Raw genomic sequence first — 103973 nt, forward strand, 5'->3', positions numbered from 1 at the left:
GTTGAGGACCGGCTGATCGGCATTGCATTGATTGCACCACCACAGCGGCGCCTGGGCATCACCGAAAGCTGGGCCTGGCGTATGCGCATGGTGCTCAGTACTGGCTTTCGTTGTACCCGCCGCTACCTGGATTACCAGGCCGCCCTGATGGCTTGCCTGCCCAGTGATGCGGTGCATGTGTTGCCGCTGCTGGGGATTCATCCGCAGTTTCAGGGCAAGCACTACGGCGAACAATTGTTACAGGCAGTGCACGACTGGTGCGCTGTGGATGAGCATTCCCAGGGGGTGGTGCTGGACACCGGCAACGAACACTACCTGGCGTTCTATCAGCGTCAGGGTTATGAGGAAATTGGCGAGATTGCCGTAGGACCAGTTCGCGAGCACGTGTTCTTTCATCCGAATCCTCAGCCTTCGCAGCAGGCTCGGGCCTGAATTGCGTAACAGTGAGGAAAACCTTGGGCTCCATGCTGCCACCAAGCTCTGGTAGCATCCGCGCCTATGACGTATTCAGGACGATTCACCTGCGGTTTGATTCTATGGGTTGCCAGTGTCGGCGCGTACGCGCAAAGCGAGCTGGTGGTCCGGGTCAAACCTGCCAATAACGAACTCAAGGCCAATGTCGAAGGTTATATCGGCAGCCTTGGTAAACGCGATGAAGAGGCGCTGTTGCGCTTCAGCCGTGGCGCTGTCGAGCAGGCGCGCAAAGCCTCCCAGGCCCTGGGTTATTACCAGGCGCAGATCGACAGCGAGGTCAAACCGCCGGCCAAGGCCGACAAGGGCCCGCAACTGGTGTTGCGTATCGAGCCCGGCGAGCCGGTGCACCTGCGTGATGTGACCATCCGCATCGATGGCCCGGCCAGCGAACTCAGAGCCTTCCGTATTCCCGACAGCAAGGCGCTGCGCTCAGGCGCGGTACTCAACCATGGTCATTACGAAGACGCCAAGCGGCTGATTCAGAACCAGGCCTCGCGCTACGGCTTTTTCAGTGGCCACTTCGTCCGTCAGCGCCTGGCGGTCGATCCCCAGGCCGGGGTCGCCGACATCGAGTTGGTCTACCAAAGCGGCCCGCGCTACCGCCTGGGCAAGGTCAGCTTCGCCGGTGATACGCCGCTCGATGACGATCTGCTGCAACGCATGGTGCCGTTCAAGGCTGACACCCCTTACGATTCCGAACTGATCGCCGAGCTCAACAACGCCCTGCAGTCCAGCGGCTACTTCGAAGGCGTTCGAGTCGATGCGGCGCCCACCGCCGCTGTCGAGCAAAGCATCCCGGTGGCCGTTCAGCTCGATACCCGCAAGCCGCGGACCATGGGCCTGGGCCTGGGCTTTTCGACCGACGTCGGGCCACGTGGCAAGGCCAACTGGACGCGCCACTGGGTCAACCCGCAAGGCCACAGTTATGGCTGGGAAACCGAGCTGTCAGCACCGCGGCAGAACGTCGGCCTGTGGTACGACATCCCCCTCGACCCGCCACTGACTGACAAACTGCGTTTTGCCGGTGGCTACCAGAATGAAGAAATCGCTGGCACCGACACCTTGAGCAAACTGCTCACCGTCGGCCCGGAGTGGCACAGCAAGTTGTCCAGCGGCTGGCAGCGGGTGATTTCGCTCAAGTACCAGCGCGAAGAATACAAGCTCGGAGACGATTCAGGTTTGAGCAACCTGTTGATGCCGGGCATCAGCTATTCCTACCTGCGCAGCGACAACCGCATCGACCCGCACAATGGTTATCGCCTGCAATTCGATGTGCAGGCGGCCAAGGAAGGACTGGTGTCCGACACCAACCTGTTGCACGCCAATGTGTTGCTCAAGGGCTTGACCACCCTGGGCCAGAACCATCGTTTCCTCGGCCGCGTGCAGTTCGGCGGCAGCGCCACCAACAGCTACAAGAACTCGGTGCCGCCCTCGTTGCGCTTCTTCGCCGGTGGCGACCAGAGCGTGCGCGGTTACGATTACCAGACCCTGTCGCCGAAGAACTCCGATGGCGATCGCATCGGCGGCCGCTACCTGGTGGCCGGGAGCGCCGAGTATCAATACTCGGTCGCCGAAAAGTGGCGGCTGGCGACCTTCATCGACCAGGGCAACTCATTCAACAATCTGGAGTTTCCCAGCCTCAAGACCGGTGTCGGTATTGGTGTGCGCTGGGTGTCTCCGGTCGGGCCGCTGCGTCTGGATCTGGCCCGTGCGCTGGATGACGATGGCGGTTTGCGTCTGCACTTCTCCATGGGGCCGGAACTGTGAGTCGGGTTATCAAATTCATCATCGCCGGGCTGCTGGCCGTACTCGTACTGGCATTGCTGGCCGTGGGCCTTGTGCTCGGTACCCAGACCGGCGGCCGTTGGGCGCTGGGGCTGGTGCCGGGGCTGCAGTTGGACAACTTCCAGGGGCGCCTGGCCGGGCAGTGGCAAGCCGAGCGCTTGCTCTGGGAGCAAGGCGGCGATCGGGTCGAGCTGGTGGCGCCGGTACTGGCCTGGTCGCCTGGCTGTCTGCTGCGCATGACCCTTTGCATCGACCAGTTGCACGCCGATCAGGCCAACCTGGCTTTTGCGCCCGGCGAAGCCAAGCCTGACAGCGGGCCGTTGCAACTGCCGGAGCTCAAGCTACCGGTGGCGATCGAACTGGGTGAGGTGCGCGTGGGTGTACTGCGCCTGGACGGCAGCGAGCAGTTGAGCCAGTTGCAACTGGCTGCGCATTGGACTTCGAGCGGTCTTCAGATCGACAGCCTGCACCTGCAGCGCGATGACCTCAAATTGAGCCTGCAAGGCCTGCTCAAGCCCGAGGCCGACTGGCCACTGCAGGCCCAGGGCCAACTGCAGCTGCCCAATGTCGACGGGCAGCCCTGGCAACTGGCATTGCAGGTGGATGGCGAGCTGCAGAAAACCCTCAAGCTCAAGGCTGACAGCAGCGGTTACCTGCAAGCGCGATTGACCGGCGAGTTGCAAGCGCTGGCCGAGGATCTGCCAGCGCAACTGCAGATCAGCAGTGAGGCATTCAAACCCTCGGCCGAACTGCCCGACACCCTGCAACTCAACAGGCTGCAACTGAGCGCCAAGGGCAACCTGCAAAGCGGTTATCAACTGCTTGGCTCGGCCAGCCTGCCGGCCGAACAGGGGCCGGTGGCGCTCAACCTGCAGGGCCGGGTCGATGCCAAGGGCGCCGAACTCAGTGCCCTGGATCTTACCGCCAGCGCCGAGCAAGCACTCAAGCTCAAAGCCAAGGCTGACTGGCAGCACGGCATGAGCGCCGAAGCCAGCATCGACTGGCTGGACTTCCCCTGGCTGCGCCTTTATCCAATGCAACCGGCACCGGACGTTGCATTGCGCCGCTTCACAGGCCAAGTGCAGTACCGTGATGGCAACTATCAAGGTGAGTTCAAAGGTGAGCTGGATGGCCCGGCCGGTGCCTTTAGCCTTGCCAGTCCGTTCAAGGGTGATCTGCAGCAGGTCAGTCTGCCGCAACTTCAATTGGCGGCTGGCCAAGGCAAGGCCGCCGGCAGTGTTGGTGTGCAGTTTGCCGAGGGCGTGGCCTGGGATGCGGCGCTGGAGTTGTCGGCCTTGAACCCGGCGTACTGGTTGGCCGAATTGCCCGGCACCCTGGCCGGCCCGTTGCGCAGTAAGGGTGAAGTGAAAAACGGCGAATTGCGCCTGGATGCCGACCTTGACCTCAAGGGCCGCTTGCGTGGCCAACCCGCTGTGCTTAAAGCGGTGGCGCAAGGGGCAGGGCAGCAATGGACTCTGGGCACCCTGGACATCCGCCTGGGTGACAACCACATCAATGGCAGTGGTAGCTTGCAACAACGTCTGGCCGGGCAGATTGATATCAACCTGCCGCGCCTGGGCCAGCTCTGGCCGCAGTTGCAAGGTCAGGTCAAAGGCCGTCTGGAGGTCGCCGGCACCTTGCAAGCCCCCCAGGGCAGCTTTGTGCTGCAAGGCCAGCAACTGGGCCAGGCCGACAACCGCGTGCAGCGCCTGAGTCTGGATGCACGTCTGGATAACGCGCAGCGCGCGATCATCGATCTTGAGGCCGGCAGCATCCGCCTGGGCGATACCAACCTGGGGATGTTCACCGCCAAGGGCACAGGTGATATTCGCCGGCAAACGCTGCTACTGGCCCTGGACGGGCCGCAACTCAAGCTTGACCTGGGTTTGGATGGGCAACTGGACAAGGGCAACTGGCGTGGTCGCCTGGCCAGCGGCGAAATCCAGGCCGGTGGCCAGGATTGGCGCTTGCAGGCACCGGCCAAACTGCAACGCCTGGTTAGCGGCCAGGTGGATTTCGGCGCCCATTGCTGGCGTTCCGGCCCGGCCAGCCTGTGTGGCGAAGACCAGCGTCTGGCGCCAGAGCCGCGCCTGCGCTATCACCTCAAGCAGTTCCCGTTGCAAAGCCTGGCACAGTGGCTGCCCAAGGATTTTGCCTGGCAGGGACTGCTCAATGCCGACATCAATCTTGATGTACCGGCCAGTGGCCCCAAGGGCACCCTCCTCATCGATGCCAGCGGCGGCACTTTGCGTGTGCGCGAAAAGGACCAGTGGCTGGACTTCCCTTATCAAGTCCTGCGTCTGCAAAGTACCCTGGGGCCCAGTCGCATCGACACCCGCCTGGATTTTCAGGGCGGCAAGCTCGGCGAGCTGGCGGTGAATACCCGGCTCGATCCGCTGGCAAAAAACAAGCCGCTGAGCGGTGACTTCCGCCTCAGCGGCCCAGACCTGGCCATCGCCCGTCCCTTCGCCCCGATGGTTGAGCGCCTCAATGGCCAGCTTAACGGCAGCGGGCGTCTGTCCGGTACCTTGCTGGCGCCTCAGGTCAATGGCAGCCTGAACCTTGCACGTGGCGAAATCAGCGGCGCGGAACTGCCGATCAGCCTCGAGGACTTGCAACTGCAAGCGTTGATCGCCGGCGAACAGGTGCAGCTCAACGGCAGTTGGAAAAGCGGCGAGAGCGGTCGGGGGAGCTTGAGTGGGCAGGTGGGCTGGGGCCAGGCCCTGGCGGTCGATCTGGCGCTGCAAGGCCAGCGTCTGCCGGTCAACGTCGAACCCTATGCGGCCCTTGAAGTCGCCCCGGACCTGAAGATCAGCCTGGTGGATGACAAGCTTGCGGTAACCGGCAAGGTGCTGATACCCAAAGGCAAGATCACTGTGCGTGAACTACCGCCCTCGACAGTAAAGGTCTCCGATGACACGGTGATCCTCGGCCAGCAGACCGAGGAGGGCAAGCCAGCGATGGCCATGGCCATGGACATCGACGTCCAGGTCGGTCAGGAGAAACTCTCGTTCAGCGGTTTTGGCCTGACCGCCAACCTGCTCGGTCACGTGCATATCGGTGACAACCTCGATACCCGCGGCGAACTGAGCCTGGCCGACGGTCGCTACCGCGCTTATGGCCAGCGCCTGACCATCCGCCGGGCGCGACTGTTGTTCGCCGGCCCCATCGATCAGCCGTATCTGGATATTGAGGCGATTCGCAAGACCGATGACGTGATTGCCGGTATCCGCTTGAGCGGCAGCGCTGAACAACCGACCACCCAGGTGTTCTCGGAACCGGCCATGAGTCAGGAGCAGGCCTTGTCCTACCTGGTGCTTGGGCGCCCCCTGGGAACAACGGGCGAAGACAACAACATGCTCGCCGAAGCGGCGCTGGGCCTGGGCCTTGCCGGCAGTGCCGGCATTACCGGAAGCCTGGCGTCGAGCCTGGGCATCGATGATTTCCAGTTGGACACCCAGGGCAGCGGCAACACTACCGCCGTGGTCGCCAGTGGCAACCTGACCGAGCGCCTGAGCCTGCGCTACGGTGTCGGAGTGTTCGAGCCGGCCAACACCATCGCCTTGCGCTACAAACTCAGCAAGAAGGTTTACCTGGAGGCGGCCAGCGGCCTGGCCAGCTCCCTGGATATCTTCTACAAGCGTGATTTCTAAGGGCGGTGTCAGCGTACGGCGGCAGCTTCGATGAATTCGTTGCTGTCGTCCTGGCCTTCATCGGCGTACCCAGTGCGTCCGAGTCATAGTCGAAAAACTGGTCGAAGAGCTGGATGTAATGTATGGCTGGAGCCCCTTCCATTGGAAGGGGCCGGTGGTCATAGGGCCTTGCAGCTACTCGGGTGAGCGGCCGACCAAGTTGCTGCCGCCACACGGATGATTTCCTTATCGAGGGTAAACAGTGACTGTGCGGGTTGGGGGTTGCTGGTGATTACTGTGGTGGGTCTTGCTCAGCGGGCCTCGGCTTCCTGGCGGCGGATGTTGCCGATCTGGCGCAAACTCAGGCCGTATTTGTTGGCCAGCATGCTGCGTGACTGGCCATTGGCGCTTTCGCGCTGGATTTGCTGATTGCGCAACTGGCGCAGAAAGTGGTCCACCTTGGGGATCTCCAGGGCCATGCCGGCGAAGCGCTTGATCAGCGCATCCAGCGCCGGGGCGGGCAGAACCTGCGCCAGGGCGGTTCGTTCGCGATGCTTGGGGATGTACTTGGGACGCCCGCCATAGGCACAGGTCAGGTTGTAGGCGTTTTCGATGCCCAGGCACTCGATCAGCATCTGCAGGGAATGCGGCAGTTGCTCGATATCTATTTGCTTGAGGTCGCTCAGTTCCATGATGACTTCCTTGTAGGCGATAGGTTGGCACGCAGATGCTTGAACATCCGTGCCAAGCGGTTCGAGCCATTCCAGGCAGCATCAACACCACGTTGTGCCTGTCTAGCTTGAGCTGGATTCTCGGCCAGCGGGTAGAACGGAGGCTAGGCAGCAAGTGGGGCGGGGAAGGTGGGCTTTGTGCATGCTGTTTGTAGGCCTTTTGGGTGGCTTCAGTAGGCATGGGGCACGGTTTACGCCGCGAGGCCTTGATTACTGGGGGCTGCCCAAAACAAACCCCGGCCTGGTTGCGCAACCCATGCTCAACCGCAGGGACGGGCCAGCAGCATGCTGACCTGCTGCTGGCGTTGTTGGCCAGTGCAGTGCCCAGGTTCTTGAGCACGCTGGAGGGCAGGTTTCCGGTTGGAAAGGCGTGGGCCTTGAGGGTGCTACCCCGCAGTACCAGGCAGCGCAGCAGGATGCGCATGAACATGGTTGTTGTCCGCCCGTCTGGGCATCAGCCCGGGACACCATGTTGGCCAGGCCCAGGTGTCGACAGAAGCGGGAAATTGTCCGCTGGTTGGCACATGACGATGTATCATGCGCACGGCCCACGTCGGGCCTCTTCGCCGATGTCGCAAGGAACTACCCATGACTCAAGGTCAACGCCTGAAATATTCCATCCTGATCTCCCTGCTGGTGCTGGGGATCATGCTCGGATTGTCGTACCTGCAAAAGCAGGGGACGATCAGTGAGCAGGTATTCCAGTACATCGCCATTGCGGTGGCGGTCGTTGTGGTGGTGGTCAACGGCATCATGCGGCGCAAGGTCAAACCCTGAGGCCGCAAGCGCGGCCGGCTGCTGGCCGGCCGGGCGCTCAACGCGAAATGGCTTGCTCCAGCACCGTACGGGCCTGGGGGTTGAGGCTGTAGCACTTGTCGCTGCCCAGGTTGATCACGCCTTCGGCACACAAGCGCTTGAGCACTTCGCGAACGCTGAGGAACGACAGCGGAATATCGAGCTGTTCGAGTTGGCTGTGCACCCCGCGTACGCCAATGCTGCGGCCATTGCGATCGGCCACGTGCAAGGCATCGATGACCTTCAGGCGGATCAGGCTGGTGCGCAAGCCAAAGGCCTTGAGCAGCTCGCGGATGTGTTCGTTGCCAGCGCGCTCGTACTCGCCGGTGGTGGTTTTCTCAGTCACCGGTTGGCTGTGGCTGTGCCCAGTTCCAGCTATTGCCGCTGACTGTTGCTGGTTGTACATGTGAATGCTCCATTTCGTGGCCGGTCCGTGGCCTATCCAGGTAAGCAAAAGTGTTTGCCTACACCTATAAGACGAATGAGCGCGGCAAAACTGCAGTACCCGGCGAAAAAAATCTGCAGGTTTACCTTCTAATGACGAATTAACCGGGCTGATCCGGTAAATTTTTCCAATGAATTTCGTTCAGTCAGGATGATCTTTCCCCTGATGAAGCCGGAGTTCGCGTGATCAAGCCTCATTCCTTTGCAAGCCTCTGTGTGGCCGGGTTGCTCGCCGGGCTCAGCCTTCCAGCCCAGGCTCGGGTGGCGGTGGGCGATGCGTCTGCCGAGATCCGCCGCACCAGCTTCGGGGTTCCGCACATTCTGGCGCGGGACGAGCAGGGGCTTGGCTATGGCATCGGCTACGCCTATGCGCAGGACAACCTCTGCCTGCTGGCTAATGAAGTGATCACCGTCAATGGTGAGCGTTCACGCTATTTCGGCCCTGGGGAGCGAACCTTCGAGCAGCGCGAGAACCTGCCCAGTGATGTGTTCTTCACCTGGCTGAACCCACCCACGGCGGTGTTCGGCTTCTGGCAGGCGCAACCACCGGCGATGCGCGCACGCCTTGAAGGCTACGCCAAGGGTTACAACCGTGCGTTGGCCGAATTCAAGGCGCAGGGGCAGGGCCCTGAGTGCCTGCAGGCGCAGTGGCTGCGCCCGATCACGACGCTGGATTTGGTCAAGCTGACGCGCAGGCTGCTGGTCGAAGGCGGCGTCGGCCAGTTTGCCGAGGCGTTGGCCGGGGCCACCCCACCTCATGTCGCCGCCCAATTGCGCCCGGATCTTGGCGCCGCCCAGGCGCGTCAGGATCAGTTTGCCGTGGAGCGCGGCAGCAACGCCGTGGCGGTTGGCAGCGAGCGTTCGTTCAATGGCCGCGGCATGCTCCTGGCCAATCCGCACTTCCCCTGGGCCGGTGGCATGCGCTTCTATCAGATGCAACTGACCTTGCCAGGCGCGCTCGATGTCATGGGGGCGGCGTTGCCCGGGCTGCCGTTGATCAATATCGGTTTCAACCGGCACCTGGCCTGGACCCATACCGTCGATACCTCCAAGCACTTCACCCTGTACCGGCTTGAGCTGGACCCCAAGGACCCGACCCGTTACCTGCTCGACGGCAAATCGTTGCCGCTGACCCGCCAGCGCCTGAGCGTGACGGTCAAGGGCGACGACGGTCAGCTCAAGACGCTGACCCACGATGCCTACAGCTCAGTGTTCGGCCCGATCGTGCAATGGCCCGGACGCCTGGACTGGGACAGCCGACATGCTTTCAGCCTGCGTGACGCCAACCTGGAAAACACCCGGGTGCTGGAGCAGTGGGACAGCATGAACCGCGCCGATAGCCTCAAAGGTCTGCAAGCGACGGTGCAGCGCTTGCAGGGCATTCCCTGGGTCAACACCCTGGCAGTAGATGCCAAGGGGCGGGCGTTGTACCTGAACCAGTCGGTGGTGCCCTATGTCGATGCCGCCTTGCTCGCTCAGTGCAGCGACCCGGCAGCGGGTCAGGAGATGATCGTGCTCGACGGCTCGCGCAGTGCCTGTCACTGGAAGGTCGACCCGCGCGCCGCGCAAGCCGGCATTTTCCCGGCGCAATTGCTGCCGAGCCTGAGCCGCACTGATTTTGTCCAGCACTCCAACGATTCGGCCTGGATGGTCAACCCTGCCGCGCCGCTGCGTGGGTACTCCGCACTGGTCAGCCGTGACGATCAGCCCCTGGGCCCGCGTAGCCGCTTTGCCCTGCAGCGCCTGGCGAGCCTGAACGAGAAGGGCAGGATCAGCCCGGCCGACCTGCAGCAGATGGTCATGGACAACCAGGTCTATGTCGCCGAGCTGGTCATGCCCGACCTGCTCACGTGGTGTGCAGGACAAGGGGCCGACAAGCAGCTCACGGCACTATGCGCCAGCCTCAAGGCCTGGGACCTTCGCGCCAACCTCGACAGCGGCATTGGCCTTGTGCACTTTCAAAACATCATGGAGGCGTTGCAGAACCAGCAGGATGTCTGGCGGGTCGGTTTCGATGCCAAGGACCCGCAGCACACCCCGCGCGGGCTTGCCGTTGATCGGCCTGAAGTTGCCCGAGCCCTGCGCGAGGCGGCCCTGGTCTCTGTGGCAGAAGTGGCCAAGGCCGGCGATGGCGCGGGGCTGCGTTGGGGGCAAATCCAGCAGGCAGCTGACGGTACGCCGATCCACGGCGGTCCGGCTAGCCTCGGGGTGTACAACGCGATCCAGAGCGTGCCGGTCGCACCGGGCAAGCGCCTGGTGGTCAGCGGCACCAGTTACCTGCAAGTGGTGACCTTCGATGATCAGGGGCCGCATGCCCTGGGCATGTTGGCGTTCTCCGAGTCCAGCGAAGCAGGTTCGGCCCATTCTGGCGATCAGACCCGGGCGTTCTCGGCCAAGCAGTGGCAGGTGATACCGTTCACCGAGGCGCAGATCAAGGCCGACCCGCAGTATCGCCTGCAGGTGATTCGCGAGGTTGAGGGGGCGACCGTGGCCAAGTCTGCGCCATGATCCAAGGTTTGCACCGCTCCTGTGGGCGATGCGGCGACCCGACTTGCCTCGCGATTCACTGCGCCAAATCCCTGAGCAACAAGCCGAAGGCCAGATCGACCTGCTCAGGGATCGGAAGGTACACCGTGTGCCCATCCCCGGGCGCCACGTCTATCGCAGCGCCCTGGCGATCGTGCAACTGATGCAGGTCGAAGTGGTAGTTGCCCTTGGGTGTCATCAGTTCCAGGTGGTCACCCACAGCAAAGCGGTTCTTCACCTGCACCTGCGCCAGGCCGTTGACTCGCTCACCGCTGAGCTCGCCAACGAACTGCTGACGCTCGGAGACTGAATTGCCACGTTGATAGTTCTGGTACTCATCATGCACATGCCGACGCAAAAAACCTTCGGTATAGCCACGCTGGGCCAGTGACTCGAGGTTGAGCATCAGGTTGCGGTCAAACCCGCGCCCGGCCGCGGCATCGTCGATGGCCTGGCGATAGACCTGGGCGGTGCGTGCGCAGTAGAAGTGCGACTTGGTCCGGCCCTCGATCTTCAGCGAGTGCACACCCATGCGCGACAGCCGCTCGACATGCTGCACCGCACGCAGGTCCTTGGCGTTCATGATGTAGGTGCCGTGCTCATCTTCGAAGGCGGGCATGTCTTCATCGGGGCGGTTGCTTTCCTGCAACACGAAGACCTGCTCGGTCGGCGCGCCGAGGCCCAGGGTCGGTTGCACCTCGCGGACGATTTCCCCGGTGATGTTCTCGCGGGCCGCAGTGGCCTTGTACTGCCAGCGGCAGGCATTGGTGCAGCTGCCCTGGTTGGCGTCACGGCGGTTGAGGTAGCCCGAAAGCAGGCAGCGGCCGGAATAAGCCATGCACAAGGCGCCATGGACGAACACTTCCAGCTCCATCTGCGGCACGTGCTGGCGAATTTCTTCGATCTCCTCCAGCGACAGCTCGCGCGACAGGATCACCCGGGTCAGGCCCTGGCTGCGCCAGAACTCGACGCTGGCCCAGTTCACCGTATTGGCCTGCACCGACAGGTGAATCGGCATCTGCGCGAAGTGCTGGCGCACCAGCATGATCAGGCCGGGGTCGGACATGATCAGTGCGTCCGGGGCCATGTCGATCACTGGCGCCAGATCTTTGAGGAAGGTCTTGAGCTTGGCGTTGTGCGGGGCAATGTTGACCACCACATAGAAACGCTTGCCCTGGGCCTGGGCTTCCTTGATGCCCAGCGCCAGGTTGGCGTGATCGAATTCATTGTTGCGCACGCGCAAGCTGTAGCGCGGTTGCCCGGCATAGACGGCGTCGGCGCCGTAGGCGAAGGCATAGCGCATGTTTTTCAGCGAGCCGGCGGGGGCGAGCAGTTCGGGTTTGGCGAAATGGGTCATGATCAGGCTGCGGCAAAAGGCGCGGATGCTACCCCGGTTGCGCTCGACAGCTATTGATCTGCATCAACGGCACTTTTGCCACTGCCCGGCGCACTAACGAATACAACACACTAGGAGCGCACATGAACGAAACCGTCATGCAACACAAGGCGCTGCTGCTGTTGCTGGTGCTGGTCACCCTCGCCTTTATCTGGATCTTGCTGCCGTTCTACGGCGCGGTATTCTGGGCGGTGATCCTTGCGATCGTCTTTGCCCCGTTGCAACGACGCCTGCTGGCCCGCCTGGGCTGGCGGCGCAACCTGGCCGCGGGGCTGACCCTGTTGATCTGCCTGGTGATCGCGATTTTGCCGGTGATCATCATCAGTACTCTGTTGGTGCAGGAGGGGGCTGCGCTGTACAAGAACATCGAGAGCGGCGAGCTGGACCTGGCGGCTTACATCGAACGCTTCAAGAATATCCTCCCGGCCTTCGCCCAGAATGTGCTCGAGCGCATGGGCATGGGCGATCTTGCGGGCCTGCGCGACAAGATCACCAAGGGCGCCCTGCAGGGCAGCCAGTTTTTCGCCACCCAGGCTTTCAGCTTTGGCCAGGGCACCTTCGATTTTCTGGTGAGCTTCGGCATCATGCTCTACCTGCTGTTTTTCTTTTTGCGTGACGGCGCCGAGCTTGCGCGCAAGATCCGCACGGCAGTGCCGCTGGCCGAGCAGCAGAAGCGTCGCCTGCAACTGAAGTTCAACCGCGTGGTGCGCGCTACGGTCAAGGGCAACCTGCTGGTAGCGGTGACCCAAGGCGCCCTGGGCGGGATTATTTTCTGGATTCTGGACATCCCCAGCGCCCTGGTCTGGGCGGTGCTGATGGCCTTCCTGTCGCTGTTGCCAGCAGTAGGGGCAGGGATCGTCTGGGCGCCGGTGGCGGTGTACTTCGTCGCCACCGGCGCCTTCTGGCAAGGTGTGGTGCTGGCTGTTTTCGGCGTGTTCGTGATCGGCCTGGTGGACAACGTGCTGCGCCCGATCCTGGTCGGCAAGGATACCAAGATGCCCGACTACCTGATCCTGGTCTCGACCCTGGGCGGCCTGGCGGTGTTCGGCCTCAACGGCTTCGTCATCGGGCCCTTGATCGCCGCGCTGTTCATGTCCAGCTGGGCAATCTTTGTCTCGACCAAGCCGCAGGTGCAGTTGCCCAGTTAACGGAAGCTGTACGATACCCCGGTATACACCGCAAATCCTTCGCCCGGGGTCGAGCGGGCAATGTCCAGGCCCTTATCGTCATAGCCAGGCGTGACGGTGGCGGCATAGCGCTTGTTGGTCAGGTTGCGCAGGTCCAGCCAGGCCTGCCAGTCCTGTTTCGGTGCGTTGTAGCCCAGGGTGGCGCCGAGAATGGCATAGGCGTCGGCCGGGTAGCTGTTGGCGTAGTCGACCTGGACCTTGGAGGCCATCTGCGTGTTGATCCCGGCATACAGGCCACTGGGCAGGTCGAAGCGCAGTTCGGCCTGGTAGTAGTGCATGGGGATGCCTGGCAGACGGTTGTCGCCAAAGGTTTTATCGTCGCGGTAGTGGAAGTCGCTGAAGGTATAGGCCTGGCGCAGGCTCAGCTTGCCGACCGCAGCGCGCTCCCAGAGCAGGCTGTCGAGGCCGGCTTCGACGCCCTGGTGGACAGTGGGGCTGGCGTTGTATTCCTTGGCGGGCATCCCCTGCACGATCTCCACGGCTAGCAGTTCATGGCGCACCTGCGAGTAGTACCAGGCAAGGTCCCAGTGGCCGATTGCCGAATCGCCGCGGGCTCCCAGTTCCAGGGTGGTGGCGGTCTGATTCTGCATTTCGATCGGCTGGGTGGTGCTGGTCGAGCTCCAGATCAGCGACCATGGGTGTGGCGGTTCCACCGAGCGGCTCAGATTGCCATAAACCTGCAACTGCGGGTTGATGTCGTAGCGCAGGCCCAGGCGCGGGGCGTAGTCCCAGTCATGCTGGCTGACTTTGCCGCCGTTGTCGGGGTAGGTCACGGCACTTTCGCGACGGGTGTAGATCATCGCCAGGCCGCTGGTCAGCCACAGGTCGGGGATCAGCTCCAGGTCGTTGCTCATATGCAGGACAGTGTCCGAGCCCTGGTAGGTGAAATCACGGATTTTCGCACCGAACACGCCATTCACCCGCGCGTATTGCGAAGCACCGCTGTTGGGCAGGTGCTTGGTGGTGCGCCAGCCGACGGTGGTTTTGCTCTCGTGTCCAAAGAGGGTGTGGCGGCGCTGATAGTTCAGGGTACCGCTGACGTCGCTGTAGGCGACCTTCAGGCGCATCGGGCCTTCGCGCAGGTCCATCGGATAGTCGTGATAGACAAGGGCTGCTTCGAGTTGCGAATCGTCATCGAGGTAGAAGGTGGTCTTGTTTCCCAGCCAGGTACTGCCCGGTTGCGGGCGGCTGTCATCGCGGCTCAGGTAGGACGGGTTCGCCGCACGCGGATCATGCTTGATCTGCGCCTTGGTCAAGCGCCCGGCAAGATCGTTCTCGGTCTCTCGATAACGCAGGTAGAAGCGGGTTTCCAGGTTCGGGTTGAAGCGGTAGCCGACGTTGGCGGCGATGCCCTTGCTGCTGCCGCTGCTGTGATCCTGGTAGCCGTCGTACTCCGAGTCGGTCAGCGCCACGTAGTAGTCCAGGTCGCCCAGGACCTGGCCGGAGCTGATCTGGCGCTTGGCATAGCCACGGCTGCCCAGCTCGTAGCGCAGTTGCAGCGGTGCGGCGTCGTGGCCGGTGTGGGTGACATAGTCGATAGCGCCGCCCAGGGCCAGCGAGCCCTTGTCGAAACCGTTGGCGCCGCGTAGCACTTCGGCGCGGCTTAGCCACAGCGGTTCGAACAGCTCATAGGGGGTGCCGCCCGGGCCGGTCAACGGCAAGCCATCGAACATCGTGTAGACGCCCGAGCCATGGGCGCCGGGTGCACGGTTGATGCCCGAACCACGGATCGACAGTTTGATGCCATCGTTGCCGGCCGACTGGGCGAACACCCCCGGTTGGTACGCGAGCACATCCTGGTTGCTGGCGACCCGGCCTTGCTCGACCCGCTGCATGTCGATCAGGTTGCTGGCGCCGGGCACCTGTTGCAGGCGTTGGCGAGCGTCCTGCAGCTCGCTGTGCTCCTGTTCGTGGATCAGCACCTGGCCGAGCTCGATGCTTTCGTTGGCGTAGCTGGAGGTGCTGCAGGCGACCAACAAGGCCAGGTAGGTACGAGGGGGCAGAGGGGAACGCATCGGGGCTCCGAGTCAAGGCGCAAAGGGCTATTGGCATGTCAGACGCTCGAACGGGCGAGCAGAGCACGCGGCGTTGTTCTGCGCGGTTTTGTAGGCTGGCGCGGGACAAATGCCGCAGCTCGCCTGCACTGTCGCGCTCTTCGTATGGTGGACACCTTTCCTTTCCGCCCCGGGCTTCCCGGGGTCGTCCATACGGAGACTGACCATGCCTGCATGTTTGCCAGTAACACAGAGCAATACAGACGCTAACGATTCCCCCATCTATCTGACCGGCCGGGAGGAGCAAGTATTGCTCTGGTGTGCCTATGGCAAGACGTCATGGGAAATTGGCCGGATCCTTCAATGCACGGAATCGACCGTGAACTTCCACATCGGCAACATCCTGCGCAAGTTTGCGGTGAACACCCGCGTCGGCGCCGTGATCAAGGCCCTGCGATACGGCATGTTGCGTCACCAATAATGGCGGTGAACGTACAGTTTGAGGAGCACGTCATGCATGACGAAGTCTGTTCAGCGGTCGCTGATGGTGTTTTGTCTCATCAGGATCCGTTCTGGCCCAAGGTTGAGGTAAAGGTCTTGCGCGAGCACTTGCGCCTGACACCGGCAACCAGCGATGCACGGCTCAGGGTGGCTGCACACAGTGCAATGATCCAGGTGGCCAGGGAGTTTGCCCAATGGCGCTGGCAGCTGCGTGACCGGGGGTACAAGCAACTGGCCGATCTGTGCGACGGCGACAGTTGTTCATTGAATTTCTGCTATTTGCGCGCCCTGGTCGAGCACACTCGCAAGGCGCTGCAGGCGTATCGCCTGAGCATTGACCTTGAAGCGCCTGCCGGGCCTGGCGAGGTGGGGGATGAGTGATGCGACCAGTGCCAACCTCTCCAGTATGTTCGTCGGCCTGGGCCTGGCGTTCTCGGTACCGGTGGTGGACGGCGATGCCATTTTTGGTGCGCTGCTGGGTGCCTGGCTGGTGGTCAGTACCCGCGGGGCATTGAAAGTCTGGCAGCGTATTGGCTCGCTGCTTCTGTCTGCCGGTGTCGGCTATCTGTTCACCCCTTTGGTACTGCTGACGGCGCCCTTTTTGTCGAACGGTGTCGCGGCGTTCATCGGTTCGGTCGTGGTGATTCCGATTTGCATCAAAGTGATGATCTGGCTGGACTCAGCCGACCTCAAAGACATCCTGCAGCGGCTGCGAGGTTGATCAAGGTGTTTGAGCTGCCGGGACAATCAGGCCGCACAACTGCTCGAGCTTGTCTTCCAGCACGCGCAGCCGTTGCTTTTCTTCAATCATCAGCGCGATGACCTGCAAGTCAGCTGCGCTCAGGCTACGCAATTGTGCCAGCAACTGCGTTTCCAGGTCCTGGCTGGGCTGGTCTGTTGCTGGGGGGCGCCGTTGCGGACCTTCGCCGAGCAGCAGCCAGTCCAGGCAAATGCCGGATCGGGCGGCAATGTCTATGCAGATCGCGTAAGGGATGCTGTTGCGTCCTTTCCAACTGCTGAGGGTTTGCGGGCTGACTCCCAGTGCATGGGAAAGCCCGGAATCGGTGCTGGCGGCGGTGATGAGTTTGAGTCGGCTCAAGACGGCAGCAAAATCTTGGTTACTCATTTTGTGTATCCGAAAGGCCTGTTGATATAATTTTCCGTAATAAAATACGCAAATTGAGTAATCTTATTCTGTAACATTCAACGCCACTTCAAAGGAACAACTTCAATGATGAAAAGAAAACATGAGGCGAAGACAAAATCCTACTTAGATCTGTCGGGAAGCTTACAGCAGATTAGCAGGTTGATGAACGAGGCACGGACGGGCAAAGGGGCTACCACTGTGGCTTTTCCAGGTTTCATTCCGGTGGCAGCTGATTGCTCAGGGAGGCGCCGTTGAGTACCTACAAACTGGTATACCCTCACTGCAAAGGCCGTATGCGTATACGCACCAGTGAAGGGCGTCATATCTTTCTTCGAATCGCGTATCTGCAATGCACTACCGAGGCGTGTGGCTGGTCAGTACGGGCCGAGTTCGAAATGACCCATGAGTTGTCACCCAGCGGGATGCCAGACCCGCAGGTCTATCTACCCCGTGCCAATGGCGAGGTGCGCAAGGCCGCACTGGAACCTGGCCTGCTGAAAAAGCCTGGCCTGCGCGCGCGCAGAGCGTCATCAGTCAAGGCGAACAAGGCCCTTGGGCCCAATTGCGCCTGAGTGACAAGGCGAAAACGAAAACACCCCGCCGAGGCGGGGTGTTTGTCATTGCAGCAGTGATCAGCCGATCAGTTGCAGGCCAGCATGCTGAACCATGTCCAGCAATGGCTGCGGGTACACACCCAGCACGAAGGCGAGGATCGCGATGGCCAGCAGCATTACGCCGCCGGTGCGCTGTTCCCAGTTCAGCGGGGCGTCGTGGCGACGCAGGTTTGGCTCGATCAGGAACAGGGTGACCATCACGCGCAGGTAGTAGAACACGCCAATGGCGCTACCGATCACCAGGGCACCGACCAGCCACCACAGCTGCGACTCGACGCCGGTGGCGATGATGTAGAACTTGCCGATGAAGCCTGCGGTCAGCGGAATACCGGCCAGCGACAGCATCATCACGGTCAGTACCGCCGTCAAGTACGGACGGCGCCAGAACAGGCCGCGGTACTCGTACAGGGCGTCGGCGTCACGACCGTTGTACGGCGAGGACATCAGGGTGATCACACCGAAGGCACCGAGGCTGGTGATCACGTAGGTGACCAGGTACACGCCGATGGCTTCCACAGCCAGGCCCTTGCTCGCCACCAGGGCGATCAGCAGGTAACCGAAGTGGGCAATCGAGGAGTAACCCAGCAGACGCTTGAGGTTGCTCTGGGTCAGCGCCAACAGGTTACCGATCAGGATCGAGGCCACGGCAATCACCGACAGCACGGTGGTCAGCACGCCACTGCTGGCAGCAGGGGAGAGCATGAACAGGCGTACCACCACGGCGAACACGGCAACCTTGCTGGCGGTGGCCAGGAAGGCGGCAACCGGTGCCGGAGCACCTTCATAGACGTCCGGGGTCCACAGGTGGAAAGGCACCAGCGACAGTTTGAATGCCAGGCCGACCAGCATCATGCCCAGGCCCAGCTGGGCGATCATGCTCGGCATGCTGGTGGTTGCCAGGGCCTTGCCGATACCGTCGAAGCTCAGGCTGCCAGCGTCGGCATACAGTAGCGCCATGCCGAACAGCAGGAAGGCGGAACCGGCGGCCGAGAGCACCATGTACTTGATGCCGGCTTCCAGCGAGCGCTTGTTGAAGAACGCATAGGCGACCAGGCCGTAGACCGGTACCGACAGCAGCTCCAGGCCAATGAACAGGCCCGCCAGGTGTTGCGCACAGACCAGCACCAGACCACCCAGGGCAGCCATCAGAATCAGCAGGTACAGTTCTTCGCGGTTGCCCGGGTAGCCCTTGCCGCCATCACCCAGGTAAGCATGGGCGAGGGTGACGCAGGCCAGGGTGGCGACCAGGATCAGCGCCATGTACAGGCAGGCGAAGTTGTCGATGGTCAGCAGCGGGGTCACTGCCAGTGGCGCAACCTTCAAGCTCGGGATGATCGACAGCAGGGCCAGGTTCAGGCCCACGGTCGACAGCAGGAAGGTTTGCGAGTGGTTGCGGCGCCAGGCGATCGCCAGCATCACCACGACAGTGGTGATGGTGAGGATCAGCAGCGGCGCAAGCGCGATAAAGTGTTGAATCGTCAGGTCCATAGCGCTCTTACCGGGCCGAAGCGAGTTGAGTGAAAGCGGAGCCGAACCACTGCTGCACACCTGTCATGGTGGCGGCGGAAGTGTCGAGGAACGGCTGCGGGTAGACGCCCAGCAGGATCAGCAGGCCAGCCAGGCCCAGTACCATGATCAATTCGCGGGTATCCATGCCAGCCAGGACTTCATCCGACTTCGACGGGCCGAAGTAGGCACGGTGAATCATGATCAGCGAGTAGACCGAACCGAACACCAGGCCGCAGGTAGCGATGACGGTGATCCATGGCGAGACGGCGAAGGTGCCGATCAGGATCAGGAATTCACCCACGAAGTTACCGGCGCCCGGCATGCCGAGCGAGGCGGCGGCGAAGAACAGGCTGACGGCTGGCAGGTAGGCGATACGGTGCCACAAGCCGCCCATCTGACGCATGTCACGGGTGTGCAGACGCTCGTACAGCTGGCCGCTGAGGATAAACAGCGCCGCAGCCGAAATGCCATGCGCCAGCATCAGAATCACTGCGCCTTGCAAGGCTTGCGGGCTGCCGGAGTAGATACCGATCAGCACGAAGCCCATGTGGGACACGCTGGAGAAGGCGATCAGGCGCTTGATATCAGTCTGGGCGAAGGCCAGGAACGCACCGTAGAAGATCCCGATCAGACCCAGGGTCATGGCTATTGGTGCGAATTCGGCCGAGGCGTTGGGGAACAGCGGCAGCGCGAAACGCAGCAGGCCGTAGGCCGCCGTTTTCAGCAAGATACCCGCCAGGTCCACGGAGCCTGCGGTCGGTGCCTGGGCGTGAGCGTCAGGCAACCAGGAGTGGAACGGGACAACCGGCAGCTTGACCGCGAAGGCGATGAAGAAACCGAGCATCAGCAGGTACTCGGTGCCCGCCGGCAGGTCAGCCTTGAGCAACTGGGTGTAGTCGAAGGTGATTACCCCGGTGTTGCTGTAGTTGACCAGAACCAGGCCGAGGATCGCCACCAGCATGATCAGGCCGCTGGCCTGGGTGAAGATGAAGAACTTGGTCGCGGCGTAGATCCGGGTCTTCTTGCCATCCGAGGAACTGTGACCCCAGAGCGCGATGAGGAAATACATCGGCACCAGCATCATTTCCCAGAAGAAGAAGAACAGGAACAGGTCCAGGGCCAGGAACACACCGACCACGCCGCCGAGGATCCACATCAGGTTGAGGTGGAAGAAGCCTACGTGGCGGGTGATCTCTTTCCAGGAACACAGTACCGAGAGCACACCGAGCAGGCCGGTGAGCAGGATCATCAGCAGCGACAGGCCGTCCAGGGCCAGGTGCAGGCTGATGCCGAAGCGCTCGATCCACAGCACTTTGAACTCGTAGGCCCACTGCGGTGCGGCACCCGGCGCAGGGGCCAGGGTGTAGTCGCCGTTGGCCCACAGCCAAAGGCCGGTAGCCAGCAGCAGGGACATGGTCAGCAGCGCAATCCAGCGCGGCAGGGTGGCGCCGAAGCGCTCACCCAGCCAGCACAGCAGGCCGCCGATGAAGGGGATCAGGATCAGCCAAGGCAAAATCATGACGGGCTCAATTCCTTTCGCAAAGTCGCAAGGTTCATATCAGACCGCAGCCATAACAACGGCACCGAGAACAAGCACGGCACCTACGGCGATCGAAGCGGTGTACCAGCGCAGCTGACCGGTTTCGGTTTTGCTCATGGCGGCATGACCGCCTTTCGCCATACGCGGAATCAGGCCAATGCTGCGGTCAACCGGATCCTTGCGCAGGATGTGGGCGATCAGCAGGTAAGGTTTGACGAACAGCTTGTCGTAGACCCAGTCGAAGCCCCAGGCGGCGAACCACCAGGCCGACAGCACACGACCAATACTGCTATTGGCGATCACGGTGACCAGGCGACGCTTGCCCAAGAACAGCATAGCGGCCAGCAGGATACCGGCGATGGCGATGGCGCCCGAGGCAATCTCCAGGCTGTGCTTGGCTTCACCGCCGGCATGGCCGACGCTTTGCGGCAGCACGCCCGCAAGTGGTGGGGTAATCCAGGCACCGACGAAGGTCGACAGCACGATCAGCACACCCAGTGGCAGCCAATGGGCGATGCCGTGGCCAGCGTGAGCTTCGGTCTTGGCTTCACCGTGGAAGGTGATGAAGATCAGGCGGAAGGTGTACAGCGAGGTCATGAAGGCGCCGAACAGGCCGGCATACAGCAGGCCGTTGTTGCCGCTGGCGAAGGCTTCCCAGAGGATCTCGTCCTTGGAGTAGAAACCGGCGGTCAACAGCGGCAGGGCAGCCAGGGCCGCGCCACCGACGATGAAGCTGGCGTAGGCCAGTGGCAGTTTCTTCCACAGGCCGCCCATCTTGAAGATGTTCTGCTCGTGGTGGCAGGCAACGATCACCGCACCCGAAGCAAGGAACAGCAGGGCCTTGAAGAAGGCGTGGGTCATCAGGTGGAAGATCGCGCCTTCCCAGGCACCCACGCCCAAAGCCAGGAACATGTAGCCGATCTGGCTCATGGTCGAGTAGGCGAGGATACGCTTGATGTCGGTCTGAACCAGAGCCGCGAAACCGGCCAGTACCAGGGTCACGCCGCCGACCACACCGACCAGGTGCAGCACGTCGGGGGCCAGGGCGAACAGGCCGTGGGTACGGGCAATCAGGTAGACGCCAGCGGTGACCATGGTTGCCGCGTGGATCAGCGCCGAAACCGGGGTAGGGCCGGCCATCGCGTCGGCGAGCCAGGTCTGCAGTGGCAGCTGGGCCGATTTACCGACTGCGCCGCCGAGCAGCATCAGGGTCGCCAGGACCATCCAGAAGTCACCCGCCTGGAACTTCTGCGGGGCCAGCACCAGCAGTTCCTGAATGTTCAGGGTGCCCAGTTGCTGGAACAGGATGAACAGGCCGATGGCCATGAACACGTCGCCGATACGGGTGACGATGAAGGCTTTGAGTGCGGCGTTACCGTTGTTGCGGTTGCTGTAGTAGAAACCGATCAACAGGTACGAGCACAGGCCCACGCCTTCCCAACCGAAGTAGATGAACAGCAGGTTGTCGCCCAGGATCAGGAACAGCATGCTGGCAATGAACAGGTTGGTGTAGGCGAAGAAGCGCGAGTAGCCGGCTTCACCGCGCATGTACCAGGAGGCGAACAGGTGGATCAGGAAACCCACGCCGACGACTACGCCGAGCATGGTCACCGACAGGCCGTCCAGGTACAGGGTGAAGTTCGGCGCAAAGCCGTCCACCGACATCCACTGCCACAGCAGTTGGCTGTACGCGCCGCCTTCAGGCGGTGCGACGTTGAACTGCCAGATCACGTAGGCGGTGACGATGGCCGACAGGCCAATGGAGCCGACACCGACCAGCGCCGACAGGTTCTCGGACCAGCGACCGCGCGAGAACGACAGCAGCAGGAAGCCGATCAGGGGGAATACGAACGTCAGAAAGAGAAGGTTCATCCGCGCATCTCACTGGCTGCATCGATGTCGAGGGTGTGGAAGCGGCGATACAGCTGCAGCAGGATCGCCAGGCCAATACTGGCCTCGGCCGCTGCCAGGCTGATCACCAGGATGAACATGATCTGCCCATCCGGTTGCGCCCAGCGGCTGCCCGCGACGATGAAGGCCAATGCCGAGGCGTTCATCATGATTTCCAGGCTCATCAACACGAAAAGAATGTTGCGGCGCACCATCAGGCCAACGAGGCCGAGGCAGAACAGGATGCCGGCGACTGCCAGGCCATGTTCGAGAGGAATTGCTGGCATGTGATTACTCCTTCGCCTCGTTGCGGCCGAGGTGGAAAGCCGTCACCGCTGCGGCGAGCAGCAGCATCGAGGCCAGTTCCACCACCAGCAGGTAAGGGCCGAACAGGCTGATGCCGACGGCCTTGGCGTCAACGGTGGTGTGGCCGATGCCGGCGCCGCTTTCGCTGGCGAACAGCACGTACAGCAGCTCGACCAGCAGCAGTGCGCCAAGCACCACCGGGCCGAGCCAGATGCCCGGCTTGAGCCAGCCGCGCTCCTGGGCGACCGAAGCCGGCCCCAGGTTGAGCATCATCACCACGAAGACGAACAGCACCATGATGGCGCCAGCATAGGCGATCACTTCCAGGACACCGGCGAACGGCGCGCCGAGGGCGAAGAAGGTCATCGCCACGGAGATCAGCGAAATGATCAGGTAGAGCAGGGCGTGCACCGGGTTGGTGTTGGTGATCACCCGAAGGGTGGACACCACAGCGACACCGGATGCGAAATAGAAAGCGAATTCCATCTTTCTTCCTTAAGGGAGCAAGCTCTTCACGTTGATCGGCTCGGCTTCGTTCTGCGCGGCGCCTTTGGGCTTGCCGGCAACGGCCATACCTGCAACACGGTAGAAGTTGTAGTCAGGGTTCTTGCCGGGGCCGGAGATCAGCAGATCCTCTTTCTCGTACACCAGGTCCTGACGTTTGAACTCGGCCATTTCGAAATCCGGCGTGAGCTGGATCGCGGTGGTCGGGCAGGCTTCCTCGCAGAGGCCGCAGAAAATGCAACGGGAGAAGTTGATACGGAAGAACTCCGGGTACCAACGACCGTCTTCTGTTTCGGCTTTCTGCAGCGAGATGCAACCCACCGGGCAAGCCACGGCACACAGGTTGCACGCTACACAGCGCTCTTCGCCATCCGGGTCGCGGGTCAGGACGATGCGGCCACGGTAGCGTGGCGGCAGGTAGACCGGCTCTTCGGGGTACTGCAGGGTGTCACGTTTGCGAAAACCGTGAGAGAACACCATCACCAGGCTGCGCAGCTGGGTACCAGTGCCCTTAACGATGTCGCCAATATACTTGAACATGGGTCAAATCCTCACTGGGCCGCAACAGCTGGCGTGTTGAGCAACACAAGCGCAGCGGTCACCAGCAAATTGATCAGGGTCAGCGGCAGGCAGAACTTCCAGCTGAAGTCCATCACCTGGTCATAGCGCGGGCGCGGGATCGAGGCGCGCAGCAGGATGAACAGCATGATGAAGAACGCGGTCTTCAGGGCGAACCAGACAAACGACAGTTGCGGCAGGATGCCGAACGGGCCGTGCCAGCCACCGAAGAACAGGGTTACCAGCAGCGCCGAGATCAGGATGATGCCGATGTACTCACCGACGAAGAACATGCCCCATTTCATGCCGGCATATTCAATGTGGTAACCGTCGGCCAGTTCCTGTTCTGCTTCAGGCTGGTCGAACGGGTGACGGTGAGTCACGGCGACGCCAGCGATGAAGAAGGTGCAGAAGCCAAAGAACTGCGGAATGATGAACCACAGGTTCTGCGCCTGGTAGTCGACGATGTCGCGCATGTTGAACGAGCCGACCTGGGCGACGATGCCCATCAGCGCCAGGCCCATGAACACTTCGTACGACACGGTCTGGGCCGAGGCCCGCAGGCTGCCGAGCAGGGCGTACTTGTTGTTCGACGACCAGCCGGCGAACAGCACGGCGTATACCGACAGACCGGCCATGGCGAAGAAGAACAGCAGGCCGATGTTCAGGTCCGCGACACCCCAGGTCGGGGTGATCGGGATGATCGCGAAGGCGATCAGCAAGGCGCTCATGGCCACCACCGGCGCCAGGGTGAAGATCACCTTGTCGACGAAGGGTGGGTTCCAGTCTTCCTTGAAGAACATCTTCAGCATGTCGGCGGCGATCTGGAACATGCCGAACGGGCCGACGCGGTTCGGACCGTAACGGTCCTGCCACCAGCCCAGCAGGCGTCGCTCGACGAAGCTGAGCAGCGCACCGCAGACCACCACAGCCAGCAAGACCACGATGGCCTTGATGACGGTGATGATCACATCGATCACTTCAGGGGTGAACCAGGTCATTGTGCTGCCTCCTGCAGGCCTTCGACGGATGCACCGAAGATGGCTGGCGGAATGCCGGCCAGGCCTTTGGGCAGGGCAACCAGGCCGGCGCCCAGTTCTTCATTGATGCGCAACGGCAGACGCAGGGTCTGGCCTGCGACGTTCAGGCTGAGCAGGGCGCCATCGTTGACACCCAGGCGGTCGGCTTCGGCCTTGGCCAGGCCAACGTAGGCCTGCGGGATACGCTCTTGCACCGGTGCTGCGCGCGAAGAGTTCTCCTCGCTGCCGAACAGGTGGTAGAACGGCACCGCCTGCCAGGTACCGCGGGCCGGTGCGAAGGCCGCCGGAACGCTGGCGAACCAGTTCAGCTTGTCGCCCTGGGTTTCGATCAGGCGGGTACCCGGGTCGCCTGCGCGCAGGTGACCGCCGACCTCGTCCTGGAACTTGTTCCAGGCTTGTGGCGAGTTCCAGCCCGGCGACCAGGCGAACGGCACTTGCGAGCGCGGTTCGGCCGAACCCGAGTAACCTTCCATGGAGAAGGCGAACGGGGTGTCCTTGTCTTGCGGGGTACGCGGCTCGTGCACACTGATGTTGGCGCGCATGGCGGTACGGCCGGAGTAGCGCAGCGGCTCACGCGCAAGCTTCATGCCCTTGATGCGGAACGAAGCGGACGGCGCGGCGTTGACGATGCCGCTCAGTTGCGGCGTAGCGGCGGCGCAAGCGCTGGTGACGTGGTCCAGTTGGGTCCAGTCCACCGGCTTGTTGAGCAAGGTGGCACGCAGGGCGTGCATCCAGCGCCAGCCTTCGTGAACCAGGATGCTGCTGTCCATGTAGGTCGGATCGAACACCTGGAAGAAGCGCTGGGCGCGGCCTTCCTGGCTGACCAAGGTGCCGTCGCCTTCGGCGAAGCTCGCCGCCGGCAGCACCAGGTGGGCGCGCTCGCTGGTGGCGGTTTTCTGGTGGTCGGCAACGATGACCACCTTGGCGGCGGCCAGGGCAGCGTCGACCTTGGCAGCGGCAACGCGGCTGTACAGGTCGTTTTCCAGCACGACGATGGCGTCGGCACGGCCTTCGATTACTGCGTCCAGGGCGGCATCGATCGACTCGCCACCGAGCATGGCCATGCCGAGGCTGTTGGCCTCAGGAACCACCAGGCTCAGGGAGCCGTTCTTCTCACGCAGCTTCAGGGCCTTGGCGATGTTGGCCGCAGCCTCGATCAGGGCGTTGGAGCCCAGCGAGGTACCGGCAACCACCAGCGGACGATTGGCCGCCACCAGGGCGTCGGCGATACGCTTGGCCAGGGCCAGGGCTTCGGCGTCCAGGCCGTCGACGGCAGGCGCGCTCGGGTCGATGGCGTGCGCCACGGCGAAACCGATGCGGGCGAGGTCTGCAGGGGCTGCGTGCACGCACTCTTCAGCAACGTCATCGAGCTTGGTTTCGGCCAGGCTTGCGATGAACAGCGGGTACATGGCGTGCTGGCCGATGTTCTTCACCGCGGCATCGAGCCAAGGCTGAACGCGCATGGCATCGGCCATGGCTTCGGCCTTGCCTTTGACCGACTGGCGCAGAGCCAGGGCCACACGGGCAGCGGTCTGGGTCAGGTCTTCGCCGAGGACGAACACCGCGTCATGGTCTTCCATGTCGCGCAGGGTCGGGACCGGCAGCGGGCTGTCGTTGAGCACTTGCAGGGCCAGGCGCACGCGCGCCAGTTCACCAGCTTCCATGCCCGAGTAGAAGTGCTCGGCACCCACCAGCTCACGCAGGCCATAGTTGCTTTCGAGGCTGGCGCGCGGCGAGCCGATACCGACGATGTTGCGCCCGCGCAGCATGTCGGCGGCCTTGTCCAGGGCGGCATCCAGGCTCAGCTTGCTGCCATCGGCCAGCAGTGGCTGGCGTGGACGGTCTTCGCGGTTGACGTAGCCATAGCCGAAACGGCCACGGTCGCAGAGGAAGTACTGGTTGACCGAGCCGTTGAAGCGGTTTTCGATCCGGCGCAGTTCGCCGTAACGCTCACCCGGGCTGATGTTACAGCCGCTGGAGCAGCCATGGCAGATGCTTGGGGCGAACTGCATGTCCCATTTGCGGTTGTAGCGCTCGGAGTGGGTCTTGTCGGTGAACACACCGGTCGGGCAGACCTCGGTGAGGTTGCCGGAGAACTCGCTCTCGAGGGTGCCGTCTTCAACGCGACCAAAGTAGACGTTGTCGTGGGCACCGAACACGCCCAGGTCGGTACCGCCGGCGTAGTCCTTGTAGTAACGCACGCAACGGTAGCAAGCGATGCAGCGGTTCATCTCGTGGGAGATGAACGGGCCCAGTTGCTGGTTCTGGTGGGTACGCTTGGTGAAACGGTAGCGGCGCTCGTTGTGGCCGGTCATCACCGTCATGTCTTGCAGGTGGCAGTGACCGCCTTCCTCGCACACCGGGCAGTCGTGCGGGTGGTTGGTCATCAGCCATTCGACGACGCTGGCACGGAATACCTTGGCTTCTTCGTCTTCGATGGAAATCCAGCTGCCATCGGTGGCAGGGGTCATGCAGGACATGACGATACGACCACGGGTGTCGTTCTCGTCGGTGTATTGCTTGACCGCGCACTGGCGGCAGGCACCAACGCTACCGAGCGCCGGGTGCCAGCAGAAATAGGGGATGTCGAGGCCGAGCGACAGACACGCCTGTAACAGGTTGTCTGCGCCGTTGACTTCGAGCTCTTTGCCGTCTACGTGGATAGTGGCCATGGTTCAAAGTTCTTCGTTGGCCCGCGTCTGCGGGCGTGGCTAATGGAAATCTGTGTGCCTGCAGCCCGCGCCAGGTATCCCCGGGCGAGCTGTACAGGCAGCGGGCGGCACGGACCGCCCGCCTTGTTATTCGTTATGCGCCGACGACAATCGGCTTCGCCAGGTCCGGGCGCAGGCCGGCAGCAGCCGGTGCCTGGGCGGCAATGCCAGCCTCGAACTCAGGGCGGAAGTACTTGATCGCGCTACCCAGCGGCTCAACGGCGCCCGGGGCGTGTGCACAGAAAGTCTTGCCTGGGCCGAGGAAGCCGACCAGACCCAGTAGGGTCTCGATGTCGCCCTGCTGGCCCTGGCCTTTCTCGAGGGCGCGCAGGAGCTTGACGCTCCATGGCAGGCCATCGCGGCACGGGGTGCAGAAGCCACAGGATTCACGGGCAAAGAACTCTTCCATGTTGCGCAGCAGCGAGACCATGTTGACGCTATCGTCCACGGCCATGGCCAGGCCGGTACCCATGCGGGTGCCGACCTTGGCGATGCCACCGGCGTACATTTGCGCATCCAGGTGCTCGGGCAGCAGGAAACCGGTACCGGCGCCACCTGGCTGCCAGCACTTGAGCTTGAAGCCATCGCGCATGCCGCCGGCGTAGTCTTCGAACAGCTCGCGGGCCTGGACGCCGAACGGCAACTCCCACAGGCCGGGGTTCTTGACCTTGCCGGAGAAGCCCATCAGCTTGGTGCCGTGGTCTTCAGAACCTTCGCGGGCCAGCGACTTGTACCAGTCGATGCCGTTGCCGACGATGGCTGGCACGTTGCACAGGGTTTCGACGTTGTTCACGCAGGTTGGCTTGCCCCACACGCCAACGGCGGCCGGGAAGGGCGGCTTGGAGCGCGGGTTGGCGCGGCGGCCTTCGAGGGAGTTGATCAGTGCGGTTTCTTCACCGCAGATGTAGCGACCGGCACCGGTGTGGACGAACAGCTCGAAGTCGAAGCCGCTGCCGAGGATGTTCTTGCCCAGCAGGCCCGCCGCCTTGGCTTCCTGAACCGCACGGTTGAGGTTGGCCGCTGCGGTGGTGTACTCGCCACGTAGGAAGATATAGCCGCGGTAGGCTTTGAGCGCCCGGGCACTGATCAGCATGCCTTCGATCAGCAGATGGGGCTGTTGCTCCATCAGCATGCGGTCTTTCCAGGTGTTGGGTTCCATTTCGTCCGCGTTGCACAGCAGGTAGCGGATGTTCATGGATTCGTCTTTGGGCATCAGGCCCCATTTGACGCCGGTCGGGAAGCCCGCACCGCCACGGCCCTTGAGCCCGGAATCTTTCACGGTCTGGACGATATCATCCTGGGACATCTGCGCCAGGGCCTTGCGGGCCGCCGCGTAGCCGTCCTTGGCCTGGTACTCGTCGAGCCACAGAGGCTCGCCGTCGTCACGCAGGCGCCAGGTCAGCGGATGGGTTTCGGCTGCGCGCGCGATGCGGTTGGCCGGGCCGAAGGAAGTGATGGTCATACGTAACCCTCCAGCAACTTGGTAACGCCAGCAGGCTGCACGTCGCCAAAGGTGTCGTCGTCGATCATCAGCGCCGGGGCCTTGTCGCAGTTACCCAGGCAGCACACCGGCAGCAGGGTGAAACGCCCGTCGGCGGTGGTCTGGCCGAGACCAATGCCCAGCTCACTCTGGATCTGGCTGACCACTGACTCATGACCGCCGATGTAGCAGACCATGCTGTCGCAGACGCGGATGATGTGCCGGCCAACCGGCTGACGGAAGATCTGACTATAGAAGGTCGCCACGCCTTCGACGTCGCTGGCAGGAATGCCGAGCACTTCGCCGATGGCGTAGATGGCGCCGTCCGGCACCCAGCCGCGTTCCTTCTGAACGATCTTCAGGGCTTCGATGGACGCCGCGCGCGGGTCCTCGTAGTGATGCATCTCGTGCTCGATGGCCGAGCGCTCGGTTTCGCTCAGGGCGAAACGGTCGGTTTGGATAAGCGTGTTGTTCATGCTTAGCGGTCCACGTCAGCCATAACGAAGTCGATACTGCCCAGGTACGCAATGAGGTCCGCAACCATGCTGCCGCGGATCACCGAAGGGATCTGCTGCAGGTGCGGGTAGCTCGGGGTGCGAATCCGGGTGCGGTAGCTCATGGTGCCGCCATCGCTCGTCAGGTAGTAACTGTTGATGCCCTTGGTCGCTTCGATCATCTGGAAGGATTCGTTGGCCGGCATGACCGGGCCCCACGAAACTTGCAGGAAGTGCGTAATCAGGGTCTCGATGTGCTGCAGCGTGCGCTCTTTGGGTGGCGGCGTGGTCAGCGGGTGGTCCGCCTTGTACGGGCCTTCGGGCATGTTGCGCATGCACTGGTCGATGATCTTGATGCTCTGGCGCATTTCTTCGACGCGAACCATGCAGCGGTCATAGGCATCGCCGTTGCTGGCCAGCGGTACTTCGAATTCGAAGTTTTCGTAGCCGGAATACGGGCGCGCCTTGCGCAGGTCGAAATCGCAACCGGTCGAGCGCAGGCCGGCACCGGTGACGCCCCATTCCAGGGCCTCTTTGGTGTTGTAGGCGGCAACGCCGATGGTCCGGCCCTTGAGAATGCTGTTCTGCAGGGCGGCCTTGGTGTATTCGTCGAGGCGCTTAGGCAGCCAGTCGACGAAGTCCTTGACCAGTTTTTCCCAGCCGCGTGGCAGGTCGTGGGCGACGCCACCGATACGGTACCAGGCCGGGTGCAGGCGGAAACCGGTGATGGCTTCGATCACGGTGTAGGCACGCTGGCGGTCGGTAAAGGTGAAGAACACCGGGGTCATGGCGCCGACGTCCTGGATGTAGGTACCCAGGAACAGCAGGTGGCTGGTGATCCGGAAGAACTCGGCCATCATGATGCGGATGGTGTCGACCTTCTGCGGCACCTTGATACCTGCCAGCTTCTCGACGGCCAGCACGTACGGCAGGTTGTTCATCACCCCGCCGAGGTAGTCGATACGGTCGGTGTAGGGGATGAAGCTGTGCCAGGACTGACGCTCGGCCATCTTCTCGGCACCCCGGTGGTGGTAGCCGATGTCCGGGACGCAGTCGACGATCTCTTCGCCGTCCAGCTGCAGGACGATACGGAAGGCACCGTGGGCCGAAGGGTGGTTCGGGCCCAGGTTGAGGAACATGTAGTCCTCGTTGGTGCCCTGACGCTTCATGCCCCAGTCTTCAGGGTTGAAGCGCGCTGCTTCTTCTTCGAGCTGCTGCTTGGCCAGGGTCAGGCTGTACGGATCGAATTCGGTGGCGCGGGCAGGGTAGTCCTTGCGCAGCGGGTGACCTTCCCAGGTCGGTGGCATCATGATCCGGGTCAGGTGCGGGTGGCCGGCAAAGTCGATGCCGAACATGTCCCAGACTTCACGCTCGTACCAGTTGGCGTTCGGCCAGATACCGGTGACGGTCGGGATGTTCAGGTCGCCTTCGTTCAAGGCCACCTTGATCATCACGTCGCTGTTACGTTCTACCGACATCAAATGGTAGAAAACAGTGAAGTCGGCGCCTGGCAGGCCGCGGCGCTGGGTGCGCAGACGCTCGTCTACGCCGTGCAGGTCGTAGAGCATGCTGTAGGGCTTAGGCACGTTGCGCAGGAAGTTCATCACTTCCATCAATTTGGCGCGGGCAACCCAAAGCACCGGCATGCCGGTGCGGGTTTCCTGGGCGGCGAACGCCTCAGGGCCAAACTTGTTGTTCAATTCGACAACCACATCCTGGTCGTCAGCCTTGTAAGGCGGGATATAAATAGCGGTGTCCGCTGTCATGGTCTCGGTCGCTTTCGGTCAACGTAGAGAATGAAGCCAGGCTGCCTTGCGCAAGGGCGCAGGCAACTGATAGCTGGATCAGACTTCGTCGGGGCTGCGCAGGTTGGTGACCTGGATGCGCTGTTCACGGCGTTGCTCTTTCTGCGACGGCATCTCGGCACGGTAAATGCCTTGATCGCCGACAACCCAGGAAAGAGGACGACGCTCCTTGCCAATCGACTCCTGCAACAGCATCAGGCCTTGCAGGAAGGCTTCAGGGCGAGGCGGGCAGCCAGGGACATAGACATCCACGGGGAGGAACTTGTCGACCCCCTGAACGACCGAGTAAATGTCGTACATGCCACCGGAGTTGGCGCACGAACCCATGGAGATGACCCACTTGGGCTCGAGCATCTGCTCGTACAGGCGCTGGATGATCGGCGCCATCTTGATGAAGCAGGTGCCAGCGATGACCATGAAGTCGGCCTGACGCGGCGATGCCCGGATGACTTCGGCGCCGAAGCGGGCGATGTCGTGGGGCGCCGTGAAGGCCGTGGTCATTTCCACGTAGCAGCAGGAGAGGCCGAAGTTGTAGGGCCACAGGGAGTTCTTACGCCCCCAGTTGACCGCGCCACTGAGCACATCTTCAAGTTTGCCCATGAAGATGTTCTTGTGGACCTGGTCCTCTAGCAGCGAATCGGAGACGGTTTCCCGTTCTCCGATTGGATATTGCTCGTTGGGAGCATCCGGGTCGATTCTGGTGAGATTGTATTGCATTGCCAAAGCCTCATTGTTTCAGCTTCGCTTGCCGCTTGCGGCGACCTTCGGGAGCCCAATCAAGTGCCCCGACGCGCCATAGGTAGACAAGACCTGCCAACAGAATTGCTATGAAAACGAGTGCTTCGACGAATCCGGTCCAGCCGCTTTCGCGGACGGACACAGACCATGCAAAGAGAAAGAGGGCTTCGATATCGAAGATCACGAACAGCATCGCGACCAGATAGAATTTGGCTGACAGGCGCAAGCGGGCGCCGCCAGTGGGCAGCATGCCGGACTCGAAGGGTTCGTTCTTGCTGCGGCCCCAGGCCTTGCTGCCGAGCAGGGCGGACAGACCGAGCATGAAGGCACACAGGCCTACGACACCCAAAAGGAAAATGGCAAAGCCCCAGTTGTGGGCGATGAGTCCTGTCGAATCGGGCATGCTGAAAATCCTTATACAGAGACCAGTCTCTGCGGCTTGAAAAGAAGTAGAGCAGTGACGATATGTCGCAGCGAAATCTATCGCGCTGATTTTATGGGTAAACCCGGTGCAAGTAAAATTTCTGCAGCAAATTTATTCGTAAGATTAAGAACAAAAAACTTTCGTAACAGCCTGCAGGCCACGTGGACCGGGCATTGGCTCGGGTTCTGTTAATTATGTTTCTTGCAACGCGTAATGAACTGGAAATATCGTAATGATAATTAATATCATTTAAGGTCGTGCGACTAGTCCTAGTATTCGAGTCAACTACAAAGTTGTGCAACATCGCCGCCACCTGCAAGTTTCCACACCCTGTGTTTTAACCTGTTTTTTCTTGCCCTGCCGCGCTCTGGATCAAGGCTTTTGCCGATTGCCTGGTGTAGGCCGAGGCCGCAATCGCCCACTGGCCCAGCCAGTAGGCAAGGATGATCAGGTACTGGGCGGCGCCAAACGGGCTGACGAAGCGGTCGATGCCGATCAGGCTGTCGGAAAACACGAACGCGACTGCGCCCAGAGCCGCCAGCCCGCCGCAGGCCAGGGCGCGCCAGAGCATGGCGCTGATGGCCAGGGCATACACGGTGACGGGAACCAGCAGCTCACCCAGGCCGGAACTGATCAACAGCCCCAGCAGCGCGGCCCCGGCAACTGCCGAGGCCAGCAGCGCGGCGGATGACAGTTGGCGGTTTTCGCCCAGGTAACCACGCAGGTAGGCCAGGTGCGCGAAGAGAAAGGCTCCCAGGCCAAACACGAACAGGTCGCCCGGCACGGCCAGCAGAATGTCACCGAGCAAGGAAAAGCCCAGGCCGATGATGATCCAGCGCCGGTAGTGGGTCGGTTCTGCAGTGCTGAGCCAGTAGATCAGTGCCAGTACCGGGATCGGCTTGACTGCCAAGCCCAGCAGCGCATTGCCGCTGGCCAGTGCATATAGATAGAAGGCAGCGCCGATCAGGGCCAGGCAGAGCAGGGTGACGGGGCGGGGCATGGCCAATCCTTGGTGTTGTTATGCACCTAGCATAGCCTCCTCCCACAAAAACAAAACCCGGAGCCCCATCACAGGCCCCGGGTTTTGCGTGTTACCCGAATTTCAGCAAGCGTTCCGTGATCAGTGGAACTGCTCTTCCTCGGTCGAACCGGTCAGTGCGGTTACCGAAGACTTGCCACCCTGGATAACGGTGGTCATGTCGTCGAAGTAGCCGGTGCCGACTTCTTGCTGGTGCGCTACGAAGGTGTAGCCTTTCGACGCGTCAGCGAACTCTTGTTCCTGCAGCTTTACGTAGGCGGTCATGTCGTTGCGGGCGTAGTCGTGCGCCAGGTTGAACATGCCGTGCCACATGTTGTGGATACCGGCCAGGGTGATGAACTGGTGCTTGTAGCCCATGGCCGACAGTTCGCGCTGGAACTTGGCAATGGTTGCGTCGTCCAGGTTCTTCTTCCAGTTGAAGGAAGGCGAGCAGTTGTACGACAGGATCTGGTCCGGGTATTCCTTCTTGATTGCTTCAGCGAAGCGACGGGCTTCGTCCAGGTCCGGCTTGGCGGTTTCACACCAGATCAGGTCGGCGTACGGGGCGTAGGCCAGGCCGCGGGCAATGGCTTGGTCCAGGCCGGCGCGGACTTTGTAGAAGCCTTCGGGGGTGCGTTCACCCATCACGAATGGCTGATCGTACGGGTCGCAGTCGCTGGTCAAGAGGTCAGCGGCGTTGGCGTCGGTACGGGCCAGGATGATGGTCGGTACGCCAGCAACGTCAGCAGCCAGGCGGGCAGCGCTGAGCTTTTGCACGGCTTCCTGGGTTGGCACCAGTACCTTGCCGCCCATGTGGCCGCATTTTTTCACCGAGGCCAGCTGGTCTTCGAAGTGAACGCCAGCGGCGCCTGCTTCGATCATGTTCTTCATCAGTTCGTAGGCGTTCAGGACGCCGCCAAAACCGGCTTCAGCGTCAGCCACGATCGGTGCGAAGTAGTCGATGTAGCCGTCGTCACCCGGGTTCTTGCCGGCTTTCCACTGAATCTGGTCGGCGCGACGGAACGAGTTGTTGATGCGCTTGACCACAGTTGGGACCGAGTCCACCGGGTACAGCGACTGGTCCGGGTACATGGACTCGGCCGAGTTGTTGTCGGCAGCCACTTGCCAGCCGGACAGGTAGATCGCCTGGATACCGGCCTTGACCTGTTGTACAGCCTGGCCGCCGGTCAGGGCGCCCATGCAGTTGACGAAATCTTTCTCTGGACGGAAGGCCGGGTGTGCACCCTGGGTGACCAGTTTCCACAGCTTCTCGGCACCCATGCGGGCCAGGGTGTGCTCAGGCTGGACCGAGCCACGCAGACGAACGACATCAGCGGCGGTGTAGGTACGGGTCACGCCTTTCCAGCGCGGGTTCTCGGCCCAGTCTTTTTCGAGGGCTGCAATTTGCTGTTCGCGTGTCAGTGCCATGGAAATAAACCTCGTCGCATCGGTCTTGGGTAAAAATTCGCGCTCTCTACTGCGCAGATCAGAAGCCTGGCAACGATCAGTATGGGCGAAATGTGCGACGGTCGAACGATGGGGCTCGAAGGGGGGAAGTGAACAGGTGGGCGAGGTTTTCGCTGCAGGGTGGCTCGTGGTTGCCGAACTGCAGTGAACAGTGCTGCCGGGTACCTTTTGCTGCGCTTCCGTCCCTCGGGACAACTTCGTTGCAGTCGCAATCTCGTCCAACTGCCTTGTGGGCGGTACAGACACGAAGCGGCTCAGGTGGGTAGCTTAGAGCGCGCCTCGAAAGCCCTTGCCAGGGCCTCTGATGAGCGGGAGCGGGGCCATCATGCCTCGACGTTTCAGGGGCGTCAAACGTTTTGTAGTGCTTTTTTTGTGGCACTACATCTTTGGTCTAATACGACTTGTCGGTCAGTTTTAAGGCCTTGGGTCGAGGCCTTGATTTGTCTGGGTTCAGTCCAGAGCGTCGACTTTTACCCGTAATGTCATGTTTTCACCGCGCTGGGTGCTGTAAGTGAGGGCTGAGGCACTGCGTTCGGCCTGACTCTGCTGATTGACCCCTGCCAAGGTGATCCATTCACCCAGCTTGCCGCTGACTTTTGTGTCGGTACTTTGCACCTTCACTACATCGGGACGCTCCTGGCTCATCCGGTCATTGTTGGTGCTGATGTTCAGGTGCACGGTGTCGCCGGTGACGCTGGCGGTGACGTAGAAGCCCTGGGTGACATTGCGGTATTGAGTGTCGCTCTGCACCCGCCCGTAGCCATCGGTACTGGTGCTGGTGATGGGGATGCTCTGGCCGACCTGGATCAGCGCCGGGCTGCCTTCGCTGGCTTGCACTTGTTGCAGGCCACCTTCGCGGTTGGCGGTGCCGTAGCGAATGACCCGGGCGTTGCCGCGGTTGTCCTGGAAGTTGCTGTCGTTGTTGTCGACACTGATCAATAGCCGACGCGGCGCGGTGTCCAGTTGCTGCAGCAGGGTGCGCAGGTCGTCGATGCGCTCGGGTTCGGCGTTGACGATCAGTTTGTTCTCGAAGGCGCTGACGCTGCCGTCCTTGCCGATGAAGGCTTGCGCGGTGGGGAGGATTTCAGCGCTGGTGCGGTGGCTCAGCGGCAGGACTTCAGTGGCAGCCAGCGCACTGAGGCTGAACGACAGAAGCAGGGAGGCGAGAAGGGGGCGTAGCGGCATGTCCATGATCTCCGCGGGTGGAGTGGACATGATGGCAAATTTGTTAGGGTTTTGCTGGCCTCATCGCGGGGCAAGCCCGTTCCCACAGGATTGTTTGAAATCACTGTGGGAGCGGCGGTGCGACGCCTCGACTTGCCCCGCGATGCTTTTAGGTCAGTTCGCGCGACTCGCGAACCATGTCCACGTGCGGAATGCCTGCCTCGAGGAACTCTTCACTGACTACCTTGAAGCCAAGGCGCTCGTAGAACGGCGTGGCGTGCACCTGGGCGCTGAGCATCTGCTGCTTGAGGTCGCGGTTCTGCGCCTCGACGATGACCGCCTGCATCAATGCGTCACCGACCTTCAGCCCACGCCAGTCCTTGAGCACCGAGACCCGGCCAATCTGGCCATCGGGCAGCAGGCGGGCGGTGCCGATGGCGTAGTCACCCTCCAGGGCCAGGAAATGCGCGGCGCTGTTGTCGTCGGCATCCCACTCCAGCTCCGGTGGCACGTTCTGTTCGGCGATGAACACGGCTTCACGAATACGGCGGATGTCGGCGTTGTCTTTCTGCCAGTCGGCAAGACGGACGCGAATCTTATTCATTGGCGAACCCCAGGCTTCCTTGTTTGACCAGTTCGCAGATCAAGGTAATGCCTTGATCGTTTTCAAGCCACTGCTCAAGGTTTTCAATGTGCAACGCGTCGGCGGCGCAGATCAGCTTGAGCAGTTCGCGCAGCTCGCCCGACAGCAGGCGGCTCTGGCCACTGGCGAACAGCAGCAGGTTGTCATCGACTTCCGACCAGGCCAGGCGCGCGCTCGGGTTGCGGATCAGGATCGCGCCCTCGGCCAGGCTCTCAATCAGATCGGCTTCGTCCAGCGCTTCGCCGCTGACCAGCTCAGGATAACGCGGTTCGGTCATGAACTGGCCGAACCAGGTCAGCAGCAGGCGCTCGTCACCCATGTGCTCGGTGAGCAGCTTCTTCAGGCGGTCGAGGGCGTCGTGCTGGATCTGGTGCGGGTCGCTGACCGGCTCGGCGTCGGCGTCGGTGTAACGCTCTTCGTCGGGTAGGAACTGGCTGAGGAAGTCGGTGAAGTGAGTCAGCACTTCAGCGGCGCCCGGTGCGCGGAAGCCTACCGAGTAGGTCAGACAGTCATCTTCGGCGATGCCGTAGTGGGCCAGGCGTGGCGGCAGGTAGAGCATGTCGCCCGGTTCCAGGGTCCACTCGTCGCTCTGCTCGAATTCGGCAAGGATGCGCAGGTCGGCGTGCTCGAGCAGCGGGCTGTCGCTGTCGCACATCTGGCCGATCTTCCAGTTGCGCTTGCCCTGGCCTTGCAGCAGGAAAACGTCGTAGTTGTCGAAGTGCGGGCCGACGCTGCCGCCTGGCGCTGCGTAGCTGATCATCACATCGTCGATGCGCCAGCTGGGCAGGAAGCGGAAGTGCTCAAGCAGCTCGCCGACTTCCGGGACGAACTGATCCACTGCTTGCACCAGCAGGGTCCAGTCGCGCTCAGGCAGGGTGCTGAAAGCGTCTTCTTCGAACGGGCCGCGGCGCAGTTCCCATGGGCGTTCGCCGTGCTCGATAACCAGGCGCGATTCAACTTCTTCTTCCAGGGCCAGGCCGGCCAGTTCGTCGGCGTCGATCGGGCTTTCGAAGTCGGGGAAGGCCTGGCGTACCAGCAGGGGCTTTTTCTGCCAGTAGTCGCGCATGAATTCGCGGGCAGTGAGGCCGCCCAGAAGCTGCAGAGGAGTATCAGGATTCATGTGTAACCTATTGAAAAAAATTAATTTTCTTTCTGGAATAAAAACGCCCGGCTGAGCCGGGCGTTTACGCGCAGGGCGCAGATCAGATGCGTTTGGCTTGAGCCACAGCGTTACCGATGTAGTTCGCCGGGGTCAGCTTCTTCAGCTCGGCACGGGCTTGGGCCGGCATGTCCAAGCCATCGATGAAGGTCAGCAGTGCTTCAGGGCTGATGCCTTTGCCACGGGTCAGCTCCTTGAGCTTCTCGTAGGGGTTCTCGATGTCGTAGCGGCGCATGACGGTCTGGATCGGCTCGGCGAGGACTTCCCAGCAAGCGTCCAGGTCCTGGGCAATGCGGGCTTCGTTGATCTCCAGCTTGCCGATGCCCTTGAGGCTGGCCTCGTAGGCGATCACGCTGTGGGCGAAACCGACGCCCAGGTTGCGCAGCACGGTGGAGTCGGTCAGGTCGCGCTGCCAGCGCGAGATCGGCAGCTTGCTGGCCAGGTGCTGGAACAGCGCGTTGGCGATACCCAGGTTGCCTTCGGAGTTTTCGAAGTCGATCGGGTTGACCTTGTGCGGCATGGTCGAGGAGCCGATTTCGCCAGCGATGGTGCGCTGTTTGAAGTAGCCCAGGGAAATGTAGCCCCAGATGTCGCGGTCGAAGTCGATCAGGATGGTGTTGAAGCGCGCGATCGCGTCGAACAGCTCGGCGATGTAGTCGTGCGGCTCGATCTGGGTGGTGTAGGGGTTGAACACCAGGCCCAGCTCGTCTTCGATGAAGGCGCGGGCGTTGGCTTCCCAGTCGATCTGCGGGTAGGCCGACAGGTGGGCGTTGTAGTTGCCCACGGCGCCGTTGATCTTGCCCAGCAGCGGTACCGCGGCAACTTGGGCGATCTGGCGCTCCAGACGGTAAACGACGTTGGCCAGCTCTTTACCCAGGGTGGTGGGCGAAGCCGGTTGACCGTGGGTGCGCGACAGCATCGGCACCTCGGCGAAGCGGTGCGCCAGCTCACGGATGGCCTGAGCGATCTGGCGCATCAGTGGCAGCAGCACGCTGTCGCGGCCTTCGCGCAGCATCAGGGCGTGGGACAGGTTGTTGATGTCCTCGCTGGTGCAGGCGAAGTGGATGAACTCGCTGACCTTGGCCAGTTCTGGCAGCTTGGCGGCCTGCTCCTTGAGCAGGTACTCGATGGCTTTGACGTCGTGGTTGGTGGTGCGCTCGATCTCTTTGACGCGCTCGGCGTGCTCGAGGGCGAAGTCATCAGCCAGGGCGTTCAGTACGGCGTTGGCTTCGGCAGAAAACGCTGGTACTTCAGGGATTTGCGAGTGGGCGGCCAGGCGCTGGAGCCAGCGAACCTCGACCAAGGCGCGGAAACGGATCAGGCCGTATTCGCTGAAAATAGGGCGCAGGGCCTGGGTTTTGCCGGCATAACGGCCGTCAACAGGGGAAACCGCAGTGAGCGAGGAAAGCTGCATAGGGTGTTCTCGGACAGTCAGGCTTTTAAGAGGGCGCATATCATACATGAAAAATGCGCCTGGGTCGGGTGGCTGACAAAAGGTAACGCCAGCAAAATATTTAGTATCGTGGCAGCTTCAAAGGCCTCATCGCTGGCAAGCCAGCTCCCACAGGTGCAGTGCATGCCGTCCCTGTGGGAGCTGGCTTGCCAGCGATTGGCCTTCAGCCACGCAACATCGGATACAGCTCTTTGAGCAATTTGCGCCGGCTCACCACCAATTGCCAGCGATGCCCGCCCAGCTGTCGCCACAGGCGTGCAGCGCGGATGCCGGCAAGCAGCAGGGCGCGAATCTTCGAGGCATTGCTGGGTTGCTGCAGGTGGCGCATGTCGCCGTGTACCTGAATGCGCTGGCGCAGGGTGCTCAGGGTGTCCTGGTACAGGGCGCCGCTGGAGGCGATGACGTTTTCATGCACCAGGCCAAAATGCTCGGCCTGGGACTGGATTTGCGGCAGGCGGTTGCCGATCACATCGAGCATGTCGCCACGCTTGGCCAGTTGGCGCTCCAGGCCCAGCATCGACAGCGCATAGCGCAGCGGCTCGCGCTGCAGGCTGCCCGGGTCGCGCTCCAGGGCGCTGGCCAGGGCGCGGTAACCGTCGCGCAGGTTCAGGTCGTCGCCGCCGAATACCTCGAGGGTATCCTTGGGGTCGCGCACCAGCAGGCTGCCGAGCATGCAACCAAGGTTGGCCTCGCTGGCCTGGCCGGTACGGGCAATACGGTCAACCAGTACTGCGGCCTGAAACACGCCACCCAAGGCAATCAACTGTTCTTGCATGGCATTCATGCGCGCGCGCTCCACGGCTCGGCAGTTTCGATCACGCCGCCGCCGAGGCAGATTTCGCCGTCATAGAACACCACCGACTGGCCCGGGGTCACGGCCCGTTGTGGCTCGTCGAACACCGCGCGGTAGCCGCTCGAGGTTTGTTCCAGGGTGCAGTGCTGGTCGCTCTGGCGGTAGCGCACCTTGGCGGTCAGGCGCCGTGGGCTGGACAGCTCGATCGGGTTGACCCAGAAAATCTCCGACGCCAGCAGGGCGCGGGAGAACAGCCACGGGTGTTCGTTGCCCTGGCCAACCACCAGTACGTTGCGGCCCAGGTCTTTTTCCAGGACGTACCATGGTTCGTCGCCGGCGTCTTTCAGGCCGCCGATGCCCAGGCCCTGGCGCTGGCCGATGGTGTGGTACATCAGGCCGTGATGGCGGCCGATGACTTCGCCGTCGGTGGTCTGGATCTCGCCCGGTTGCGCTGGCAGGTACTGCTTGAGAAAGTCGCTGAAACGGCGCTCGCCGATAAAGCAGATGCCGGTGGAGTCTTTCTTCTTTGCCGTGGCCAGGCCGTGCTTTTCGGCGATGGCGCGGACTTCGGGCTTTTCCAGTTCGCCGACGGGGAACAGCGTGCGGGCGATTTCCTTGCCGCCAACGGCGTGCAGGAAGTAGCTTTGGTCTTTGTTCGGGTCCAGGCCCTTGAGCAGTTCGGTACGGTCGTCGGTGTCGCGGCGGCGCACGTAGTGGCCGGTGGCGATCAGGTCGGCGCCGAGCATCAGGGCGTAGTCGAGGAACGCCTTGAACTTGATCTCGCGGTTGCAGAGGATGTCCGGGTTCGGCGTGCGCCCGGCTTTGTACTCTTCGAGGAAATGCTCGAAGACGTGGTCCCAGTATTCGGCGGCGAAGTTGGCGGTATGCAGCTTGATGCCGATGCGGTCGCACACGGCCTGGGCATCGGCCAGGTCTTCGCGGGCGGTGCAGTATTCGGTGCCGTCGTCCTCTTCCCAGTTCTTCATGAACAGGCCTTCCACCTGGTAGCCCTGTTCCATCAGCAGGAGGGCGGAGACGGAAGAGTCCACGCCGCCGGACATGCCGACGATAACGCGAGTCTTTTCGGGTTCGTAAGGGGCTGGACTGGTCATAGGTACCGGCTGTGTATCTGGAAAAAGACAACGATTCTATCAGGCTGCGGCCCTCAAGGCATCGTTGCTGTCAGTCGCGGATCAGCGCCAGGCTGTACAGCGGGCCTGCCAGGTAGTCGTCGATGCAGCGCGGTACCAGTTCGCTGCGCCAGCGTCCGGGGTCGGCAAGTAGTTCTTCGCGGCTCAGCCACACGGCGCGGACGATGTCGCTGTCCAGGGCGCGCTCGGGTTGGTGCTTGAGCGGGCGCGCGGCGAAGCAGACGCGCTGGTAGGTCACGCCGTTGCTCGGGGCGGTATACAGGTAGATGCCGACCACGCCGGTCAGTTCGACCTCCCAGGCGGTTTCTTCGAGGGTTTCGCGAAGAGCGGCTTCGGGCAGGGTTTCGTTGGCTTCCAGGTGGCCGGCCGGCTGATTGAGCACGTGCTTGCCGGCTTTAAGTTCCTCAACCAGCAGGAAGCGGCCCTGGTCTTCGATGATGGTGGCGACGGTGATGTGCGGTTGCCAGGTCATTGGCGAATCCCGGGGCTGGAGTGGGGCCAGCGAGCTTAACCGCTCTCGCTGGCGTTGGGCAGCGCTTGTGATCAAGGGCGTCGCGAAGGTCCGGGTTGCGGCGAGTTGTCTTGATGCGCCTGACTCAGCAGGATGTCCCGGGTGAGGTCGAGTTCAGCCCGCTCCACCAGGCGTTGCAGCGCATCATAGGCGTCGCGGACCTGTGCGCTGTTCAAGCGCAGGTCCGGGCGCAGGGTCTCCAGGGGGGACAGTAGCCCGCTGTCGATCAGCACCTGGCGCAGGTAACCCTGTTCACGTTCGCTCAGGGTTGGTGGCAGCTCATCAGCACTGCCCAGGGCATCCAGGTATTCGCCAACGCGCTCGCGCCAGCGGTGAATGACCGTCAGGCGTGGGGCATGGGCATATCTGAGGTAGCGCTGCCAATAGGGTTGGGCCTGTAGGTAGCCGGGGAGCAAATGCGCCTGGTCGGCGAGCACTGCAGCTTCACCCGCATCCAGCATGGCCGTTGTGACCCAGGTGGTGTAACCGGTGTACACCTGGGTGACGGGTTGATTGCGCAGCCCCAGGCGTTTGGCCAGGGCAATGCGGAAAAACAGCTCCAGTTCGCTGTACTCAATGCCATGCCCTTGCTGTCGCCAGGCAGTGACATTGCTGGCGACATACTCGGCGAGGCGATGTGCTCGCCAATGGCTGGTGCCCAGGGCCAGCAAGGCTGCAGTCGCCGTCTCGTCGGTGTGGCTTTGCAGGGCCTGGTCAGCTTCGACCAGGGTCTCGAGCTTGGAGAACACCAGGGCATCTCGGTCGGTGCAGGTAACCGCCTCGCCAGCCGTTTCGTATAGCGCCTGGCGTAACTGAGTAGAAAGCGCACCGCGAATGACAGCGTGTAACCGCTTCTGCATGGTTGTGCCGATGTCGCGAGCCTGCCGGGAGTTGCTCAGGCGCAGTAGCAAACTGAAAAACTCGACCCGTGACGGATGCGTGCCGTTGATCAACTCGGATGCCTGTTGGTGCTCGCTGGCGGACATGCCGGCAAGTAGGGCTATCGCTCGCGTTTGCCAGTTTGCTTCAGGTGTGATGGGGTGTTCTTCGGAGTCATCGGAGCTGGTCTGGCTATCACTGTCGCTTTCGGTGTCCGGCGGCTGGATGGGCAGGTGCGCTCTTTGTCTTTCCATCACGAAGCGTGCGTACGAAGGCATAGATATATGTGCCGAGTGTATTCGCAGGCCGCGTAGGGCGCCGGCGCCCACGGGGACCTCGCTGAGCAGTGTGCGCCTGAGGTCGATGCAATGAATTCTGGGTAGGTGCTCAACGCCGTTGGGCCATTGCGTGAGTGGTGTCAATGAAGAAGACAGGTCAAGCTCTTCCAGTGCCAGCATCCTGCTGACATCCGGGGTCAGTCCCAGCGGATTGTTCGACAGGTTCAGGCGGCGCAGGTGTGTAAGGTTCGCCAGGTCCTGAATGTCCTGGCGGGTGAGGGTGATCTGATTGGAGTTCAACGCCAGAGTCTCCAGCGCTGGTAGGGTGGCCAGGCGGGCAAACACGCCGGGGCCAAACTCAGTGCTCGATCCAGCTATTTCCAGGCTGCGCAAGGTTTGTACTGAGGTTATGTAAGCCATCTGCTCGGCAGTCCAGTTGCTCAGCGTGCGGTCAATGTCATTGAGCAAGAGGTACTCCAGCCGCGGCAGGCTGGCCAAGGGGCTCAGCGCTGTGGGGGTAAGCCGGGTTTGCGACAGGTCCAGGCGACGTAGCCGTTGCAGTGTGCCGAGGGTCTGAGGTAGCCCTTGCAGGGGGAGTGTGCTGAGGTCGAGCGCCTGCAGGTTTGGCAAGTTACTCAGGAGGGTTTCAGGCAGTTGAGTGATCGGTAGATTCCGTATAACCAACTGGTTAATGCCGGGTAGCTGCACGGGAAGGGGTGGCAACTCCTCCAGTGCTGGGTCGTTCAGGGTGATCGAGTAGGCGTGCTGGGTAATGCGCGCTTGCCATCCGATCAGCAGTTCGACGGTGGCGCGCCGACGCGCCCGTCGACTATCGTTCGAGCTCGCTTGGGCGACCCAGTTATCAAGGGTGCGGTTAAGCAGTATCAGTTCATCTTCCAGTTGCTGTACCTGTTCGCTGACGGGCTCGTTGTTGCGCAGCAACTGCTGGATGAAACCCTCGACCTCCGAGCTCGGGAGTGCGTAGTTGCGCGGATGTGCCTGGGTTATCAACCGTAAAAGGCGTTGAACTATGGGTTCCTGGTCGAACAAGCGGTCGCTGGCCAGTGCGTTGGGCGCACGAAAGGCGGGTTCGGGCGCAGGGGCCACCAGCCAGTGGCGACGCACGGGGAGGTCGAGCAACAGGGCTGCGCGCAGTGGGCGTGCCGTGGCCAGTTCGCGCAAGCGTTGAAACAAGCGCTCGGGTTCGTTTTGACCAAAGCCGATCTGGCTACGCTGGGCGTCGTTCAAGGTGTGCAGAATGCAGCGATAGAAACCGTACTCGCTCATGTCCTGGGCCAGTATGTGATCGTTGCCTTCGGTGAACCAGCCTTCCTCCTCGTCCAGGTAGATGGAGGTGGTCTCGACGTCGGTGGTGCCCAGGCTGGCCAGTGCTGCCCCGAAGCGTCCGCCGTCGCGCAGTACCAGTGCGATGCCGGTTGGCCAGCCGGGCAGAAACTCCAGCAGGCGCATGGCCAGGACCCAGGTGTTCTGGTTAGCGCTCGCGGGCTGCATGAAGCCGTCCAGCGCCTGTGCCAGGCGTCCTTGTTCGGCACTCTCCAGGGCTTGCTCGGCCAATTCTTCGGGCAGGGGCAAATTCAGGTTCAGTTGCTGGGCAATTCGTTGTCGGTTCTCATCAAGAAATTGTTGGGCGACGAGCACTGGCATGTCTGTAAAGCGCCTACGTAGCGCTTGCACAGTAATGTCAGGTGCAATCTGTGTCAGTTCAAAGCGGTGCTCGAAGATGCCAAGGTTCAGGCGTGCCTGCCAGCGGTCGAACAGCTCGGTCGAGGGGACATTGCAGCGCGTATCGCAGTGCCCTTCAGTTGGCGGTGTCGGCTCGTCGGTACCGCGCCGACCTCGGTGTCCGTTGATGACTTCGTGAAGCGAAGCGGCTTGTTTTGCCTCGAAGCTGGCTGCCCGGCGAAAGGATTTGACGATGGGGGCCTCGTAGCCAGGTGGCAATGGCTTGCCGTGTTTGAGCAGGTCAACGGCCAGAGCGGCCTCATTGCGTGCTCGTTCACGAACCAGGGCATACTGGAGGAGGGCTGGCATGGCTTGGTCTAGCAGGTAGACGCGGCGTAGCTGGGCGTTAGTTACGCCAGCGACCCGCGCCAGCAACAGCAAGCGCTCGTCGCTGATATCCAGGGTCAAGGGGCCCAGCCTTCGCAGTAGCGCCAATCGCTCCCAATGCTGTGGCTGTTCCAGGCAGTGGTGCCAGGCGCCTGCGCCGTTGTGATAGAGCGGGGGGCTGAAGGCCTGGGTGTCGCGCGGCATGTGTATGCGCCAAGTACCTTGAGCGTTTTTGCTGACCCGATAGAACGCATCATTGATGCGAATCGCTTTATCCCCTGCAATGTCATACAGGCCGTGGGCGTCTGGTTCGCCAGCATCGCCGCTGCCCAGTTGCCACTGGTAGGGGCTCAGGTCGGCGCGCCAGCGCATGTTCACTCGATTCGTCAGCTTCACAGGATGCAGCGGGGCGATCCAGTCGGAAGGTGGCAGGCCTTGCTCTTCCTCGCCTGAGCGGATGCCGACCCCGGCGCCAATCATCAGGTGTTCCTCGATCATCGAGGCAAAGTCGGCGTCGAGATCGTTCAGTGCCTGGACTTGCGCAGCGTTTTCCGGCAGCAGATAGCGGGCATCGTCCAGCAGGCGCTTGACCATTTGTGTCGATACGTAAGGCCGTAGCCCTTGATCCAGTGGGATGCACGTCATTGCCAGAGTAAGCACGCGATCGGGGGTGCGCCAGTTGGCAAATACCGATTGCTGCCATGACAAGGGGATGAAACGGCGCATGAAGGCCTGGAAATCGGGGTGCTGCCAGTCACTGCGCAGGCTGGCGAAAAAAGCCGTGCGCTTCTTGTACTGCTTGAGTGGATGCCGGGGGTGGCCCGGCACATAGGCAATGCAAGGTGCGTCGTCCAAGTCGGGGCCGAACACGATGATCTGGTCAAGATCGACTTCTGTGCCCAGGCGAAGTGTTGAAATTTGCGTCAGCATGGCGTCGACGGCAGGGGTCTTTTGATCTAACTCGGGGGAGCCGGATTCAAAGTCATCCAGTATCCCTTTGAGAATCGCAATACCATCTTTGCCCAAATCACCCTTGATGGTGGCGATGGTCGCTTCTTCGCGCAGTGTCGCCAGATAGGCTTGCTGCTTGGCGGTGCGTAGCGTTGACGGCTCGAGCATGGCATCCAGGTAACGCCGGTAGCTTCGGTCTGTGTATCCTTGAAGGCCGACACTCAGCCGCAATTGCTGGTTGACCGCAAGAAAGGTCGCCGGTGTGAACGTTGAACGGTCAGCTGTGGATAGTGAGGTTTTGGCAAAGTCGTACAAGCTCATGAGCATTGCGAATGTTTGCATGGCATGTGCGCGGGCTTGGCGGCCAGCCTTTTGATGCTCTTGCAGGCGACGGCGTTGTTCGGGTGTCGCGCGTTGAAGCCAGTCAGGTTCTTCCTCGGTTTCGAGCGGCGAGAACAGGGTGTCGTAGTGACGGGCGACAGGTTCGGGCTGTGAGTTGGGCATGATGGGCCTGGCGGTTGCGTAAGGGAGGCTCATTGCAGCTCGCCGGTCTGGCGGACGGGCACTACATATTGCTAGGCAGTGCCTGACGAAAAACAAGCACGCGTTGCCGAACATATCGATGGCTGCTGCGCATACACTGGGCAACTACTTCCCTTCGATCCGCGAGCCAGGCCATGTCCGAGCGCAAAAACAGTTTTGCAACCCGCACCATCCATGCCGGCGAACAATCGGCCTTCGCCGATAACGCCATCTTCCCGGCCATCTACACCGCCAGCTCCTTCGCCAAACGCGGCTTGGATGACCATCCCGAATACGCCTACAGCCGGGTGAGCAACCCTACCCGGCACGCCTACGAAAGCTGCGTGGCAGCCCTTGAAGAGGGCTGTGGCGCCCTGGCCTGCGCCTCGGGCGTGGCGGCCACCGCCACGGTGCTTGAGCTGCTGCCCAAAGACTCCCACGTGGTAGTGATGAGCGGCGTCTATGGCGGTACCTTCCGCCTGCTGGAGGATTACCGCAGCCGTACTTCGGGGCTGACCACCAGCTACGTCGATCTGAACGACTTGCAGGCGGTGGCGGCGGCCATCCAGGAAAATACCCGGCTGATCTGGATCGAGTCGCCGACCAACCCCTTGCTGGAGCTGGTCGACATTCGCGCGCTGAGTGAGCTGGCGCGCCAGCGCGGCATTCTCACCTGCATCGACAACACCTTCTGCTCACCCTGGAATCAGCAGCCGATCACCCTGGGGGTGGATCTGGTCATGCATTCGGCGAGCAAGTACATCGGCGGCCATTCGGACCTCACCGGCGGCGTGGTGGTGGCGGCCAATCAGGAGTTGCTTGGGCGTTTGCGCAAGATCGGCATGGCAGTAGGGGCGATCCAGGGGCCATTTGACTGCTACTTGGCCCTGCGTGGCCTGAAGACTCTGGATGTGCGTATGGAGCGCCAGTGCGCCAACGCACTCAAGGTCGCAAGCTTCCTGGAGGGCCATCCGTTGGTGGAACAGGTCTACTATCCGGGGCTGCCGAGCCATCCGCAGCATGAGCTGTGCCAGCGGCAGATGCGCGCCGGCGGCGCGGTGGTGGCGATGAAGATCAAGGGTGATCGGGGCACTGTCAACCGGGTGGTCGAGCAACTGGAGATTTTCGTGCTTGCCGACTCGCTCGGTGGGGTGGAGAGCATGATCAACCATTCCTACAGCATGTCGCACAACTCCCTGAGCCATGAGCAGAAGGCGGTCATGGGCATTGGCGAGAACCTGCTGCGCCTGTCGATCGGCATCGAGGATCATCGCGACCTGATCGAAGACCTCGACAAGGCCCTGCGTTCAGCGGTGGCCTGAGCGCCAGCGGATCCCTGAAAAGCAGAAGCCCCGGTGCGTGGCCGGGGCTTCTGGGGTTACTTCAAGCGAACCTTACAGCGCGGCGATCGCGCCGTTGAAGGTCTGGCTTGGGCGCATCACCTGGCGGGTCAGCTCGGCATCCGGGTAGTAGTAACCACCGATGTCAGCCGGCTTGCCCTGAACGGCGTTGAGCTCGGCGACGATGGTCGCCTCGTTCTCGGCCAGGGCTTTTGCCAGTGGGGCGAAGCGCGCTTGCAGGGCGACGTCGTCGCTCTGAGCGGCCAGTGCCTGGGCCCAGTACAGGGTCAGGTAGAAGTGGCTGCCACGGTTGTCGATACCGCCAACCTTGCGTGCCGGGGACTTGTTGGTGTCGAGGAACTGGCCGGTGGCCTGGTCCAGGGTCGCCGCCAGTACTTTGGCTTTCGGGTTGGTGTAGGCGCAGCCCAAGTGCTCCAGGGAGGCTGCCAGGGCCAGGAACTCGCCCAGGGAATCCCAGCGCAGGAAGTTCTCTTCAACCAGTTGCTGTACGTGCTTGGGCGCCGAACCGCCAGCGCCGGTTTCGAACAGGCCGCCGTTGTTCATCAGCGGTACGATCGACAGCATCTTGGCGCTGGTGCCCAGTTCCATGATCGGGAACAGGTCGGTCAGGTAGTCACGCAGTACGTTGCCGGTGACCGAGATGGTGTCCTGGCCTGCGCGGATGCGCTGCAGGGAAACCTTCATGGCGTCCACGGGCGACAGGACACGGATGTCCAGGCCGGCGGTGTCGTGGTCTTTGAGGTACTGCTGGACCTTCTCGATCAGCACGCCGTCGTGAGCGCGCAGCGGGTCGAGCCAGAACAGCGCCGGAGTGTTGCTGGCGCGGGCACGGTTGACCGCAAGCTTGACCCAATCCTGGATCGGCGCGTCTTTGGTCTGGCACATGCGGAAGATATCGCCCGCTTCGACGTCCTGGGCCAGCAGCAGGTTGCCCTTGCCGTCAACCACGCGGATCACGCCATCGGCCTTGGCCTGGAAGGTCTTGTCGTGGGAGCCGTACTCTTCGGCTTTCTGCGCCATCAGGCCAACGTTCGGTACGCTGCCCATGGTGGTCGGATCGAAGGCGCCGTGTTGCTTGCAGTCTTCGATGACGGCCTGGTAGATGGTCGCGTAGCAGCGGTCCGGAATGACAGCCTTGGTGTCTTGCAGCTGGCCTTCGGTGTTCCACATCTTGCCCGAGTCACGGATCATCGCCGGCATCGAGGCGTCGACGATAACGTCGCTCGGCACGTGCAGGTTGGTGATGCCCTTGTCGGAGTTGACCATGGCCAGGGCCGGGCGGACGTCGTAGACGGCTTTGACGTCAGCTTCGATCTGCGCCTGCTGCTCGGCTGGCAGGGCCTTGATACGGGCGTACAGGTCGCCAATACCGTTGTTCAGGTTGAAGCCGATCTGCTCCAGTACCGCAGCGTGCTTGTTCAGCGCGTCCTGGTAGTACTCGGCGACGATCTGGCCGAACATGATCGGGTCGGAGACCTTCATCATGGTCGCTTTCAGGTGAACCGACAGCAGTACACCCTGGGCTTTGGCGTCTTCGATCTCGGCGGCGATGAATTTACGCAGCGCCTTGGTGCTCATGACCGCGCAATCGACGATTTCGCCGGCCTTGACCGCGGTTTTTTCTTTCAGAACGGTGGTGTTGCCGTTCTTGTCCAGCAGTTCGATACGCAGGCTGTCATCGGCTTCGATCAGTGCGGCTTTCTCGCTGCCGTAGAAGTCGCCCTGGCTCATGTGGGCCACGTGGGACTTGGAGTCGGTAGCCCAGGCGCCCATCTTGTGCGGGTGCTTGCGCGCGTAGTTCTTGACCGACAGCGGGGCGCGGCGGTCGGAGTTGCCTTCGCGCAGGACCGGGTTCACGGCGCTGCCCTTGATGCGGTCGTAGCGAGCGCGGGCTTCTTTCTCGGCGTCGTTGGTCACGGTGTCCGGGTAGTCTGGAACGTTGAAGCCCTTGGCTTGCAGTTCCTTGATCGCAGCCTTCAGTTGTGGAACCGAGGCGCTGATGTTCGGCAGCTTGATGATGTTGGCTTCTGGCGTGGTTGCCAGTTGGCCCAGTTCTGCCAGGTGGTCGGCCACTTGCTTGTCGGCGCCGAGCTGTTCAGGGAAGGCAGAAAGGATGCGGCCGGCCAGAGAGATGTCCCGGGTTTCTACTGCGATTTCGGCACAAGCGGTAAAGGCTTCGATGACGGGGAGCAGTGAATAGGTGGCGAGGGCGGGGGCTTCGTCGGTGAAGGTGTAGATGATCTTGGATCGGGTGGGCATATTCGGGTTAACTCTCTGTTTTGCTGAGCGTGCGCAGAATCTCGAGGTGCGCAGGGTAGGCGCTTCGCTCAGACACATCCATGAGCAGAAGGTCGAAGATTCTGGGCGGTGATGGTGGATTGCATCAGTCGAGTGTCAAACGGCTGAACTGCGGTAGCAGCCCAGTCTGGTCGGGGCCGCAGGTCTGGTTTCAGACGTTTCGCCCCCAGTGACCCTTTGGTCACCGGGCGAGTATACCAAAGCCTTGGTCGTATTGATCAAGATCAACAGGTCGTCGGGGCTTTTTTAGACCAAAGACGTAGGTGTTGTTGCCTGTTTCCCGGCCATTTGCGCCCATGGTTCCCGTTGCTGTTCAACTGGGGTACGCTCAGGGGATCCAGATGACGAACCACACCAAAAAAAACGGAGTGCAGCATGGGATACCAGAAAATCAAGGTTCCGGCAGTCGGCGACAAAATCACCGTCAATGCGGACCATTCTCTCAATGTTCCTGATAATCCGATCATCCCGTTCATCGAAGGCGACGGCATTGGCGTAGATGTAAGCCCCGTCATGATCAAAGTGGTTGATGCTGCTGTAGAGAAAGCCTATGGGGGCAAGCGCAAGATTTCCTGGATGGAAGTCTACGCCGGTGAGAAAGCCACCCAGGTCTACGACCAGGACACCTGGCTGCCCCAGGAAACCCTCGATGCGGTCAAGGACTACGTGGTCTCCATCAAGGGCCCGCTGACCACCCCGGTCGGTGGCGGTATCCGTTCGCTCAACGTTGCCCTGCGCCAGCAGCTGGACCTGTACGTCTGCCTGCGTCCGGTGGTGTGGTTCGAGGGTGTGCCAAGCCCGGTTAAAAAACCAGGTGATGTCGACATGGTGATCTTCCGTGAGAACTCCGAAGACATTTATGCCGGTATCGAGTGGAAGGCCGGCTCGCCCGAGGCGACCAAGGTCATCAAGTTCCTGAAAGAGGAAATGGGCGTCACCAAGATCCGTTTCGACCAGGATTGCGGCATCGGCATCAAGCCGGTCTCCAAGGAAGGCACTCAGCGCCTGGTGCGCAAGGCCCTGCAATATGTAGTGGATAACGACCGCAAGTCGCTGACCATTGTGCACAAGGGCAACATCATGAAGTTCACCGAAGGTGCCTTCAAGGATTGGGGCTACGAAGTGGCCAAGAACGAATTCGGCGCCGAACTGCTCGACGGCGGCCCGTGGATGAAGTTCAAGAACCCGAAAACCGGCCGTGAGGTCATCGTCAAGGACGCCATCGCCGACGCCATGCTCCAGCAGATCCTGCTGCGCCCGGCTGAATACGACGTGATCGCCACCCTCAACCTCAACGGTGACTACCTGTCCGACGCCCTGGCGGCGGAAGTCGGTGGTATCGGCATTGCACCGGGCGCCAACCTGTCCGACACCGTGGCGATGTTCGAGGCCACCCATGGCACTGCGCCGAAATACGCCGGCAAGGACCAGGTCAACCCGGGTTCGGTGATTCTCTCAGCCGAGATGATGCTGCGTCACCTGGGGTGGACCGAGGCGGCCGACCTGATCATCAAGGGCACAAACGGCGCCATCGCCGCCAAGACCGTCACCTACGACTTCGAGCGCCTGATGGACGGCGCGACGCTGGTCAGCAGCTCCGGTTTCGGTAATGCGTTGATCAAACACATGTAAGTGGCACAAGAAAACCGGTCAGCCCTTGCGGGCTGGCCGGTTTTTTTGTCTGTGGAATGGGTCAGGCGTCAGCCTTTTCCGCGTTGGGGATGGGGGAGGCGGTGGTTTGCGCGGTGAAGTTCGATATATTCACCGCATGCAAGCCTTTGGGGCCCTGGATGATCTCGAAGTTGACGGGTTGCCCGGCTTTCAGGGTTTTATAGCCGTCCATCTGGATCGCCGAATAGTGCGCGAACAGATCGTCCGTTTTCCCGTCTTCATTAATGAAGCCATAGCCCTTGGCGTTGTTGAACCACTTGACTTTACCGCTTGCCATCCTCATATCCCTCTGCAAAGGACTCCATCACTGGAGTATCATCCACTCCATCCGCATATGAACCTGCGAAAATTCTGGTTGACTGCGCGGATCTTTATCGACCACGGTGGGTTCTTATTGGTTGTAACACCGTTTTGCCGATAGTCAAGGTGAGGCGACGGCTGTCCCCGCGTCGTCTGTGCGGTCAACCTATAAACCAACCTGTCGAAATGATGAAATTCTTTCCATGCATGCACATAGCCAGATTCGACTAACATTCAATCAGGATCGCCCGCAATCGCATGAGGACGATGGTTCTGGCCTGGCGGTACAGGAGGCCAAACCGGCCCTGCAGGCACCACCGATGTACAAGGTGGTTTTGTTTAATGATGACTACACACCGATGGATTTCGTCGTCGAAGTGCTCGAGGTGTTTTTTAACCTGAATCGCGAGCTGGCGACCAAGGTCATGCTGGCCGTCCATACAGAAGGACGGGCAGTGTGCGGATTGTTTACCCGTGACATCGCCGAGACCAAGGCCATGCAGGTCAACCAATACGCAAGGGAAAGCCAGCATCCGCTACTCTGTGAAATCGAGAAGGACGGTTAATCGCCGGCCACTTGGGTATGAGGTGAAGCTATGTTAAACCGCGAGCTCGAAGTCACCCTCAATCTGGCCTTCAAGGAGGCACGCTCGAAGCGTCATGAGTTCATGACCGTCGAGCACCTGCTGCTGGCACTATTGGATAATGAGGCCGCCGCGACCGTTTTGCGTGCCTGCGGCGCGAACCTCGACAAACTCAAACACGACCTGCAGGAGTTTATCGACTCCACCACGCCGTTGATCCCCGTCCATGACGAGGACCGTGAAACCCAGCCAACCCTGGGCTTCCAGCGGGTGTTGCAGCGCGCAGTCTTTCATGTCCAGAGCTCGGGCAAGCGTGAAGTTACCGGCGCCAATGTGCTGGTAGCGATTTTCAGCGAACAGGAAAGCCAGGCCGTGTTCCTGCTTAAACAGCAGAGCGTGGCCCGCATCGACGTGGTCAATTACATCGCCCATGGTATCTCCAAGGTGCCTGGCCATGGTGAGCACTCCGAAGGCGAGCAGGATATGCAGGACGAGGAAGGCGGCGAAACCTCTTCCTCGGGCAACCCCCTGGATGCCTATGCCAGCAATCTTAACGAGCAGGCGCGGCAAGGGCGCATCGACCCACTGGTCGGTCGTGAGCTCGAAGTCGAGCGCGTGGCGCAGATTCTCGCCCGTCGACGCAAGAACAACCCGCTGCTGGTCGGTGAGGCCGGTGTCGGTAAAACCGCTATCGCCGAAGGCCTGGCCAAACGCATCGTCGACGGCCAGGTGCCGGATTTGCTGGCGCAAAGCGTGGTCTACTCGCTGGATCTGGGCGCCTTGCTGGCCGGTACCAAGTACCGCGGCGATTTCGAGAAGCGCTTCAAGGCGCTGCTTGGCGAGCTGCGCAAACGCCCGCAGGCGATCCTGTTCATCGACGAGATCCACACCATCATTGGTGCCGGTGCGGCCTCCGGCGGGGTCATGGATGCCTCCAATCTGCTCAAGCCGCTGCTGTCGTCGGGTGATATTCGTTGCATCGGCTCGACCACCTTCCAGGAGTTTCGTGGCATCTTCGAGAAAGACCGGGCCCTGGCGCGGCGTTTCCAGAAAGTCGATGTCAGCGAGCCGTCGGTGGAAGACACCGTGGGCATCCTGCGCGGGCTCAAGGGCCGTTTCGAGAGCCATCACAACATCGAGTACAGCGATGAGGCCCTGCGCGCTGCCGCTGAACTTGCCGCGCGCTACATCAACGACCGGCACATGCCCGACAAGGCCATCGATGTGATCGACGAGGCGGGCGCCTACCAGCGCCTGCAACCGGAGGCGATGCGCGTGAAGCGCATCGACGTGCCGCAAGTCGAGGACATCGTCGCCAAGATCGCGCGAATTCCGCCAAAACACGTCACCAGTTCCGACAAGGAGCTGCTGCGTAACCTGGAACGCGACCTCAAGCTCACGGTGTTCGGCCAGGATGCGGCGATCGATTCGCTGGCCACCGCCATCAAGCTGTCCCGTGCCGGCCTCAAGGCGCCGGACAAACCGGTGGGTTCGTTCCTGTTTGCCGGCCCTACTGGTGTCGGCAAGACCGAAGCGGCGCGGCAGTTGGCCAAGGCCCTGGGTGTTGAGCTGGTACGTTTCGACATGTCCGAGTACATGGAGCGGCATACCGTTTCGCGGCTGATCGGCGCGCCTCCGGGCTATGTCGGTTTCGACCAGGGCGGCTTGCTCACCGAGGCCATCACCAAACAGCCACACTGCGTGTTGCTGCTCGATGAAATCGAGAAGGCCCACCCGGAAGTCTTCAACCTGCTGTTGCAGGTGATGGACCACGGCACCCTGACCGATAACAACGGGCGCAAGGCGGACTTCCGTAACGTCATCGTCATCATGACTACCAATGCCGGTGCTGAAACTGCTGCGCGGGCCTCTATCGGCTTTACCCATCAGGATCACTCCTCCGACGCCATGGAAGTGATCAAGAAGAGCTTCACGCCGGAGTTCCGCAACCGCCTGGACACCATCATCCAGTTTGGCCGCCTCAGCCACGAGACGATCAAGAGCGTGGTGGACAAGTTCCTCATCGAACTGCAGGCGCAGCTGGAAGACAAGCGCGTGTTGCTTGAGGTGAGCGATGCGGCGCGCGGCTGGCTGGCGGCCGGTGGCTACGATGCGCAGATGGGCGCACGGCCGATGGCGCGGTTGATTCAGGACAAGATCAAGCGGCCTCTGGCCGAAGAGATCCTGTTCGGAGAGTTGGCCGAGCATGGCGGCGTGGTGCACATCGACATGCGCGATGGCGAACTGGTGTTCGACTTCGAGACCACGGCCGAGATGGCGTAAAGCAGGCCGGGGCTGCTATGCAGCCCATCGCTGGCAAGCCAGCTCCCACACAGTCCCCGTGGGAGCTGGCTTGCCAGCGATGCTTTTCAAGGACCAACAAAAACGCCCGGCAGTTAGCCGGGCGTTTTTGTTGGTGTCGCTTAGCGGGCGCGGTAGGTAATGCGCCCTTTGCTCAGGTCGTAAGGCGTCAGTTCGACGCGGACCTTGTCACCGGTCAGGATACGAATGTAGTTCTTGCGCATCTTTCCGGAGATGTGCGCGGTAACGACGTGCCCATTTTCCAACTCCACACGGAACATGGTGTTGGGCAGGGTGTCGACGACAGTGCCTTCCATTTCGAAGCTGTCTTCTTTCGACATGCAGTAAAGCCCTCGGTGTCCAGTTAATGGCCCGGTGCACAACTGCGCCAGGCAAAAAAAGTGGCGTGCATTGTGCCCGAAAAATGGACCTCAAGCCAATGATTTCAGTTCAACGTCACCCAGCGTTGGTTGATCAGCAGCTCGATGGGGCGGTACTGGGTCTTGTAGTTCATCTTTTTGCAGTTTTTGATCCAGTAGCCAAGGTAGACCGCGTCCAGCTCCAGGCGCAGGGCTTCGGTAATCTGCCAGAGGATTGCGAAGCGGCCGAGGCTGCGCCGTTCTTCGTCCGGCTCGTAGAAGGTGTAGACCGCCGACAGGCCGTTGGGCAGCAGGTCGGTGACCGCCACCGCGAGCAGGCGGCCGTCCAGGCGGAACTCGTAGAAGCGCGAAAAGGGCAGGTCGCGGACCAGGAACGTGGAAAACTGGTCACGGCTGGGCGGATACATATCACCGTCGGCATGGCGTTGCTCGATATAGCGCCGGTACAGCTCGAAGTACTCTTCTTTGAATGCCGGGCGGGCAGCACTGACCGTCAGGTCGGCGTTACGCTTAATAATGCGCTTTTGCTGGCGGTTGGGCAGAAAGCGCGCGGCCGGAATTCGCGCCGGCACGCAGGCATTGCAGTTCTGGCAGTGCGGGCGATACAGGTGGTCGCCACTGCGCCGGAAACCCATTTCCGACAGGTCTGCGTAGACATTGACATCCATCGGCTGGCTCGGATCGAGAAACAGCGTGGTGGCTTGCTCGTCAGGCAGGTAGCTGCAGGAATGGGGTTGAGTGGCATAAAACTTCAACCGCGCCAACTCTGTCATGATCAACCCCTCGGGAGGTGCTTTAGTTTTAAGTGTATGCCAGCTGGAAAAACTCGCCTAGCAAACCCAACTGGCGCTGTTGGGCTGATCGAGGTAGCGCTGCAGGTAGTCGGCAAAGGTGGCCCGGCTTATAGCTCGGGCGCCGAGGCTGTGCAGGTGGTCGGTCGGCATCTGGCAATCAATCAGGACAAAGCCCGCCTGTCGCAGGTGTTCGACCAGGGTTACGAAACCAACCTTGGAGGCATTGTCGGCACGGCTGAACATCGACTCGCCAAAGAACAACCGGCCCATGGCCAGGCCGTACAGACCGCCCACCAGCTCGCCGCCCTGGCGCACCTCGACCGAATGGGCAAAGCCCTGCTGGTGCAGGGTGAGGTAGGCCGCTTGCATGCTGTCGGTAATCCAGGTGCCATCGGCGTAGTCGCGGGGTGCGGCGCAGGCCTGGATGACGGCGGCGAAGTCCTGATCGAAACTGACCTGGTAGTGACCTTGGCGGATGAATTTGCGCAGCGAACGCGACACGTGCAATTCGTCGGGAAACATCACCGTGCGTGGGTCGGGCGACCACCAGAGAATCGGCTGACCGTCCTGGTACCAGGGGAAGCAGCCATGACGATAGGCCTGTACCAGGCGCTCGGCGCTCAGGTCGCCACCGGCGGCGAGCAGGCCGTTGGGATCGCGCAGGGCTTTGTCCAGCGGTGGGAAGGTCAGGGAGTCGCGGCTCAGCCAGGTCAGCATCGTGGTCCAATGGGAGAGGAGGGGAGGGCGCCCAGCATTGCTCGAAAGCTCACCGCTGGGCAAGTGGGAGCGGGCTTGCCCCGCGATGCGGTGTGCCTGGCAACCTGCAATCGCGGGGCAAGCCCGCTCCTACAGGCAACTTGCGGGGGCCTTTGTTGTCACACTTGTACAAAAACAGCGCATAAGCCTTTGTCACAAAAGAAAATGCGTGCTCAAATTGCTGTATAGGAAATTGGCCCCCGTTTACGCTGCCTTCTGGCGTACCGTCATAGCGGTAGGCGGGCAGTAATGTTAAAAGTAGTGGTTTGTTGACTGTTCAGTTGGGTCAATCACTGTTGGACGCGCAACGAGCGCAGGAATAGACGCGTTTTGAAGAAATCCACCGCAACACCCAGTCCCTTGCCCGTGCCGCTCTGGCGTCAGCAGCTGCACTATCGGCTCAAGGAAGGTGCACTGATCGCCGTGGGCGCGCTGTGCCTGTACCTGTGGATGGCCTTGCTGACCTATGATCAGGCCGACCCGGGGTTCAGCCACACCAGCAACGTCGAGCAAGTGCAGAACGCCGCTGGCCGTGCCGGTGCCTACTTCGCCGACATCCTGTTCATGGTCTTGGGCTACTTCGCCTATATCTTCCCGTTGCTGCTGGCGATCAAGACCTGGCAGATCTTCCGCGAACGCCATCAGCCGTGGCAGTGGAGCGGCTGGCTGTTCTCCTGGCGCCTGATTGGCCTGGTATTCCTGGTGCTGTCGGGCGCGGCGCTGGCGCATATCCATTTCCATTCCGCTGCCAGCCTGCCGGCATCGGCCGGTGGCGCACTGGGTGAAAGCCTCGGCGACCTGGCCAAGAACGCCCTGAACGTGCAGGGCAGCACCCTGATGTTCATCTCTCTGTTCCTGTTTGGTCTGACCGTGTTCACCGACCTGTCGTGGTTCAAGGTCATGGACATCACCGGCAAGATTACCCTCGACCTGTTCGAACTGTTCCAGGGCGCCGCCAACCGCTGGTGGGAGGCGCGCAACGAGCGCAAGCGCCTGGTGGCGCAGTTGCGTGAGGTCGATGACCAGGTTCACGACGTGGTCGCCCCGGTAGCGCCGGATCGTCGCGAACAGGCCAAGGCCAAGGAGCGCATCATCGAGCGCGACCAGGCCCTGAGCAAACATGTGGCCGAACGCGTCCAGCAGCCGGCGCCGGTGATCATGCCTGCCCCGGTCAAGGCGCCGGAACCGAGCAAGCGCGTGCAGAAGGAAAAACAGACGCCGCTGTTCGTTGACAGCGCCATCGAAGGCACCTTGCCGCCGATCTCGATCCTTGATCCTGCCGAGAAGAAGCAGGTCAACTATTCGCCAGAATCCCTGGCCGGTGTCGGTCACCTGCTGGAAATCAAGCTCAAGGAGTTCGGCGTCGAAGTCTCGGTGGACTCGATCCACCCGGGCCCGGTGATCACCCGTTATGAAATCCAGCCGGCCGCTGGCGTGAAAGTCAGCCGCATCTCCAACCTGGCCAAGGACCTCGCCCGCTCGCTGGCGGTGACCAGCGTGCGGGTGGTTGAAGTGATCCCCGGCAAGACCACCGTCGGTATCGAGATTCCCAACGAAGACCGGCAGATCGTGCGTTTCTCCGAGGTGCTGTCGTCGCCGCAATACGATGAAGCCAAGTCGCCGGTGACCATGGCCCTGGGTCATGACATTGGCGGCAAGCCGGTCATCACCGACCTTGCGAAGATGCCGCACCTGCTGGTGGCCGGTACCACCGGTTCCGGTAAGTCGGTGGGCGTCAACGCGATGATCCTGTCGATCCTGTTCAAGTCCGGCCCTGAAGACGCCAAGCTGATCATGATCGACCCGAAAATGCTCGAGCTGTCGATCTACGAAGGCATTCCGCACCTGCTCTGCCCGGTGGTCACCGACATGAAGGACGCCGCCAACGCCCTGCGCTGGAGCGTGGCCGAGATGGAGCGGCGCTATAAACTGATGGCGGCCATGGGCGTGCGTAACCTGGCCGGCTTCAACCGCAAGGTCAAGGACGCCGAGGAAGCCGGCGAGCCGATCTATGACCCGATGTTCAAGCGCGAAAGCATGGATGACGTGCCGCCGCTGCTGAAAACCCTGCCAACCATCGTGGTGGTGGTCGACGAATTCGCCGACATGATGATGATCGTCGGCAAGAAGGTCGAAGAGCTGATCGCCCGCATCGCGCAGAAGGCCCGTGCTGCCGGTATCCACCTGATTCTTGCGACCCAGCGGCCGTCGGTGGACGTGATCACCGGCCTGATCAAGGCCAACATCCCGACGCGGATGGCCTTCCAGGTCTCGAGCAAGATCGACTCGCGAACCATCATCGACCAGGGCGGCGCCGAACAGTTGCTTGGTCACGGTGACATGCTCTACATGCCGCCGGGTACCAGCCTGCCGATTCGCGTGCATGGTGCTTTTGTTTCCGACGAGGAAGTCCATCGCGTGGTCGAGGCCTGGAAGCTACGTGGTGCGCCGGACTACAACGACGACATCCTCAGTGGCGTCGAAGAGGCTGGCAGCGGCTTTGACGGCGGCAGTGGCGGCGGGGACGGCGACGATGCCGAAACCGACGCGCTGTACGACGAAGCCGTACAATTCGTGCTGGAAAGCCGTCGTGCCTCCATCTCCGCCGTGCAGCGCAAGCTGAAGATCGGCTACAACCGCGCCGCGCGGATGATCGAGGCGATGGAAATGGCCGGTGTGGTCACCGCCATGAACACCAACGGTTCACGCGAAGTGCTTGCTCCTGGGCCGTCCCGCGACTAATGACTCAACCTGCTGGCGGCCAGTGACGGCCGCCGGCCCCTTCATACTGCAACGAGGATTTCCATGCGCCTGATTCGCATGCTGTTGGTTTCCGCTATGGCCCTGTCCAGCGCTTCGGCAATTGCTGCCGATGCCGATGCGGCACGCCTGACCCAGTTGCTGGACAAGTCCAGGACCATCAGCGCCAATTTCTCCCAACTGACCCTTGATGGCACCGGCACCCAGCTGCAGGAAACCACCGGGCAGATGGCCGTGCAGCGCCCGGGCCTGTTCTACTGGCACACCGATGCGCCACAGGAGCAGGTGGTGGTGTCGGACGGCAAGAACGTCACCCTGTGGGACCCGGACCTGGAACAGGCTACGATCAAGAAACTTGACCAGCGCCTGACCGAAACCCCGGCACTGCTGCTGTCCGGTGATGTCTCGAAGATTAGCCAGAGCTTCGACATCACCTCCAAGGAGCAGGGCGAGGTCATGGATTTCGTGCTCAAGCCGAAAACCAAGGACACCCTGTTCGACTCGCTGCGCCTGTCGTTCCGTCGTGGCCTGGTCAATGACATGCAACTGATCGACAGCGTTGGCCAGCGCACCAACATCCTGTTCACCGGGGTCAAGGCCAATGAAAATATCCCGGCGAGCAAATTCAAGTTCGACATCCCCAAGGGTGCGGATGTCATCTCCGAGTAAGAGGTAGTAGCGCCGCCCATGGACCTGTTTCGTAGCGACCCCGTAGCCCAGCCCCTGGCCGCGCGCCTGCGCCCGGCCAACCTGGACGAGTACGTCGGCCAGGAGCACCTGCTGGCCCGCGGCAAACCGCTGCGCGAAGCACTGGAAGCGGGCGCCCTGCATTCGATGATCTTCTGGGGCCCGCCCGGGGTTGGCAAGACCACCCTGGCGCGGCTGCTGGCGCAATTCTGCGACGCCCACTTCGAGACCGTCTCGGCGGTGTTGGCCGGGGTCAAGGAAATCCGCCACGCGGTGGACATCGCCAAGCAGCAGGCCGGGCAGTACGGGCGGCGCACCATTCTCTTCGTCGATGAGGTGCACCGTTTCAACAAGTCCCAGCAGGACGCCTTCCTGCCGTATGTAGAAGACGGCACGCTGATCTTCATCGGCGCCACCACCGAGAACCCCTCGTTCGAGCTGAACAACGCGCTGTTGTCGCGGGCGCGGGTCTATGTGCTGAAAAGCCTCGATGAGGCTGCGCTGCGCAAGCTGGTCAACCGCGCCCTGAGCGAAGAGCGTGGTTTGGGCAAGCGCCAGCTGCGGGTTGGCGACGAAGCTTTCGGGATGCTCATGGCCGCCGCTGACGGTGATGGCCGGCGCATGCTCAACTTCCTTGAGAACGCTTCGGACCTTGCCGAAGACGGCGGTGAAATCGGCGTCGAGCTGCTGCAGAGCCTGCTCGGCGACAGTCGCCGGCGTTTCGACAAGGGCGGCGAAGCCTTCTACGACCAGATATCGGCGCTGCACAAGTCGGTACGTGGCTCCAATCCCGATGGCGCCTTGTACTGGTTCGCGCGGATGCTCGATGGCGGCTGCGACCCACTGTACATTGCCCGCCGTGTGGTGCGCATGGCCAGCGAAGACATCGGCAACGCCGACCCCCGCGCCCTGAGCCTGTGCCTGGCGGCCTGGGACGTGCAGGAGCGCCTGGGCAGCCCCGAAGGCGAGCTGGCGGTGGCCCAGGCCATTACCTATCTTGCCTGCGCGCCGAAGAGCAACGCGGTGTACATGGGCTTCAAGACCGCTCTGCGCGAGGCTGGCGAGCACGGTTCGCTGGAAGTGCCGCTGCACCTGCGCAACGCCCCGACCAAGTTGATGAAGCAACTGGGCTATGGCGACGAGTACCGTTACGCCCACGACGAGCCGGATGCCTATGCTGCGGGCGAAGACTACTTCCCCGATAACCTTGCGCCGCGCCACTATTATCAGCCGGTGCCGCGCGGCCTGGAGCTGAAGATCGGCGAGAAGCTCAAGCACCTGGCCGAACTCGACCGCAACAGCCCGCGGCAGCGCAGAAAACCATGATTGCCGTGATCGCCGCAGTCAGCGCCGGGGGCATCGCCGGCACCTTGCTGCGCTTTGCCACCGTCAATTGGGTCAATGCCCACTGGCCACGCCACTTCTATCTCGGTACGCTGGCGGTCAATCTGATTGGCTGCCTGCTGATCGGCTTGCTCTACGGGCTGTTTTTGCATCGCCCGCTGGTGCCGGTCGAGCTGCGCGCGGGCCTGATCGTCGGCTTTCTCGGCGGTCTGACAACCTTTTCATCCTTTTCACTGGATACCGTGCGTCTGCTCGAAAGCGGGCAGGCGCCGCTGGCCTTCGGGTATGCCGGAGCCAGCGTATTTGGCGGGCTGCTCGCAACCTGGGCTGGCCTGTCTTTGACCAAATTCTGAACCAACGAGAGAACGATATGCTCGATTCCAAACTGTTACGCGGCCAACTTCAGGAAGTGGCGGACCGCCTGGCCTCCCGTGGCTTCAGCCTGGATGTCGCGCGCATCGAGGCACTGGAAGAACGCCGCAAGGTGGTGCAGACCCGTACCGAACAACTGCAAGCCGAGCGTAACGCCCGTTCCAAATCCATCGGCCAGGCCAAGGCAAAGGGCGAAGACATCGCCCCGCTGATGGCCGACGTCGAGCGCATGGCGGGCGAGCTGGCCGCAGGCAAGGTCGAGCTGGACGGCATCCAGGCCGAGCTGGATGCGATCCTGCTGACCATCCCCAACCTGCCGGACGCTAGCGTTCCGGTCGGTGCCGATGAAGACCACAACGTTGAAGTGCGCCGCTGGGGCACCCTGCCGACCTTCGACTTCGAGATCAAGGACCATGTCGCCCTTGGCGAGCTGAGCGGCGGCCTGGACTTCGAAACCGCCGCCAAGCTGTCGGGTGCCCGTTTCGCCCTGCTGCGCGGCCCGATCGCACGCCTGCACCGCGCCCTGGCGCAGTTCATGATCAACCTGCACACCAGCGAGCACGGCTACGAAGAAGCCTACACCCCGTATCTGGTCCAGGCCCCGGCGCTGCAAGGCACCGGCCAGTTGCCCAAGTTCGAGGAAGACCTGTTCAAGATCAGCCGTGACGGCGAGGCCGACTTCTACCTGATCCCGACCGCCGAAGTGTCGCTGACCAACATCGTTGCCGGCGAAATCCTCGATGCCAAACAGCTGCCGATCAAGTTCGTCGCCCACACCCCGTGCTTCCGTAGTGAAGCCGGTGCCTCGGGCCGCGACACCCGCGGCATGATCCGCCAGCACCAGTTCGACAAGGTCGAGATGGTGCAGATCGTCGAGCCGGACAAATCGATGGAAGCCCTCGAAGGCCTGACCGCCAACGCCGAGCGCGTACTGCAAGCCCTGGAGCTGCCGTACCGGGTACTGGCGCTATGCACCGGCGACATGGGCTTCAGTGCGGTGAAAACCTATGACCTGGAAGTCTGGGTGCCGAGCCAGGACAAGTACCGCGAAATCTCCTCGTGCTCCAACTGTGGCGATTTCCAGGCCCGCCGCATGCAGGCGCGCTGGCGCAACCCGGAAACCGGCAAGCCGGAGCTGGTGCACACCCTCAACGGTTCCGGTCTTGCTGTGGGCCGTACCCTGGTGGCGGTGCTGGAGAATTACCAGCAGGCCGACGGTTCGATCCGCGTGCCGGACGTGCTCAAGCCGTACATGGGTGGCCTGGAGGTCATCGGTTAAATGGAATTCCTGCCGCTGTTCCACAAACTGCGCGGCAGCCGTGTGCTGATCGTCGGCGGAGGCGAGATTGCCCTGCGCAAATCGCGTCTGCTGGCCGATGCCGGAGCTGTACTGCGGGTAGTGGCGCCTGAGATCGACGCGCAACTGGCCGAGCTTACCCGGCACAGCGGTGGTGAACTCCTCGACCGTGGTTACCAGCCTGGCGACCTCGACGGTTGCCAGCTGATCATTGCCGCCACCGACGACCAGGCGCTCAACGCCCAGGTCTCGGCAGATGCCCAACATCGCTGCGTACCGGTCAATGTGGTCGATGCACCGGCGCTGTGCTCGGTGATCTTCCCGGCTATTGTCGACCGCTCGCCGCTGGTGGTTGCGGTGTCCAGCGGCGGCGATGCGCCGGTGCTGGCGCGGCTGATCCGGGCCAAGCTTGAAACCTGGATCCCTGCCGCCTATGGCGAGCTGGCCGGGCTGGGTGCGCGTTTTCGGCACAAGGTCAAGGCGCTGTACCCGGACGTCAATCAGCGTCGCGGCTTCTGGGAAGATGTCTTCCAGGGCCCGATCGCCGAGCGGCAACTGGCCGGGCAGGGCGCCGAAGCCGAGCGTCTGCTGCAAGCCAAGATCGACGGTGCCAGCGACCAGGCGCCGGGTGAGGTGTATCTGGTCGGCGCAGGCCCCGGTGACCCGGACCTGCTGACCTTCCGCGCCTTGCGCCTGATGCAGCAGGCCGACGTGGTGCTCTACGATCGCCTGGTCGCCCCGGCGATCATCGAGTTGTGCCGGCGTGATGCCGAGCGCATCTACGTCGGCAAGCGCCGCGCCGACCACGCCGTACCGCAAGCGCAGATCAACCAGCAACTGGTCGATCTGGCGCGTCAGGGCAAGCGTGTGTTGCGTCTCAAAGGTGGCGATCCGTTCATCTTTGGCCGTGGTGGCGAAGAAATCGAAGAGCTGGCAGCCCAGGGCATTCCGTTCCAGGTGGTGCCGGGGATCACCGCGGCCAGTGGTTGCTCGGCCTATGCCGGCATTCCGCTGACTCACCGTGACTACGCCCAGTCGGTACGTTTCGTCACCGGCCACCTCAAGGACGGTACTAGCGACCTGCCTTGGCATGACCTGGTGGCGCCAGCACAGACCCTGGTGTTCTACATGGGCCTGGTAGGCTTGCCGACCATCTGTGCCGAGCTGATTCGCCACGGGCGGGCAGCGGATACCCCGGCGGCGCTGGTTCAGCAGGGCACCACGCCGAATCAGCGGGTGTTTACCGGCACCTTGGCCGACTTGCCGAAACTTGTGGCCGAGCATGAAGTGCATGCGCCGACCCTGGTGATCGTTGGTGAAGTGGTGCAGCTTCGCGAGAAGCTGGCCTGGTTCGAAGGCGCCCAGCAGTCGTAACCGCATCGCGGGGCAAGCCCGCTCCTACACAATCTCTGTAGGAGCGGGCTTGCCCCGCGATGAATCCACCTCTATTCCCCGGCCTTATGCCAAATCCCCCGCCCCAACAACCGCTCCCGATCGTGCCCCAGCGCAAAATCCTGCCACGGTCCCCTGGGCACGATCCCGTTCGGGTTGATGGTCTTGTGGCTCATGTAGTAATGCTTCTGGATATGCTCGAAGTTCACCGTCTCGGCGATCCCCGGCCACTGGTATAGCTCCCGTAGCCAGTTGGACAGGTGCGGATAATCGGCAATACGCCGCAGGTTGCACTTGAAGTGCCCGTGGTACACCGCATCGAAGCGAATCAGCGTGGTGAACAGGCGCCAGTCGGATTCGGTCAGGTATTCCCCGGCAAGATACCGCTGGGTACCAAGCAAGCGCTCCAGATGATCCAGTTCGGCAAACACCTCATCAAACGCCTGCTCATAAGCCGCCTGCGAGGTGGCAAAGCCTGCCCGGTATACACCATTGTTGATTGCCGGATAGATCCGCTCGTTAAGCGTCTCGATCTGCTTGCGCAAGGGTTCTGGATACAGGTCCAGGCGATTGCCGGTCAGGCCGTCAAACGCGGAGTTGAAGATACGGATGATCTCTGCCGACTCGTTGTTGATGATGCGCTGCTCTTTTTTATCCCACAGCACTGGCACCGTGACCCGGCCGCTGTAGTGCGGATCGTCGCGGGTGTAGCGCTGGTGCAGGAAGTCCAAGTGGTCGAGCTTGTCGCCGCTTGAGCCGTTGCTTGGGTCGAAGGTCCAGCCGTGCTCGCCCATCAGCCAGCTGACCACCGATACGTCGATGAGCTGCTCCAGGCCCTTAAGCTTGCGCAAGATCAGGGTGCGGTGGGCCCAGGGGCAGGCCAGCGAGACATACAGGTGGTAGCGTCCGGGTTCGGCTGCGGGCAGGGCGTTGCGCCGTTGTGCGCTTTCGCGCTGGAAGGCGCCGTCTTTGCTGCTTGCATACCACTGGTCATGCCAGCGTCCGTCGATCAACAGGCCCATGCTGCGCTCCTTGGCGATTCATTCTGATATAGAACCCAGTGTACGGAGCTGGGTTCGAACGAATAGCGCAAAGTCCGGGCCTGTTTGATCGGCTTGTTCGATCAGTTGCGTTGGTCCCAGTAGCGCTGGGCCAGGGCGAAGGCATCTTCACGGGCGTGCCCCAGGCCGCGCAAGGCCAGGGCCATGGTCGCCACCACGGCCAGTTCGCCATAGCTGTTGTGTTCATCACCGCACCATACGGCCAGCAATTGCTCGGGTTCAAGGCTCGCCGGTTTGACGTGACGCTGGGCGGCCAGGGCAGGCCATTCTTCATCCCAATCGATGCCGCCAGCGGTGCCATACAGGTGGCTGCTGGTGTCCGGGTTGATCTCTATCTCGCCGCCATCGCCCTTGACCACGATCGCGGTATCGCCGAGCAGGCGGCTGGCCTCGCGGTGCACGGCCTGGTAGCCGGGGTGGAAGATGCTCTGCAGGCCGCAGCGGGCATTGAGCGGGTTGAGCACCCGGGCCAGGGAATGAATCGGTGAGCGCAAGCCCAGGGTGTTGCGCAGGTCGATCATGCGTTGCAGGCGCGGTGCCCAGTCCTGCAGCGGGGCAAAGGCCAGCTTGTGGCTGTCCAGGGCCTCTGCGACAGCGTTCCAGTCCCGGCACAGAGGAATGTTCAGCACCTCCAGCACCTGCTCGCTGTACAGGCGCCCGGCCGTGTGCGCGCCGCCGCCGTGCAGCAGGATACGCACGCCATTGGCTGCCAGGCACTTGGCGGCCAGCAGGTACCAGGGCAGGTGGCGTTTCTTGCCGGCGTAGCTCGGCCAGTCCAGGTCTACCGCGATCGGCGGCGCTTGCAGGCGCTGGCGCAGGGCTTCGGTGAAGCCGGCCAGTTCTTCAGGGCTTTCTTCCTTGTGTCGCAACAGCATCAGGAAGGCGCCCAGTTGGGTCTCTTCGACCTTGCCATCGAGCAGCATGCCCATGGCCTCACGGGCTTCCTCGCGGCTCAGGCCACGGGCACCGCGCTTGCCTTTACCAAGGATGCGCACGAACTGGGCAAACGGGTGTTCGGCGGGGGTTTCGGTGATCAGCGGGCGGTGGTCGGTCATATGCAGTTGGTCGGCTTTGGCAGGCCCGCAAGTTTCGCGGCGAGTTTGGCAGGGGTGCCCTTGAACAGGCGGTTCAGGTGCAAGCTGTTGCCTTTGTCCGCGCCCAGTTTTAGCGCGGTGTACTTGATCAGTGGGCGGGTGGCCGGCGACAGCTCGAACTCCTGGTAAAAGGCGCGCAACAACGTCAGCACTTCCCAGTGTTCGGCCGTCAGCTCGAGGTTTTCATGGGCGGCGAGGGCGCTGGCGACCTCTTCGGACCAATCAGCGAGCTCAACCAGGTAGCCGTCTTTATCCAGGGCGATGCTGCGCTCGCCGACAGTCAGGGTGCTCATAGCCAGCTGTTGACCTTGTCGTAATGCAACGACAGTTCGACGAACGCCGGGTAATCGATGGCCTGACCCAGGTCGCTTATGGCAATGGCGCGGGCTTGCAGGTCTTCGTCCAGGGCGAACAGGCGCCCGTCCAGCTGGCTGGCCTGCAGGCTGCGCAGCGGTTCGCTGCCGGGCTGCAGGGCATACACCGCATCACCACACAGCAGCAGGCCGTCCGCCTGGCCCAGCAGGCGCAGGCAACTGCTCAGGCGGTTGTCGCCGAACGGCGAGTGGGAAATCACGTGCAGGGTGCTCATCAGAGGGTTACCACCTGGTCGAAACGGTCGATCAACGCCGACAGCGCGGCGTCATCCAGCACCTGAACCGGCAGGCTCAGCGTGTCGGCGGCAAGCCCGCGCTCGCGCAGGCTGCTGCTGGCGGCGAACAGCTCCTCGACACCAAACATCGGCAGTGCCTGCAAGTTGGCCGCAAGGTTCTTCTGCTGCACCTGTGCCGGTTGTTGGCCCGGAGCGAGTTGAAACACGCCGTCATCGAGAAACAGCATGGCCAACGGCAAATCGAAAGCACCGCCGGCCAGGGCGATATCCAGCGCCTCGCGGGCGGACGGCCCGGCCCAGGGTGCCTGGCGGCTGATAATCAGCAAAGACTTGGCCATCTCAATCGCCTCCAAAGCACATCAGCCGGTCGGCAACTTGCGCCGCTTCATGCAACTGGCCAAGCCCGGACAGCTCCCAGGGCGCCGGCAGATTGACCGCCGGGCGCTGATAGCGCTGGGCTTCCTCGGCATTGAGCACACCGCGACGCAGGGCGGCGGCGATGCACACCACCGCATCGAGCTGCTCGGCGCTGACGAACGCGCGCCACTCGGCGGGCAGGTCCAGCTCATCCTGGGGCGCCACGACATTGCCCGAGGCGCTGTGCACACCGTCCTGATAGAAAAACAGCCGGACAATCTCATGCCCGCCGGCCAGCGCCGCCTGGGCAAAGCGCAAGGCGCGGCGCGAGGAGGGCGCATGGGCCGGAGAGAAAACCGCAATGGCGAACTTCATGGAAGGCTCTTTCAGCAAATCTGCGGGCATGATAAAGCAAAAAGCCCGCTCCTTGTGGGGCGGGCGATTACGTGTGGGCCGTCAAGTGCACGCCGAAAGATTTGCTCTCTCGACACGCGCTCTCGCCTTGCACCAAGGCTGACAACGCCGCTCTCACAGGCCATGGCACGTTGCAACAAATGTGGGAGCCGGCCTTGCCGGCGATGCGCCGCGCGGGCGGCGCTCGATCTCAAGAGCGCAATAAGCCTTGCGGCATACACCTGGCGCTGCGATTAGGGCCGCCTCAACCTCAATCCGTTTCTTTAGGCTCCGGCAAGAACCAGTTCAGCACCAGGGCACAAATCCCCCCGGTCGCCACCCCCGACTCCAGCACATTACGCAGCGCCGACGGCATATGCGCGAGGAACTCCGGCACCTGCGCCACTCCCAGGCCCAGGGCCAGCGATACTGCAATGATCAGCAGTGCACGGCGGTCCAGGCTGATGCTGGCGAGGATATTGATCCCCGAAGCCGCCACCGCACCGAACATCACCATCGCCGCGCCACCGAGCACCGGCTCCGGCACCGCCTGGATCACCCCGGCCACGCTCGGGAACAGGCCAAGGATCACCAGCATCGCGGCAATCCACACACCGATATGGCGGCTGGCAATCCCGGTCAGCTGAATCACGCCATTGTTCTGGGCGAAAATCGAGCTGGGGAAGGTATTGAACACCCCGGCCAGCAGCGAGTTGGCACCGTTCACCAGCACGCCGCCCTTGATCCGCTGCATCCACAGCGGGCCCTCCACCGGCTGGCGTGAGACTTTACTGGTGGCGGTGACATCACCAATGGCTTCCAGCGAAGTCACCAGGTAGATCACCAGCATCGGAATAAACAGCGCCCAGGAAAAACCCAGGCCGAAATGCAGCGGTACCGGCACCTGGAACAACGCCGCTTCATGCATGCCAGTGAAGTTCAGGCGGCCCAGGTAGCCAGCCAGGGCATAACCCACGGCCAGGGCGATGACGATGGCGCAACTGCGCATCCACACCACCGGAATACGGTTGAGGATTACGATGATCGCCAACACCACGCCCGACAGCAGCAGGTTCTCGCCATTGGCGAAGGTGCCGTTGCCCATCGCCGCAAAGCCGCCGCCCATGCTGATCAGGCCGACTTTGATCAGGGTCAGGCCGATCATCAGCACGACGATACCGGTCACCAGCGGAGTGATCAGGCGTTTGACGAACGGCAGGATGCGCGAAATGCCCATCTCCACGAACGAACCGGCAATCACCACCCCGAAAATCGCCGCCATCACGCCCTCAACGGGCGTGCCTTGCTTGACCATCAGCGCGCCACCGGCGATCAACGGCCCGACAAAGTTGAAGCTGGTGCCCTGGACAATCAACAGCCCGGCGCCAAAAGGCCCGAAGCGGCGGCACTGGACGAAGGTAGCGATCCCGGAGATCACCAGCGACATCGACACGATCAGGTTGGTATCACGGGCCGACACCCCCAGCGCCTGGCAAATCAGCAGGCCAGGGGTGACGATCGGCACAATGATCGCAAGCAGATGCTGCAATGCCGCCAACATGGCAATCAACGGCCGCGGGCGGTCTTCAAGGCCAAGGACCAGTTCATTGGCCTGCGCGGGTGCGCCAGGTCCTTGCTCGATTGAACTCATGGGAGTGCTGCCCCGGAAGAAAAAAGGAGCGCATTCTACGGGCCCGCACGGGTTTGGGGTAGTGCAACAGGGCGATCAGGTGCGCAGATCTTGTTCATCAACGCTTGCTTGTGCGCACGATGAGTTGAATTGCTCGACTCGGCTGGAAAATTCGTACCTGCAGGACCTTCAGTTTCCGCATGCGAGGAGCGCTTTGCCGATAGTGGCGTTGAGTCACGCAGGGTAGGGTTTACCTCGTCATTTTTACTGATATCGAGGTTGGCAGAGTAATGAAGATCGTGTCCCACGCCTCAAGTGGCATTGTTCCGGCGGGAGCGAGTGCGCAGCGCGAATCGATTGCCGAAGAAATTGCAGTGGTTAATCGCTTGAAGGACCCAAGTGCTCAGATAGCAGGGTACGAAAAAATCCTTTCAGGGAGTCCGGAGGGGATGCTATCTGGGGACGAGATTGCGGATGTGCATTGGAACAAAGCTCTTGCGCATACGGAGGAAAGTGAAAAGGCCTTCAACGATGCCAGGCAACCTGTCACCGCCCACAGGCATCTGGAAATGGCAATCGAGCACATGGAGTCTGCGAAGGCACTCTATGGATCTGCGGATAATCGTGAAGCGGCTGAGCAACAAATCGATCAGATCAGTGGGAGCAAGGAGAAAGTGATTAGCTTTTTGGAGGGGCTGGTTGCAATACCGGTTGTACAAGAGAGGATTGAGCAGTTGATAGGGGTGGAGCCGCAACCTCTTGAGGTGTACCAATCTGGCCGTCATCCTCATCGCTAGTACAGTGCATAAAGCAAAACGCCCGATGCAAGCACAAGCATCGGGCGTTTTTCAGCAGGAGCAGGAATGATGATTCCGATCAGTCATCGCGGCTCATCAGGCCGAACAGCTGCAGCAGGCTGACGAACAGGTTGTAGATCGATACATACAGGCTGATGGTCGCCATGATGTAGTTGCGCTCACCACCGTGAATGATCGCACTGGTCTGGAACAGGATGCACACCGACGAGAACAGCACGAAACCGGCGCTGATCGCCAGCTGCAGGCCGCTGATCTGGAAGAAGAAGCTGGCAACCACAGCACCCAGCAGCACGAAGAAACCAGCAGTGATAAAACCACTGAGGAAGCTCATGTCCTTGCGCGAGATCAGCACATAGGCCGACAGGCCACCGAACACCAGGGCGGTCATGGCGAATGCCGAACTGACCACTTCAGCGCCACCGGCCATGCCCAGGTAACGGTTGAGGATCGGGCCGAGCAAGAAGCCCATGAAGCCGGTGAGGGCGAAGGTGGACACCAGGCCCCAGACCGAGTCACGCAGCTTGTTGGTGAGGAAGAACAGGCCGTAGAAGCCGATCAGCACCACGAAAATGTTCGGGTAGCCAACGCGCATCTGCTGCGCCACGTAGGCCATGATGCCGCTGAAAGCGAGGGTGATAGCCAGCAACCCGTATGTGTTACGCAGGACGCGGCTGACCTCCTGCTGCTCGACCTGCTGGCCGTGATTGACGGCGTAATCCTGTTCGCGCATGGCGACACTCCTGTGGGTTTGTAACGTTCAGATGCAAAGATCATAACAGAGCCGCGCAAAGCAGCCACATAGAGAGTTTGACAGCTTGTTTCATTTCGGTATTATGGCGCCCGCAATACGAGGAAGCGTGGCCGAGTGGTTTAAGGCAACGGTCTTGAAAACCGTCGATGGGCAACTATCCTAGAGTTCGAATCTCTACGCTTCCGCCATATTCAAAGCCCTGATTATTCAGGGCTTTTTGCGTTTTTGGAGGGCGGAAAACTTGACGCTGAAAAGGCCAAGTGTTCCGCAACTTTTCGATGGTGTTCCGCAACTCCTTCGTAAAAGATGTTTCATCGGGTTGGTTTCACGATCTCCCCGACGCGGCGGTAAACGGTCTGCGTGATCCGCTTATCGGTGTGCCCTAGTAGCCTACTCGCGTGCGCCAGGTCTTCAATTTCGCTCGCTGCTTTGGGGCGGATATCGCGAAACTGGAATTGACGAATGCTGTCGGCCAGGACGCTATCGAGGTCTTCCATCGCTTTGGCGGCGGCCTTGGATCTAGCATCATCAAAGCGAAGGCGTAGCATCGCTGGCGTCACGTTACGGCCGTCCTCTGTCACGATCAGGTAAGGGTTGCGCACCCCGCGCGCCTTGCGTTGGCTCAGAAGGCGCTCAACCAGTATCCCCAGCTGGCTGGTCTCTGTTTCCGACTCAAGACGTATCCTCAGTTTTTTTGTCGTTTTGCCCTGGGCGAATTGCAGAAAACCATCAACCACGTCTGTCGCCCGGGTGGCCAGTACATCAGCTGGGCGTTGACCAGTCAGATAGCCCAAGTCCATTGCATCGCGCAGCTCGGAAGTGGCGTATTTGTACACCGCATCCCAGATCGCCGGTCCTGCATAGAAGTCCCGAGGAGTCTCCTTGTTCTTGCGGATACCGGTCGCTGGGTTTGGGCGGTCAGTAATGCCCCACTCCCTTGCCATGTTGAAAATGTGAGAGAGAAGGGCGATCTCTCGATTCGCCCTAACCTTGCCTGTCCGTCTATCTCGATACTGGGCAAGTACTTGAGGTGTAATCAACTCCATCGGGGCATCATCGAAGGCTTTGCGCAGCTGTTTGAGCTCGGCCAGGTTGTCCTTCTGGGTGCGCGGCTTTTTGCCCGGAATGACATCCCGCTCATAGCGATCGAATAGCTGCCCCATCAGGCGCGTTATCTTTGGAATGGCCTTTCTGTCGAGCTTCGCCCATTCCACTTTGGCGATGTCCAGGTCGTTACCTAAAGGTATCTCTCGACGCCTGCCATCTTCGTCCCTGCCGTCGTAGTAGTAAGCAACCCAGATGTTGCCGTTTTTGCGCTTTCGCGTACGCCGAATCATTCGCGGCGGAAGATCTCTATTAGCGGTTTGTTTCGGACGCATCTTGCTAACCCACCCGAGACAAATCGAAAGTCCAAGTCTCTGCGACGGCGTTCATTGCTGTTGGCTTAACTCCAGCCAGCTTTAGGCGAGCGTACACTCGGCCAACGACCGGACGTCTGGCGCAAGATAGGGCGTATTGCCATCCATTACTAGCTAGCCATTGAATTTGTTTCGATGGCAGTTGATAGCCAGTGATAGCTGCAATTTCCTCTTCACTCAGAGTTTCAGTCTGAATTTCCATGATTTTCTCCGCGCCGCGCTTGGCGGCAGAGGTGATGAGGAATTCGTTCAGGCGCATGCTTGATAAGAACCCAGCGCGGTGTGCTCATTGGGGTGTTCGCTCCCTGCCAGGGAATATGTTTGGGATCATTTTCAGCGCTCCGTATCAGTCCGTTTGAGAACAAGGTACTGGGGCTCAGGAGGGATAGGTTTCGCTTTCAAACGCTTTTAGCGTCGGAAATTGAAATTGCCGTAAAAGTTATAATTTTATTGTCTGGGTTCGCTTTTGCGTGGTTTTTTGGCAGGAATCATTGGTTTGCTCAAAATATATGCGGTTCATTGTGCATATGGGGATTGAGTACCCCTGAATGCTCGTCAGTATCGTTTCGTCCCCCTCCGCAACCATGAAGCAGGGATGGCCACGACGGAAACGCATTCCCCGCCCGGTGTAATTGCGCAGGATGATTTCCCAGGCCTCATTGTCGTAGTAGACGCCCGTGATTTCAGACCAGTTGGCCGAAACGCCGCTTCCAACGATGCCTTCAGGCGTCAGGCAGAAAATTTCTACGTGGTTTTCCTGTGTGGCAGGTACGGCGTAAATCCGGCCATTCGGCGCTATGGGTGGGAAAGTCTGTCCATTGCCTAGGTGACGAAATTCCATGGTGGTGCTCCGCATGCATGAGGTTGCTTGACACGCTATGCCAGGCTCTGGAAATCCCAAGCCGGAACAGCTCACAGGCTTATACCGTTGGGTTTCCTAAAGGTCTCCGTAAGCTGTGGCAATCAAAACAGGGAGTGGCGCCATGGGTAACAAATCAACAACGATCCGAATCGGCTTGCTGGCCGCGACTGTAGCTCTTCTGGTCGGGTGCTCTGGCACCCAGGGGGCTAAGACTGTGCAGCTTCCTGAGCCGAAAGATGTACCGAGGGAAAAATGGTCGGATGCTATGCATGTTTTGGCCGCCATGGGGATTTCCGGGCAGCGTGACGTTCCAATCGAGCTGGCAGGGGCAGTTGATAGGGCGAGCCCGGTCAGCGGCTCTGGAACAGTGCTCGGGGATGCAGGATCAAGCGCGGTTAGCTTCGCTTCGCCACCTACAGGTTTGAGTGTTGGCGCAGCAGCGGGAATTGGCTTGGGCTTGATGCTGTTGGGTGGCTCGAGCGATCCGGCGCGTGCAACTCAGGTTGTCGCGTGGGTGCCTGCTGACCAGGCAAGCTCGCCGGAGGCGGCGTCTGCTCTCGCATTGCGTAAGGTCGAAGATGCTCGCAAGAGAGTTTTTGCCAATGGCCTATCGAAGCTGCCAATGCAGACCGGTAAATATCCTGATGGTCATCACTTCGGCTATGCATCCCTGGCAGATAGTTATGCGGAGCGGCCGATTCCATACAGTGAAGAGGCTGCTAAATCGCCGAGCTTTCTGAGATCGCCATTCAGCTTCGGGCCGATCTTCATCCGTGACAATCAGTTCACGCTTGATGCCTACAAGAACGACATGACAACGTCGGAAGCCATGCAGCTTGTTTCGAAAGGCCTGCCAGAGTGGATCTACATCTACCACCCTGGCCAGCGGCTGAGGAAAAACTCGATTCCTGCGGCAATTTTCAATCAGGGTAGGGTGCTCCACTTCGTAGGGAAGTAATTGCACTCCACTTGATCACCCATTTTCATCGAATTTGACACGCACACGGAGTGTCCCTGACCGGCAGAAAGCGACCCGTTGCTGACGCTCACGGAAAGGGCCTTTTACCAGAGAGAAACGTTTTCGTGCTATTAGGCCCCTCGGTGCTTGGTCAGATCATCCCGAACAGACTGCTATACGCGCGATTCATGCCCGTTGCGCCAGACTAGGTGAGTTCGAACCCGAGCAACCTTTGGGGGCAAGGGGAGCGCTCTGACCAAGCTTTCCACGTGTACAGCCTGGAGCACGGACTGCGGCATGATAGCCACTCCCGCCCCGGCTGCTACACGCGGCTATCGCATGGTAGGACGCGAGTTCGAGCACCCTGGCGGGCACGATTTCACAGGTCTGACTGGATCTTCGACCAAGTCGACCGCGGTGTTGACGTGCTGCCCACCAACCCGGAACTGGTCAAGACCGGCTTGGACCTGTTCGACTTCCCAACCATCGCGTTCCTGCAGGCGTGTACACCCTACAACGAGCCGCGCGAGGGTCGTGGAGGATCGGCAACAACACCCGGTCCGAATGGCCTTCTTCGGCTACGCCGGCAGCTCGCAGATCACCTGCTTGCAGCTGATGGCTAAGAAGATCGCAGTGGCGCGAAGCACTTCAGGCGATGTACCGGAATCGGCGCTCAACTCACTAAACCAGGACGGTGACTCAGTTGAAATGGCTTTAGCTAGACCGCTAATCGCGGCATAGCGCATGGCTACCTTCGGGTGGCTTTTTTAGTTGGGAGCATATTGAAGTTCTGCTGCGGATGAACAAGGCAACAGTGGAAACTCTTCCGGGATATTAACAGGTTGCAGCCATTGAGCACGAGAGGGCCCTACATAGAGCTCAGATATTTTTGGCGCTACAAGGACCTTTGTTTTTTCAGGGTTCGCAAATACAACACTATATTCCGCATCATTCACCCCTTCACATCGAAACGAAGCGTTGAAATCAGCGAAATGCGCTACCCGGTAAATTGTGGCCTTTTTTTGATTACTTGTAGCCACCCATCCCCATACCATTGCTGCGAAAATAATCTGTGCACCCGCCCCCACTAACAGCGTGATCAGAATGGCAGCGCCATCATATGAGCCTGCAAAATCATTACGCCACAAATACGTAATGCCGAGCGTGATAACAAAAGCCACCAGCACCGGCAAAAACAGCATGTCAACGACTTGTAGCGCAGTAGTCGCGAATAATGTCATGGGGAATAAAGAAGCATCAACGTGAAATATTGCATTGATTTCTGCCATGGCCTGAGCTTTTGCTACATAAGTAAAATATGCAAGCATAAGCAACCACGCGGACAATGATGCCTTCAGACCGATAAGATGCTGCAGAATTGTGGTCTCGATCGTACCAATGAACACATACAGCCCAGTAAGGACAAAGAACATCATAAGAAAAAGCGCAGTATCAGGTTTGTCTTCAGTATACCCGCACGCCACCAGAAATACTAAAAAACTCAGTATCGCAATGTAGAGCAAGGCAGATCTTGTCTGACTAAGCTTGACCTTATCAGTGGTCAGCTCCGATGTAGCATTCGACATCACTAACTCCTTAAAAGCATTACGATTCACCTGACATTGCGCAGACAAATTTAATAATCATACAGTGCCCGAGTTCGCAACTACAACCCAGGCATCACGCATCGCTCGTAGAAAATCGAACATCCCACTCGCCGTTATCGAGATAGCTGCGACAGTAAATACCGTCCAAAACATCACTCCTAACTCGAAACGGACTAAGCCTATCCCGCCATTAAAATCAAAATCTCTTAAAATTACAAGCTTGATCAACATCGTGCGAGGCAGCCGATAAAAAGCCCCCATTAAGTTTAGTTCACGAAAGACCCTCGATGCTGCATAGCTCCCAATAAGAAAAACTGCAACCATAACACCAATCCTTACAACGACCCCGTACCGGGCTTCCAATATAGGGAAGCTGGTCGTACTGACGACACTAGCAATAGCAAAGATAAACGTATTCATGAAATACAACACAGCAGCCAGAAGCACACTCCCAACCCCAAGCACTACTGAACATCTAGCTAACATCCTCCGCATTTTTACGCTATGTCGTGCGCGAGATCGTTGGCTTTCAATAAGCGACCAGCGGAACAATAAAGCGACTAAAGCTACTAAAATATCAAAGTGAACTACGCCCGTCTTAGTGACAAAGAATGCGGCGAAGAAAGTAACAATCCCACTAACACACCTCCATAAAACCTTTCTATCCTCACTAAGGCCAGCCCAGTATTCCTCGGTTATACCCATGTTCGAGCTCTGCTTTTTGACCACTTGTCTCTCCCTATGTAAACAACCGCTACGTAATCATCTCACGATGGGTGACCTGGATCCCAGTTTGCAGGATTGGTTTAGCTCACGGAAAATCAGGTTGGCCGACGAGGGATTTCTGAAGTGGGCTGCAATCGGGCCCATACGGACACTTCTGCAAGGGTATGCCTAGGCTGATACAGGCAGATTCCACCTTTACCAGCCTTTTCACTTGATATGTGACACCCAAAATGCAACGCTGTTAGGGCAACACCCTAACTGATACAGGTTGCATTATGTTCATCCGTGCTTACCTTCGAGCTTCAACCGACGAGCAAGATGCCGGCCGCGCCCGCACGGCTCTCGAGAAGTTTGCCAGCGACCAGAACAAAGTCATTGCCTGCGAGTACCTGGAGAACGCCAGAGGAGCGACCGCAGATCGGCCTGAGCTGCTGCGCCTGCTCAAGGATGCCCGCAAGGGTGACGTGCTGCTGGTGGAGTCAATAGACCGCCTCTCACGCCTTCCTGTGGAGGACTGGCAGAAGCTCAAGGCTGCGATTGATTCCAAGGGGCTGCGCATCGTCGCGCTCGACCTGCCAACAAGCCACCAGGGAATACAGGACACCAAAGGCGACGAATTCACCAGCCGTATGCTGGGTGCGATCAACTCGATGCTGGTGGAGATGATGGCGGCGATCGCACGCAAAGATTACGAGCAGCGACGTGAGCGTCAGGCCCAGGGTATTGAGAAGGCGAAGGCCGCTGGAAAATATCAGGGCCGGCCAGTAAACGCGGATCTGCACAAGCGCGTAACGGAGTTGCTCGAAGCTGGCCTAGGCATCCGCGCAACGGCCCGGCACGCAGACTGCTCTTCCACGACGGTTCTAAGAATTAGGGACGCTGCTAGGCAATAGCGGGCATCCTCCGAAGCAAATGCTGGCATTGAGCTACGCTACCTCGACAATGGCTCACTTTCCTGTGCGCCAGTTTCGTCAAATAGTTGAGGGAGCAACATGGGACTGAATCAAAAGGATCTCAATCCAGAGATCCGCGGGTTGATGGTTCAAGAGATGGATCACGATCTAGCAGGCCAAAATATTTATCTGAGTTCACGGCTCAATGCCCAGGGAAGAGATGTCTGGTATCAACTTTTGAAGGAGGCTTCCGCCAACCATTCGGATGACTGGTTGGCAAATGAGATTGTTCGGCAACGCCTACTCAATCCCTACGATCTCCGTCAAGGAAAGCAAATTGCGATGCGCCAAGATGCACACCAAATGCTAGCCGAGGGGGAGTTCAATCGATTCTTTATGCGCGGGATTTGTTTGAAGGCCATTCAATTGGGAGCCCCGGCAGTGGTGGGCTATAGGGCAAGAGCATCGCAGAATCCCAGGCCGGATTCCCAGGCCATCATTGGTAAGAAATTTGAGCCACGCGAGTTTCTCGAACGGCTTCGCTCAGCGATTGGTGCTGACACCCCTTTCGGATATCCAGGTAGTGCCAACTCCGGTCTTTCAGTTGAGCTCACGTAAGTTTTGATCACAAATAAGCCCCGCCAGATGAATGCCTGAGCGGGGCTTTTTGTTGCCTATAGCATTCCTCCTGCACCCGCCTTGCACCCATGAGAACTTAGCGAAAACAACAGAAACTGCTGAAGGCCTTGATTTATATGGTGTCACAGGGCGGGTTCGAACTGCCAACCTTCCCCTTTGGAGGGGCAAAACTTCGGTGCTTACAAAAGGGCGGCCTGGAAGGGGGCTGCATCAGCGTGTTGATGAGCTGCTCCGCGCTGGCCTGGGGATTCGGGCTGCCGCTCGCCATACAGGGGGCAGTAACACCACAGTACTTAAAATCCGCGATCAAATGACCGAGTAGCGACGCAGTTTTACGTGCTGTCGAGCAGTAGTGACATCCGTGCGAATTCTACCCCGGCTGTATTCTCCGCTTGGGTAGTATTCCGGTCGCCTGGGGTGAACTGGCTCGTTTAACGGCCCAGGCGACGGCGCAGGGCTCGAATCATCCTGGCGCGCATGAAAACGGTTGCGATTGACACCGCAAGCGCTATACCGCCCGCCATTTCACCGAAACGGACGAACGCAACGATGTTCACCAGGGCGAGAACCATAAGGCCGTAGAACTCGGCATTGGCCTTGCCGGCAGCCAGAGCCTGATGTTCGGTGAGCATCCACTTCGGCGACAGGCAGAAGGGGCATACGGACGCCGCCGGGTCACGGCCGCCCACGGGTACTCCGCTGATGTAGAACGGCGCGCTGGTTATCACTTTCGGAACCATCTTCTTCTTGCAGCACTGGCACTCAACTTTGCTCATGACGTGAACCTGCTGGACTTGGCACATGCCTGAACGTACCCGAGCACTTGCGAATCCCAAGTCAGCGGCTTGCGGGCCTGCCGATGTGCTGCAAATCAGTCGGTGTGATGCTTCTTGTCGAGATGATCTGCGACCTTGTAGCCAATCACCGCAGCCACTCCCAGCGTGCCGACCACGCCGATGACCGCGTAAACCAGTAGCTCAATCGAGTCCATGTCTTGCTCCTTCTGGGCTGAAAATTTTCGCTGAATCCAGCTTCTCACCTGCTGTGCCAATCCCAAGGATTTCATCCGCCTGAAATCCCTTTCCGCCAGTATCTGGCTGATTGAACTCGAGGGCGACCGGCGCACCGCTCATACCCGCTGCGCGACACTGGTTGCAAAAAAGCATGTTCACACCACCTCTCTTGCTTATGGGAGTCTGACAGTTCACCTCACATAGAGAGAATCTGCCGATTTTGGTCGAAGGGGTGTCGTGAAGGGGTGTTGCCGCTGTAGCCTGCATGGTTACTGGGTTTCAGGCTTTTCAGGGCGTCTTGTACAGGTTAAGGGGTGTCGTAAAGGGGTGTTGTCGCCCAGGTAAGGGGTGTCGTCAAGAGGTGTCGTCGCTGCAGCCCGCATGGTTACTGGGTTTCATGTTGTTCAGGGTGTCTTGTACAAGTTTAGTGGTGTCGTAAAGGGGTATTGCTGTCCAGGTAAGGGGTGTCGTGAAGAGGTATCGTCGTTGCAGCCGCATGGCTACAGGGCATCGGCTCTTCGCTGTGTGCCATAACGGCAGCGGCAGATCGACGACGGATGACGATTGGGCATCAGGAGGCATTCGGCAGGCGCGCACTGTGACAACAAATGGTCGATAAATGACGACGCTACGGGCTGAGCGAAAGGGCGCGTGCAATGAATGCGCAACAGATGACAACGGTGAGTTGCGTGAGAGATTCCGCTACTCAAATGGCAAAGCCGGCTGATCCATTACCTGCCGGATAATCACTGCATAGGTCGCTAAAACCCGATTTCAAGAACACGTGCAGCAGACATGTCGTTGCTGGCGACACGTTCGGGTGAGGACTGAGCATCTTCGAGTATTGGGAACGGAGCGCAAATGAGCCGTCGGGCCTGTGACATGCAGCCAGCTCGAAGGGGTAAACTCGCGTTTTTGCCCGTACTCCAAGGAATTATTGCGTGAACACGGAGAATCATTCCCAAACGGCCACTTTTCTCTGGTCGATTGCCGATCTGCTGCGCGGTGACTTCAAGCAGTCCCAGTACGGCCGCATTATCTTGCCGTTCACCCTGCTGCGGCGCATGGAGTGCGTGCTGGAGCCGACAAAAGATGCCGTGATCAGCCAATCCTGCGCCCAGGAAGGGCGGCCTGACCTGGTGCGCGAGAAACTGCTGCTGCGCGCTGCCGGTCAGCAGTTCTTCAATGCATCGCCGCTGTCGCTGGGCACGTTGTCCGATACCCAGACCAGCGAAGACTTGCTGAGCTATGTGCAGTCCTTCAGCACGGACGGACGCGAGATCTTCGAGCATTTTTACTTCGAGGACTTTGTCCAGCAGCTGGCCAGCGCCGACTTACTGTATCAGGTGGTGCAGCGCTTCGCGGCGGTCGACCTGAGCCCCGAGCGCATCAGCAACTTCGGCATGGGCATCATCTTCGAAGAGCTGATCCGCAAATTTGCGGAAAGCTCCAACGAAACTGCCGGGGAGCACTTCACTCCGCGCGACATCGTGCACCTGACCACCTCGTTGGTGATCACCGGCCAGGACGACAAGCTCAAGCCCAGCAGCATCGTCACCATTTACGACCCGACGGCGGGCACCGGCGGCTTCCTGTCCGAGGGCGACGAGTACATCCAGTCGATCAGCGAGCAGGTCACCGTGTCCCTGCATGGTCAGGAGCTCAACCCCGAGTCCTACGCCATCTGCAAGGCGGACATGCTGATCAAGGGGCAGAAGGTCGAGAACATCAAGCTGGGTAACACCCTCTCGGACGACCAACTAGCCCGCGGCAAATTCGACTTCATGCTCAGCAATCCGCCGTTCGGCGTCGAGTGGAAGAAGGTGCAGAAGCGGATCACCGACGAGCACAGCGAAAAAGGTTTCGCTGGCCGCTTTGGTCCCGGCCTGCCGCGTGTGTCCGATGGTTCGCTGCTGTTTTTACTGCACCTGACTAGCAAGATGCGTGACCCGCGTGAAGGCGGCTCGCGTATCGGCATCATCCTCAATGGTTCGCCGCTGTTTACCGGCGGTGCCGGCAGTGGCGAGTCGGAGATCCGCCGCTACCTGCTGCAGAACGATCTAGTCGAGGCCATCATCGCGCTGCCCACCGATATGTTCTACAACACCGGCATCGCCACCTATGTGTGGGTGCTGTCCAACCACAAGGCCGCCGCGCGCAAGGGCAAGGTGCAACTGGTCGACGGCACCCAGCACTACAGCAAGATGCGCAAATCCCTGGGCAGCAAGCGCCAGTTCATCACCGACGAGCAGATCGACGACCTGGTACGCCTCTACGGCCGCTTTGAGCAAACTGCGCAGAGCAAGATCTTCCCCATCGCCGCCTTCGGCTACCGGCGCATCACCGTCGAGCGCCCGTTGCGCCTGAGCTTCCAGACCACCCCGCAACGCATTGAGCGCGTCCTTGAAGAAAAAGCCATGCAGAAGCTGGACGACGACGCCCGCCTGCGTCTGCTGTCCGCGTTGCAGTCAATGGATGCCGGCATCGTTCACCGCAACCGCGAGCAGTTCGCCAAGGTGCTGAAAAAGGCCCTGGCCGGCCATGGCATCAGCCTCAGTACAGCCGAGCAGAAAGCCGTGATGAACGCGCTCGGCGAACGCGATCCCGAGGCTGATATCTGCATGACCAAGGGCCAGCCCGAGGCCGATAGCGGCCTGCGCGACAACGAGAACGTACCTTTAGGCGAGTCGATCTACCACTACTTCGAGCGCGAAGTGAAGCCTCATGTGCCGGACGCCTGGATCGACGAGAGCAAGCGTGACGCCCAGGACGGCGAAGTCGGCATTGTCGGCTTCGAAATTCCGTTCAACCGTCACTTCTACGTGTTCCAGCCGCCGCGCCCGCTGGAAGACATCGACCGGGACCTCAAGGCCTGCACCGACCGCATCAAGCAAATGATCGAGGCGCTGTCGGCATGAGCGAACCAAACACACCCCGCAGTGCAACGGACGACCGCTTCGATGAGGTGCTCGCGCTGATCCACAGTGCCAAGCAGCAGGCCATGCAAGCGGTGAATACCCGGCTGATCGAGCTGTACTGGCAGGTCGGCGCATACATCAGCGGCAAGCTGGAACAGGCCGAGTGGGGCGATGCCGTGGTCAGCCAGTTGGCCGATCATCTGGCCCGGACCCAGCCAGGGTTGCGAGGTTTTGCCCGGTCGAATCTGTTCCGCATGCGGCAGTTCTACGAGACCTACCGCGCCGAGGAAAAAGTCGCACCACTGGCGCGACAATTGTCCTGGTCGCACAACCTGATCATCTTCAGCCAGAGCAAGCTCCCGGAGGAACGGGAGTTCTACCTGCGCATGGCGGTTCAGGAGAGGTGGTCGAAGCGCGAGCTGGAGCGCCAGTTCAAGGCGGCGCTGTTCGAGCGCAGTGTCACCCGGCCGGCAAAAATCTCGGCAGTGCTGAGACATACTCACCCCGCCGCGCTGGAAGTGTTCCGCGACGCCTATATGGTCGAGTTTCTCGACCTGCCCGGCGGTCACGCCGAGGTCGATCTGCATCAGGGATTGTTGGCACGCCTCAAGGATTTCCTGATCGAGTTGGGCCGCGACTTCTGCTTTGTCGGCTCCGAATACCCGCTGCAGGTCGGCGGTCGCGACTTCGCCCTGGATCTGCTGTTCTTCCACCGTGGCCTCAACTGCCTGGTGGCCATCGAACTCAAGGTCGGCCGCTTCGAGCCGGAGTACCTGGGCAAGCTCGGCTTCTACTTGGAAGCGTTGGACCGCGACGAGCGCAAACCCCACGAAAACCCCGCCATCGGCGTGCTGCTCTGTGCCAGCAAGGACGACGAGGTGGTCGAGTACGCCCTTAATCGCAGTCTGTCGCCGGCGCTGATCGCCGAATACCAGACCCGCCTGCCGGACAAACAATTGCTGCAGGCCAAGCTGCATGAATTCTATGCGTTGAATACCGCGCAAGGAGAGGCGCAATGAGCCAGTTCAAGCCGTACCCGGCCTATCAGGATTCCGGGGTGGAGTGGTTGGGGGAAGTGCCCAAGCATTGGATGTTAACGCCTATAAAACATCTCGCGCTACTCAACCCGAGGAAGTCAGATTTCGCCGGTGATACTGAGCAACTATGTAGCTTTGTGCCCATGGAGAAGCTGAAAACTGGCGTCGTGCAGCTGGACGAAGAGCGTCCCATCGAAGAGGTTATTGGTGGCTATACCTACTTCGAAGATGGGGACGTCCTGCAAGCCAAGGTCACGCCGTGCTTCGAGAACAAGAATATTGCGATTGCCAAGGGACTGACCAATGGCATTGGGTTCGGCTCCAGCGAAATCAACGTACTAAGACCCTTCCAGGGTGTCACTGCGGAGTACCTTTATTACCGCGTGCAGGAAGACAGCTACATGAGCTTCTGCTCTTCCAACATGATCGGTGCTGGAGGACTCAAGCGGGTGCCCACTGATGTGATCAATAACTTCAAGGTCGCTGCGCCCGAGCTATTCGAACAAACCCAAATCTCCCGCTTCCTCGACCACGAAACCGCCCGGATCGACGCACTGATCGAAGAGCAGCAGCGTCTGATCGAACTGCTCAAGGAAAAGCGCCAGGCCTTGATCTCCCATGCCGTCACCAAAGGCCTCGACCCTGCGGTGCCTATGAAGGATTCCAGGGTGGAGTGGCTGGGCGAGGTGCCGGCGCATTGGGCGGTAGCCCCAACCAGCTATCGCTACGAAATTCAACTTGGGAGGATGTTGAATGAGCAGCGTGCGCAGGGCGAACATTTAAAGCCCTACCTTCGTGTTCTTGATGTTCAGTGGAACTCAATTAATACGTCTGACCTGCCTTTGATGGATTTCCCTCCGGATGCACAGCTTATATATCGCCTAAAGAATGGCGATCTTTTGGTCAATGAGGGTGGTAGCTATGTTGGTCGCTCAGCAATATGGCGAGGCGATTTGGACGAATGTTATTACCAAAAGGCCCTCCATCGACTGCGCGCTCGTGATGCGAAAAGTGATACTGCCGAATTTTTCCTTTACGTTATGGAAATGGCTACTCAGCGGGGAGTTTTCATTGCGGGCGGCAATCAAACAACGATCGACCACCTGACCGCAGAGCAACTGCGAAAGTACCGATTTGCCTTCCCACCTTTAAAAGAACAGCTACAGATCGCCGAGTTTATTTCCACGGAAGCCTCAAAGATTTCGAATACGACCTCGGAAGCAGAAAATCTGATTGTTCTTCTTCAAGAACGCCGCTCCGCCCTGATCTCCGCCGCCGTCACCGGCAAGGTCGACGTGCGCGGCTGGCAGCCACCTGCCAGCGTGTCATCCCCCGAATTAGAAGAGGCCGTGTAATGGCTGACAGCAAGGAAGCCCAGTTTCAGCAGGACATCATCAATGCCATGACCGCCCAGGGCTGGCTCACCGGTCCGGCCAGCGGTTACGATCGGCGCACGGCGCTGTACACCGAAGACCTGCTGGCGTACTTCAAGGATGCCTGGCCGGAGCGCTGGGACAAGTTCAGCAAGGCCAACCCGAACGACTCGCAAGGCGTGCTGGTACAGAAGGTGGTGCGCGAGCTGGAGCAGAGCGGCACCCTGGATGTGCTGCGCCACGGCTTCAAGCTGCCGGGGGTGAAGGTCGATCTGTGCAGCTTCCGTCCCGACCACGGGATGAACCCGGATACCCTCAAGCGCTACCAGTGCAATCGCCTGCGCGTAGTACCAGAAGTGTCTTACTCGCCCCATGCGCGTGGAGCCGCGAATGGCGGACAAAGCTACAACCCGCGCCTGGACCTGGTGCTGTTCGTCAACGGCATCCCCACCGCCACCCTGGAACTGAAAAGCGATTTCAAGCAGTCGGTGGAAAACGCCAAGCGTCAGTACTGCAAGGATCGCCCGGTCAAAGACCCAATGACGCGCAAGCCCGAGCCACTGCTGACCTTCAAACGCGGTGCCCTGGTGCATTTCGCCGTCGGACAGAATGAGGTGGCGATGACCACCAAGCTGGCCGGCAAGGACACCTTCTTCCTGCCGTTCAACCTCGGCAGCGAAGACGGCGGTGCCGGTAACCCGCAGCCGCAAGACGACAGCCAGTACGCCACCGGCTACCTGTGGCAGCGCCTGTTCCAGCCGGATGCCTGGCTCAAGGTGCTGGGCCGCTTCCTGCACCTGGACAAGAAAACCTCGGAAGACTTCGAGGGCAAGCTGGCCACCAAGGAGACCATGATCTTCCCGCGCTATCACCAGTGGGAAGTGGTTAACACGCTGATTGACACCACCCGCGCCGAGGGGCCGGGGCGGCGCTACCTGATCCAGCACAGCGCCGGCTCGGGCAAATCCAACTCGATTGCCTGGACCGCCCACCAACTCGCCTCGCTGTACGACGAGGCCGGGCAGCGGCTGTTCAACTCGGTGATCGTGGTCACCGACCGCACTGTGCTCGACAGCCAGCTGCAGAACACCATCTACCAGTTCGAACATGCCCAGGGCGTGGTCAAGCCGATTACCCGCGACGTCGGCACTACGAGCAAGTCCGAGCAGTTGGCCGAAGCATTGGCCGAGCAGACACGCATCATCATCGTCACCATCCAGACCTTCCCGGCGTTGTTCGATGCCCTGGACAAGTACCCCAAGCTGGCGTCCGGGCGCTATGCGGTGATCGCCGACGAGGCCCACTCCTCGCAGACCGGCTCATCGGCCAGCAAGCTGAAACAGATTCTCGGCAGCGATGCGCCGGATAAAGGAGACGAGGACGAATCGGTCAGCGCCGAAGAGCTGCTGGACGCCGCCGTGGCCGCACGCAGCCCCAACGAGCGCATCAGCTACTACGCCTTCACCGCCACGCCCAAGGCCAAGACCCTGGAGCTGTTTGGCCGCCCGGCCAATTCTGAGCTGCCGCCGAGTGCCGGCAACAAGCCCGAGGCGTTTCACCTGTATTCGATGCGCCAGGCCATCGAGGAGGGTTTTATCCTCGACGTGCTGCAGAACTACACCACCTACAGCACCGCCTGGAAGATCGCCCACCCGGATGCCGAGGACGAGGAAGTCGACTCGAAGAAGGCACGCAGCAAACTGGCGCGCTGGGTACGCCTGCATCCATACAACATCGGCCAGAAGGTCGAGGTGATCGTCGAGCACTTCCGGCAGAACATTCGCTACCTGCTGGGTGGCCAGGCCAAGGCCATGGTGGTGACCAGCAGCCGTCAGGAGGCGGTGCGTTACCAGTTGGCCATGCACGAGTACATCAAGCAGCAGGGCTACAGCGATGTGCATCCGCTGGTGGCCTTCTCCGGCAGCGTGTTGCCCGATGGGGTGATTCCCGAGGAAGTCACCGAGAACAGCAGCGTGCTCAACCCCGGCCTGAATGGCCGCGACCTGGCCAAGGCGTTCGACACCCAGGACTTCAACGTGATGATCGCCGCCAACAAGTACCAGACCGGCTTCGATCAGCCCAAGCTGTGCGCCATGTACGTGGACAAGAAGCTGCAAGGCGTGGACTGCGTGCAGACGTTGTCGCGGTTGAACCGCACCTTCCCGGACAAGCGCACCTTCATCCTCGATTTTTTCAATGATCCCAAGGACATCCTGGAGTCGTTCCTGCCTTACTACACCAAGGCCGAACTGACCGACGTGACCGATCCACAACTCATCTACGACCTGCAGAAGAAGCTGGATGCCGAGGGCATCTACCACTGGCAGGAGGTCGAGGCGTTCGCCAGCGCCTTCTTCGACCCCAAGGCCGCCGCCAGCAAGCTCAGTTACTACTGCCAGCCGGCCAAGGAGCGTTTCGCCAAGCGCTACAAGGTCGCCGCCGAGGCGCGCGTCCAGGCGCTGGACTTCAAGCGCACCGCCGCAGCCAATGGCGACAGTGCCGGCCTGAAAAAGGCCGAGCACGCGGTCAAGGAGGCCGGCGAGCAGGTCGATCAGCTGGACCTGTTCCGCAAGAACCTGCAGAGCTTCGTGCGCCTGTACGAATTCCTCTCGCAGATCGTGCCCTACGAGGATCGCGAGCTGGAGCAGCTCTGTGTGTTCGCCAAGCACCTGTACCCGCTGCTACGCATCGACCGCCTGGACGAAGACGATGTGTATGTGGGCGAGCTGCAACTGACCCATTACCGCCTGACCAAGCGTGCCGAACACCAGTTGCGTCTGAGCGAGGAGGAGGGCGAATACGGCTTGGAGCCCGCCACCGACATCGGCAGCGGCAAGGCCCACGATCCCGAGAAAAAACACCTGTCGGAAATCATCGCGGCGCTCAACGACATCTTCGGTGCCGAAGTCAGCGACGACGACCAGTTGCATTTTCTCACCGGCATCGCCCAGCGCATCAGCCGCCAGGACGACGTGATGGCCCAGGTCAACAGCCAGCCAGCCGACCAGGTGATGCACGGTCTGTTCCCCAAACGGGTGGAAGACATCGTGCTGGACGCCATGACCGACCATGAAAAGCTGTCGCTGGAAGTGCTGGATAACGTGGCCAAGAGCCGGGCGTTTGCGCTGGTAATCTACAAAATGCTGAAGGCGATGAGCGGCGTAGATGAGCAGGCAATGCGCGGGTTCTGATGGTTTTTCAGCGGGCTGAGTTGCGATTATGGAGAAGGAACCAGGATGTCGATTCCGGATTTTCAAAGCGTCATGCGCCCGGTGCTGGAGGCGGTTCGAGACGGTGTAGCGATTCCGCTCAGCGTGTTGCGCGAAAGCATCGCTGATGTATTCCAGTTAACCGAGGAAGAGCGCAAAGAGCGGCTGCCGTCGGGGCATCAAACGGTGATCAACAACCGGGTGGGCTGGGCTAGGACCTACCTGAACAAGGCCGGTCTGCTGACTATTCCGAGCAAGGGCATGGTGCAGATCACTGCCCGTGGTCGGGAAGCCCTGGCCAACGGCCCGGAGCGCATTACAGTGGCCTGGCTGAAGCAGTTTCCGGAGTTTGCCGACTTCCATACCGCTAAACCGCAGACCGTTGATGTGCTTGGAGTGCTTGAAGTCGAGGCTGCCGAGACCACACCGGACGAGCAATTGGCCGAGGCTCATCAGGCACTGGTGCAGTCACTAGCCGATGAGCTGTTGGCGCAGGTCAGGGCGGCCACGCCAGGGTTTTTCGAGCAACTGGTGGTCGATCTGATGTTGGCCATGGGCTATGGCGGCTCGCGCAAGGAGGCCGGCAAGGCAACCCAGGCCACCAGCGATGACGGAATCGACGGCATCATCAAGGAGGACAAGCTCGGCCTGGATGTGATCTACCTGCAAGCCAAGCGCTGGACCAATACGGTGCATCGTCCCGAGATCGACAAGTTCATCGGCGCGCTGACCCGGCAGCGGGCACGCAAAGGCGTATTCATCACTACGTCGGAGTTTTCCGTAGGCGCACGCGAGGCGGCACTTGGCCTGGATATCAAAGTGGTACTGATCGACGGCGTCGAGCTCGCGCGGCTGATGGTCGAGAACAACCTGGGCGTGAGCGTTAAGCAGGTGTACGAGGTGAAGCAGCTCGACAGCGATTACTTTGCTGAAGAGTGACTCACAACCCTGGTGGTTGGTTCAGCCCAGCAGGTATGAGGTCGGATATCACTGTTGGGCTGGCAGTTAGTATCCCAACCAGGGGGTAGGGCTACCTACAAAACCTACAGAACTAGGTTTCGTAGGTTTTGTAGGTAACCCTGCCGGCCTTTTGAGTAAACAGGCTGGGTCGAGGCTACGTTTTTCGCCAGACATAGCGTGTCGATGGGCGGCCACCTTTCTCACCGGCAACCTCGTAGCCAACGATGAAGTCGTGTTCAACCAGAATTGCGAGCGCATTATTCACGGCGTCCTGCGAGCCCAATCCCGTCCAGTCCTTCTGGCGCACCTCTCGTGCGGTAAACGGCTCGGGTAATTTCTGCTGACGTTCCAGGAGCAACCGGGCCCCCAGTAGTGGGGCGTTAATTGCTGCACCGTACAACCGCTGTGCATGGCTCATCAGGTAGGCCGCCCAGCCAATTGCTCGGGTAGCAGCCTCTGCACTGACCACTTGCTGTCCTCCGCCGATAAGCTCGAATAGAAGTGCTAATCCGGCAATGGTCTGCGGCATTTTCAGTAAGTGGGATTGCAATGCTGGATGTAATTCTTCCCTTCGGCTTTCCTGCATGTGACGGGTATACCAAGCGTTAAATATCTCCTGTGCCTCCGGGCTGAACCTGAGTGCAGAACGAGGCTCATCGGGTATTTGGTCGAGCTGCTCGATAACCCAATCCACGCGCTCAGTGGCGGCTTTGTTCGGCCAGCGGTCCACCAGACGCCATTCGCGGACATCGTCGGGATAAACGGCGAGTTGCAGGCGCTGTATCAGGCCGTCATCCAATTCGCCGCTGATCGCGGCGCGCACCAGCGATGCGATTCGTGACGGTTGAATGCCGCCGATCAAGGATAAACAGCATGACTCGATGAAAATGGTGCCGCGCCCAATGCGGTCGTAGGTGAATGAGCCGTTGCCATCGAAACATTCCAGGTAGAACGCTCGCGCAACAGAACCGTCCTCGCTCTGTATCGTCGCCAGCCAGCCTCCCAGCTCGTCACGCACAAGCAGTAGGCCGTTGGGGTTTTCGTTGAGCAGTTCGCCGAGTTTCTCGACAGTTGAGTCGTTGACGATGTACCGGCGCAGGACTGGAGCCTGCATGTCGCTGGAAAATCTGTTCAGTTCCGCCAAAGCTGCGTTCTTGTCGCCGCTACCTAGAAGTTTTTTTGCCTTGACCTTGGCGGCGTTGCGCTCCATTTCGAGCAGCTCGCTGCTGGCCTTGTGTTCGGCCTCAGCCAGGCCGTACTGTTTTCGCTCCCTGGACTCCAGGGCATGCAGTGGGCGCAGTGCCTGTTTGAGTGCTGGCGATTTCATCGCTGATGGCCGACCGATGATGACGCCCCATTGATTGGGGACGACCATCCAGTCGTCGTGCTGTTTCGGGTGGATGGTAAATTTGCGACCCACCACAGCACTGGCAGCAACCACGAGTGCGACCCCAATAAAGTCTGGTGGGCACTGGGTGCGTTCAGCGACATCGCGTACATATTCCCGCAGATCGGCTGGCAATAGCTCGTCACGCCAGGGCATGACCCGAGACAGCCCGCTCGGGAGCGGCTTTGGCGCAATTTCCAGACTCAGATATGAGGTAAGTGCCGGTTCGGGCATCTCTGCCAAGAACGGCGGCATCTGCTCGTGTGTGGTCATTGCTCATCTCTCTCGGAGAGATCCTGAGTGACGCCATCACGCTCGCTGATCTTGCTCTCCAGCCAGGCCTCCACCTCCGCGACGACGAAGTAAACGCCAGCCTGTTTGCTCGGGCCAAATTTGATGGGGCGAGGGAAGCTGGGGTCGGTTTCGCGCAGCTTTTCGAGGCCGGAGCGGCTCTTGTCAAAGCAGTGCTGCAGAGAGGTGTGACTAATCAGGTATTTCTTGGGGGCATGTGTCGGCATGTGTGGGTCTCTGTGTGTAAGCCGACACAGATTTAATACCCCCGACAGCGCTTTGGGGTGCGATTTCAAACCAAAAAAGCGACGGAAAACGTTTTCTCGGTTGTTGAGGTAAAGGCGGCAGCCGCGGATAGGCTTCGCGGGCAGGGAGGCTGTCATAAAGCTGGCATAACCCAGCCAAAACAGCCCCAAAAGGCACAAAAAAGGCACTGTAGCTATTCGCTAAGCGCCTGATTTTTAACGCTTATTTGGTGGGTCCGGGGGATTTGAACCCCCGGTCATTCTCTGTGATGGGCGTACAGGATTCCGTCATTGATCGCGGGGGGATGCGGAGCCAGAGCTTTACGACGAGAGTGGATCGGTTGTGAAAGGTTTACAGCAAGTGAATCTAAATGGTCGCCTTGGAAGGTAGAGTGCTCGGTGATTTGGCGGTGGCCGCTGTCAATACGGATCTCGCCGCGAATCATGTTTCGCTCTATGGCCTGTGGGCCCACATTTTTCACCTTCCAGTAGATCTTATAGGGTGGCGGCACATCGATCTCGGCGACCCAGAATGTCAGCTCACGCTGCTTCGGTAGACGTGAGCACGCTTGTGTATATGCTGGTGGTCTTCGTAGTACTCGTGCAGGTTGTGCGCCTCGGCCGACCGGTGATGAAAGCCACGCTCTCCCCACATGAGCCACACCAGCTCCTTACCGGACTGCGTCAAGTAGCTTTCAAGAAGGTCACGACGCAGATAGCTGAAAGAGCCACTGACCTGCGAGCCATACTCGCCAACTTCACGGTACAGGGACGCCACCCCTGTAGCATCGTGCAAGTCCCATTTGTTGGCGAGGTACCTGAGACTTAAAGCCTCACAGAGCAGTTTAGAGGGCAGGCTTGCACCGTTGTTCTGGTTCACCACACTGTGGTAGCTCTCCCAGTTGTACTTCTGCACAGGGATGTCGACCGCGACGCCATTGTCCGACCACCGATCAGCGGACACCATGTATTCGGCGCGGTCGCCCTCTTGCTCATCAGCGACAAGCAGTCCCGGAATCGAAGAGAAAGGCATCTCACCCGCATAGGTGTAGTAGTAGCCTGGCTCCTCCGGAATAGCATCATTGCCGGGATATTCGAGACCAGTGAACAACGTGCACAGACGGTCGACTTCTCCGCTGTCCACGAGTATACCACGGAGGAAGGTGAAGACTTGTCGGTCATCAGCGGGAGCGTTTTGTTCGAGGAATCCGTCAAGTACTACCCACGGTCCCGTCAGACCATCAATCTCCGCGATCTCGAGGATGCCGCGGTAATCTGGTTGCGGCCCTCTTATCATCCAGTCACCAGCAACCGTAGGCTGACCACTGAACAAGGCTGGGAGCGGCAGGTCTATGCTCGCGGCCTCGAGTGGGAACGTCGGGTCGATGTCCGCATCTGAAGGGCGAGCGCCGCGATCCTCGGCAAGGAGGCCCTGCGCGTACCGGACACCCCACATCTCGAAGTAAGCGATCCAGCCGTATTTCTTCCCGTACCTGTCGACCTTGTGCTTGTCATTTCCCATACGAGGGCCGGAATTCATTTGACGGTCAACAGCTTCGAACTGCTCAGGGTCATAGCCAAGCACCAGCATTCGCGAAACGATTGCTGGCAGCACCTGCTGGTACTCTGGGTTACGGTCGTCGTAGTTCGACCGACCTGGAATCAGTCTCCCCAGCGTGTAGTTGCCGAAGTCCATTCGAATCGCCGCGCTCTTCGCACGTTCGATCACCGCCGGGGCGTATTGCGGCATATTCGCAAACGGGCTGGGCAGATGACTAAACGGTGGAAGGAGATGAGCTGCCTCGTCCTCAGACAAGCAAGCCGGATCTACCATCCTTGCGATGGCAATGGTTCCCAGGCAGTACTGCTGAAAGAGAGCATGCCAAGTAGGATGCGTCGCGCTAGGCGCGAACATCGCTCGATAAATCTCACGAGCGACTCTAGGCAGTGCCTCACGCATCTCCACAGCATTGATATCCGACCAAGTGGTCAGCGCCGCACCGTAGGCTGCGGCGAACATCCGCTCGGGGACGTATGGGTCTGAAACGGCAGTTGACTCCACTGCCAGCCGGAAAAACTCCACAGGCCGCTTGGCTGCGAATTCGTATAGGGTCTTGGTGGCCACGTCGCGCAGGCTTCTGGACGTCGACGTCAGCGTCCACATTACCCAGCGCGCCCGTTGGATCTCTCGCTCATCTAGGTCCCCCGACTTCCACCTGGTCGACAGGAATTCAAAGTCGTCTTCAACTTCCTCAGATCTCTCGCGAACCCACTCCGACCAGAAAAGATCTCGCTGCGTATTCGGCATGGCCAGGAGTACGCCGTGCAGGAAGTCCATATCAAACGGATGCGCACGCGCTGCTCTAGTTCTTCGAAGTCTCGTGAAGGCAATACGCGCAAACTGCTTCGACTCCTGCATTGCGCGCGCGAACCGTTCCACTGTCTCCCGCCCGATGTGCCTCGGATCTGATTGCGCCGTCAACAACAGAGCGCTATTGATGAGGTTTTCGTCTGACAAGTCTTGCCAAAGCTGGCGCCTGTCAAGGCGTTGCGGATACAGGCCAACCAGAGCCTGGAACACGTCATAGGCAAAGGTATGCGAACCACGTTCACGAAATTGAAAGTTCGCGCGTCCTTCATCGCTTCGCAGCCACTGCGCCAAAGCCGGTCTGGCAAGCAGGGAGCGCGCCATCATATGTCCGGCCATCAGGTCGTATGAAAACGCGATTCCTTGGCCGCCCTCTACAGAGGTTGTTCGAACAAGGACGCCTTCGGACTCAAGCGCACGAATGATGCTGACGTCCCAACGGCCCGTGTCATGAACTGCCGTCCGAGCAGCTTTGAACTCCACGCTTCTCGCGTTGCCCTCCCAGAGGAGACCCGCGATCGTTAGCAGTGCCTCTTGGACTTCATCTTGATAGATGCGATGTGCCATTGGTGCAAGTTCAGCAACTCGTTCGGCAACCTTGTTGAAATGCGCTTCAAACAGGCTTGCAAGCGAACTGGGTAGCGCCTCTACTCCTACAACGTGCTGGCGCCGAGGGTTTGCCACCTCGCAGAAAATTCTCAGCGTCAACGGATGCTGTAAGAACTCGATTGGCAGATCCGCGTCCGTGGCGTCGATCTTATAGTACTCAAAGTACTTGTCGATGGCCGTCTGCGGGTCTTCCTGGAACCCGTTGTGCTCAACTTGAGGAAACTCCTCCGGCAGGCACATCTGTGCGAACTCATTGCGCAGAGTGACAACCAGCAAGACGTACGGAAAGTCCTTCAGGAGCTCATCCGCCCGGAAGAGCTCGTCCCTCCAGTTTCTCGGGTCTTCCGCCTCATTCAGACCGTCGACGACAATTGGGATGCGCTTGCCCGCGCGCTGCCCCGCCGCATCAACGGCCTCAACCAGCCGGTCGAAGCTCTCCGCTGGCCTGCCAGAAATCTTGAAGGCAGACACAAGATCGTCAAGTCCCTGGCCTGCATGGAGATTCTTGCCCAGCAGCAAGACACCACCGGTGAGGTCTCCGTCCGGCTGCGTCACCTTGATGGCAAGCTCGGATTTTCCTTCACCCGCAGCTGCAAGTACGGCCAGGGCTCGAACGCCGATCGACTTCTCCATACTAAGCAGCGCCGATGAAACTGCGTGGATGTCCGCTACGAGATTTGCGGTTAGCGGAGCTCCACCTGAACGAGCCCCACGCAGCTTCGAGAGAAGCCTGTCGTAGCGCAACGCTTGCGGCGGATTCGCCGCAAGCATTTGCTGTACAGAGTCGAAGTCGCCCTTGCCGAGCGATGTGTGCAGGTCATCTAGCAGGCCAGCTAATCCGATGGCTCGAGCCAAGAGCGAGTCGACTTCGGCCTTGAGTTCGGCTTTGAGTTGCCCCGTGAGCGAAGCGATGCCCATGCAATTCGTCTTGAGGGCATTTGAGAGTTTCTCCAGTGAGTCCCACGCGCCCTGGCCGCCCAGATGCCTGAGCACCTTCTGTTCTGCTCCAACGACAACATGAACTTCCTGTTGGTATCGGCGCTTGAATGGAGCTGCAGCGAGCCTATGCTGTTCAGCAAGTAACGTAGGCGTCAGAACGAGCTCGCCGAAGTAAGTTTCTCGAAGTAGTGCTCCCGGCCCCACCAGGAGGTCTTCGATGTCCGTCGCCGTCAGCAGCTCCAACTTCAACTCAGGGAAGCGGTCCTTCTCAAGTGCGAAGAACCACTCTTGGTCCCCCTTTGTCAGCGTGTGGTGCGTCCAAAGCTTCCAATCGGTCACACCTGGGACATGCTTGCGCGTCTTCTCCATGCCCTCGATGATCTTTTGTTTGCGCGTGGCCCCCAAGTCTTGTCCGTTTGCCAGCTCATACCATTTGCATTGCCAGCCAATCCAGCGTGGCGGCGCTCCGAGATCACAAGACTCCGTCAGCTGAAGATGAAACTCCACGCCAGGCTGGTTTGCGAGTTGCTTGAAGCGACCGTAGCGTCCGTAGTGTCGGCGCACCAGAGAGCGGCAAAGCTTTTCGAAGTTTTCGTCCGGGGCCCCAGGTAGCTCGCTGAATACATCCCAATTTGCGGCAGGCATCGGCGTTTTCCTTGTCAGCTAGCATCGGCAGAATCGGACGGGTAGTCGTGCGCAGAGAAAACCTCGACCTTAGCCCCTGCCTCAATGAAGAGCTTCACGAACGCGGAAACCTCCGCCTCGTCAGTCGTGACAGTGATTCTATCGCCTTCACGCGAGAGCTGATGATCGGATTCTAACTGGCCGAGATCGGCCGGCCCTAAGGTGTTGAGGTTCAGAGTACACAGCAACGAGAGCATCTCATCTGAAAATCTCTGATTCTCAGGTTTAGCAAAAGGGATGGAGTAGCTGTCGTCTTTTGCAGCCTGAGCGCTGAGCTTGTCAATGTCCTTCTCGACCTTCTCGGCATCTTGTTCTCGCTTGAACTTGCCGATGAGAACCAGGTTCATCGAATGCTCAGACCCGTATCCGCTCCAAATCTTCATGATTGTGTCTCTCCTTGGACCTCGAAGGTATTTCTGAGTCGCTGAAGCGCTGACAGAACGCCTGCGTCTCCAATCTTCGCGCCGGCGGGCGAGTAAGAGCTCGCGCGAAGCGTGCCGGACGCATCTATGTGCGCATAGGCCTGAAGGCCTCGTTCATCGGGGAGCGGGTTGCAAGTAGGCAGTCCTGACGCCCCCGCCTCACTGACCGCAAGACGAACTTTACCTCTGTAGTTGGCGACCCAGACCTGAAGGGCTCGGCCGACCACTCCATCCATGCTTGCGACCGCAGTTGTTGCTTGCTGAGGAAGCAACAGCAATTCACTAGCTCCAACGTTTTGCGCGAGCTCACTCATCGCGTCAAGTTCTGCAACCGTGCGCTCGTTGACCACGACGTTGAGCCCAAAGGGCGACAAGGCCGCAATCGACTCCATGCCTTTGAGCAGGCTGGAAAACTGCCTTCCGCGCTGTTCTTCGTAGGTCCGACCGACCCCGTCGACGCTAATGCGTGCAAAGTGGATCGAGCCCTTGAGGCGCTCGACCAGCTGTGGCGTCAGGCGATGACCGTGAGTCGTGAATGTGACCGCGAGCTGAGTTTCCCCCGCAACCCGTTTGCATATGTCGACGAAGTCAGGATGCAGCGTGGGCTCGCCGCCGCCAAATCCGACGCCGAGGCACCCCTCAGTATCCAGTTCTTTCAACCAGCCGAGCACCTGATCGGTATGTAGCGACGCCTTGTGCTTCGGCGCGTAGCAGTACGCGCAGTGAAGGTCGCAGACATTGGTGAGTGCAACGGATATCTGGCGGGGGGACGTCGACCAAACCGTCTCTTCCGGGCGCAGCTCGTCCAGCAGGAGATTCAGGCCTGAAATACGATCGAAAAGATGCACCCCGTTTGGGCCGTTTCTGGATTTCATAAGGCATTATCACCGAAAGCAGTTCTACCTTAAATGGGTCGTCTAACGTGTTAATGCTTTCGAGTAGCATCTTCATAAACAGGCAGAGGCATTTTTTGAAGCTATTTAGGCATACCAGCTGCACGCACTGGGTGGTGTAGCTCCGCCCCTTCAGTGCGGTGACGACTTTAGACATGGCCTTACAAATCAGTTCCGCAACTGAAAAATCTACCCTTGCAGCGTAAGGATTTCAGCCCCTTCAGCTTAGGATTTTTGCGGAATGTAAGTCTACGTATGCCACTGTTTTTAAAAGAAAATATAGTGGACTTGAAAACCGTCGATGGGCAACTATCCTAGAGTTCGAATCTCTACGCTTCCGCCACTTCTAAAGCCCTGATTGTTCAGGGCTTTTTGCGTTTTTGAGGGTCGAAAAATAGGGCCTTGGGAACACGCTTGGGAATAACTACAGGCGATATGTTTTAGGACGCGTCCTAAAACTATTGCTATTTGGTCGGCTTGGCGACCGCACCGACCCGCCGGTAAACACGCTCAGTAATGTCTCCCTTGGTGTGGCCCAGCAGCAGGCTTGCGTCCTCGATGTCTTTGATTTCGGATGCGGCTTTAGGGCGGATATCCCTGAATTGGAATTGGCTTATGCGCCCGGCCAGCAGGCTGTCACCTGCTTCCTCGGCGGCTTTAACTGCTTTCTCTCTCGCATCATCCCACCTGTGCCGGAGCATTGCGGCAGTCACCCGCTTACCCGCTTCGGTCAGGATCAAGTAGGGCGAGCTGTGCCGCTCATTCTGAGCCAGGATGCCGCTGATCAGCGCACCTAATCCCGTCTCCACCCCGTCAACCTCAAGCAAGATCCGCAGTTTTTTATTTGTCTTCCGCTGCTTGACGCCCAGGGCAACGCCCTCGATGTCGTCCCTCCTCATCACCAGCACGTCCGCCGGACGCTGGCCTGTCAAATACGCCAGATCCATGGCAACTTTCATCTCGCCCACCGCTTTGTCGTAGACCGCGCTCCAAATTGCATCATTCGCGTAGAAGTCCCGCGGGGCTTCCTTGTTCTTGCGCACTCCCTGGCAAGGGTTCTCCCGAGTTGTGAGCCCCCATTCTCTGGCCAAGTTAAACATATGCGACAAGGTAGCCAGCTCCCGGTTTGCCCGCACTTTGGCTGTCCTGGCATCGCGGTATTGAGCAACGAGGGCGGGGGTGATCGCATCGATCGGTGCATCATTGAAGAAGGGGCGCAGTTGCCGCAGTTCGGCCAGGTTGTCCTTTTGGGTTCGCTCAGCCTTCTTCGGGATAACGTCCCGCTCGTATCGGTCGAAGACGGCCTTCATGATGCGCAGGTCGTGAGGCTTATCTTTCGACTCCAGGTCGGCCCATTTCAGGCGGGCGAGATTGATGTCGCTACCGAGCGTGATTTCTTTACCCGACTTGTCCAGGTAGTAGTAGCTGATCCAGACCTTGCCGCTTTTGCGCTTGCGAGTGCGTTGGTACATGTGCGGAGGAAGGTGGCGGTTCTCTGTCTTGCGCGGGCGCATATCACCTCACTTTCGAAATATCAGGCGTCCATGCCGGCACTGGCAGTGGCGGGGGCGTTACGGGCATCACTTGAAGGGTCATACCCAGCTTCATTCGGGCGTACTGCCGGCCAACCAGTGGTCGACCACCGCGGCTTTCAACAAAGTGCCAGCCGCGTTCGTTGAGCCAGCGGCGCTGGTAGCCCCTGGCCTTGTAGCCGGTCAACTCGGCCAGTTCTTTCTCCGAGAGAATTTCGGTTTCCATGGGATAGGCTCCACGCCGCGCATGGCGGCAGAGGTGGGGAGGGGTTAAGTCAATTGACCTAATGCGTAATGTGAGATGTCAAACCGGTACAGGCAGGGTCTTGGATCAAGGCCCCCCACAAGAGCGAGTGCTTCAGCCATGACCAGAGCGGATGAATCTCAGATAGAAGCCCACAAGCTACTGATGCTGCTCGACGCGGAAACGTCCTTGGCCATGAAGCTTGTCTCGATGAACACGATGGCCGGGCCTGAATGGCATGCTATGCGCAAACGGCACCGGGCTTGCTTCGAAGCATGGAGCAAATTCACCAAGGAGCTTGCTGCAGTCGAGCCAGTTATCATCAAGTAGGCCCCTGCCAGATCATCCAGGCCATGTAGAGCGGGGCGGCGATGGGTAGGAGGATCATGGCTGCAACTCAGCGTTGTAGCGCTTGTAGTCCTCGCCAAACTCCCAGCAGTAGGTCGCTGGCCACGCGCCTGGCGTACCTTCATCGACGAACGCGTACCGGGATTCAAACTCTCCGGAGCGATCCGGCACCGTCTTGCACCATTTGTGTTGTGGCCCGCCTAGAAACCAGCCTGGGCATTCCTTCACAGCTGCAGTCATGAACTCTTCAAGGTCGTGGTGGCCCTTGCTCATGGCGATGTAGGTGTCGCTGCCGACGCTTTGGACATCCAGCGGGTACTTTTCTTCAGGCATGACTTCGTCCTTGCCGCCATATCGCGGCTTTTACAAAAATTATACGTAAGGGGTTTGTGTATCGATTCTGTATAGATTTTAAGGCCGGTTGTCAGGTGGACCTTAAAAATCGGGAACGTGAAGTGGCGTAGTCCGTCAACCTTATTACCCTAACAAGCTCAATTCACTGTGAGCAGGAGGCTAGTCTATGAGGTACAGAGGAGAGAAATTCTGGGCATGGGCGGACCCTACTCTTCATCACCGATATCATGATGAAGTGCTCAATGACGGAACCAAGATTGATGTTCAGGTCCGCCTGTCACGAACCGGCGAGACGCAGCTATTTATCGGTGTTTACGGGGAAAGCGGAACCCTGATTGCAGAAGAGGCCTACTACACACGCCCACACGAAACCATGAGCCGCGCACTGGTCTGGGGCGTAGGTCGAGCACGTTCGTTTGCTGCTGGATCTATTTCCGTCAAGTCTATCCAAAATGCGTAACTATTGGAGGCCGGAGCTAATTACTTCGGCCTCCGCGCGGCCGCCTTACACAGGCGTAGTAAGGTAAACAGTTGATCGAAATATTTGAACCCTCACATCAGCTTTGCTGCCAACCCTGTATCAGCACCCTTTGGGAGTAGCAGCTATGTCAGATCCAATCAGCTATTTCTGGATGTTCGTTGCGGCGGTCATCGTTCTTGTTGATCTCTGGGCCATCATCAGCGTCTTCCGAAGCGAAAAGTCCGATGGCGTCAAGGTTATGTGGTTCCTAGGCATTGTGATCTTCCCCGTTCTGGGCCTGATCATTTGGGGCCTGTTCGGTCCTCGCGGCGTCAAGCCTGGGTCAGGGCCTACATCGCCGGAGCACAGCAAGGGGTAGAGTGCAAATGTGCTCTTTGATCATTCGCCTTGGTAAGGGTGTCTTGTTCGTGCGGGGAGAGCTGGCGCTCGTTGCCGGCCTGGTGGTTTCCACCCGAGATTTCTTGCGCTGGGTTACAGCCTTTGCCGCAGTCCTGGGACCATGACGCCGACCCTGAGCAGTTGGTGAAATAGCGATCCCGCCCGCCATCAAGGAAGCGGTAGACGGTGCAGCCGTCGACGGTGAAAAGCTTGTCGACCTTGTATGTACCGGCGACGACTGTGGCGGCAGGCTTATCAGGCTCCCGGCAGCCGGCCAGGGTGGCCAGCAGCAGGAGGCAGAGGGCGAGGCGGGTCACAGCAGCACCCCGCTGGCCTTGGCCAAGCTCACGTCTTCTTCGGTGATGAGGTGCACAGCCATTTTCTCGATGGTGAAGAAGTTCGGTTGGCAGAACTTTCGGGCCCAGGCCTGCAGGGGCTCAAGGGCCTGCTCAAGAGCCGCTTTCCCCTCGTCGTCAATGTCGGGATAGTTGTCGACCCATTCGCCCGCATCGCTCCCAGCGGCAGCTTCGAACATGTGGTCGAGCAACTCCTCTGCGTCTGGGAGGAACCCAGCCGGGTCAGCCTTGCAGACGATTCCTGTATGCACGGTGTCGCCGACCTTGAGACCTCTGCCCAGGCCCGGGCCGAAGCTGGTGCCTTCCGCCGAGCTGCCGAAGTTGTCACGGAGTAGCACCGCAAGGCTCGGGTAGTCCCACGATCCGTCATCACCATTAACCGACCAGGCCTCTTCAGCCTTGCGGCGTGCCCAGCTGACGCACGGGCCGTCCTCCGTGTCGAAGATCCCGAGCAGGAACCATTCAGGCCCAGGGCTTTCCGGCTCCCAGCCGAGGCAATGACATGCGCCATCGTCGTAGGGGTGGTGATCAACGATGTCTGCTTCCATGTGCCACTGCTTAAGCTCCAGGCCCTGCTGTACCAGCCAGGCGCTGAATGCGGCCAGATCCTCGTCGAAGTCCGGTTCGTCGGGGTGGCTCCACCAGCCGTCTTCATCGCGCTCGACGGCCACACGTTGGATCAGCTTCATTTCTTCAGACATGACTTCGTCCTTGCCGCCGTATCGCGGCTGTTCAATAGAGGGGAGTGGGGTTAAAGCTGGGTGGAGTACAAATGTACTCTTGTCACGATTTACGCTTAGTGGCGGCGATGGCCTTGGCATACTCGGGGAAGTCAGCCAGCATCCTGTCGACGCTGTCACAGTCGCCGCCCAAGGCAGTTATGCGGGCGTGGCCTGCTTGGACTGCCATGCGATATCCGCAAGTCATCGCCCGCAGTAACTCGCGCAGCTCCTCAGCCTCACCATCACGCGCAGCGAACGCCTTGGCACCCTGGTCAGCCATATCACCGGCGCTGAAGCCGTCGGAGGTTGGTGGATGGAGATAGAGCGGGCCGCTCCATTCGAACTCGGCGTTAATATCATCCACTTCATACCAGTAGCCGGTATCGCGCTCTGTGGTCGACTGATGGAGATTTACCATTAAGCAGTTGGCGTCTTCGTCACGCGCCACCTGAACCAAGGCCGCCTCGTTGAATTCGCCGCTGAGATTGAAGCCTCGAATCCAGTAGGCTCCGGGTGTTTCTGGCTTGTCTTTTGACCAGGCTGCTGCTTCGCCCTGGTGCTGGGCGGCTGGGTAGGCGAATTCGCAGATTACCTCCCAGATTTCGAAGGCCCCACCGCCGCAGACATGAGCCGCCCTGGCGATTCGCTCAGCCATCTCGTCGGTCAGTTCGCGGGGGAAGCTGACCATCTGTTCGGTGTTGCTGGATCGGTTTTCTGTGGGCATGGGGTGGCTCTCCATGATGCTGGCATAATGCGCACTCATCTACTGCGGCGGGGCGCCATGAGAAAGGATTGGGTTGTATGGGTTGGTTGCGTTTCACTCTTCGCTACAGGCGTGATCTGGGGGAGGGTGCCGATAGCGACTGACTTCTTTAAGGTTAAAGACATTCATGACCTGTTCGAAGTTGCTGGCGCCGGAGCAACAGTGATAGCTGTCTGTTTAGCTGTGGCCGGGCTCAATGCTTGGAGGCTAGAAACTTTGGCTACGTCGGACCATGATCTAGCTAGAAGGGCGGCCATTGCGTTGCATGGCTATAAGTCTGCGGTTATACGGGGCTGTCAGGTTGCCGAATTTTTGGTAGATCGAATAATTGAGACTGGCAAGTACAAGGCAGTAGCGAAGTCGCATCAATTTGAGGATATGAAAAAGGAGTTTGAAAGTCTCAATGCAGCAATTACAAGTGCCAAAGCAGTAGCTCTAGAATGTAAAGTCGTTTGGGGGGAGAGTGTTTGGGCGGAGTTTCAAAGCGTGCTTGTGCCGGGCGGCAAATACCTTGATTGCATAGATGGCTATCTGCGGCTGTCACGAGATGGTGTTTCAGATACAGCTAAAGAAGCCATTGCTGAGCAAGTCAGTGACTCACTAAATTATTTGATACCGATTGTTGGCCTCGGAAAGGCAAGCGTGGAGCAAGCTATGGATGAGGCTCTTTCACCGCTTTATTCTGAAATTCAGAAAAGATTTCTCAGGAGAAATGCTTCGTGACGTTTTAGAGCCAATCTATCCAGCCATGCTTTGGCATTTTTGTTTTTGGGTTGATCACCGGCTTGCCCTCGGCGTCGGTGATTTCGCACTTGGCCCTGATGCGCAGGTCGCGGCACTTGCCGGTCTTCCTCGCAAGTTCCATGAACTGCTGGGCGTACTGCGGTGCGTCGAACATCTGGCTCAGCTGTTTCACCTTCTCGCCGGCCATGATCTTGGCCGCCTGCTGCTCAACGGCCTGATTCCACTCAGCCTGGGACAGCTCCAGGGGGGGGCAGCCAGCTTTACCGCTCGGCCTGGTCGTCTTGGTGATCTTCCTGGCCTCAGCCAGCGCTACGTCGGCCGTCATGCCGAAGACTGCGAATGTGCTCATGGTGTTCTCCAGGCAGCCACCAGCCTCGCCGGGGTGGCGTGATTCGTTGAAGTGGGCTATTCGTTGTTGACCGGCATCGGGCCGGGCCAAGGAGGGGCAGGTGGACATTGCGAAACGTAACAAGATCGTTGCCAGGGCATCCGGAATTACACTGGGCCAGGTTGAGTCCTATTTAACCGAGGTGGTAGTGCGGCCAGATGGTTCATGGCTCGCCTACTTCGGGCAGGAGGTTGAACGCGACTCTGAAGTAGCCGGCAAGCTCCCTGCGTCGAAAACCGTTGAAATTTCGAAGGAGGCAGTTCGTAGCGGGGGCGGTTTCGATCACGACAACGGCTGAATTGCTGGCGCGCAGCGCGTAGGGGTCAGGCGGCGCGGACTTTGAAGGTGAGCATCGCCGTGGCGTCTTCGAAGCACTCGTCCAGCTCTTGGTAGGCCCGATACTTGGCCTGGCTGCGAGTGGCCGCCCAGACGCGCTGTACGTAATGGCGAGCATCGCCCAGCATGTAACGGACGTCATCCCAGTCGTACATGCCGTTGGTGAGAACTTCCCACTCTTTGAGCGGCAGCTTCTCGGCCATCTCGCCGTACTGCATTTCCCAGGTTGGGTGGTAGTTGCGGATGCGCTTCTTCGGGTCGCTGTCGAGGATGACGCCGATGTAGTGGCCGCGGTCGGCGATGATAACGCCAGGCTCGCCGTTGGCGATTACGCGGCGCCCGATCTCGGCCGGCACATCATAGTGGCGGCGAACGTAGTCGCAGTCGCAGTCGCAGTTGTAGTTGCTCATGGCTTTCTCCACGCATGCGCCGCTCCTCAGCGGAGAGGCTAGAGTTTTTGGTGTGACTATCCATTCTTGACGGCTAAGAGCCGGACAAAAGGAGTGATTGATGACTACGCAGAAAAATAAGGTCGACGCCTTAGAGCAGCTACTACTCGCGGTGTAGTGGTCAACTCATTC

Annotated in this window: 96 protein-coding genes, 1 tRNA gene and 1 pseudogene (1 of these 98 cut by a window edge); 35 read left to right on the plus strand and 63 right to left on the minus strand. The window is 60.2% G+C overall.

Features of this window, described 5'->3' with window-relative positions; all coding sequences use genetic code 11:
* From M5G17_RS00275 to M5G17_RS00285, 3 genes are all read left to right on the plus strand, one after another.
* Positions 1–432 carry the 3' portion of a GNAT family N-acetyltransferase gene (locus M5G17_RS00275; protein ID WP_273891048.1) on the plus strand. Its footprint begins 219 nt before the window's first position, so 432 of the gene's 651 nt are visible here — the last part of the coding sequence; its start codon lies off the left edge, out of view; the stop codon is at positions 430–432.
* 66 nt (positions 433–498) lie between these two features.
* Complete coding sequence (locus M5G17_RS00280) at positions 499–2241, plus strand: autotransporter assembly complex protein TamA (protein WP_273891049.1); 1743 nt, start codon at positions 499–501, stop codon at positions 2239–2241.
* A complete protein-coding gene (locus M5G17_RS00285; protein ID WP_273891050.1) occupies positions 2238–5912 on the plus strand; it encodes a translocation/assembly module TamB domain-containing protein in 3675 nt (1224 codons plus the stop codon). The genes M5G17_RS00280 and M5G17_RS00285 overlap by 4 nt, the downstream gene beginning before the upstream one ends.
* A gap of 290 nt (positions 5913–6202) precedes the next feature.
* Here M5G17_RS00285 and M5G17_RS00290 read toward each other — a convergent pair whose 3' ends face one another.
* The gene (locus M5G17_RS00290; protein WP_273891051.1) at positions 6203–6583 is read right to left on the minus strand and encodes a Mor transcription activator family protein; all 381 of its coding nucleotides are present in this window, start codon (positions 6581–6583) and stop codon (positions 6203–6205) included.
* A gap of 627 nt (positions 6584–7210) precedes the next feature.
* On the opposite strand from M5G17_RS00290, the gene M5G17_RS00295 reads away from it, so the two are divergent.
* Entirely contained in the window at positions 7211–7399 is a 189-nt protein-coding gene (locus tag M5G17_RS00295; protein ID WP_093384931.1) for a hypothetical protein, read from the plus strand.
* A gap of 37 nt (positions 7400–7436) precedes the next feature.
* On the opposite strand, the gene M5G17_RS00300 is transcribed toward M5G17_RS00295, so the two are convergent.
* The gene (locus M5G17_RS00300) at positions 7437–7823 is read right to left on the minus strand and encodes a fe2+ zn2+ uptake regulation protein (RefSeq protein WP_273891053.1); all 387 of its coding nucleotides are present in this window, start codon (positions 7821–7823) and stop codon (positions 7437–7439) included.
* A gap of 221 nt (positions 7824–8044) precedes the next feature.
* On the opposite strand from M5G17_RS00300, the gene pvdQ reads away from it, so the two are divergent.
* The gene (gene pvdQ, locus M5G17_RS00305) at positions 8045–10369 is read left to right on the plus strand and encodes a bifunctional acylase PvdQ (protein WP_273891054.1); all 2325 of its coding nucleotides are present in this window, start codon (positions 8045–8047) and stop codon (positions 10367–10369) included.
* 55 nt (positions 10370–10424) lie between these two features.
* Here pvdQ and trhP read toward each other — a convergent pair whose 3' ends face one another.
* A complete protein-coding gene (gene trhP, locus M5G17_RS00310; RefSeq protein WP_273891055.1) occupies positions 10425–11744 on the minus strand; it encodes a prephenate-dependent tRNA uridine(34) hydroxylase TrhP in 1320 nt (439 codons plus the stop codon).
* A gap of 122 nt (positions 11745–11866) precedes the next feature.
* Here trhP and M5G17_RS00315 point away from each other — a divergent pair, with 122 nt between their 5' ends.
* The gene (locus M5G17_RS00315) at positions 11867–12931 is read left to right on the plus strand and encodes an AI-2E family transporter (protein WP_273891056.1); all 1065 of its coding nucleotides are present in this window, start codon (positions 11867–11869) and stop codon (positions 12929–12931) included.
* On the opposite strand, the gene M5G17_RS00320 is transcribed toward M5G17_RS00315, so the two are convergent.
* Positions 12928–14985, minus strand: a complete 2058-nt coding sequence (locus M5G17_RS00320; protein ID WP_273891057.1) for a TonB-dependent receptor family protein — start codon at positions 14983–14985, stop codon at positions 12928–12930. The genes M5G17_RS00315 and M5G17_RS00320 overlap by 4 nt on opposite strands.
* Before the next feature lie 205 nt (positions 14986–15190).
* On the opposite strand from M5G17_RS00320, the gene M5G17_RS00325 reads away from it, so the two are divergent.
* From M5G17_RS00325 to M5G17_RS00335, 3 genes are read left to right on the plus strand one after another with little or no spacing between them, the layout of a single operon-like run.
* Positions 15191–15445, plus strand: a complete 255-nt coding sequence (locus M5G17_RS00325; RefSeq protein WP_273891058.1) for a helix-turn-helix domain-containing protein — start codon at positions 15191–15193, stop codon at positions 15443–15445.
* Positions 15446–15477: 32 nt separating this feature from the next.
* The gene (locus tag M5G17_RS00330) at positions 15478–15846 is read left to right on the plus strand and encodes a head completion/stabilization protein (protein WP_273891059.1); all 369 of its coding nucleotides are present in this window, start codon (positions 15478–15480) and stop codon (positions 15844–15846) included.
* On the plus strand, positions 15839–16186 hold the full coding sequence (locus M5G17_RS00335) for a putative holin (protein ID WP_273891060.1): 348 nt from the start codon (positions 15839–15841) through the stop codon (positions 16184–16186). The genes M5G17_RS00330 and M5G17_RS00335 overlap by 8 nt, the downstream gene beginning before the upstream one ends.
* On the opposite strand, the gene M5G17_RS00340 is transcribed toward M5G17_RS00335, so the two are convergent.
* A complete protein-coding gene (locus tag M5G17_RS00340) occupies positions 16187–16591 on the minus strand; it encodes a helix-turn-helix domain-containing protein (RefSeq protein WP_273891061.1) in 405 nt (134 codons plus the stop codon).
* A gap of 272 nt (positions 16592–16863) precedes the next feature.
* Here M5G17_RS00340 and M5G17_RS00345 point away from each other — a divergent pair, with 272 nt between their 5' ends.
* Positions 16864–17184, plus strand: coding sequence for an Ogr/Delta-like zinc finger protein (locus tag M5G17_RS00345; protein WP_273891062.1), 321 nt, complete (start codon positions 16864–16866; stop codon positions 17182–17184).
* Between the two features lie 60 nt (positions 17185–17244).
* On the opposite strand, the gene nuoN is transcribed toward M5G17_RS00345, so the two are convergent.
* From nuoN to M5G17_RS00460, 23 genes are all read right to left on the minus strand, one after another.
* A complete protein-coding gene (gene nuoN / locus M5G17_RS00350; protein WP_130264061.1) occupies positions 17245–18714 on the minus strand; it encodes an NADH-quinone oxidoreductase subunit NuoN in 1470 nt (489 codons plus the stop codon).
* A 7-nt stretch (positions 18715–18721) separates the two neighbouring features.
* Entirely contained in the window at positions 18722–20254 is a 1533-nt protein-coding gene (nuoM, locus tag M5G17_RS00355; protein WP_273891063.1) for an NADH-quinone oxidoreductase subunit M, read from the minus strand.
* 39 nt (positions 20255–20293) lie between these two features.
* Positions 20294–22147, minus strand: coding sequence for an NADH-quinone oxidoreductase subunit L (gene nuoL / locus M5G17_RS00360; RefSeq protein WP_273891064.1), 1854 nt, complete (start codon positions 22145–22147; stop codon positions 20294–20296).
* Positions 22144–22452 carry an NADH-quinone oxidoreductase subunit NuoK gene (gene nuoK / locus M5G17_RS00365; RefSeq protein WP_028944232.1) on the minus strand — a complete coding sequence of 103 codons (309 nt, stop codon included), beginning with the start codon at positions 22450–22452 and terminating at the stop codon, positions 22144–22146. Before nuoK ends, nuoL begins: the two co-directional genes overlap by 4 nt.
* Before the next feature lie 4 nt (positions 22453–22456).
* Positions 22457–22957 (minus strand): NADH-quinone oxidoreductase subunit J, encoded by a 501-nt coding sequence (gene nuoJ, locus M5G17_RS00370; protein WP_038996050.1) that lies wholly within the window; start codon positions 22955–22957, stop codon positions 22457–22459.
* A gap of 9 nt (positions 22958–22966) precedes the next feature.
* Positions 22967–23515, minus strand: a complete 549-nt coding sequence (gene nuoI, locus M5G17_RS00375; protein WP_009400993.1) for an NADH-quinone oxidoreductase subunit NuoI — start codon at positions 23513–23515, stop codon at positions 22967–22969.
* A gap of 11 nt (positions 23516–23526) precedes the next feature.
* Positions 23527–24534, minus strand: a complete 1008-nt coding sequence (gene nuoH, locus M5G17_RS00380; protein ID WP_038996049.1) for an NADH-quinone oxidoreductase subunit NuoH — start codon at positions 24532–24534, stop codon at positions 23527–23529.
* Positions 24531–27245: an NADH-quinone oxidoreductase subunit NuoG gene (gene nuoG / locus M5G17_RS00385; RefSeq protein ID WP_273891065.1), complete on the minus strand. Its 2715-nt coding sequence runs from the start codon at positions 27243–27245 to the stop codon at positions 24531–24533. The genes nuoH and nuoG overlap by 4 nt, the downstream gene beginning before the upstream one ends.
* Before the next feature lie 133 nt (positions 27246–27378).
* Positions 27379–28746: an NADH-quinone oxidoreductase subunit NuoF gene (gene nuoF / locus M5G17_RS00390; protein ID WP_273891066.1), complete on the minus strand. Its 1368-nt coding sequence runs from the start codon at positions 28744–28746 to the stop codon at positions 27379–27381.
* A complete protein-coding gene (gene nuoE, locus M5G17_RS00395; protein WP_130264067.1) occupies positions 28743–29240 on the minus strand; it encodes an NADH-quinone oxidoreductase subunit NuoE in 498 nt (165 codons plus the stop codon). Before nuoE ends, nuoF begins: the two co-directional genes overlap by 4 nt.
* Before the next feature lie 2 nt (positions 29241–29242).
* Positions 29243–31024 (minus strand): NADH-quinone oxidoreductase subunit C/D, encoded by a 1782-nt coding sequence (gene nuoC / locus M5G17_RS00400; protein ID WP_273891067.1) that lies wholly within the window; start codon positions 31022–31024, stop codon positions 29243–29245.
* A 78-nt stretch (positions 31025–31102) separates the two neighbouring features.
* Positions 31103–31780: an NADH-quinone oxidoreductase subunit B gene (locus M5G17_RS00405; RefSeq protein ID WP_273891068.1), complete on the minus strand. Its 678-nt coding sequence runs from the start codon at positions 31778–31780 to the stop codon at positions 31103–31105.
* 10 nt (positions 31781–31790) lie between these two features.
* Positions 31791–32204: an NADH-quinone oxidoreductase subunit A gene (locus M5G17_RS00410; protein WP_010220397.1), complete on the minus strand. Its 414-nt coding sequence runs from the start codon at positions 32202–32204 to the stop codon at positions 31791–31793.
* A 358-nt stretch (positions 32205–32562) separates the two neighbouring features.
* Complete coding sequence (locus tag M5G17_RS00415) at positions 32563–33225, minus strand: lysoplasmalogenase (RefSeq protein ID WP_273891069.1); 663 nt, start codon at positions 33223–33225, stop codon at positions 32563–32565.
* A 120-nt stretch (positions 33226–33345) separates the two neighbouring features.
* Positions 33346–34671, minus strand: a complete 1326-nt coding sequence (gene aceA, locus M5G17_RS00420) for an isocitrate lyase (RefSeq protein WP_130264071.1) — start codon at positions 34669–34671, stop codon at positions 33346–33348.
* 489 nt (positions 34672–35160) lie between these two features.
* Positions 35161–35925 (minus strand): secretin N-terminal domain-containing protein, encoded by a 765-nt coding sequence (locus tag M5G17_RS00425; RefSeq protein ID WP_273891070.1) that lies wholly within the window; start codon positions 35923–35925, stop codon positions 35161–35163.
* A gap of 118 nt (positions 35926–36043) precedes the next feature.
* A complete protein-coding gene (locus M5G17_RS00430) occupies positions 36044–36478 on the minus strand; it encodes a GNAT family N-acetyltransferase (protein ID WP_273891071.1) in 435 nt (144 codons plus the stop codon).
* Positions 36471–37637, minus strand: coding sequence for a ribosomal protein uL16 3-hydroxylase (locus M5G17_RS00435; protein ID WP_273891072.1), 1167 nt, complete (start codon positions 37635–37637; stop codon positions 36471–36473). Before M5G17_RS00435 ends, M5G17_RS00430 begins: the two co-directional genes overlap by 8 nt.
* Before the next feature lie 82 nt (positions 37638–37719).
* Complete coding sequence (gene purB, locus M5G17_RS00440) at positions 37720–39090, minus strand: adenylosuccinate lyase (protein ID WP_273891073.1); 1371 nt, start codon at positions 39088–39090, stop codon at positions 37720–37722.
* A 202-nt stretch (positions 39091–39292) separates the two neighbouring features.
* On the minus strand, positions 39293–39913 hold the full coding sequence (hflD, locus tag M5G17_RS00445) for a high frequency lysogenization protein HflD (RefSeq protein WP_130264077.1): 621 nt from the start codon (positions 39911–39913) through the stop codon (positions 39293–39295).
* Positions 39910–41034: a tRNA 2-thiouridine(34) synthase MnmA gene (gene mnmA / locus M5G17_RS00450; RefSeq protein ID WP_273891074.1), complete on the minus strand. Its 1125-nt coding sequence runs from the start codon at positions 41032–41034 to the stop codon at positions 39910–39912. Before mnmA ends, hflD begins: the two co-directional genes overlap by 4 nt.
* A 70-nt stretch (positions 41035–41104) precedes the next feature.
* On the minus strand, positions 41105–41545 hold the full coding sequence (locus tag M5G17_RS00455; protein WP_273891075.1) for an NUDIX hydrolase: 441 nt from the start codon (positions 41543–41545) through the stop codon (positions 41105–41107).
* Positions 41546–41616: 71 nt separating this feature from the next.
* Positions 41617–46266 carry an NEL-type E3 ubiquitin ligase domain-containing protein gene (locus tag M5G17_RS00460; RefSeq protein WP_273891076.1) on the minus strand — a complete coding sequence of 1550 codons (4650 nt, stop codon included), beginning with the start codon at positions 46264–46266 and terminating at the stop codon, positions 41617–41619.
* Positions 46267–46439: 173 nt separating this feature from the next.
* On the opposite strand from M5G17_RS00460, the gene M5G17_RS00465 reads away from it, so the two are divergent.
* Entirely contained in the window at positions 46440–47606 is a 1167-nt protein-coding gene (locus M5G17_RS00465) for a trans-sulfuration enzyme family protein (RefSeq protein ID WP_273891077.1), read from the plus strand.
* A 72-nt stretch (positions 47607–47678) separates the two neighbouring features.
* On the opposite strand, the gene M5G17_RS00470 is transcribed toward M5G17_RS00465, so the two are convergent.
* The gene (locus tag M5G17_RS00470) at positions 47679–49904 is read right to left on the minus strand and encodes an NADP-dependent isocitrate dehydrogenase (protein ID WP_273891078.1); all 2226 of its coding nucleotides are present in this window, start codon (positions 49902–49904) and stop codon (positions 47679–47681) included.
* A 414-nt stretch (positions 49905–50318) separates the two neighbouring features.
* On the opposite strand from M5G17_RS00470, the gene icd reads away from it, so the two are divergent.
* The gene (gene icd, locus M5G17_RS00475) at positions 50319–51575 is read left to right on the plus strand and encodes an NADP-dependent isocitrate dehydrogenase (RefSeq protein WP_130264082.1); all 1257 of its coding nucleotides are present in this window, start codon (positions 50319–50321) and stop codon (positions 51573–51575) included.
* A gap of 61 nt (positions 51576–51636) precedes the next feature.
* Here icd and cspD read toward each other — a convergent pair whose 3' ends face one another.
* A complete protein-coding gene (gene cspD / locus M5G17_RS00480; protein WP_273891079.1) occupies positions 51637–51891 on the minus strand; it encodes a cold shock domain-containing protein CspD in 255 nt (84 codons plus the stop codon).
* A 226-nt stretch (positions 51892–52117) separates the two neighbouring features.
* Here cspD and clpS point away from each other — a divergent pair, with 226 nt between their 5' ends.
* Positions 52118–52480, plus strand: coding sequence for an ATP-dependent Clp protease adapter ClpS (gene clpS / locus M5G17_RS00485; RefSeq protein ID WP_009400967.1), 363 nt, complete (start codon positions 52118–52120; stop codon positions 52478–52480).
* 30 nt (positions 52481–52510) lie between these two features.
* Positions 52511–54781, plus strand: a complete 2271-nt coding sequence (gene clpA, locus M5G17_RS00490) for an ATP-dependent Clp protease ATP-binding subunit ClpA (RefSeq protein ID WP_273891081.1) — start codon at positions 52511–52513, stop codon at positions 54779–54781.
* A 140-nt stretch (positions 54782–54921) separates the two neighbouring features.
* Here the strand turns inward: clpA and infA are convergent, their stop codons facing one another.
* The 3 genes from infA to aat form a co-directional block, all read right to left on the minus strand.
* A complete protein-coding gene (gene infA, locus M5G17_RS00495; RefSeq protein ID WP_002553999.1) occupies positions 54922–55140 on the minus strand; it encodes a translation initiation factor IF-1 in 219 nt (72 codons plus the stop codon).
* 104 nt (positions 55141–55244) lie between these two features.
* Entirely contained in the window at positions 55245–55952 is a 708-nt protein-coding gene (locus M5G17_RS00500; protein WP_273891082.1) for an arginyltransferase, read from the minus strand.
* A gap of 57 nt (positions 55953–56009) precedes the next feature.
* Positions 56010–56690 carry a leucyl/phenylalanyl-tRNA--protein transferase gene (gene aat / locus M5G17_RS00505; RefSeq protein WP_273891083.1) on the minus strand — a complete coding sequence of 227 codons (681 nt, stop codon included), beginning with the start codon at positions 56688–56690 and terminating at the stop codon, positions 56010–56012.
* A gap of 369 nt (positions 56691–57059) precedes the next feature.
* On the opposite strand from aat, the gene ftsK reads away from it, so the two are divergent.
* The 6 genes from ftsK to cysG all read left to right on the plus strand — a co-directional run bounded on the left by ftsK (position 57060) and on the right by cysG (position 64563).
* Positions 57060–59471 carry a DNA translocase FtsK gene (ftsK, locus tag M5G17_RS00510; protein WP_273891084.1) on the plus strand — a complete coding sequence of 804 codons (2412 nt, stop codon included), beginning with the start codon at positions 57060–57062 and terminating at the stop codon, positions 59469–59471.
* Between the two features lie 63 nt (positions 59472–59534).
* Positions 59535–60158, plus strand: a complete 624-nt coding sequence (lolA, locus tag M5G17_RS00515; RefSeq protein WP_273891085.1) for an outer membrane lipoprotein periplasmic chaperone LolA — start codon at positions 59535–59537, stop codon at positions 60156–60158.
* An 18-nt stretch (positions 60159–60176) separates the two neighbouring features.
* Positions 60177–61502: a replication-associated recombination protein A gene (locus M5G17_RS00520; RefSeq protein ID WP_273891086.1), complete on the plus strand. Its 1326-nt coding sequence runs from the start codon at positions 60177–60179 to the stop codon at positions 61500–61502.
* Positions 61499–61873 carry a fluoride efflux transporter CrcB gene (gene crcB / locus M5G17_RS00525; protein WP_273891087.1) on the plus strand — a complete coding sequence of 125 codons (375 nt, stop codon included), beginning with the start codon at positions 61499–61501 and terminating at the stop codon, positions 61871–61873. Before M5G17_RS00520 ends, crcB begins: the two co-directional genes overlap by 4 nt.
* Positions 61874–61890: 17 nt before the next feature.
* The gene (gene serS / locus M5G17_RS00530; RefSeq protein ID WP_273891088.1) at positions 61891–63171 is read left to right on the plus strand and encodes a serine--tRNA ligase; all 1281 of its coding nucleotides are present in this window, start codon (positions 61891–61893) and stop codon (positions 63169–63171) included.
* Entirely contained in the window at positions 63172–64563 is a 1392-nt protein-coding gene (cysG, locus tag M5G17_RS00535) for a siroheme synthase CysG (RefSeq protein ID WP_273891089.1), read from the plus strand.
* 71 nt (positions 64564–64634) lie between these two features.
* Here cysG and M5G17_RS00540 read toward each other — a convergent pair whose 3' ends face one another.
* The 7 genes from M5G17_RS00540 to M5G17_RS00570 form a co-directional block, all read right to left on the minus strand.
* Complete coding sequence (locus M5G17_RS00540; RefSeq protein WP_273891090.1) at positions 64635–65603, minus strand: glutathione S-transferase family protein; 969 nt, start codon at positions 65601–65603, stop codon at positions 64635–64637.
* A gap of 101 nt (positions 65604–65704) precedes the next feature.
* A complete protein-coding gene (locus M5G17_RS00545) occupies positions 65705–66697 on the minus strand; it encodes a glycosyl transferase family protein (protein ID WP_273891091.1) in 993 nt (330 codons plus the stop codon).
* Positions 66694–67029 (minus strand): TusE/DsrC/DsvC family sulfur relay protein, encoded by a 336-nt coding sequence (locus M5G17_RS00550; protein WP_273891092.1) that lies wholly within the window; start codon positions 67027–67029, stop codon positions 66694–66696. The genes M5G17_RS00545 and M5G17_RS00550 overlap by 4 nt, the downstream gene beginning before the upstream one ends.
* Positions 67026–67325, minus strand: a complete 300-nt coding sequence (gene tusB, locus M5G17_RS00555; protein WP_273891093.1) for a sulfurtransferase complex subunit TusB — start codon at positions 67323–67325, stop codon at positions 67026–67028. The genes M5G17_RS00550 and tusB overlap by 4 nt, the downstream gene beginning before the upstream one ends.
* Positions 67325–67684, minus strand: coding sequence for a sulfurtransferase complex subunit TusC (tusC, locus tag M5G17_RS00560; protein WP_273891094.1), 360 nt, complete (start codon positions 67682–67684; stop codon positions 67325–67327). The genes tusB and tusC overlap by 1 nt, the downstream gene beginning before the upstream one ends.
* A 1-nt stretch (position 67685) precedes the next feature.
* A complete protein-coding gene (gene tusD / locus M5G17_RS00565) occupies positions 67686–68078 on the minus strand; it encodes a sulfurtransferase complex subunit TusD (protein WP_273891095.1) in 393 nt (130 codons plus the stop codon).
* A gap of 289 nt (positions 68079–68367) precedes the next feature.
* Positions 68368–69747 (minus strand): nucleobase:cation symporter-2 family protein, encoded by a 1380-nt coding sequence (locus M5G17_RS00570; RefSeq protein WP_273891096.1) that lies wholly within the window; start codon positions 69745–69747, stop codon positions 68368–68370.
* A gap of 269 nt (positions 69748–70016) precedes the next feature.
* Between M5G17_RS00570 and M5G17_RS00575 the strand changes: the two genes are divergently transcribed.
* Entirely contained in the window at positions 70017–70523 is a 507-nt protein-coding gene (locus M5G17_RS00575; RefSeq protein WP_273891097.1) for a hypothetical protein, read from the plus strand.
* 79 nt (positions 70524–70602) lie between these two features.
* Here M5G17_RS00575 and M5G17_RS00580 read toward each other — a convergent pair whose 3' ends face one another.
* Positions 70603–71274: a Bax inhibitor-1/YccA family protein gene (locus M5G17_RS00580; protein ID WP_273891098.1), complete on the minus strand. Its 672-nt coding sequence runs from the start codon at positions 71272–71274 to the stop codon at positions 70603–70605.
* Positions 71275–71395: 121 nt separating this feature from the next.
* Between M5G17_RS00580 and M5G17_RS00585 the strand changes: the two genes are divergently transcribed.
* Positions 71396–71483 (plus strand) — tRNA-Ser (locus tag M5G17_RS00585).
* Between the two features lie 123 nt (positions 71484–71606).
* Here M5G17_RS00585 and M5G17_RS00590 read toward each other — a convergent pair.
* The 3 genes from M5G17_RS00590 to M5G17_RS00600 all read right to left on the minus strand — a co-directional run bounded on the left by M5G17_RS00590 (position 71607) and on the right by M5G17_RS00600 (position 73554).
* Complete coding sequence (locus tag M5G17_RS00590) at positions 71607–72674, minus strand: phage integrase (RefSeq protein ID WP_273891099.1); 1068 nt, start codon at positions 72672–72674, stop codon at positions 71607–71609.
* A 4-nt stretch (positions 72675–72678) separates the two neighbouring features.
* Entirely contained in the window at positions 72679–72915 is a 237-nt protein-coding gene (locus M5G17_RS00595) for a DUF4224 domain-containing protein (RefSeq protein WP_273891129.1), read from the minus strand.
* Between the two features lie 237 nt (positions 72916–73152).
* Positions 73153–73554, minus strand: coding sequence for a hypothetical protein (locus tag M5G17_RS00600; RefSeq protein WP_273891100.1), 402 nt, complete (start codon positions 73552–73554; stop codon positions 73153–73155).
* 142 nt (positions 73555–73696) lie between these two features.
* Here M5G17_RS00600 and M5G17_RS00605 point away from each other — a divergent pair, with 142 nt between their 5' ends.
* On the plus strand, positions 73697–74533 hold the full coding sequence (locus M5G17_RS00605) for a hypothetical protein (RefSeq protein WP_273891101.1): 837 nt from the start codon (positions 73697–73699) through the stop codon (positions 74531–74533).
* Positions 74534–74706: 173 nt separating this feature from the next.
* Here M5G17_RS00605 and M5G17_RS00610 read toward each other — a convergent pair whose 3' ends face one another.
* Positions 74707–74832, minus strand: coding sequence for a type 2 periplasmic-binding domain-containing protein (locus tag M5G17_RS00610; RefSeq protein ID WP_273891102.1), 126 nt, complete (start codon positions 74830–74832; stop codon positions 74707–74709).
* An 84-nt stretch (positions 74833–74916) separates the two neighbouring features.
* On the opposite strand from M5G17_RS00610, the pseudogene M5G17_RS00615 reads away from it, so the two are divergent.
* Positions 74917–75274 (plus strand): annotated as a pseudogene (locus M5G17_RS00615) (hypothetical protein); the annotation flags it as partial.
* A gap of 26 nt (positions 75275–75300) precedes the next feature.
* On the opposite strand, the gene M5G17_RS00620 reads toward M5G17_RS00615, so the two are convergent.
* Both M5G17_RS00620 and M5G17_RS00625 read right to left on the minus strand, forming a co-directional pair.
* Positions 75301–76119: a hypothetical protein gene (locus M5G17_RS00620; protein WP_273891103.1), complete on the minus strand. Its 819-nt coding sequence runs from the start codon at positions 76117–76119 to the stop codon at positions 75301–75303.
* Between the two features lie 57 nt (positions 76120–76176).
* Positions 76177–76845, minus strand: a complete 669-nt coding sequence (locus M5G17_RS00625; protein WP_273891104.1) for a hypothetical protein — start codon at positions 76843–76845, stop codon at positions 76177–76179.
* 296 nt (positions 76846–77141) lie between these two features.
* Here M5G17_RS00625 and M5G17_RS00630 point away from each other — a divergent pair, with 296 nt between their 5' ends.
* Positions 77142–77759 (plus strand): recombinase family protein, encoded by a 618-nt coding sequence (locus M5G17_RS00630; protein WP_273891105.1) that lies wholly within the window; start codon positions 77142–77144, stop codon positions 77757–77759.
* 99 nt (positions 77760–77858) lie between these two features.
* Positions 77859–78377 carry a hypothetical protein gene (locus M5G17_RS00635; protein WP_273891106.1) on the plus strand — a complete coding sequence of 173 codons (519 nt, stop codon included), beginning with the start codon at positions 77859–77861 and terminating at the stop codon, positions 78375–78377.
* 452 nt (positions 78378–78829) lie between these two features.
* Here M5G17_RS00635 and M5G17_RS00640 read toward each other — a convergent pair whose 3' ends face one another.
* Positions 78830–79174, minus strand: coding sequence for a CbrC family protein (locus M5G17_RS00640; protein ID WP_273891107.1), 345 nt, complete (start codon positions 79172–79174; stop codon positions 78830–78832).
* 201 nt (positions 79175–79375) lie between these two features.
* Entirely contained in the window at positions 79376–79570 is a 195-nt protein-coding gene (locus M5G17_RS00645) for a hypothetical protein (RefSeq protein ID WP_273891108.1), read from the minus strand.
* A 782-nt stretch (positions 79571–80352) separates the two neighbouring features.
* On the opposite strand from M5G17_RS00645, the gene M5G17_RS00650 reads away from it, so the two are divergent.
* From M5G17_RS00650 to M5G17_RS00670, 5 genes are read left to right on the plus strand one after another with little or no spacing between them, the layout of a single operon-like run.
* Positions 80353–82329: a type I restriction-modification system subunit M gene (locus tag M5G17_RS00650; protein ID WP_273891109.1), complete on the plus strand. Its 1977-nt coding sequence runs from the start codon at positions 80353–80355 to the stop codon at positions 82327–82329.
* Positions 82326–83348: a PDDEXK nuclease domain-containing protein gene (locus M5G17_RS00655; RefSeq protein ID WP_273891110.1), complete on the plus strand. Its 1023-nt coding sequence runs from the start codon at positions 82326–82328 to the stop codon at positions 83346–83348. Before M5G17_RS00650 ends, M5G17_RS00655 begins: the two co-directional genes overlap by 4 nt.
* Complete coding sequence (locus tag M5G17_RS00660) at positions 83345–84721, plus strand: restriction endonuclease subunit S (protein ID WP_273891111.1); 1377 nt, start codon at positions 83345–83347, stop codon at positions 84719–84721. Before M5G17_RS00655 ends, M5G17_RS00660 begins: the two co-directional genes overlap by 4 nt.
* Positions 84721–87930 carry a type I restriction endonuclease subunit R gene (locus M5G17_RS00665; protein WP_273891112.1) on the plus strand — a complete coding sequence of 1070 codons (3210 nt, stop codon included), beginning with the start codon at positions 84721–84723 and terminating at the stop codon, positions 87928–87930. The genes M5G17_RS00660 and M5G17_RS00665 overlap by 1 nt, the downstream gene beginning before the upstream one ends.
* Before the next feature lie 45 nt (positions 87931–87975).
* Positions 87976–88887, plus strand: coding sequence for a restriction endonuclease (locus M5G17_RS00670; RefSeq protein WP_273891113.1), 912 nt, complete (start codon positions 87976–87978; stop codon positions 88885–88887).
* A 175-nt stretch (positions 88888–89062) separates the two neighbouring features.
* Here the strand turns inward: M5G17_RS00670 and M5G17_RS00675 are convergent, their stop codons facing one another.
* The 9 genes from M5G17_RS00675 to M5G17_RS00715 all read right to left on the minus strand — a co-directional run bounded on the left by M5G17_RS00675 (position 89063) and on the right by M5G17_RS00715 (position 99203).
* The gene (locus M5G17_RS00675; protein ID WP_273891114.1) at positions 89063–90568 is read right to left on the minus strand and encodes a YfjI family protein; all 1506 of its coding nucleotides are present in this window, start codon (positions 90566–90568) and stop codon (positions 89063–89065) included.
* Positions 90565–90813, minus strand: a complete 249-nt coding sequence (locus tag M5G17_RS00680) for a helix-turn-helix transcriptional regulator (RefSeq protein ID WP_090513119.1) — start codon at positions 90811–90813, stop codon at positions 90565–90567. Before M5G17_RS00680 ends, M5G17_RS00675 begins: the two co-directional genes overlap by 4 nt.
* A gap of 275 nt (positions 90814–91088) precedes the next feature.
* Positions 91089–91484, minus strand: a complete 396-nt coding sequence (locus M5G17_RS00685) for a nucleotide-binding domain-containing protein (protein WP_273891130.1) — start codon at positions 91482–91484, stop codon at positions 91089–91091.
* On the minus strand, positions 91367–95392 hold the full coding sequence (locus M5G17_RS00690) for an NACHT domain-containing protein (protein WP_273891115.1): 4026 nt from the start codon (positions 95390–95392) through the stop codon (positions 91367–91369). The genes M5G17_RS00685 and M5G17_RS00690 overlap by 118 nt, the downstream gene beginning before the upstream one ends.
* Before the next feature lie 14 nt (positions 95393–95406).
* Positions 95407–95814 carry a DUF6375 family protein gene (locus tag M5G17_RS00695; protein ID WP_273891116.1) on the minus strand — a complete coding sequence of 136 codons (408 nt, stop codon included), beginning with the start codon at positions 95812–95814 and terminating at the stop codon, positions 95407–95409.
* Complete coding sequence (locus M5G17_RS00700; RefSeq protein ID WP_273891117.1) at positions 95811–96728, minus strand: radical SAM protein; 918 nt, start codon at positions 96726–96728, stop codon at positions 95811–95813. The genes M5G17_RS00695 and M5G17_RS00700 overlap by 4 nt, the downstream gene beginning before the upstream one ends.
* A gap of 482 nt (positions 96729–97210) precedes the next feature.
* Positions 97211–98260, minus strand: a complete 1050-nt coding sequence (locus M5G17_RS00705) for a phage integrase (RefSeq protein ID WP_273891118.1) — start codon at positions 98258–98260, stop codon at positions 97211–97213.
* A 1-nt stretch (position 98261) separates the two neighbouring features.
* Positions 98262–98504, minus strand: coding sequence for a DUF4224 domain-containing protein (locus tag M5G17_RS00710; protein WP_273891119.1), 243 nt, complete (start codon positions 98502–98504; stop codon positions 98262–98264).
* A gap of 402 nt (positions 98505–98906) precedes the next feature.
* Positions 98907–99203: a hypothetical protein gene (locus M5G17_RS00715; protein WP_273891120.1), complete on the minus strand. Its 297-nt coding sequence runs from the start codon at positions 99201–99203 to the stop codon at positions 98907–98909.
* A gap of 187 nt (positions 99204–99390) precedes the next feature.
* On the opposite strand from M5G17_RS00715, the gene M5G17_RS00720 reads away from it, so the two are divergent.
* Both M5G17_RS00720 and M5G17_RS00725 read left to right on the plus strand, forming a co-directional pair.
* Positions 99391–99684, plus strand: coding sequence for a hypothetical protein (locus M5G17_RS00720; protein WP_273891121.1), 294 nt, complete (start codon positions 99391–99393; stop codon positions 99682–99684).
* A gap of 145 nt (positions 99685–99829) precedes the next feature.
* Positions 99830–100063, plus strand: coding sequence for a PLD nuclease N-terminal domain-containing protein (locus M5G17_RS00725; RefSeq protein WP_273891122.1), 234 nt, complete (start codon positions 99830–99832; stop codon positions 100061–100063).
* Here the strand turns inward: M5G17_RS00725 and M5G17_RS27780 are convergent.
* The 3 genes from M5G17_RS27780 to M5G17_RS00735 form a co-directional block, all read right to left on the minus strand.
* Positions 100035–100400 (minus strand): DUF4884 domain-containing protein, encoded by a 366-nt coding sequence (locus tag M5G17_RS27780; RefSeq protein ID WP_476453920.1) that lies wholly within the window; start codon positions 100398–100400, stop codon positions 100035–100037. The two genes, M5G17_RS00725 and M5G17_RS27780, sit on opposite strands and share 29 nt — an antisense overlap.
* Entirely contained in the window at positions 100397–101140 is a 744-nt protein-coding gene (locus tag M5G17_RS00730) for a hypothetical protein (protein ID WP_273891123.1), read from the minus strand. Before M5G17_RS00730 ends, M5G17_RS27780 begins: the two co-directional genes overlap by 4 nt.
* Positions 101141–101222: 82 nt before the next feature.
* Positions 101223–101885 carry a hypothetical protein gene (locus tag M5G17_RS00735; RefSeq protein WP_273891124.1) on the minus strand — a complete coding sequence of 221 codons (663 nt, stop codon included), beginning with the start codon at positions 101883–101885 and terminating at the stop codon, positions 101223–101225.
* 57 nt (positions 101886–101942) lie between these two features.
* On the opposite strand from M5G17_RS00735, the gene M5G17_RS00740 reads away from it, so the two are divergent.
* Entirely contained in the window at positions 101943–102647 is a 705-nt protein-coding gene (locus M5G17_RS00740) for a hypothetical protein (protein ID WP_273891125.1), read from the plus strand.
* Positions 102648–102651: 4 nt separating this feature from the next.
* Here the strand turns inward: M5G17_RS00740 and M5G17_RS00745 are convergent, their stop codons facing one another.
* Positions 102652–103017: a hypothetical protein gene (locus tag M5G17_RS00745; protein ID WP_273891126.1), complete on the minus strand. Its 366-nt coding sequence runs from the start codon at positions 103015–103017 to the stop codon at positions 102652–102654.
* A gap of 100 nt (positions 103018–103117) precedes the next feature.
* Between M5G17_RS00745 and M5G17_RS00750 the strand changes: the two genes are divergently transcribed.
* The gene (locus tag M5G17_RS00750) at positions 103118–103354 is read left to right on the plus strand and encodes a hypothetical protein (protein WP_273891127.1); all 237 of its coding nucleotides are present in this window, start codon (positions 103118–103120) and stop codon (positions 103352–103354) included.
* A gap of 25 nt (positions 103355–103379) precedes the next feature.
* On the opposite strand, the gene M5G17_RS00755 is transcribed toward M5G17_RS00750, so the two are convergent.
* Positions 103380–103802 (minus strand): hypothetical protein, encoded by a 423-nt coding sequence (locus M5G17_RS00755; RefSeq protein WP_273891128.1) that lies wholly within the window; start codon positions 103800–103802, stop codon positions 103380–103382.
* Between the last annotated feature and the right edge of the window lie 171 nt (positions 103803–103973).

It is taken from the genome of Pseudomonas rubra (genome assembly GCF_028656935.1).
In the GTDB taxonomy this organism is placed as follows: Bacteria; Pseudomonadota; Gammaproteobacteria; order Pseudomonadales; family Pseudomonadaceae; genus Aquipseudomonas; species Aquipseudomonas rubra.

What these genes read in the sequence shown, in the direction of transcription:
- M5G17_RS00280 (WP_273891049.1), top strand. Translation starts at nt 499, where the DNA reads ATGACGTATTCAGGACGATTCACCTGCGGTTTGATTCTATGGGTTGCC.
- M5G17_RS00290 (WP_273891051.1), bottom strand. Translation starts at nt 6,583, where the DNA reads ATGGAACTGAGCGACCTCAAGCAAATAGATATCGAGCAACTGCCGCAT.
- M5G17_RS00295 (WP_093384931.1), top strand. Translation starts at nt 7,211, where the DNA reads ATGACTCAAGGTCAACGCCTGAAATATTCCATCCTGATCTCCCTGCTG.
- M5G17_RS00300 (WP_273891053.1), bottom strand. Translation starts at nt 7,823, where the DNA reads ATGTACAACCAGCAACAGTCAGCGGCAATAGCTGGAACTGGGCACAGC.
- trhP (WP_273891055.1), bottom strand. Translation starts at nt 11,744, where the DNA reads ATGACCCATTTCGCCAAACCCGAACTGCTCGCCCCCGCCGGCTCGCTG.
- M5G17_RS00315 (WP_273891056.1), top strand. Translation starts at nt 11,867, where the DNA reads ATGAACGAAACCGTCATGCAACACAAGGCGCTGCTGCTGTTGCTGGTG.
- M5G17_RS00320 (WP_273891057.1), bottom strand. Translation starts at nt 14,985, where the DNA reads ATGCGTTCCCCTCTGCCCCCTCGTACCTACCTGGCCTTGTTGGTCGCC.
- M5G17_RS00325 (WP_273891058.1), top strand. Translation starts at nt 15,191, where the DNA reads ATGCCTGCATGTTTGCCAGTAACACAGAGCAATACAGACGCTAACGAT.
- M5G17_RS00330 (WP_273891059.1), top strand. Translation starts at nt 15,478, where the DNA reads ATGCATGACGAAGTCTGTTCAGCGGTCGCTGATGGTGTTTTGTCTCAT.
- M5G17_RS00335 (WP_273891060.1), top strand. Translation starts at nt 15,839, where the DNA reads ATGAGTGATGCGACCAGTGCCAACCTCTCCAGTATGTTCGTCGGCCTG.
- M5G17_RS00340 (WP_273891061.1), bottom strand. Translation starts at nt 16,591, where the DNA reads ATGAGTAACCAAGATTTTGCTGCCGTCTTGAGCCGACTCAAACTCATC.
- nuoN (WP_130264061.1), bottom strand. Translation starts at nt 18,714, where the DNA reads ATGGACCTGACGATTCAACACTTTATCGCGCTTGCGCCGCTGCTGATC.
- nuoM (WP_273891063.1), bottom strand. Translation starts at nt 20,254, where the DNA reads ATGATTTTGCCTTGGCTGATCCTGATCCCCTTCATCGGCGGCCTGCTG.
- nuoL (WP_273891064.1), bottom strand. Translation starts at nt 22,147, where the DNA reads ATGAACCTTCTCTTTCTGACGTTCGTATTCCCCCTGATCGGCTTCCTG.
- nuoK (WP_028944232.1), bottom strand. Translation starts at nt 22,452, where the DNA reads ATGCCAGCAATTCCTCTCGAACATGGCCTGGCAGTCGCCGGCATCCTG.
- nuoJ (WP_038996050.1), bottom strand. Translation starts at nt 22,957, where the DNA reads ATGGAATTCGCTTTCTATTTCGCATCCGGTGTCGCTGTGGTGTCCACC.
- nuoI (WP_009400993.1), bottom strand. Translation starts at nt 23,515, where the DNA reads ATGTTCAAGTATATTGGCGACATCGTTAAGGGCACTGGTACCCAGCTG.
- nuoH (WP_038996049.1), bottom strand. Translation starts at nt 24,534, where the DNA reads ATGACCTGGTTCACCCCTGAAGTGATCGATGTGATCATCACCGTCATC.
- nuoG (WP_273891065.1), bottom strand. Translation starts at nt 27,245, where the DNA reads ATGGCCACTATCCACGTAGACGGCAAAGAGCTCGAAGTCAACGGCGCA.
- nuoF (WP_273891066.1), bottom strand. Translation starts at nt 28,746, where the DNA reads ATGACCATCACTTCCTTCGGCCCGGCCAACCGCATCGCGCGCGCAGCC.
- nuoE (WP_130264067.1), bottom strand. Translation starts at nt 29,240, where the DNA reads ATGAACAACACGCTTATCCAAACCGACCGTTTCGCCCTGAGCGAAACC.
- nuoC (WP_273891067.1), bottom strand. Translation starts at nt 31,024, where the DNA reads ATGACAGCGGACACCGCTATTTATATCCCGCCTTACAAGGCTGACGAC.
- M5G17_RS00405 (WP_273891068.1), bottom strand. Translation starts at nt 31,780, where the DNA reads ATGCAATACAATCTCACCAGAATCGACCCGGATGCTCCCAACGAGCAA.
- M5G17_RS00410 (WP_010220397.1), bottom strand. Translation starts at nt 32,204, where the DNA reads ATGCCCGATTCGACAGGACTCATCGCCCACAACTGGGGCTTTGCCATT.
- M5G17_RS00415 (WP_273891069.1), bottom strand. Translation starts at nt 33,225, where the DNA reads ATGCCCCGCCCCGTCACCCTGCTCTGCCTGGCCCTGATCGGCGCTGCC.
- aceA (WP_130264071.1), bottom strand. Translation starts at nt 34,671, where the DNA reads ATGGCACTGACACGCGAACAGCAAATTGCAGCCCTCGAAAAAGACTGG.
- M5G17_RS00425 (WP_273891070.1), bottom strand. Translation starts at nt 35,925, where the DNA reads ATGTCCACTCCACCCGCGGAGATCATGGACATGCCGCTACGCCCCCTT.
- M5G17_RS00430 (WP_273891071.1), bottom strand. Translation starts at nt 36,478, where the DNA reads ATGAATAAGATTCGCGTCCGTCTTGCCGACTGGCAGAAAGACAACGCC.
- M5G17_RS00435 (WP_273891072.1), bottom strand. Translation starts at nt 37,637, where the DNA reads ATGAATCCTGATACTCCTCTGCAGCTTCTGGGCGGCCTCACTGCCCGC.
- purB (WP_273891073.1), bottom strand. Translation starts at nt 39,090, where the DNA reads ATGCAGCTTTCCTCGCTCACTGCGGTTTCCCCTGTTGACGGCCGTTAT.
- hflD (WP_130264077.1), bottom strand. Translation starts at nt 39,913, where the DNA reads ATGAATGCCATGCAAGAACAGTTGATTGCCTTGGGTGGCGTGTTTCAG.
- mnmA (WP_273891074.1), bottom strand. Translation starts at nt 41,034, where the DNA reads ATGACCAGTCCAGCCCCTTACGAACCCGAAAAGACTCGCGTTATCGTC.
- M5G17_RS00455 (WP_273891075.1), bottom strand. Translation starts at nt 41,545, where the DNA reads ATGACCTGGCAACCGCACATCACCGTCGCCACCATCATCGAAGACCAG.
- M5G17_RS00460 (WP_273891076.1), bottom strand. Translation starts at nt 46,266, where the DNA reads ATGCCCAACTCACAGCCCGAACCTGTCGCCCGTCACTACGACACCCTG.
- M5G17_RS00465 (WP_273891077.1), top strand. Translation starts at nt 46,440, where the DNA reads ATGTCCGAGCGCAAAAACAGTTTTGCAACCCGCACCATCCATGCCGGC.
- M5G17_RS00470 (WP_273891078.1), bottom strand. Translation starts at nt 49,904, where the DNA reads ATGCCCACCCGATCCAAGATCATCTACACCTTCACCGACGAAGCCCCC.
- icd (WP_130264082.1), top strand. Translation starts at nt 50,319, where the DNA reads ATGGGATACCAGAAAATCAAGGTTCCGGCAGTCGGCGACAAAATCACC.
- cspD (WP_273891079.1), bottom strand. Translation starts at nt 51,891, where the DNA reads ATGGCAAGCGGTAAAGTCAAGTGGTTCAACAACGCCAAGGGCTATGGC.
- clpS (WP_009400967.1), top strand. Translation starts at nt 52,118, where the DNA reads ATGCATGCACATAGCCAGATTCGACTAACATTCAATCAGGATCGCCCG.
- clpA (WP_273891081.1), top strand. Translation starts at nt 52,511, where the DNA reads ATGTTAAACCGCGAGCTCGAAGTCACCCTCAATCTGGCCTTCAAGGAG.
- infA (WP_002553999.1), bottom strand. Translation starts at nt 55,140, where the DNA reads ATGTCGAAAGAAGACAGCTTCGAAATGGAAGGCACTGTCGTCGACACC.
- M5G17_RS00500 (WP_273891082.1), bottom strand. Translation starts at nt 55,952, where the DNA reads ATGACAGAGTTGGCGCGGTTGAAGTTTTATGCCACTCAACCCCATTCC.
- aat (WP_273891083.1), bottom strand. Translation starts at nt 56,690, where the DNA reads ATGCTGACCTGGCTGAGCCGCGACTCCCTGACCTTCCCACCGCTGGAC.
- lolA (WP_273891085.1), top strand. Translation starts at nt 59,535, where the DNA reads ATGCGCCTGATTCGCATGCTGTTGGTTTCCGCTATGGCCCTGTCCAGC.
- M5G17_RS00520 (WP_273891086.1), top strand. Translation starts at nt 60,177, where the DNA reads ATGGACCTGTTTCGTAGCGACCCCGTAGCCCAGCCCCTGGCCGCGCGC.
- crcB (WP_273891087.1), top strand. Translation starts at nt 61,499, where the DNA reads ATGATTGCCGTGATCGCCGCAGTCAGCGCCGGGGGCATCGCCGGCACC.
- serS (WP_273891088.1), top strand. Translation starts at nt 61,891, where the DNA reads ATGCTCGATTCCAAACTGTTACGCGGCCAACTTCAGGAAGTGGCGGAC.
- cysG (WP_273891089.1), top strand. Translation starts at nt 63,172, where the DNA reads ATGGAATTCCTGCCGCTGTTCCACAAACTGCGCGGCAGCCGTGTGCTG.
- M5G17_RS00540 (WP_273891090.1), bottom strand. Translation starts at nt 65,603, where the DNA reads ATGGGCCTGTTGATCGACGGACGCTGGCATGACCAGTGGTATGCAAGC.
- M5G17_RS00545 (WP_273891091.1), bottom strand. Translation starts at nt 66,697, where the DNA reads ATGACCGACCACCGCCCGCTGATCACCGAAACCCCCGCCGAACACCCG.
- M5G17_RS00550 (WP_273891092.1), bottom strand. Translation starts at nt 67,029, where the DNA reads ATGAGCACCCTGACTGTCGGCGAGCGCAGCATCGCCCTGGATAAAGAC.
- tusB (WP_273891093.1), bottom strand. Translation starts at nt 67,325, where the DNA reads ATGAGCACCCTGCACGTGATTTCCCACTCGCCGTTCGGCGACAACCGC.
- tusC (WP_273891094.1), bottom strand. Translation starts at nt 67,684, where the DNA reads ATGGCCAAGTCTTTGCTGATTATCAGCCGCCAGGCACCCTGGGCCGGG.
- tusD (WP_273891095.1), bottom strand. Translation starts at nt 68,078, where the DNA reads ATGAAGTTCGCCATTGCGGTTTTCTCTCCGGCCCATGCGCCCTCCTCG.
- M5G17_RS00570 (WP_273891096.1), bottom strand. Translation starts at nt 69,747, where the DNA reads ATGAGTTCAATCGAGCAAGGACCTGGCGCACCCGCGCAGGCCAATGAA.
- M5G17_RS00575 (WP_273891097.1), top strand. Translation starts at nt 70,017, where the DNA reads ATGAAGATCGTGTCCCACGCCTCAAGTGGCATTGTTCCGGCGGGAGCG.
- M5G17_RS00580 (WP_273891098.1), bottom strand. Translation starts at nt 71,274, where the DNA reads ATGCGCGAACAGGATTACGCCGTCAATCACGGCCAGCAGGTCGAGCAG.
- M5G17_RS00590 (WP_273891099.1), bottom strand. Translation starts at nt 72,674, where the DNA reads ATGCGTCCGAAACAAACCGCTAATAGAGATCTTCCGCCGCGAATGATT.
- M5G17_RS00595 (WP_273891129.1), bottom strand. Translation starts at nt 72,915, where the DNA reads ATGGAAATTCAGACTGAAACTCTGAGTGAAGAGGAAATTGCAGCTATC.
- M5G17_RS00600 (WP_273891100.1), bottom strand. Translation starts at nt 73,554, where the DNA reads ATGGAATTTCGTCACCTAGGCAATGGACAGACTTTCCCACCCATAGCG.
- M5G17_RS00605 (WP_273891101.1), top strand. Translation starts at nt 73,697, where the DNA reads ATGGGTAACAAATCAACAACGATCCGAATCGGCTTGCTGGCCGCGACT.
- M5G17_RS00610 (WP_273891102.1), bottom strand. Translation starts at nt 74,832, where the DNA reads ATGCCGCAGTCCGTGCTCCAGGCTGTACACGTGGAAAGCTTGGTCAGA.
- M5G17_RS00620 (WP_273891103.1), bottom strand. Translation starts at nt 76,119, where the DNA reads ATGTCGAATGCTACATCGGAGCTGACCACTGATAAGGTCAAGCTTAGT.
- M5G17_RS00625 (WP_273891104.1), bottom strand. Translation starts at nt 76,845, where the DNA reads ATGGGTATAACCGAGGAATACTGGGCTGGCCTTAGTGAGGATAGAAAG.
- M5G17_RS00630 (WP_273891105.1), top strand. Translation starts at nt 77,142, where the DNA reads ATGTTCATCCGTGCTTACCTTCGAGCTTCAACCGACGAGCAAGATGCC.
- M5G17_RS00635 (WP_273891106.1), top strand. Translation starts at nt 77,859, where the DNA reads ATGGGACTGAATCAAAAGGATCTCAATCCAGAGATCCGCGGGTTGATG.
- M5G17_RS00640 (WP_273891107.1), bottom strand. Translation starts at nt 79,174, where the DNA reads ATGAGCAAAGTTGAGTGCCAGTGCTGCAAGAAGAAGATGGTTCCGAAA.
- M5G17_RS00655 (WP_273891110.1), top strand. Translation starts at nt 82,326, where the DNA reads ATGAGCGAACCAAACACACCCCGCAGTGCAACGGACGACCGCTTCGAT.
- M5G17_RS00660 (WP_273891111.1), top strand. Translation starts at nt 83,345, where the DNA reads ATGAGCCAGTTCAAGCCGTACCCGGCCTATCAGGATTCCGGGGTGGAG.
- M5G17_RS00665 (WP_273891112.1), top strand. Translation starts at nt 84,721, where the DNA reads ATGGCTGACAGCAAGGAAGCCCAGTTTCAGCAGGACATCATCAATGCC.
- M5G17_RS00670 (WP_273891113.1), top strand. Translation starts at nt 87,976, where the DNA reads ATGTCGATTCCGGATTTTCAAAGCGTCATGCGCCCGGTGCTGGAGGCG.
- M5G17_RS00675 (WP_273891114.1), bottom strand. Translation starts at nt 90,568, where the DNA reads ATGACCACACACGAGCAGATGCCGCCGTTCTTGGCAGAGATGCCCGAA.
- M5G17_RS00680 (WP_090513119.1), bottom strand. Translation starts at nt 90,813, where the DNA reads ATGCCGACACATGCCCCCAAGAAATACCTGATTAGTCACACCTCTCTG.
- M5G17_RS00690 (WP_273891115.1), bottom strand. Translation starts at nt 95,392, where the DNA reads ATGCCTGCCGCAAATTGGGATGTATTCAGCGAGCTACCTGGGGCCCCG.
- M5G17_RS00695 (WP_273891116.1), bottom strand. Translation starts at nt 95,814, where the DNA reads ATGAAGATTTGGAGCGGATACGGGTCTGAGCATTCGATGAACCTGGTT.
- M5G17_RS00700 (WP_273891117.1), bottom strand. Translation starts at nt 96,728, where the DNA reads ATGAAATCCAGAAACGGCCCAAACGGGGTGCATCTTTTCGATCGTATT.
- M5G17_RS00705 (WP_273891118.1), bottom strand. Translation starts at nt 98,260, where the DNA reads ATGCGCCCGCGCAAGACAGAGAACCGCCACCTTCCTCCGCACATGTAC.
- M5G17_RS00710 (WP_273891119.1), bottom strand. Translation starts at nt 98,504, where the DNA reads ATGGAAACCGAAATTCTCTCGGAGAAAGAACTGGCCGAGTTGACCGGC.
- M5G17_RS00715 (WP_273891120.1), bottom strand. Translation starts at nt 99,203, where the DNA reads ATGCCTGAAGAAAAGTACCCGCTGGATGTCCAAAGCGTCGGCAGCGAC.
- M5G17_RS00720 (WP_273891121.1), top strand. Translation starts at nt 99,391, where the DNA reads ATGAGGTACAGAGGAGAGAAATTCTGGGCATGGGCGGACCCTACTCTT.
- M5G17_RS00725 (WP_273891122.1), top strand. Translation starts at nt 99,830, where the DNA reads ATGTCAGATCCAATCAGCTATTTCTGGATGTTCGTTGCGGCGGTCATC.
- M5G17_RS00730 (WP_273891123.1), bottom strand. Translation starts at nt 101,140, where the DNA reads ATGTCTGAAGAAATGAAGCTGATCCAACGTGTGGCCGTCGAGCGCGAT.
- M5G17_RS00735 (WP_273891124.1), bottom strand. Translation starts at nt 101,885, where the DNA reads ATGCCCACAGAAAACCGATCCAGCAACACCGAACAGATGGTCAGCTTC.
- M5G17_RS00740 (WP_273891125.1), top strand. Translation starts at nt 101,943, where the DNA reads ATGAGAAAGGATTGGGTTGTATGGGTTGGTTGCGTTTCACTCTTCGCT.
- M5G17_RS00745 (WP_273891126.1), bottom strand. Translation starts at nt 103,017, where the DNA reads ATGAGCACATTCGCAGTCTTCGGCATGACGGCCGACGTAGCGCTGGCT.
- M5G17_RS00755 (WP_273891128.1), bottom strand. Translation starts at nt 103,802, where the DNA reads ATGAGCAACTACAACTGCGACTGCGACTGCGACTACGTTCGCCGCCAC.